The following is a 115,343-nucleotide window of genomic DNA, read 5'->3' on the forward strand; positions in this document are numbered from 1 at the left end:
CCTTTCGGCCAAAAAAGTTGACTCTGGCCTGAAAGACTGGCTCGCCAGTTATGGTGTGTCGATTGATGATAAAATGGTGCTGGATCCGCAAAATGCATCTTTGCCCGTGCCGGTTGAACGTAAAATTGGCGGCATGACGGTTCAGCAAATCAGCATGATGCCTTATCCGCATTTCCCCGATTTGCGCGGTGATCAGCTTAATGGGGATAACCCGGTAACAGCCGGCCTGGACCAGCTGACATTGAACTGGGCATCGCCGGTGACGGTTGATAATGTCAAAAACAAGGATCGCAGCGTTACGGCCCTTTTACATAGCTCCAAACAAAGCTGGCTGTCTGATAGCACCGATATTTTGCCCGATTACAAAGCCCATCCTGATACCGGGTTTGCTGTTTCGGGGAATCGCGGTTCGCACGATCTTGCCGTTGCGATTGAAGGGCAGTTCAAGTCCTTTTATGCGGGCAAAGACTCGCCGCTTTTGGCCGATGATGCCAAAAAAACTGACCAAAAGGATGCGAAAAAGAACGATGCCGCCACGGCCAAAAAAGACGACGACAAAAACGTCCAGATTGGTGGTGTGATTGATCGTTCTCCGTCTTCGGCTCGCCTGGTTCTGGTCGGTTCCAACAGTTTTGCCGATGACATGTCGCTTAGCCTTGCCTCCCGCGGGATGGGCACACGTTACACGGCCCCGTTGGAATTTATGCAAAACGTTGTGGACTGGTCACTTGAAGATCAATCCCTGCTGGCGTTGCGCGGACGGACCCAGTTTGCCCGGACCCTTGTTCCAACATCGGAAGGTTCCGAACAGATGTGGGAATATCTGAATTACGGTATTGCCCTGATTGGCCTTCTGGCTGTGTGGGGCTGGCGTCGCCGGGTGGCGGCAACCGAACGCAAACATTACCAGCGCATTCTTCAGGAGGTCTGAAATTATGAAACGGACCATTCAGATATTGGTGGTGTTGTTTATCGTCCAGGTGGGTTTTGCCATCGGTATTAATTTTTACCAGCCGCAAAGCTCGGAAACTGGTGGGGATGATAAACTTGTTGCAGCCAAAACCGATAAAGTGGACCGCGTAACCATCGAGGATTCAGATGGGGCAAAAGTCATGCTGGTGAAAAACGGCAAGGATTGGCAATTGCCCGATCAGGGGAACTTCCCGGCTGATAGCAACAAGGTTGATGGCTTGATCAGCAAGCTGGCAGATCTTCATGAAGGCTTGCCAATTGCCACATCAAGCGGTGCCATCAAACGGTTTAAACTGGCCAAGGACGATTTTGAACGCCGTATTACCCTTGCAAAGGGTGATCAATCAACGGCTGTCCTGTATTTTGGTACATCGCAAGGCACCCATCAAATTCATGCCCGCCGCGATGATCAAAACGAAGTTTATGCCGTAACCATGGGCAGCTATGACGCCCCGGCCAAGGCAGATGACTGGATCGACAGCACGGCCTTGCAAGTCCCGGCTGACGATATTGTTAAAATGGATGTCGATGGTTTGTCGCTGATGGCAAATGCGGCGCCGGTTGCAAAAACCGATGCCAAATCGGCGGACAAAACAGCCTCTGCTGAAAATGCCGACAAGGCAGATCAGGACCAGGCCAAAACGCAAATGATTTGGACCCTTGCCAATGCGACGGCCGACCAGAAACTGCAACCTGCTGCGGCCTCTACACTTGCTGCGATGATGGCAAAAGTGCGGATTTCGTCCGTACTCGGCAACGATGCCAAGCCGGAATACGGTATGGATCATCCGGTTTTGAAATTGTCCCTGACGATCAAGGGCAAGGATAAACCGGTTGATTACCTGATTGGCAAAGGCGATGGCAAGGAGGGGGATTACACCCTGAAATTGTCCTCGCGACCGGAATATTTCCGCATTGCGGGCTATACCGGTAAACAGCTTGTGCAACATGCCAGTGCATCGGCCCTGCTGGTAGGTAAAAAGGACGATGAAAAAACGGCACCGGGTAGCGATAGCCCGGCAAGTGCCAAGGCAATGAATTGATCTGAAACTGTAAAAGTTCGGTTTGATTTGAAAAACAAAGGCCCGGCACATCACATGCCGGGCCTTTGTTGATAAAACAGTTTTTCGCGGGCCGTCATTTTATGAGAAAGCGACGTTTGGCCCGCACCTACGAAGCGGTGCTGTTGCCGCCTGATCCGGATTCAGAATTGTCTTTTGGCGGGGACTGGTTGGCATTGCCATTGCCATGGGGGGTATCTTTGTCTGATGCCGTTTTGAGGGCACGTTCCCGCGCACTTTGGTCTGGCAGGCTTTTGTCTGCCGTGGTGTCAATAATGGCAACTCGGTCGGCCAGAAAGTCGCCATAACCCGCGTCCATCATGGCCGCAAGTTCGATATAGACACTAAACAGGCGCGATAATGTATCGGTTTCTTCCGGGTCCAGAATAGCGAGAAGTTCGGCACTGCGGGCTTGCCCGGTTTCAAAATGTTCCCATGCCTTTTCCAGCATGAAAGTGCCTAGAACGTTTAGCGCGTCATAGTTTTGCTGGCCGATTGCGTTGCGAATTTCGCCAATGCTGATATCGGCTGCCAGTAACATTTCACCGGGAATGGTCACCAGCCGGTCCGGGCCTTTAACATCAATCGGCAGGTCGCGCAGGATGTGAATGACATAGCAAAAAATTGCCATATCACGTGCATGATACAGCGGCGACGCCGTCAGGTTGGACACATAACCGATTTCGTCATCATAACGGGCCGAAAGCAAATAAACGAAAATCGATGCCGGGGCGGCAGTGGCCCCTTCGCAATAGGCAATAAAGTCGTCCCATTCATCCAGCGGATCTTCGGCGACATCCTTGCGAAGCGCTTCAGCCAGTTTTACCCAGGGGTCTACCGACAAATCGCTTTCACCCAATGTCAGGGTCAGTGCGTCATATACCGGTCCGGGCAGGGGGCCAACGTCGGGCCACGGGTTGTCAGCCATGACTTTGGCGGCTTCGATCTGGTCTTGCCAGCGGTCAATAATATCGAAGGTGTCGTCGCGCAGATTGTCGCGTTCGGCGTCGGATTTTTCCAAAAATCCGTCATCGACAATATCGTCAATCACCCGCATCGACGCGTAAGCCGCCAGAAAAAACCTTTGTCGTGCCGGGTTCAGGCGCATTGCTGCCCGATACAGATTGGCGTTTTTGGCCGCAGCCAGTTCCTTGCAAGCGAGAAACGGATCTTCAGAAGAACCGGAAAAGGGCGAAGGGGACACGGTCATTTATTTTCCAGGGCTTGCCATCATATCAAAATCAAAGACGGGTATTTTGCCCTGCCTTTGCGAGTCGCATTAAAAACGCTTACAGGGGCAACATGAAGCCTCGTTGCCGCACTGGCAAGAGATCAGCCATGCCAGACCCCGATTTTAATGAAAATTGATGACTTATGGCTTAAAATTGCAGCCGATAGCCCGCCGTCAGGCCCAACATGGCATCAAAGCGGTCGGTCGTGCTGCTGCCGGATGACGGTGTAAGGTCGCTGGTCAGACGGCCATGGATACCAACCCACAAATCCTCGAACGGCATATAGGACAGACTGGCAGCAAGCCCGGCACTGTCTGTTCCTGTTTCATTGTTGAAACCGGCACTGGCAATGCCGTTGTCATTTCGCATTGTCGGGGTGACCAGGTAATCTTCGTCGTCGCTTGCCGATGCCCCGATATGATTGCCCAGCGACCCGTTTAGTTCAACAACCGGGCCAAAGGCAAAACCGACATTACGGTTGGGGGAATACCCGATGCCAAACTGGGCCGATACACCTTTACCGGCGCTCTGGTTGCTGTTGGCTTCAAGCCACATTAAACCGGTTTGATCATTATCGGCATTGTTGGTTGAACGTCCCGGCAGGGTTAGAACAGCGCCATGATGGCGGCTGGGCGCCGTGCTGAAATAATTGTCAAAACCGGCACGGCCAGGGGCGGGCAAAATACCCTGCACCAGATAGCTTGAAATTTTTGGTTCGGGGGATGTCCGGGGGGCCAAAGCCGGCATTTCAGTTTCGCTAACAGCTTGCTGGGCGCTGGCAACAAGCGGGTATGTGGCGCAAAGCATTGCAATGCCGCCTATCATGCCTGCTGTTAAAAATTGCCGCGTCGTCATTTCCGTCATTCCCGTGTCAAATACAATGGTGTTTTCTGCATGGTCCAGCTTGCGACTCCGGTAAACCGGCAGTCACTTACCTGAACGTTTGCAGGCACCAAAAGGACGCCCCCGAAAGAAAAAATTTTGCATCTTTGGGTCGACCAGCGTTTGGCGACGGGATGCGGTTTTTTTGTTTGCGTGTCAGGCCGCGGCAATATGATCATTTCGGCGCAAAACGCCAGTGGACTTATTGCATAGCAACCATTCCCTGCCGGTTTTCCGGCTTTTTATATGGTTCCAGTTTGCAGGGCAAAATGGTTTTTTTGTGATTACGTCAGCTTTTTAAGAATATTTTAACCGATTCGATCTGGTCCATAGTGTTCAGATAAGGTGCATGACCACAGCTTTCCAGACTAAGCAGGTGCATTTCCGGTTTTGCATTCTGCATTTTTTTTACAATTGCTGCCGGCACCAGGTCCGATTGTGCGCCGCTAAATAATGTGATCGGGCACGCCAGACGATTAAACATGTCCCAACCATCATATTCGTCGATCTGGTCGCGAAAAACTTCCATCACACGCGGATCGTAATGCATGGCAAATTTGCCTTTGGGCAGGCGCCGGGCCGAATACATCGCCAGTTCCGCCCATTCGGCGTCATTTTCCAGGCCGAACGGGGCATAGATGGTGCGCATAATGGCATCTATTTCGGTAATGCTGGAAAATTCCGGTGTCCCCCCGACATAGGATTTAATCCGGTCTACCGCATCCTGTGCCAGTTCGGGGCCGATATCGTTTAGCAATAACCGTTCAATGCGCCGGGGCGCGATATCGGCAACCACCATGCCAATAATGCCGCCCATCGATGTGCCAATCCAGCTGCACTGGTTAATGTTGAAATGGTCCAGCATTTCAACCATCTGGGCGGCATAAAAGCCCGGTACATATTCACGTTCGGGGGTTTGTGCCCAGGCGGAATATCCCCGGCCCAGAATGTCGGGGCACAAAATGAAATAATCATCGGCCAGTTGCCGGGCAATAATGTCAAAGTCGGTTGATAGCCGTGCCAACCCGTGAACCATAATAATGGCGGGTTTACCGGGCGTACCCCACTGGCGAATGCGGGTTTCGTATCCACACAGGTTAACAAAAACATCCTGCACCACCCGGCCCGGCGTCGGTGTTTGTGCATCCTGTGCTGCAACGATATCTGACATTTGAATACCTGTGCTGATGGGGTGCCGACAGCCATTATTCCCTGTCGGCTTTATTACAATCCTGACCCGGGATCATGACAGGTGAAACAGCCTGTGCCAATGGTGTCACATGTAATAATTCCGTGACGGGCAAGGGTTGCTTTTGTGGCCTTAAAGCCGGGCTATCCCCAAAAGAACCATGCTTTAGGCATGGGCTGCGGCAAACGCATCCATCAGGCGTTGCAGGTCTTCCATTGGGGGAAATTCGTCATAGTGATATTGCGCCGGGGTTTGCACCCAGGGAAGTTTATTGTGTGTCATTGTTTCAATAAACGGCGTTGACCACTTGTTGCTTTCAAGCAAGGCGGGGCGGACATTGACGAATGCATCAAACCCGTCGATGCGGGTATACATCCATGTCATGCAGTTAGGGCAAAAATAATGATGTTGCTGTGGCCCATGCAGCCCGCCAATTACAGGATCGCCGCGGGTTACGGCAAATGCATCAGCCGGGATCATGGCGGTTAACGAAAACGCGCTGCTGCTCATGCTTTGGCATCCGGCACAATGGCAGGCGGCTGTCATTAAGGGGCGTGCGCTGATTTCAAATTGAACCTGCCCGCAACGGCAGCATCCCGTAAGGTGGTTTTGCGTCATCGTCATCTCCTCGCCCTTTCGGGTGGCATTATCGCCGGGCGCTGTTCAGTATCTATACCGGCTTGGTCACGCAAGGTGGCGACGATATTCAGGCTTTGCTGGCGACAATGAACAGGCGGTTAAACGGAAACAGGGTAATGCCATCGGGCCGGGGCGGGTAAACCTGGCTAAGCCGGGTTTTATAATGGTCGCAAAAGGCGGCACGGGCATCATCATCTGGCAGGTTTGCCAGAACCGGGCGCAGGGCTGTTGAGGATACCCAGTTAAATACCGGGTCTTCACCGCGAAGGACGTGGCAATATTGGGTTTGCCACAAATCAACATTGCTGCAAATCGGAGCCAGAACATCGAAATAATCGCCCGGACGCATGATTTTAATCTGGTCCTGTGCTGCGGCCACGTCCTTTTCCCATTTTTCACCGGCCTCGTTGATCAACTGGTGACTGGGGGCCAGAAAATTGTTGGGCACCTGAATGGCGACCAGCCCGCCGGGTTTTACAAAATTCAGCAGGCGGGGCAACAGGCTGGCATGACCCGGAACCCATTGCAGGGCCGCATTGGAAAACAAAAGGTCAATCGGGGCATCTGGTTCCCACGATGCAATGTCGCTTTGCTGCCAGATGATGCGATCATCATGGGCACGGGCCTTGTCCAGCATTTCAGCCGAATGGTCGACGCCGGTAATGACCGGTTTGTTGCCGCTGGTGGCATAGGCATCAACCAAAAGCGAGGTAACAGTACCAGGGCCGCAGCCAAGGTCGACAATATTGGCGGGATTAAACCCCTGTGCCGGTTTGGGCAGGCGGGCAATCAGGTCAGTCGCCGGGCGGCGGCGTTCGTCACCGAAAAGGCCATACTGGTTTGGATCCCAATGTGTATTGGTCAAAATCCGGTCCTTTTGTTATTCCCCCGCCAGGTGGTCGTCCGCCGGGTTTAATGTGTTTTTTCAACGTCGTCAAAATGACTGTTGATCAGCGCGAACGTAAACAGGATGGCGCCAAAAAACATAATCAGCCCGACAAAATAGGAATATCCATCATGTGCGGCTGAGGCATAAAACAGGCCGCCAAGGCCAACTGCAATGCTCAATATACCGAATATCAGGCGATCCATACCCATTTTAGAACCTTTCCAAACCCAAGGGTGTTAATGACAGCAAAATGTAACCAAAAGTGTGCCGCGTTCAAGCAGACTTTTGGTCTTATGCCTGATCATCACCTTGTTTGATTTGATCTGGAACAGTTTTGAAAATTTCTACCAACTGCTGATAAACAGGGCGTTTAAACGGTACGATCATGTCGGGGAGGGACAAAAAGTCGTTCCAGCGCCAGGCGTCAAATTCAGGGTGGTCACCGGCAATGACAAAATCCTCGTCCTTGCCGCGATAGCGCATGGCAAACCATTTTTGCTTTTGTCCGCGATACTTGCCACCAAATGCCTTGCCGATCAGATGTTCGGGCAAATCATATGTCAGCCATTCCGGGGTTTCTGCGATGATTTCGGCGTTATCGGTGCCAATTTCTTCCATCAATTCGCGCAAGGCGGCCTGCTTGGGTGTTTCATCGCCGTCAATGCCGCCCTGTGGCAATTGCCACGCACCTTCAAAACCAACACGGTTGCCAATCCAGACATCGCCGCGTTCATTAAACAGGGCAACGCCAACACAGGGCCGATAGGGAAGGTCGCTGCCCGGGGCGTCGCTGTCACTGGACTGACCGGCATCAAGGGGAAGCGGCAGGGAATCCGTCTTTATTTTTCTGGATTTTTTTTTCTTGTCTGCTTTGGTTTTTTTGGCGGGGTCTTTGGACATGGCAGATCAGTTACCCTCGATGGTTTCTTCGGTGGCGTCAGCATTTGGCGAAGAACTGCCCTTTTTCGCATTTTCAGTTGTTTCATTCATGCGTTGGGCAGCAGCGGCTTCCTGTGGCGATTGCGGTTTGACCTGTTTGCTGGCAAGGGCAGAAACCGGTGCAAGTTTAACTCCCTGGCGGTCCAGTCGTTGCGCCCAGTTGCGCAACCGCTGAATTGTTACCGGGTAGGACTGGGCAAGGCCAATGGCAAAACCATCCGTTTTTGCCTTGTTCGTCAGTGCGCTTAACTGGGCATCAATCGCACGGCGGCTGGGCACGGTATCAATGTTAAAATCAACAATGGCATTGGCTTCTTCAGCATTGGCAGCAAGCTGGGCTGCCAGGCTGACCATGCCTGTATTGCTTCCATCAATATACATCAGCCCGGTTTTATCAAGAAAATCAATAACCGGGCGAATGGAACTGTCAAGATTGGCAAATTTGGACCCAAGATGCCCAACCACCCCGACATATCCGGGAAACCGTGCCAGTAACCATTCCAGCCGCACCAGATTTTCCCCTTCGGGCAGGCTGGTCATCAAGGCACGCGGGCCGGGATCCGATAACGGGAAGTCATCGGGTTCCATCGGCAATTGTAAAAACACTTCGTGGCCCATTTGCCGGGCACGCGCCAATGTTTTGGGTAGGTTATCGGCATAGGGTGACAGGCCCAGAGAAATGTTTAACGGCAAATCCTCAATCGCTTTGGTGGTGCGGTCCGCATTCAGGCCCAGTCCGGTTACAATCACGGCGACATAGGGCTGTTCAGGTTCCAGCGTAAAGGGCCGGGCATAGGCCTGGGCCGGCGTTGTGCCATCGTCGGCAATGCGCGGCACCCGGCCAAAACTGCCTTCTTCATCCAGCCCGGGAATCGGCGCGGGGCGCAGCGGGTCGGCTTCGATTTTTTCATCAAAATCACCCTCTGCCGCCATGGCGGCCAATTCTTCGGGCGACGGGCCTCCCGGGGCGATGTCTTCGCCGTTTGCAGCCCCGTTATTGCCTTGTCCGGTTAAACTGGCAATGCCGGGTGGAAGGTCCCCCATGGCATCGGGGGCAGCGTTATTCGGGTTTGCTGTATTCTGGGTTTCTGCGGCCTTGCGGCGTGCTTCGTCTTCGGCGCGGTTGCGGGCCTCGATATCAAGCACGCCCTTGGCAATTTCATCTTGCAGTTCACGTTCTGTGCCGGGGATGGCATCGGTTACCTTTGGACCGCCAAGATGGAACAGCCGCCAGCCGGTTTCAGGGTCGATGATAGGCAGGGCCACCAGTGTGGCAACGCCAAAAGGCAACAGCCAAAGTACCAGTAACAAAAATTTGGACAGCCGCCAGCGCCGCGACGGCGGGCGTAACGGCAACAGGCGATACTGTTCATCGTAGGGCAGTTCTGTAAACGGAACATCCTCCGCCACCGTGTCGGACAACATATCGTCATCCGTATCGGTTGCAGAGGATTCCGTTTTGCGGCGGGGCCGCAGAAATTTGAACAGTTTACCGATCACTGCGGGTCAGTCTCTTCCTGTTCCCGTCACGATCTTTCAGCTTTTTGATCTGAAGCTGCCATAAAGCGAAATGCCCCGGATCATATCAAGTGCGCGGGCAAGCTGATAATCGTCTTCGGTTACTTTTTCGGCGTCCTGACGGAGCTTGTCTGCCTTGGTTTCGGCGTCAACCGTGGTTGAATCCTCGTTATGCAGGGCACCATTCAGGTCTGCTTCGGACCGGCGCTGGCCGGTTTCGATGGTTTCGACCTTCGACTGGGGAACAATAATGTCGGGCACAATGCCGACTTCCTGAATCGAACGGCCAGACGGGGTATAATAACGTGCGGTGGTCAGGCGCAGGGCCACATTGCCAGGCATCGGCAAAATGGTTTGTACCGACCCTTTGCCAAAGCTGCGCGTGCCCATAATGATCGCCCGGCCATGATCCTGCAAGGCACCAGCCACAATTTCCGATGCTGATGCCGACCCGTCATTGATCAGAACAACAATGGGCAGGTTGTCGGCAAGGTCGCCGTCTTTGGCGGTATAGCGTTCGGTGTTTTTGGTGTCACGCGGACGGGTCGAAACGATTTCGCCTTCGTTTAAAAAGGCATCGGAAACCGCAATCGCCTGGTCAAGCAAGCCACCGGGATTGTTGCGAAGGTCGATCACGAAACCTTTCAGTTTCGGGCCGATTTCCTTGCGCTGGTCTTCGATGGCGCGTTGCAGGCCGCTAAAGGTTTGTTCGCTGAATTTCGTGATGCGGATATAACCGACATCGTTTTTAACCTGCGGGCGCACCGACTGGATTTTGATGACTGCACGGGTCAGCGTGACATCAAACGGGGCCTGTTCGCCCTTGCGCACAATGGTCAGTTTGATGTCGGTATTGACCTTGCCGCGCATCATGTCGACGGCATCGTTAAGCGGCAGGCCGCGCACCGATTTGCCATCGATATGGGTGATAAAATCGCCCGGCTGGATCCCGGCTTTTTCGGCAGGGGTATCAAAAATCGGCGAAATAACTTTTACAAAGCCGTTTTCCTGGGTGACTTCGATGCCCAGCCCGCCAAATTCGCCGCGGGTATCAACCTGCATGTCCTTGAAATTATCCATATTCAAATAGGATGAATGCGGGTCAAGCGAGGTTAGCATGCCGTTAATGGCGGCTTCGATCAGTTTTTTATCATCGACCGGTTCAACATATTTGGCTTTGACCTGTTCAAACACGTCGCCAAAAAGGTTGAGAAGCCGATAGGTTTCGGCTGATGACGTCGGGGTATCACCGGGGGTCGAAGACTGCGCAAAAGCTGGCACTGCAAGGCTGAAATTCAGGCCCGCCGCCAGTGCAAATACTACCAATCGAGACTTTTTCATCCGCTTACCTTGCCGTTTTGTGATGCCAGCCAGGGAAGCGGATTGATCGCTTCGCCGTCATGGCGCATTTCGAGATACAGTTTCGGCCTGTTTTCGCCCATGGTTCCAACAGGTTCACCCGCCAGTACATATTGTCCTACCACACTGTCCAGGCGATCAAAACCCGCAACAAGACTATGGTATCCTTCGCCGTGTTCGATAATCAAGAGTCTGCCATAGCCCCGGAACGGCCCGGCGAACACCACTTTGCCATCAAAAGGCGAGACAACCTGCGCTTCGGGCCGGGTTTCAATCTCGATTCCTTTGGCATGGGCACCGCCAGGAAGGCCGCTTTGAACGCTACGTTCACCAAAAAGTGTTACAATTTTGCCAGCCGCAGGCATCCGCAAATGGCCGCGTGCCTCGGTGATCGAGCTGGCAACGGCCGCTTCTTTCACCGCGTCGCCGGTTTTGGCGGCCGTATTACGATTACCGGCCGGCGTGTTCAATGATGCGGTTTGGGTGGGTGATGATGGCAATACGTCATCAATTTCGCTATCGGGGGCATCTTTAACCAGTTCGTAGTCGGGTTTTTCGCGCGGTGATGGCAAACCATCGGCACGATTTTTAATACTGGCAAGAAGTTCGCCCAGCGTTTTGGCTTCCATGGCCATTTTTTGCACCGCACGGGCGGCTTCGCGGGCTTCGTCCTCGGTATCCTGGCGTAACTGGCGTTTATCGTCTAGCAACCGCGACAGGCTTTCGCGTTCATCGCGCAGCTTTGCTGTTACATCGCCCAATTCGCTGCGCCGGGTTTTAATGGTGCTACGCAAATCGGTAATTTCGCCCAGTTCCCGTTTTAAGTCCTTGGCGTGCTGTTCAACACCGGGCAGGGCAGCCTTTAACAATATGGCGGATCGTAACGTGTCTTGCGGGCTGCGCGGCAGGGCAATCAGGGCTTCGGGCGGGGTGGTCGATAACCGCTCCAGCGCCATTAAAATGCGGGCATATTGCCCGGCCTTGTCTTCGAGCGCGGTGGTGGCGTCTTTTTCACGGTTTTCAAGTTCGACCAGCTTGTCTTCTATGTCGGTCAGTTCGCTTTCATATTGCTGAACCCGGCGGGCAACCGACACTTCTTCCGATTGCAGGGCCTGTTCTTCGGTCAGCAATTCATGTGATTTGCGCGACAGGAATTCTTCCTGCTTTTTTTGTTCTGAAAGCTGGCTTTGCACCGCATCAAGGCGTGAGTCAACCTTGCGCAGGGATTCTGCACCTAACGGAAAAAATGCTCCGGCACCGGTCACCATAAAGGCGGCCAGAGCCGGAGCAATCAACCATTTGCCAATATCAGCTTGCCGGGGGCAGCGCAGCATCGGGTTTCAGACCTTCGATCAGCGTTTTGCCAGTCATGTCCGCCGGTTGCGGCAGGCCCAGCAATTGCAACAATGTTGGCGCAACGTCGGCCAGGCGGCCATCGCGCAGGGTAACGCCCTTGGGCCCGTTAACCAGAATGGTTGGCACCGGGTTAAGGGTATGGGCGGTGTGTGGTTCGCCGCTTTCCGGGTCAACCATGGTTTCACAGTTGCCATGGTCGGCGGTAATAAACATAACGCCCCCAACCTTGCGAACAGCCGCAACCACCTTGCCCACACATTCATCAACGGCTTCGGCGGCTTTCATCGCGGCCGACAAAATGCCGCTATGCCCGACCATGTCGGGGTTGGCGAAATTAACGATGATGGCGTCGTATGTTTCGGCCTCAATCGCGGCAACCAGTTTGGCGCACACTTCGGGGGCCGACATTTCGGGTTGCAAATCATAGGTCGCAACTTTGGGCGAGGGCACCAGAATGCGGTCTTCGCCGGGATAAACCTGTTCTTCGCCGCCGTTAAAGAAAAACGACACATGCGGGTATTTTTCAGTTTCGGCAATGCGCAGTTGTTTCATGCCTGCATTGGAAACCACTTCGCCAAAAATGTTGGGCAGGGTTTTGGGCGGATAGATCGCATCCATATAGGCGGCATGGCTGGACGAATATTCGACCATTCCGGCCTGAACAGCAAATTTGACCGGCGTTTTGCGATCAAATCCGTCAAAATCAGGGGCGCACAGGGCTGCCAGAATTTCGCGCGCACGGTCGGCACGGAAATTGGTCATCAAAAGGCCATCGCCGTCTTTCATGCCGTCATAATCGCCAATGACGGTGGGCAAAATAAACTCGTCGTTGGTATCGGCATCATTGGCGTTGGCAATGGCATCTTCAGCGGTGTTTGCTTTTTGGGCTTCGCTGTAATTTTTACCCTCGACCATCGCGAAATAGGCCTGGCTGACCCGTTCCCAGCGATTATCGCGATCCATCGAATAATAGCGACCGGTAACGGTGGCAATTTCAACATCGGCATCGCCCAGCAGGGAGCGGAATTTTTTCAAAAAACCGGCCGCACTGCGCGGCGGGGTATCACGCCCATCGGTATAGGCATGGATTTTAACGGCGATACCGGCATCGGCAATGATTTTGGCAAGGGCGGCCATATGCGCCTGATGCGAATGTACCCCGCCTTCGGACAAAAGCCCGGCAATGTGGCAAACGCCGCCGCTTTTTTTCAGGCTGGAAATAACTTTTTTAACGGCATCGGTATCGGCAATGCTGCCGGTTTTGACGGCGTCGTCAATTTTGGGCAGTTCCTGCATCACAACACGGCCTGCACCCAAATTCATGTGGCCGACTTCCGAATTGCCCATTTGCCCTTCGGGCAGGCCAACATCCAGGCCACAGGCCATCATGAAACCGGTTGGATTATGGGCATACAGGTCGTCCCACACCGGCGTATTGGCCAGTGCGACGGCATTGTTTTCGCTTTCTTCGCGATAGCCCCAACCATCCAGAATGCATAGCACCACCGGACGGGGACGCTTTGCGGCGTTCGATACAGTCACTGTCATAACCCCACTTCTAGGATAAAAGACTGAATTACCAGTAAACAAACCTGTAAATGATGATCCAGTCATAGGTCAAAACGGCGCCGGGCGCGGTGGGTTCCGCCATCTGACGCAAATTCTTGACGTAACTTATCATGAAAGATGGCCCTGAACAGCCACCCCGGATGAAATTTTCGCAAATGCGTCAGCGCTTCTTTGACAAGGTTCGGGTCAAACAGGTACGATCAATCCGTTAAACGGTGATACCTCGCGCACCGCAATGGGAGAGACCGGCCGGGCAACGTTCCGGCGGGCGCCGAAGGAGCAATTCGCCCCGAACACTCTCAGGCACATGGACCGTTGCGGATTGAGGCTCTGGAGAGCGAAAGCCGGCTATTTGGCCGTCTTTCCACCGAAGGATGAAGTTGTGCGCGCAGGCGTTCAACGCACAATCTCAGGTAGGGGCCATTTGGCCCCAAAGGACAGAGGGGGCTGGCACCGGTTCGTCGATATCGCAGTAAATATTGCAGAAAAATATAACGCGATCAGAGCCGAGGGAGGCCTATGCCCAATTCATCCACGCAACGTCCCCAGGACGTTAATCTTTCTGTTGTCGATTTATACACCATCGGCATTGGACCATCGAGTTCGCATACCGTTGGCCCCATGCGGGCCGGTTACCGGTTTTGTCTGGAAATGGATGCCCGTAAACTTTTGTCCCAAACCGGCAGCGTGATTGTTGACCTTTACGGGTCGCTGGCCCTGACGGGTAAAGGGCACGCCACGGACACGGCGGTTTTAATGGGGCTGTGCGGGCAACGCCCGCGCTCGGTCGATCCCGATCAAATTGGTCCGACGATTGATGCGATCAAACGCGATAGCTGCCTGATGCTGTTTGACCAGCAGAAAATTGATTTTCACTTTGAAAATAACCTGGTTTTTCATATGGATGAAAGCCTGCCCCAGCATCCTAACGGGATGCGAATTACGGCTTATGACCGTGACGGGGTAAAGCTGCATTGCCAGGAATATTTTTCGGTTGGTGGCGGTTTTATTGTTTCAGGGGATGACCGCGGGGCTGAATATTCCGGCGATAACATTATCCTGCCGCATCCCTTTTCATCGGCCGACGAATTGATGGCGATTTGCAAGGAACAGGGATTATCCATCGCTGAAATTATGATGGAAAATGAAAAATCCTGGCGCGCGGCCGATGAAACCTATGAATTCGTCGACCGGGTTTATAACGCGATGATGAACTGCATTGATCGCGGCTGCGCCACACCGGGCATTTTACCTGGCGGGTTAAATGTAAAGCGTCGGGCCAATAAACTGTATCGTGAACTGGTGGACCGGCCCGAAGCCGGGTTGAAAGACCCGCTAACCGTGATCGACTGGGTGAACCTGTATGCCCTGGCCGTGAACGAGGAAAATGCGGCTGGCAGCAAGGTTGTGACCGCGCCGACCAATGGGGCGGCGGGGGTGATTCCGGCTGTTTTGCGATATTATGAACGGTTTTGCGCCAATGTAACCCAGACAAAAATTCGTGAATTTTTGCTAACTGCGGCGGCTATTGGCTCGATCTATAAAAAACGGGCCTCGATTTCAGCCGCCGAAGTGGGGTGCCAGGGGGAAGTGGGCGTAGCCTGTTCGATGGCGGCAGGGGCATTGTGTGCCGTGATGGGCGGCACACCGGAGCAGGTTGAAAATGCCGCCGAAATTGGCATGGAACACAATTTGGGCCTGACATGCGACCCGATTGGCGGTTTGGTACAGGTACCGTGCATTGAACGTAACACCATGGGGGCGGTCAAGGCGATTAACGCATCACGGCTGGCCCTGCGGGGCGATGGGCAACATACCGTATCGCTGGACCGTGTGATCGAAACCATGCGCCAAACCGGGGCGGATATGCAAAGCAAATACAAGGAAACCAGCCAGGGGGGCCTGGCCGTGAATGTCAACGTTGTTGAATGTTGATCTGACGATGGCTTTTTAAACAGATTTGGGAACTGTCACCGTCATAAAAGGCGGTTCTGCACCCGAAAATGTCGCTGATATGGTCAAATATGGCCGCAATGGACGCCTCGAAGGCCGGATGATGTCGGCTTTTGGGGCGTTTTGCGTTTTTGAATGATGATATCACCCTATTCCAGCCGGATTATCGCCACCAATCGCCGGTAGCGTTGGGAAACTAATGTTAAACTAAAACTAAAATTAAACCGGAAAAATCCGGCAGATTGGTTGGGTTAATATAATGAGTGAAAAACTGTTCCGCATTTATGTGGCGGTCAGCCTTGATAGCTATGTCGCCCGTTCAAACGGGGCGGTCGACTGGCTTGACGACTATGACCCGCAAGAATTCAATTTTGAAAAATTCCTTGATGAGGTGGGAACGCTGATCATTGGTCGCCGGACGTTTGACCAGGTCATGTCGTATGGTGAATGGCCATACGGGGACCGGCGTACCGTTGTTTTAACGTCGCACCCACTTGGCGATGATGCCCCGGAAAATACGGTTGCCTTTGGCGGAAGCCTGATGGAACTGACCGATGCCTTGCGCAATGAACGGCTTGATAACGGCGATGTCTGGATTGTTGGCGGGGCAAGCGTGATCAATCAGTTCTTGTATGCCAATATGATCGACAAACTGGACATGTTTGTCATCCCGGTTGTTCTGGGTCAGGGGATTTCCCTGTTTGACAAGGAAACCAGCCATTTACAACCATCGCCGGTGGCGACCCATATTTATCCGTCCGGTGTTGTCCGGCTGGAATATAGCCTGAAATAACCCGGTTGCGGTGCGACAGGGCGGTGGTGATCTGTGCTTGTCAGGGCTGTTTTGGCAAACTGTCTGTCTTAAGGGAAAAACGCTTTAGTTCTTTGGCTTTTGGCAAGGATGCCAACTGGCAAGGACCAACGCGTTGTGGCAATAATGACGTGCCGATAGCCCTGAATATAGGGCTATCGGCATTTTGTTTGTGATGCTTAATTTTGATATTTTGTCAGGTCATCACGCAGTTTGTCGGCGAATTCGACCAATGACTGCGAGGCGGTCAGGGGCCAGTCATTATCCAGCACCATTTGCATGCCGTCCTGATAATGGTTTTCCACTGTCAGGCCATCTTTTAAGGCTGGCAAATCGCCTTCCAGCTTAACCTTGATGCGGTTATGCAGGGTAAGCTGCCAGAAGCCCGGTTGCATCCATGTCCAGAATTCGATGATATCTGCCGAAACCGGAATAGCGGTTTGGGCATCCATATCGGTGCTGTCCTGGTCAAAAACACGGTATCCGGCCCGGCGAAAACCGGTTGTGATGGCTTCTTTTACCTGATTGGCAACAGTTTCGCCTTCGGGCAGCAACACATCGCCAAGAGCCTTGCCAAATCCACCACGTTTGCGGGCATAGGCCCGTTCGGTGATGCTGCTATCGTCGATTTTCGCATCAGAAAGCGACGGGATATCGGCTGATCGTGGTTTGATCTGGAATTCGCGGTTATCAACAACATTTACCAACCGAATAGCCGTGCCGTTTTGCGGGTTGGGTGACGAGGATGGCGCATTGATATCGACGACGCTACGCCCAACGGCACAGGCGCCTAAAAATAGCATGGCGCCAACAACGGCAGCCATACGAAGCTGTTTGAACAACACAAATCCCCCTTGTGCGTTTAAGAAAGGCGATCTGTTTAGCCTTTGCTTATATGGCGCGCAAGTATTTGGGGAATAAGTATTTTTCATGCCCCACTAACGAGTGGGTTTTTACTATTCGCGATGATAGGGATGGTTGGTTTGAATGGCGTGGGCGCGAAAAAGCTGTTCGGCGATCAGGGCGCGGACCAGCATATGGGGCCAGGTTGCCTTGCCCAGTGACCACATGGCATTGGCGCGGGCTTTTAGTGCATCGCCGTGGCCGTCGGCGCCCCCAATGGCAAAGGCAATATTGCCGCCATTCTGATCGATCCAGCCTTCAAGCTTTTTGGCAAAATCAATGGATCCGTATTCGCGTCCGTGTTCGTCCAGCGCGATCAGAAAGGCATTTTCGGGGATGGCGGCCAGCAAAAGTTCTGCTTCGCGGGCCTTAAGCTGGGCGGCGGGCAGTTTTTTCTTTTCCTCGACCTCGCGCAGGGCAAAGGGCCAGCGCAGGCGGGCGACGTAATGGTCGAACAAATCCTTTTCCGGGCCTGCCTTGATGCGGCCTACAGCGGCAAGGGTGATTTGCATGTGGGGTCGCCCATTCGTTTTATGGCAAATTTCGGTGGAAAAGATTGTCGGCGTTTTGCGTAATGTTTCGTACAAATTTCGCCGAAGGTTCGCAGAAACCCGAACGCCAATTCCTATCGGGCTAAAATATGCAGCCCTGATAAAAATTTACAGATGCCTGTTGCCCCAAGCGGCAAAGGGCTGATGGCCCGGCGGAATGCGCCGGGCGACAGCAAGGCGCAGCCAATCAGTACAGACGGGCGGCTTGTTGTTTCAAGGCCGGGTTTTCAACGCCCCACATCTGTTCGATGTTGTAAAAGGCGCGAACTTCGGGGCGGAACAAATGAATGATCACATCACCCGCATCGACCAGAACCCAGTCACCCTGTTCGGTGCCCTCGGCCTGCGCACGGCCCTGGCCTGAACTTTTCAGGGTTTCAACAATATGTTCACCCATCGAGGCAACCCGGCGCGAGCTGGAGCCTGATGCGATGATCATATAATCAGCCATGGCTGTTTTGTCGGTAAGATTAATGGTGACAAGATCTTCGGCCTTGTCGTCCGTCAGTGTTTCCTGAATAAGAGCAAGCAACTCGCTCGGTGTCAGGCGTTGTTTCGCGGTAATTATTGTCGCCACCTTAATTTAGGGTGGATGTTCGCCGCCATCACGCGGAAATTAAAACATCCACAGGTCAAACCTGCCATCGGCCTTCGGCGCGAATCGCCGTAGAGGAAGCCGGATGGCGCCGTATCGGCAGGTAAACCCAAGCTGGTGTTTCCATATCGGCCAGCAAACCTGCCTTTTCTGCGGCAATGCGCCAGCGTTCCATACGCTGTGCTGCGGTGCCACGCAATGCTTTATTAGAATAACCCTCGCGATCAAGAACCGCAATGGGCGCGCAATACATCAATTTTTCCCAGAACTTCCAGCGATCAAATTGTGCCAGATTGTCAGCGCCCATCAGCCAGACAAAACGCGTTTGGGTAAAACGGCGTTGCAAGGCTGCAAGTGTGTCGGCGGTATAACGGGTGCCAAGCTGGGTTTCAATTGCAGAAACAACAATGCGGGGATGTTGTGCAATCATTTGTGCCGAATCAAAGCGTTCCGTCAGCCCGGCCATGCCCTGACGGGACTTTAGCGGGTTTTGCGGCGATACCAGCCACCATACTTCGTCAAGATGCAATCGCTTTAACGCTTCAAGTGAAATATGCAAATGGCCCTCGTGGGCGGGGTTGAAAGACCCGCCCAGTAATCCGACTCGGGGTGGGGCATTGTGACGGCGCGGAATGCGAACGCTCATCACGGGCGGGTTTGCCCGGTGCCACGCACCACATATTTATAGCTGGTCAATTGTTCGACTCCGACCGGGCCACGTGCATGCAACTTGCCGGTCGAAATGCCAATTTCCGCGCCCATGCCAAATTCGCCGCCATCGGCAAACTGGGTTGATGCATTGACAATGACAATGCCGCTATCCACCCCGTTTAAAAATGCCTCGGTCGCGGCGCTGTCTTCGGCCAGGATGGCATCGGTGTGGTGTGACCCGTAATGGTTAATGTGGTGAATGGCATCTTTTACGCCATCAACGGTTTTGATCGACACAATCGCATCAAGATATTCGGTTGACCAGTCTGCCTCGGTCGCCGGTTTGATTCGGGCATCAAGACCACAGGCAGTGTCATCGCCACGCATTTCACAGCCTGCTTTGGCAAGGGCATCGGCAAGGGCGGGTAACAGGGTGCCAATAACGGCACGATCAATTAAAACTGTTTCGGTCGAGCCACAAACCCCCACCCGGCGCATTTTGGCATTCAGCACAATGTCGTTAATTTTGGCAGGGTTGGCACTGGCGTGAATATAGGTGTGGCACAGCCCTTCCAGATGTTTGAACAACGGAATACGGCTTTCATCGGTGATGCGCTGGATCAGGGATTTGCCCCCGCGCGGTACAATCACGTCAATATAATCCGACAGTTTCAGCATTTCGCCAACCGCCGCGCGGTCGGTCACCGGGATCATTTGAATGCAGGCGTCGGGCAGGCCAGCCTCGATCACGCCCTGTTTCATGCAATCAAAAATGGCGCGCGACGAATTAAAGCTTTCCGACCCGCCGCGCAAAATGGCGGCATTGCCCGATTTAAGGCACATGGCGGCGGCATCGGCCGTGACGTTGGGGCGGCTTTCATAAATGATGCCAATCACACCAAGCGGCACACACACGCGCGCAATATCCAGCCCGTTATGTTCCGGGGTCCAGCGGGCCATTTCCCGACCAACGGGATCGTTTTGTCTGGCAACGTCTTCAACACCCTTTGCCATCGCTTCAACGCGGGCCGGGGTAAGTTCAAGCCGATCCAGCAGGGCGGCCGTCAGGCCTTTTTTGCGCCCGCCTTCCATATCAACCGCATTGGCAGCCAGAATTTTATCGGCATTTTCGCGGATCAGCCGTGCGGCATGATTCAGGGCATCAATTTTTGGCTGTGACGGGACCTGGGCCAGAATCAGGGCAGCATCGCGTGCGGCAATGCCGATGCGAAGCATAAGGTGTGAAATGTCCTGGTTTTCAGTGCTGGCAAGTGCCGTCATGGTCCCGTTTCCGTTTGTGGGCACCGCTGGTTTGGGGCGGTGCGGTCTTAAATTGTAAAATCGTCAACAAATTAGCAACATAGTCCGCCCCGCATACAACTGCAATCACCTTGGTGCTGTTTGCGGCTGCGGTTTATTACGGATCCAAACTATGTCGGATTTTCGCTTTTTGCGGGTGATATTTCATACCGGTACTGGGCCGCGTCTGTTACCGTGATGCTTCGGGTTTCTTCATTGGTGTGACTGATGGGGAATAATAGGGAATATGGTGCGGTAATTTGCCTGGCAAACTGCCAAATCCATAACTGCCCCCGCAACTGTAAGTGCCGGTTGCCTCCTTGATGTCACTGGGGTTCACCCCCGGGAAGACGGAATGGCAACAATCGGCACAAGTCAGGAGACCTGCCCGAATTTTTGTCACTGACAGGATCAGTAAAACTGGCCTGTTCATGCACGGTGGGTGCAAGAAAGGATTATATTATGCATATCGAACCTGGCGTCGTTGACGGCGCCAAAATCGCATTAAGCTATGCCACAGCAACCGGTGCGGTGGGGATGGCCATGAAAATGGCAGTCGATACCGCACGTTGCGATGGTGTTGGCTCGCTTCTGGTGCGCAGCCTGATAACCACAGCGCTGGTTTTTTTCTTTTTCGAGGTACTGCCCCATCACCCGGTCGGGGTGTCGGAAGTTCATCTGATTTTGGGATCAACCCTGTTTCTGATTTTCGGCGCGGCCCCGGCGGCCATCGGTCTGGCGTTGGGTTTGCTGGTGCAGGGGGTGTTCTTTGCGCCGTTCGATCTGCCGCAATACGGCATGAACCTGACGACGCTTCTGGTGCCATTGTTTGCAATGGGTGTGCTGGCGGAAAAGGTTATTCCGCGCAAACGTGCCTATAAGGATGTTTCATATTGGCAGGCGCTGGTGCTTTCAACGTCCTATCAGGGCGGGATTGTGTGCTGGGTTGGTTTCTGGGCCTTTTATGGTCAGGGCTTTGGCATGGAAAATGTCGGCCATGTTGCCAGTTTTGGGGCGGCCTATATGACGGTTGTGCTGGTCGAACCGCTTATTGATCTGGCTATTCTGGCGGCGGTTAAAACCCTGTATCGTTTTCGCGATAGCGGGCTGTTCGAGCGCCGGTTATATCGCGCGGCAAACTAGCAGGCCACTTTGGTTTTAATTTTGGCTTTGACGTTGGGGCATTTCCGGCTTGGGCTGGAAATGCCCTTTTTGTGTTAAGGCAGGGTCGTTGTTTCGATGTTCCACACAATATGTTGCCCTTCATGTGCTTGCCAAATTGCCTAATACGGGCCATTTGTGGAAGGTGGGTTTGGGGAAATGGTTCATTGTGCTGGCGTTTTGCGGCATTGCCCACATCGGGGACGGGTTCAACAAGGATTAAGACGTGAAAAAAACCGGTGCAAAAGAATCGTCGGCCCGCGCCGATCTGGGCGTGATCAAAACCTTTCTGCCCTATTTATGGCCCAAGGGCGAAAAGGAACTGAAAATTCGCGTTGTGGTCGCGCTTTTGTTTCTGGTCGGGGCGAAGGTCGCCAATGTGTATGTGCCGGTTCTATACAAATATGCTGTTGATGCATTGGGCGGGGGCAAGGCTGCTGCCAATGGTGACGTTGCGGCCCTGGTGACGGTGCCGGTCAGTCTGATTATCGGCTATGGCCTGGTTCGGGTGTTGTCCTCGGCCTTTGGTGAAATTCGTGATGCGGTTTTTGCCAAGGTTGCCCAGCGCGCCATTCGCAATTCGGCCCTAAGCGTGTTTGAACATTTACATGCGTTATCGTTGCGCTTTCATCTCGACCGTCAGATGGGCGGGCTGTCGCGCGCCATTGAACGCGGGGTAAAGGGCATTGAATTTTTGCTGTCCTTCATGCTGTTCAACATCCTGCCGACCCTGCTTGAGATCGTCATGGTGTCGGTCATTTTGTGGGTTCTTTATGATGTCTGGTTCGCGCTGATCACGTTTGTGACCATCATCATCTATATTGCCTTTACCCTGATCGTGACCGAATGGCGGATGAAATATCGCCGCGAAATGAACATGCGCGACGACGAAGCCAATACCAAGGCGATTGACAGTCTGATCAATTATGAAACGGTCAAATATTTCAATAACGAAGCGCATGAATCATCGCGCTATGACCATGCCTTGCGCGGATATGAAGTTGCCGCCGTCAAATCGCAGGAATCGTTATCGAAGCTGAATATTGGTCAGGGCGCAATTATTGCGGTTGGCCTGGTTTTAAACATGTTGCTGGCGGCAAATGGCGTTAAAAACGGCAATATGACCGTGGGCGATTTTGTGCTGGTAAACACCTATCTGTTACAGCTTTACATGCCGCTGAACTTTTTGGGATTTGTCTATCGTCAGATCAAACAGTCGCTGACCGATATGGAACGCATGTTTTCCCTGCTTGATGTTGGCAAGGAAGTGGAAGATAGCCCCGGTGCCCGTGATCTTGTCTGTCAGGAAGCCACGGTGCGGTTTGAAGATGTGCATTTTGCCTATAACGAAGACCGGCAAATTCTAAAAGGGGTCAGCTTTGAGGTGCCGGCAGGCAAGACGGTTGCTGTGGTTGGCCCCAGTGGTGCCGGTAAATCAACATTAACCCGGCTGATGTTTCGTTTTTACGATGCCTCAAGCGGGCGTATCACCATTGACGGGCAGGATGTGCGCGATGTGACTCAAGGGTCGTTGCGTCGCTCCATCGGCATTGTGCCGCAAGATACCGTGCTGTTTAACGATACCATTGCCTATAACGTTGCCTATGGTCGCCCCGGTGCCGGGCAGGACGAAATTGACAATGTTGCCAGCCTTGCCAGCATTCGTGATTTCATCAATAGCTTGCCCGACGGGTTTAAAACCATGGTTGGTGAACGTGGCCTGAAACTTTCGGGCGGCGAAAAACAGCGGGTTTCGATTGCGCGCATGTTGCTAAAACGCCCGAAAATCATGATTTTTGACGAAGCGACGTCAGCCCTTGATACCCGAACGGAAAAGGATATTCAGCAAGCCCTGCGCGACGTATCGCGCGGGCATACCACGCTGATTATTGCGCACCGTTTATCCACCGTGATCGATGCCGACGAAATTATTGTGCTGCGCGATGGCAAGGTGGCCGAACGCGGCCGCCACCATGATTTGCTGGAACAAAACGGCCTGTATGGCGAAATGTGGGCGCAACAACAGGAAATCCGCCAGGCCGAGGAAATTTTGGCCCATGCCGGTGCCACCGAGGCCGCAACAAAACCCAAATAGGCAAGGCCCTACATTTATGGCCTGAACAAAGGGCGGGGCTGCAAAATTGCGGGCCCGCTTTTTTATTGCTATCTGCATGTGTGGTAACATGGTGGTGGTGTTTTAGCTGGCGCAGGAAAAAGATGATTACGGGGTGGCAGACAGGGCTGCGCGCGCAGGATTTTACCCGATTACAGGGCTTGCAACGCGCGCAGGCAGGGGTGCGGGGGCAAAATTGCGCAGCAGGGCTTGTTGATGGCGGCGTTTGGCCGGTTTTATCGGGGTATGGGGCCTGCATTGCCGGGACAATCCCGTTGGGGCTGGGGTTGCCTGCGTCTGACATTGATATTTTGGTCAATACCGATGATTTGAACGGCTTTGCCACTGTTTGCACCGGCAGATTTTCACATTTTGACGGTTTTCACATTTATAACCGTGCGGCAACCCGCCATGTGGGCGCAGCGGTGATAGTGCAGTTTATGATCTCATGCCCGAACCAAAAGCCCGAACAGGTGGAAATTTTTGCCACCAACAAACCGGCACACCACCAGTACGGGTTTCGCCATATGGTGGTTGAAGCCCGTATTCTCGATATGCTGGATGCGGAGTTTCACAACCGGATTATTGCCCTTAAACAGGCCGGGGTTAAAACCGAACCTGCATTTGCCCGGATATTAAAAATTGCCGGTGATCCCTATACGGGCCTGGATGCGCTGTTTGATTTTTCGCCATCGCAATTAAAGCAACGGTTGCTTCGGGGTGCTGTGAATGGTGGTCGTTCACCGTCAAATTTTACGTAAGCATTTGTTGTGGCGCTTATTGTTCGTTTAGCAAACGTACAGGCGCACCAATGGCAATTTCCGCCCCGGTGATGACACGGCAGGTAACCCCGCCCCGCCATTCAGGTCGCAGGGCATTTTCAAGGCCGGTTGCGGCTTCTTCCATGCGTTTGCACGGGTCGGTTTCGCCTGACACCTCTAAAACGAGATCGCCAATGGCAAAACGGGCACCAACATGTCGCGGCAGGGGAAAATCGGAAACCAGCAGGTTTGCCCGCCTTGTTGTCCAGTCCAGGTCGGGCCGGTCAATATCGGCACAGGCGGCCTGCCAGTCTTCCCTGGCCATTACGGTGACCTTGCGCTTTTTTAATTTACCACGATGCTCGCCATCCAGCCCCAGTTCCACCGATACCGAAATCAGGTCCAGGGTTTCCATTTTGGCATAAGGGGCGGCTTTGCGGGCGATGCCGCAAAGCGTGCCCGTCATCGGCTGTTGGGCGTTCGCGTTATTGTTGGCGTTGGATGACGTCATGGTGGTGAAGGATCCGTTATATTGTGATCAGCTTTTCCATTGTCCCGAAACCACCCAGCGACCGGCAAAGTTTTCGGGTACCTGAATGGTTTGGCGCGGGGCGCCGGTATCATCGCGTTCGGGGTAATCGGTGGTGTAATGCAGGCCCCGGCTTTCGCGGCGCCACAGGGCAGACTGAATGATCAGCTTTGCCACCACCGACAGGTTGCGCAATTCCAGCAAATCGTTGCTAACGCGGAAATTGCCGTAATATTCGTCAATTTCAGACAGCAGCAAATCAATACGGTGCTGGGCGCGTTGCAGACGTTTTGTGGTGCGAACAATACCGACAAAATCCCACATCACGTTGCGCAACTGTTCCCAGTTATGGGCAACGATGACTTCTTCGTCAGAATCGGTAATGCCGGTTTCATCCCACGGCGGCAAATCTGTAAAGCGGTCATCAACGGGCAGGGCCTCGATAATGTCGCGCGATGCGGCTTCGCCAAATACCAGGCATTCCAGCAATGAATTGGATGCCAGCCGGTTGGCCCCATGCAGGCCGGTGCCGGCACATTCGCCAATGGCATAAAGGCCGGTCAAATCGGTTCGTCCGCGAAGGTCGGTCAAAATACCGCCGCAGGTATAATGGGCAGCAGGCACCACCGGGATCGGTTCGCGGGTCATATCAATGCCAAAACCCAGGCATGTTTCGTAAATCGTCGGGAAATGCTCGCGGATAAAATCCGCCCCCTTGTGTGAAATATCCAGATAAACACAATCGCTGCCCAGACGTTTCATTTCGTGGTCAATCGCGCGGGCCACAATGTCGCGCGGGGCCAGTTCGCCGCGTTCGTCAAATCGGTCCATGAAACGGGTGCCATCGGGCAACAGCAATTTGCCGCCTTCGCCGCGTACTGCTTCGGAAATCAGAAACGATTTGGCCTGCGGATGATACAGGCAGGTAGGGTGAAACTGGCTAAATTCCATATTCATTACCCGGCATCCGGCCCGCCATGCCATGGCAATGCCATCCCCGGTGGAGCCATCGGGGTTGGATGTGAACCGGTACACCTTGCTGGCCCCACCGGTTGCCAGTACCACGGTTCGGGCATTAAAACTTTTCACCCGGCCCGATTTTAAATCCAGTGCATAGGCCCCGACACAGCGGCGGCCTTCGCCCCCCAGCTTGCGGTCGGTAACCAGGTCAATCGCCAGGTAGTTTTCAAAAATATCAATGTTGGGGTGGTCAATCGCCTGTTTTTGCAAGGTCGTCTGTACCGCACGGCCTGTGGCATCGGCGGCATGGACAATGCGGCGGTGGCTGTGCCCGCCTTCGCGGGTTAAATGAAAGGGCTGATCATTGCCACCTTCGGGGTCGCGGGTTAAATCAATGCCCAGTTCATCCAGCCATCTAATCGCGGCGGGTGCATTTTGGGCAACAAATTCAACAGTTTCGCGTTTGCACAAACCGGCCCCGGCATTCAGGGTGTCTTCGACATGGTTTTCGATGCTGTCTGCGGCATCAAGCACGGCGGCAATGCCACCCTGCGCATAATTGGTTGAGCCTTCGTCAACTTTGCCCTTGGACAAAATGGCAACCTTGACATGCGGGGCAACTTTAAGCGCGGTGCTTAACCCGGCTGCACCACTGCCAATGACAAGTACATCATAGTGATAAGAAAGATCGGTCATAATTTCCCATCATGTGAAGGGTTGTTCGCATTGTTGCCCCCGCCAACGCGGCAGAATAGGACTGTGTGCGCGCAATCTCAAACATTATTGCAACATACTTGACGACGGGCTGTATTGTGGAATGATCCGGCATCGCCTTGCGACTGCCTGTTTTTTGCCCTGAATATGGGCTTAAGGTGCAGCATCATAACGTGGCAATAGCTGTTTTCATCTGACTGTGTTTCGCGCGACAAAGGATAGTAACCATGACTGATAATGACCAGCAGGAACGGACAAGCGTTGATACCGGTACGGCACAGCATCACGGTGGGTGCCATTGCGGCGCGGTACGTTATCAGGTGCATGGTGACATAGAGGATGCGACGCTGTGCCATTGCCATTTATGCGCCAAGCTGCACGGGCATGTCAGTGCCTATGCTTCGGTCAATAAGGACGAATTGCAGTTGACCGCCGATGAAGGATTGCGCTGGTATCGTTTGTCGGAAAAAACCGACCGCGGGTTTTGCAAGGAATGTGGATCGGCGCTGTTCTGGCGGGTGGTTCGGTCTAAAAACATTGCCCTGACGCCGGGAACGCTGGATGGCCCGTCGGGTATTAAAACCAAATCGCAAATTTTTTGCGCGTTCAAGGGCGATTATTACCCGCTTGATACATCCATTCCGGCATTTGATCACGATGATTAATGGCACCATTCCCGCGATATAAAAAAGCGGATCGTCACCATTAAACGATCCGCTTTTTAAATGTTGGCGGTATTGCCCGGCGGGCCGTATCGCCGGGCGATTATTGGTCAGTAATGCCGGGCACTTTCATCCAGGTCAGTTCGTGTTTGTTGTTATACAAATGCACTACCTTTGATCCGTGGATATCGGCAAACTGGGTAACAGCGGCGTGGTCGGTATCGCCCTGCATTTTGATGGTGCAGATAAAGTTGGTGGCCATGCCTGCATCCATCCACTGGTTAACCAGCCGAAATAGACGATCCGGGTAACAAATTACATCCGAACATAACCAGTCGATATGACCGATCTTTTCCGGCTCCAGCCCAAACGCACTTTCCTGACGGAAATCAACCCGGGGCAAGGTGCCAATGCGCGGGTCCAGTTTGGCTTTGTCCACCGAAATCACCGACGCCCCGGTTTCGTGCAAAACCCAGGTCCAGCCACCGGGGCTACCGCCCAGATCCATCGTCATGTCACCTGCTTGCGGCATGATGCCCAACCGGGTGAAGGCTTCCCACAGTTTCAGATAGGCGCGGTTGGGCGGCGTGGTTTTGTCTTCTTCAAATTCGATTTCGCCGTTTTTCCACGGGCTGGAACAATCCATGGCGGCAATGATTGTATCAGGGTCGACCAGCGCCCAGGACCCTAATGGCGCCGTTGGGGCATTGTCGCCAAAAACCTGCCGTTTGGCCGACACATGGGGCAGGTTTGCTTCGATCAGTTTGGCACGTGAAAAATGGTCAAACTTGAACATGGCCCAGTTGCGCTGGTTAAAGCGCAAAATTTTGGCCGCCCCCTTGATCGAGGGAATGGCAATACGAACCGGGTTGCGCCACACATTTTGTGCCCAGAACACCCGTCTTTCCGGGCCGGGTGCAAACATTAACCGGTCGTGGGTTTCGATCACGTCGCCCAGTTCCTGGCGCAATTGTTCCTCGAACCCCACGGCGGCCAGATAACCGGTGGCGTTCATGGGTTCGATTACGGCATCGATGCCGTCGGGTGCGGAAAAAATGTCTGTCATGGGCTGCTTTTACCGCGCTTTTCAGGTCGGTAAAAGCAGCAAATATTCATACCTGACCGAAACATTGGCTCTCGCTGACAACAGGTGCCGGTTTACCAGAAATCCTCGCGACGGACGGTAAAGGTTTCCGAAATGGTGGCGTATTCCTGATAGCCAAGGCGGGTAAGGGGCTCAAACAGGGTAATATCGACCATGCCATTTACGATTACCGCGTCGTCAATATGAATACCAACCACCGTGCCAATAACCATGGTGTTGGGTTTTTCCGGGTTGGGGCTGGGCAGGTCCACAATCTGGAAAACCTTGCATTCCATATGAACCGGTACCCCCTTGATCAGGTGCGGTTTAACAACAGAGGCGGGCAGTTTTTCCAGTCCGGCATGGTCAAATTCATCCTGATCGGCGGGAAGCGGGGCCGAACACAGGTTAATTTCACGCAACATGGATTTTGGCGTGATGGCTGCTACAAATTCGCCGGTTGCGCGGGCATTGGCGGCACTGTCGCGTGATGCGCCACTGGCACTAAACATCACCATTGGCGGATTGCCGCAAACCGCATTGAAAAATGAATAGGGTGCAAGGTTGGCGTGGCCTTCGGGGCTTAATGTCGATATCCAGCCGATGGGGCGGGGCACAACGCAGGCCTTGAACGGGTCATGCGGAAGATTGTGAGGGGTTTTTCCCGGTTCGTAAAACATCTGGTTTCCTTGTTTCAAATTCCGATTTTTGCCGCAATTCGCGGCTAGAGAAGAAAAATTGCCAAATAATTGGCCCAAATATTTTGCAACGCAACGGGACTCTGCACATTTGCTGGTTTTTCGCGTCGCAGCCTGATTTTTCTTAATTTGCGGATTCCGGTCTGGCGAATCGGCTTTGATCAGCAAAATTCCCCAGTCTTTTGACGGTTATCAGTTAAGATTGTCTAAACAACTGAAATTCCATTCAAAGTATCGCGACTCCGCAATAATTTTCGGAGTCTGTTAACTTTTTGCGCTCATGATTTCCCCAAGTTTCAAGGGGGAACCGTGAAGGCATTATGACAAAGAAGCAAACTTTACCGCTTGATCAGGTTTTGGTAGGCGACTGCATCGAACTGATGAACAGCCTGCCGGAAAAATCGGTTGATCTGATCTTTGCCGATCCGCCCTATAATTTACAGCTGGGTGGTGATCTGCTGCGTCCCAACAATACCAAGGTTGATGCAGTGGACGATCATTGGGACCAATTCGAGAGTTTCCGCCATTACGACGAGTTCAGTCGGGACTGGCTGAACGCAGCACGGCGTGTGCTTAAAGACACCGGTGCGATCTGGGTGATTGGTTCCTATCACAATATTTACCGTGTTGGCACGGTGATGCAGGATATCGGGTATTGGGTGCTGAACGATATTGTTTGGCGCAAAACCAACCCGATGCCCAATTTCCGGGGCAAACGTTTTTGTAATGCGCATGAAACATTGCTGTGGTGTTCCAAAAATGCCGAGCAAAAGGCAATTACGTTTAACTACGAAGCCATGAAGCAGTTAAATGAAGGGCTGCAAATGCGGTCCGACTGGTTGCTGCCGATTTGTTCGGGCGGGGAACGCCTGAAGGATGACAAGGGTAAAAAGGTTCACCCGACCCAGAAACCCGAGGCATTGTTGCAGCGCGTGTTAATGGCAACCACCCGCCAGGGTGACGTTGTGCTTGATCCGTTTTTTGGCACCGGCACGACGGGTGCGGCAGCCCGCCGTTTGGGACGCCATTTTATTGGTCTGGAACGCGAAGAAGACTATGCCAAGGCAGCACGTGAACGTATTGCCAAGGTCCAGATGCTGGATGGGGAAAGCCTGGAGTTGACCGAGTCAAAGCGGTCTTTGCCACGTATTCCGTTTGGCGCGGTGATCGAACGGGGCCTTTTGGCACCGGGCGAGAAAATTTATGATAACCGCGGCAATGTGGCGGCACTTGTCCGGGCTGACGGATCGATTGCGCATAAGGATGCGGCAGGATCGATCCATCAGGTTGGGGCCCAGGTGCAGGGCGCACAGGCTTGTAATGGATGGACTTACTGGCATTACAAATGTGACGGGCGTTTGGTTTCGATTGATAATTTGCGCAGTCAGTTGCGCAAGGAAATGGGCCAGATGTCAGCCTGATTTTTTGGTTTTCGGGCCGAAAAAGCAGTTATTCTGACAGAAATGTGAAGACCGAAACGCAGCATTGCGCGTTTCGGTCTTTCTGTTTTGCGGTGGTTTCTGCTATATATCAGGGGTTGATAGGTTTAGCAGATCGGAGAATATCATGCAGATTGGTGGTTATGGTGCAACTCCTGTACCCAATCCCGTGCAGATTCAGCAGGCCGCTGCCCCGATCGCCGAAACGGGTGGAAATGATTTGCAGGCCCCGCCTGCACAGCGCGTCGAGCAGGCCGCACAGGCCCAGGAAGCGCAGTCAAAACCGCTTGAAAGCACAGGGCGTGGCCAGATCGTTGATATCACCGCCTGATTTTTGCCTGTACTTGCTTTGATATTAAGGCCCGCATCCGTTTGCGGGCCTTTTTGTTGCGGGCGGTACCGCCTTGAAACGGATTGAAACCGGCCTTTGGTTTCAATCCGTTTTTTTACAGGTGCGTTAACGCATGGCGGACGATTTTTTTCATCACGGTGGGCAAGGCAAAATCAGCCAGTCCGTCAATGCTGGTCCAGACACCATCGGGTTCAATCGCTGTGCTGTTGTCAAACCGGGTTGCGAGAATGGTGATATCAAGATGAAAATGGGTAAAAGTATGCCCGACTGTGCCGCTTAATTCGCGCCAGGTGGCGGTTAGCGGGGCCTGGTCGCGCATCAGGCTGTCGGGTGTGTCAATGGCGCGCCATTCGCTGCCGGGCACTTCATACAGACCGCCCAGCAAGCCGGTTTCGGGGCGGCGGCGGATAAGGATTTTGCCATCGTCGCGTTGAACCCAAAAGGCATATCCAACCCGGGTGGGTTTGGCCGGTTTTTTGCGTTTTTTGGGAAGGTCCGGGGCAATGCCGGTTTTGCGCCCTTCACAAAATGCCTGCCACGGGCATATGCCGCAGGCCGAGTTGCGCGGTGTGCAAATCGTTGCGCCAAGGTCCATTAACGCCTGGGCGTAATCACCGGGGCGGTCCGGCGGTGTCAGGGTGGCAGTTTTTTCCTTAATTTCAGGCTTAACGTCGGGAAGTGGTGTTTCCAGGGCAAATAACCGTGAAATTACCCGTTCAATATTGCCATCTACCGGGCTGGATGGCCGGTTAAAGGCAATGGCCGACACGGCCGCAGCCGTATAGGGGCCAATACCGGGCAGTTTTAACAGGCCTTCTTCGGTATCGGGGAAATGCCCCTGATATTCACTGGCAACCACCTTGGCGCATTTGTGCAAATTACGCGCCCGGGCGTAATATCCCAATCCTTGCCAGGCGTGTAAAACGTCATCAAGTTCGGCATTGGCAAGGTCGGTCACCGTTGGCCAGCGGGCCAGAAAGGCAGCAAAATACGGCCCCACTGTAATCACGGTGGTTTGCTGAAGCATGATTTCGGAAAGCCACACGTGATAGGGATTGGGCAAATCCCCCGGTTCCGAGCGCCACGGCAAGGTGCGATGATGGCGATCATACCAGTCAAGCATGGTGCGACGCAGTGTGGTGATGTCTTGGTCAGTGAAATGCACGGCGTTTCCGTGATATGTTATGCAAATTGGTGAAAGCGGCGATAAAGTTGCTGCGAACCCTACGGAAGAAGCCGCGATGAGCAAGAGAAAAGATAGCAGTAATACGTTTGGCGCATCTGGCACGGATCAGGGGGGCACGCGTGTGGGGGCAAAAAACGCGGTTAAGAAACGCCAGAACATTACGCCGATGGGGTATAAGGACCGGCGCGCCGGATTGCGCAATGTGGCACCTATTTTATCAAACCTGACCCGCCCACTGGTGCGCAAACGCGGCTTTTTTCAGGCCGAAATTCTTTTGCACTGGGGCGAAATTGTTGGCCCGGCACTGGAAGATTGTACGATTCCGGTACGCTATAGCCCGCCGCGGGGTGAAAATGCTGGCGGTGGCACCCTGATGGTGCGGGTATCGGGGCCAATGGCGCTGGAATTGCAGCACCGGATGCCGCAAATCATTGACCGCGTGAATACCTATTTTGGCTATCGGGCGGTGGAACGCATTAAAATGATGCAGGGCGATATTTCCCGGCCCGAAGCCCGGGTACGTCGCCCGGTTAACGTGCCCGAAGGCCCCATTCGCCAGGATAGCGAAAAAGTGATCAATGAAATCGAAGACCCGGCCCTGCGGGAAGTGCTATTGCGTTTGGGTCGTCATGTTAGCGGGGCGGGAAAAAAATGACCAGAGACGCAATGTTGCGGCCTTTGGGTTGAATTTCCGCGCTGCTGATATGTGTGCGATGTGCATCGGGTGTCAGCTTTTGTCGAATCATTTTCCTGCAAAAGTTTAACACGGATTTGCCCCATTTGCGGGTGATGTTTGCGACTCGTTGGTTCAACAGCAACTTTGGGGGCTGTGTTGACTTAACGCCCGCAACCGGCTTGTAATCGCAAAAGTTTGTTTTAACGGAGGTTTCCTTGCTTAAGCCGTTTAAATACCTTGTTGCAGTGGTTGGTGTTTCTCTGGCGGCACTGACTGCCCAGGGGGCACATGCCACCGAATACAAAGAACATGTAATGGGTGCAGAAGACGCGCCGGTGACGATTGTTGAATATGCATCCTTCACCTGCCCGCACTGCGCACGATTTGCCAACGAGGTATTTCCCGAGGTCAAAAAAGAATTGATCGATACCGGCAAAGTAAAATGGATCTATCGTGATTACCCGTTGGACGGGGTTGCGGTACGGGCCTCTGCCGTGGCGCAATGCTCGGGCGATGACCGTTATTTTGGCGTGCTGGAATTGCTGTTTAAATCGCAGCTGACCTGGGCGCGTAGTAACGATCCGATAGAAGGCATCAAGCAGGTCGCACGGTTTGCCGGTATGGATGGTGAAACGGTTGACAAATGTCTGGCCGACGAAGAACTGATTAACGGTATTGTCGGGTCGCGCCTGGAAGCGGAACAGAAATACAACGTTAACGCAACGCCGACTTTCCTGATTGATGGTAAAACCTATTCCGGTGAAAAGGATTTGAAATTCTTTGCCGACAAGGTTGATGATCTGACCAACTAAAACCAGGTGGCATTGATTGAAGCCAATCAATGCGGTATCTGGCCGGTCATCGTTATATATGTTGCGCGGCGTTGTCGTGCCTGGTCAGTTCGCCATAAGGTCGCCTTATGGCGAACTGTGATAAAAGATTGAAACATGATTTACCGGCGCGTTATGGAATGCGCCGGTAAAACACACGGGCCTGTATCGGCCAGGGGAACTGATTGGTCCAATTCAAGTCGCTACGACTGACGGGGTTTAAATCCTTCGTCGATTCAACCGAATTGCTGGTTGAAGACGGGCTGACAGGTGTTGTCGGCCCGAATGGTTGTGGCAAATCCAATCTGGTTGAAGCCCTGCGCTGGGTGATGGGCGAAACATCGGCCAAGCAAATGCGCGGCTCGGATATGTCCGACGTTATTTTTGGCGGTACATCCACCCGCCCGGCGCGCAATGTGGCCGAAGTGGCGGTGGTGCTTGATAACGCTGAACGCCGTGCGCCTGCGATGTTTAATGATCATGAAGAACTTGAAGTCGTGCGCCGTATCGAACGGGGTGGAGGCTCTAACTACAAGGTTAATGGCAAGGATGTGCGTGCGCGCGATGTGCAGTTGCTGTTTGCCGATGCGGCAACCGGCGCGCGGTCCAATGCTATGGTGTCGCAGGGTAAAATTGGTGCGCTGATCGGGGCCAAACCATCGCAGCGCCGCCTGGTGCTGGAAGAAGCCGCCGGGATTACCGGCCTGCATTCGCGCCGTCACGAGGCCGAGTTACGCCTGAAAAGTGCCGATCAGAACCTTGAACGTCTTGAAGATGTTCTGGTTACCCTTGATAGCCAGATTTCATCGCTGCAAAAACAGGCACGGCAGGCCCAACGTTATCGCAAACTTAGCGAAAGTATTCGCCAGACCGAAGCCCTGTTGTTTCATATTCGCTGGCAGGAAGCGGCGAAACGCCAGCAGGATGCCCGCGAGTTGCTGGTGACCGGGGAATCTGCCGTTCGCGATTTAACCGCCGAAGTTACCCGTGCGACCACCGGGCAAGCCCATATTGCCGCCAGTCTGCCCGATTTGCGCAAGCAGGAAGCCGAAGCCAGTGCTGCCTTGCAGCGCCTGATGATCGAGCGCGAAGGACTGGATAAGGACAAACAGCAAATTGAAACGCAGATGGCGCAATTGCGCGCCCGCGTTCAGCAAATTGACGCCGATTTATCGCGCGAGGCGGAACTGGCCAATGATGCCCAGGGGGCATTGGACAAGCTGAAACGTGAACGCGAGGATTTAAGCGAAGCCCAGGGCGGCGAGGATGACGAACTTGACGATGCCCGTGAACGTGCTGCTGAAAAAGCTTTGCGGGTCGAAGAACTTGAAACTGCAGTTGATGATTTGACCACCCGGGCCGCCGCCGAGGATGCACGGTTAAAATCAGTTCAGCAGCGCCTGTCGGAACTGGGCGCGCGGCGTATTCGTTTGACGGATCGTTATGATGAAGCGGTCGCGAAACTTGATGATATTCGGGTCGAGGCCGACTTTAGTGATGCCCTTGAAGATGCCGAAATGGCATTGGAAGAATGCGAGGAAACGGTTGAGCAGCGCAAAATGGCGATTGAAGACGCCGAAATGCGCCTGGCAGAGTTACATGACCGTGAAGATGCCGCCAAAATTGCCGAAAATGACGCCCGCGATGCCCAGCGTGATGTTGAGGCGCGTAAAACCCGCCTGATCGCGGAAATTGATGGTTTGGAAAGTCTGGTTAAAACCAGCGCGGATGATGAATATACCCCGATGATCGAACAGATCACGGTGCAGGGCGGGTTGGAATTGGCGGTGGCAGCGGCCCTTGGTGAAGACCTTGATGCGCCTGATGCCATCGAATCCCCAACCCATTGGGCTGGGTTTGACCCCTTGCCCGATGACCCGGCTTTGCCTGATAATGTTCAGGCCCTGGCAAAATTTGTCCAGGCACCGGCATTGTTAAACCGGCGTTTATGGCAAATTGGCGTTGTTGAAGACGACTCCACGGGGAACTGGCTGTGCAAGGATTTGAAAACCGGGCAGCGGCTGGTATCGCGTGATGGTGCGTTGTGGCGGTGGGATGGCTATCGCATTTTGGCCGGGGCGGAACTGGCGGCGGCAGCCCGTCTGCGCCAGCGGAACCGGCTGGAAGAATTGCGCGCCGAACGCGATGAAATGAACGATGTGGTCGAGGAAAGCATGGAACGGGCCGAAACGGCACGTGAAAATGTGGAACGCCTGAACGACCAGATTACCGAAGCCCGCAGTGCCGAACAGGAAGCCCACCGTGCGGCGCGTGAAGCCGACAGCCAGCTTGCGCGGGCGCGTGAAGAAATTGCCAACATCAAACGCGATGCCAGTGCCATTGAAGGGCGGTTGCAAAGCGCGGAAGAGGTGGTTAACCGCACCCGTCAGGATCTTGATGAACTGATCGCCGAGCAGGAAGAGCTTGCCGCAACCCCGCAGGAAAGCAGTGAAGGGCTGATTGAAATTAAGGCCGCGCTAAATGAAAAGCGCGCTGATCTTTCCGATGCGCGCGCCGATCAGATGGAAGCCAGAAGCCAGCTTGAGCGGATGCAGCGCGATATGTCGGGGCGGCGCAAGCGGCTGGAATTTGTGGAAAATGAAATTGCCACCTGGAACGAGCGGGCATCGGGCGCAGGTGACCGTGTAGCCCAATTGCGCGAACGCCAGGAAGAAGCGCAAATGGAACTGGAAGAACTGGAGCTGCGGCCCGACGAGATCGAGGAACGCCGCGCTATTTTGACCGACCGTATTGCCTTTGCCGAGCAAACCCGAAAGGACAGTGCCGATGCCCTGGTAAATGCCGAAACCGCCCAGCGCGAGGCCGACCAGCATTTGAAAGATGCGGAACAAAAACTGGCCGATGCCCGCGAAGGCCGGGTGCGGTGCGAGGCGTTGCTGGAGCAGGCCGAACAACACCGCCGCGATTTGATCGAACGTATTCGCGAAAGGGTGAATGCAACGCCTGACCAGTTGGCCGAGCTTGCCATGCTGGACCAGAACGAAGACCTGCCTGCTGAAAACGATATTGAAGCCCGGCTTGGCCGCCAGTCGCGTGAACGCGAAAACCTTGGCGCAGTTAATTTGCGCGCCGAGGTCGAGCTGGCCGAAATGGAAGAACAGAAAAATACCCTGGTCACCGAGCGCGACGATTTGCTGGCCGCCATCGACAAGTTACGCAATGGCATTAACCAGCTTAACCGGGAAGCCCGTCAGCGCCTTAACAAGGCGTTTGAGGAGGTCGACAAGCACTTCCAGCAATTGTTCGTCCGCTTGTTCGGCGGTGGGCACGCGCATTTGATGCTGACCGATGCCGATGATCCGTTAAATGCAGGCCTCGAAATCATGGCATCGCCGCCGGGTAAAAAGTTGCAGCATCTTTCATTGCTGTCAGGCGGGGAACAGGCCCTGACCGCAATGGCGTTGCTGTTTGCCGTGTTTATGACCAACCCGGCCCCTATTTGCGTGCTGGACGAAGTTGATGCCCCGCTTGATGATGCCAACGTAGACCGTTTTTGCCGGTTGCTTGAGGCAATTGGCCGTCATGCAAATACGCGATTCATGGTGATTACCCATCATCGTATGACGATGGCCCGGATGAATCGTTTATTTGGTGTGACGATGGCAGAGCGGGGTGTATCGTCGCTGGTATCGGTTGATTTGCGTCAGGCCGAAGTTTATTCGCAAAAAGAACAGCATGAGCTTGATTTAACCAGTTAGGGTGAACGGGGCCTGAAATACGCCAATTCATGTCCGCTAACCTAGGGAAACCGCCGGTTGCAAGGTGGCGAGGGTTGTTTCCGGGCATGGGTGTAGCAACAGTGATCCCGAACACACCTGAGAGGGTATTAGGGCTGTTTTTTGTTAAAAATTGTTATTTTTCAATTTGTTAAGTGGGGTTTTCCATGCTGCGAGCATCCGGGTTTTACGGCTTGACAGCCTATGGGGGGCTAAGTATGTTGCCCGCGCCTTTCCTTGTGTTGCCAGCAAGGCTGTTACAGCGGAGTTCGTTACGATGAGCGAAGAAAAAGATCGCGCTTCGTTAGCCGAACTGGATCGCAAATTAACGGCAGTTGCCGGGCGGCGTGAAGAAAAGCGAGGCCCGGTTTCGGGAGGCCGGAAAAGTTCATCGGCGGGCATGGCGCTCGGCATGCGGATATCAGCGGAAATGATCGCTGCTGTTGTTGTCGGGTTGCTGATTGGTTGGGGACTGGACCGGTTTTTTAATACGATGCCTTTGTTGCTTGTCCTTTTTGTCATTCTTGGGGCAGGTGCCGGGGGACTTAACGCCTATCGCGCAGCCAAAGGCTATGATAGTGCCATTGGACTTGGGCGCGCGATGGGGAAGCCCAAGCAGGGGGACAAGGAATAATCCTTGGCCTGACAAGATTGAGCGAGGATTACGGTGGCTGGACCGCTAGAGCAGTTTGAAATCAAGCCGTTGGCCGATCTTTCGGTAGGTGGCTTTGATGTTTCCTTCACCAATTCCGCCCTTTGGATGGTGATCGCAGCCGTTCTCGTAACGGGATTTATGACGATGAGCATGCGTCGTGGCGCACTGGTGCCAGGTCGCTGGCAGGGCGCTGCCGAGGTGATGTATGAATTCGTCGCCAACATGCTCAAAGATAATGTGGGAACCGCCGGGCGCAAGTATTTCCCGTTTGTTTTCACGCTGTTTATGTTTGTGCTGTTCGGGAACCTTCTAGGTATGATCCCGCACGGCTTTGCTTTCACGAGCCACATTATCGTGACTTTCGCGATGGCTCTGGTGATTTTTGTCGGTGTGACGATTATCGGCTTTGCGCGCCACGGAACGCATTATTTGCGTATGTTCTTTCCGGAAGGTGCCCCGATAGCGACTGCGATCATTTTGATCCCGATCGAAATCATTTCCTATTTCTCTCGTCCGTTCAGCCTGGCTATCCGACTGTTCGCAAATATGACGGTCGGCCATATCATGTTGAAAGTGATTGGCGGATTCGTCGGACTTATCGGCATATTCGGCGTGCTTCCTTTTGCGATGCTGACGGGGATTACCGTTCTGGAGTTCGGCATTGCCGCGCTTCAGGCCTATGTTTACACAATTCTCACCTGCATCTATCTCCATGATGCAATCCACATGCACTGATGTGCTGTGGACTGGTGTGATCTTTTCTTATTGCCTTTAAGAAATTCGAAAGGGTGAAGTTATGGAACTCGATGCTGCAAAGATGATCGGTGCTGGCCTGGCTGCTATTGGTATGATTGGTGCCGGTATCGGGGTGGGTAACATTTGGTCGAGCCTGATCGCAACTGTTGGCCGTAACCCGGCTGCCAAAGCTGATGTTGAACTTTATGGCTGGATCGGCTTTGCCGTTACCGAAGCTATTGCATTGTTCGCACTCGTCGTTGCGCTGATCGTTCTGTTCGGCTAATCGGCGCCTTTTGCGCGAATACTCGGCCCGGCGAGGGTGAACTCTCGCCGGCGTCGTTGAATTCGGGAGTAGGCTATGCCGCAGTTTGATATTACGTCGTTCCCGTCCCAGATTTTCTGGCTGGTTGTCGTTTTCGCCATTCTCTATATTTTGATGTCGAAAATTGCCCTGCCAAAAGTTGGTGACGTTCTTGAACGCCGTCACAAGACTATTGAAGACAATCTTGGCAAGGCACGGGCGTTGAAAGACGAAACCGATGCCGCCATCGCACGGTATGAAGCAGCCCTGGCAGAAGCCCGGGATGCCGCCCATGCCGATATTCGCGAAGCATCGGAAAAGGCAACTGCACAGCAGGCTGCCGAGACCGAAGCAATGGCCAGGAAGCTGTCTGAAAAGACATCCGCCGCCGAAAAGCGGATTGCACAAGCCAAGACAACCGCGTTGAGCGGTGTGTCTGAAGCCGCGGCTGATATTGCCCGCGAAGCAACTGCAAAGCTGATCGGTGTCAAGGTTCAGACCAAAACCGCTGAAAATGCGGTTGCGGCAGTGATTGGGGAATAAACGCCATGGAAGCAGAACACGGTAGTTTCTTCACCAATCCGGAAACCTGGGTTACCTTTGCGTTCCTGTTTGTTGTCATTTTTGGCGGCTACAAGGTTGTAAAGGCGATCTCGGCAGCGCTTGATAAACGCGCTGGCAAGATTTCCAACGAACTTGACGAAGCGCAGCGCCTGCGTGAAGAAGCTCAGGAGCTTCTGGCCAAATATCAGGCCAAGCAGCGCGAAGCCCTTAAAGAGGCCGACGAAATCCGCGCCCATGCCAAGTCCGAAGCGGACCGCATGCTGGTTAATGCCAAGGCCGAACTTGAAGCGTCGCTCAAGCGCCGTGAACAGCAAGCCATGGACCGGATCAGCAACCTGGAAGCCCAGGCTGTGGCAGAAGTTCGTGCCCATGTGGCCGAAATCGCCACGCAGGCGACCCTCGCGATGGTGACAAAAAATGTTACCGGCGCAAAGGCTGATGAACTGGTTGATAGTGCGATTTCTGAAATCAAAGGCCGCCTGAATTAATTCAGGTCCGCATTTCAAAAGTTAAAACCCCCTTGGTTCGTGCCTTGGGGGTTTTTTCGTTCACGGGTTCGGCTTTACCATCGCGGTCACGGCTTTTGGGCGGCCAGTAATAAAAAGGGCGGACGCCGACGGTGGTTGTCCCATTTGGCATTGGTCGCTTCTTTTTGCGGTTCCGGTTCCAGCAGCCGGCTTATCTGTAAGCCTGCATCAAGCAGTCCGTTGACGTAAGACTCAGTGGTACGATGATATTTGATCACACCGTCAACAAACCATCGTGTATGTCTTGGGCCTTCGTCGCGGTAATTATCCACTGGCCAGAACAGGTCGTTTCCCGCTTCATCCTGGTGCCATTTCTGGGCAGCCAGTGCGGTGCATATTGGATGTTCAACCGAAAACAGCAATCTGCCGCCAGGCTTTAACCGGGCTGTAATATCTGACAGTGCAGCCCGATAATCAGCCACATAATGTAGTGCCAGTGACGACACGATCAAATCAAACTGGCTGTTGGCAAAGGGTGTTGCTGCAAGGTTTTCAATTGCGCTTTTGGCAAAGACGATTGCCGTGTCGTCTGTCATTTGCTGTGCTGCGGCCAGCATTTTGGCCGATATATCCATGCAGCTTACCGAAGCGGCCTGTTGTTGGCGGGCATAACGGGCAAAATCGCCAAAACCACATCCCAAATCGAGAATATCCAGCCCGGTCAGGCTTTTGGGTAACAGGGACCGCAGGGCCGGTTGTTCCAGAACATCGTTTAAGCCGGTACCGGACTCTCGCAGGGAACGATACCCTTCATGGAAGGCGGGATCATCATAGATATTCTGGATCGAAGGCATGGTCGGTCACCATCAAACAGGTCGGGAGGTAAACTTTGTGACCTGTTTGACGGCAAGGTGCAAGTTGGTCAGGTGGCTAGGGTATTTGGCGCGACACCTTAACTTTCAAATCGTTTTAGGCGGTCGTGCGGGGCGGTAAAATCCAGATCCGGGCCAAGCGGCACGATCCCGGTCGGGTTGATCATGGTGTGGCTTTCGTAATAATGGCCCTTGATATGATCAAAATGGACCGTCTCGGCGATACCGGGATGTTGATAAAGATCGCGGGTATAGGCCCACAGGTTGGGATAGTCTTTCAACATTCGGATATTGCATTTGAAATGGCCGTGATAAACCGGATCAAAGCGCACCAGGGTGGTGAACAGGCGCCAGTCTGCCTCGGTCAAGTGATTGCCAACCAGAAAGCGGTGTTGATCCAGACGGTTTTCAAGCCAGTCCAGCGCTGAAAATAGCGATGTGACGGCGGTTTCATACGCATCTTGTGTGGTGGCGAAGCCCGATTTGTAAACGCCGTTATTTACATCGTTGTAAACGCGTTCGTTTACGGTATCAATTTCGGCACGCAGATGTTGCGGGTAATAATCGCCCGGGGTTGCGCCCAACCCGTCAAAGGCGGTGTTGAGCATGCGGATAATCTCGGACGATTCGTTATTTACAATCTGCCCGGTTTTTTTGTCCCACAGCACTGGTACTGTGACCCGGCCTGTATATTTCGGGTCGGCATCGGTATAGACCTGATGCATGAAATCGCGATCGCCAAGGTCATCGCCAAGGCCGTCTTTGGCTGAAAATTCCCAGCCATTTTCCAGCATGCGCCAATGCACCACCGAAACCGATATCATGTCTTCCAGTCCTTTCAGACTGCGAAAGATCAGGGCGCGATGAGCCCAGGGGCAGGCATAGGATACATATAAATGATAGCGGCCCTTTTCAGCCGGGAAAGGGCCGGTGTTATCGGATGAAATCTGATGGCGAAAGGCACTGTCCTGGCGTTTGAATTTACCGCCGGTGGATTTGGTGTCGTACCATTGGTCTTTCCATACACCGTCAATTAACAATCCCATTTCAGCTTCCTTTGTCGTGGCCGGGGGCAAAGCAGCGCCGGCCATTAAGTTTGGTTTGTGTTGTTTACAATCTTGACGTTTTCCAAGTTGAAGGCAATGGGGTGATGTGACATTAATTTGTTTCCAAATGCGCAACAGTTGGCGTGATGCAGGCGGTAAAGCAAGGATGATGCGATGCTTATTGGTAATCTTGATGGCATGACGGTTTTCGCCCGGGTAGTGGAAGAACAAAGTTTTTCCGGGGCGGCACGCAAACTTGGCATGTCCAAATCCGCCGTTAGTAAACATGTGACCAAACTGGAAGACAGCCTTGGCATTCGTCTGTTAAATCGCACGACGCGCCGGTTAAGCCTGACCGATGCCGGATCGACATTTTATTTGCATTGCGCCCGCGTGGTCGAAGAAATCGAAACCGCTGAACATGCCCTGACCGATTTGCGTGGCACCCCGCGCGGTATTTTGCGTATCTCTGCCCCGCTGACATTTGGTCAGCGGTTTTTGCCGAATGTCGTGGCCGACTTTATGCTGCTTTACCCCGGCCTGAAGGTGGATATTCATCTTGCCGACCATATGGTTGATCTGGTGGCCGAGGGGTTTGATATGGCCGTGCGGGTCGCACGTCAGCTTGATGCCAATATGATAGCCCGCAAGCTGGCTGTTTTCCATGGTCAGCTGGTGGCATCACCCGATTATATTGAAAAACACGGTATGCCCAAACATCCTGGCGATTTAAGCGATCACGATGTTATTGCCTATACCAACGTGCCCAACCCCAATATTTGGGAATTTGAAGGACCCGATGGAAAGACAAGTGTGCGCGTGAACCCTGTTTTATGGTGCAATAACGGCGAATTTACTGCCGTTGCCGCCAAACGGGGGTTGGGGATTGCGTCCGAGCCGGAATTTATCATTGCCGATGCCCTGCATAGTGGCGAGCTCGTACCGGTTTTGACGGAATATTCAACGCGTCTTGGGGGCGGCATATATGCGGTTTACCCCGAGCGTCGCCACCTGCCGACCAAAGTGCGCCTGTTTATCGATTTTCTGGTTGAACGGTTTAATGCCGGGTTGGCCACCGAAATGCGCGGTCCCTGCGCGACCCTGAAGAAAGATGACAATCGCCAATAGAAGCCCCCGGATGAAGCATGGTGACGGATACAGAAACCCGGGCATTTAGCGTGTTTCGCGTCGCCAGCCAAACAGGCACAAAATCACCCCGATAATCGCCAGGGCGGGTAAGGGTAACAGATTGTTTGTTGTGCCAATAAGGGTTCGGTAGCTTTCAGTTTGGACCATTCCGGCCCATTTTGGCCCGTTCCAGCTGCTTTCGCGGGTGACCCGGCGAAACGCGGGCAGGCCGTTTTCAATGCGGCCGATATAGCCGTTATTGGCGGCAACAATTTTACCCAGAATTTCGGTTGTAGATGTGGTGTTGCGCCGTTCACTGGTTAAAACATCGCGATCCACATGCAGGGCGGTCTGGCTTTTTCCTTTGGCATCCCGGGCTGTAATACGGATAAGGCCGTGTTGCGCAATGGGTATGTTTGCCTGCCATGTCTGATCTGACTGGCGGGTAAACGGGGCATTGATTGCGCTTAACGTTACCGGGTCGATTGCGGTTGCCGTTTGTGGGGCCGCCCCGATTTTACGCCACGTCAAATCAAGCGATGCGCCATCGGCTGACCGGGTGGTGGTGATGGTGTTTTCTTCCAGGGCGGGTTCTTTCATTAACCAGTGCGACAACCGGCGTAATAATTCGGCAATCGGGCCGCCACCATCGTGGCCGCGTTGCCACAGCCACATCTGGTCGCTGGTTAAAATTGCTGCCCGTCCTTCGCCCACCCGTGACATGGTTAACAAGGGCAGGTCATTAATACCGGTCATCACTGTCATGGCCTGTGCATTGGTTTGCCGGGTTTCAATTTGCCGGTACCAGTGCCCCCAGCGATGGGTTGCCTGACGTGGCCCGGCAATGGCCGACGTCACTGGATGCAGCCTTCCGGTGTCGTTTACCCTGGGAATAAACCCCTGTTCCAGAATACGGCCGGTGGCATCAAGTGGCATCATTTGCCCCAGCACCGTATCGGCCAGGCCATCGGGCGCAATATATTCCGGCCCGGCCACCACCAATGCCGCACCGCCACCCTGAACATATTCAACAACCTTTTCCAGATACTGCACCGGCAGCACTCCGCGGCGCTGGTAACGGTCAAAAATAACCAGATCAAACTGTTTAAGTCGAACTTCAAACAGATCGCGGATAGGAAACGGGATCAAAGCCAGTTCGTTGATCGGGGTATCGTCGCCTTTTTCAGGTGGGCGTAAAATGGTGAAATGAACCAGATCAACGCCAGGGTCGGCGCGCAGCAAATTGCGCCAGGCGCGTTCGCCCGGGTGTGGTTCGCCTGACAACAGCAAAACCCGCAACCGGTCGCGAACGCCGGTGGTTTCCAGAATAAGACGGTTGTTGGTGGTATCGGCTTCATCGCGAAGGGCAGCCATACGCAGCTCGGCAATCACCGGCCCGGCATGGGTGATGGGAATGGTAATGGATGTTTTCTGATTGGCAGGAACGTTAAACCGGCGCACCGTGCCGTCTTCCTGCAGCAGGGTCACACTTATCGGGTTACCTGCGGTTATATCGGGGTCGATCGCCTCGACAATGAATTCGGCGTCTTTGCCGACAATGCCGTAATCCACATTCTGGTGCATTTGCAAGCGGCGGTCCCGTTCGTCCCGGGTGCCCGTGATCAGGGCATGAAGCGGGGCATCAAGATGCAGGCTAACGGGGACATCGTGAACCTGACCATCGGTGATCATAACAACCCCGGCCAGCCTTTCGCGCGGAATGCCCCCCAACAGCCGGTCAAGGGCGGCGAACATGTCGGTTCGGGTTTCGCCAGCTACATTTTCGACCCGAAGGTCAATATCGGGGTCGTTGTCGTATTTCTGGTGCAATGCCTCGATTGCCTGATCGGTTTGGACGGTTCTGTTCCCCAGTTGCTGGCTTGCGGAACGGTCAGCCAGAACCAGCACAATATCGCTGAGTTTTTCACGTGACTGATCGGTAAATTGGGGGGCCAGCAAACCGATTAATAACAGGGCCATCATGCCCGCACGCCAGATACCACCGCGCAACCGCAGCATCAGGCATAATATGACAAGGCCAATGGCAATCAGGGCCAAAATGCCCAGCCACCCGGGTGTGATCAAAGGATTGATCTGAAAATCCTGCAAGCTGATCATCGACCCAGCCTTTCAAGGATGGCAGGCAAATGCACCTGATCCCCCTTATAGCTTCCGGTCAGGGCATAAATGACCAGATTAACGCCAAATCGCAGGGCCAATTCGTGCTGGCGCGGCGAAATGTCGTCTATCGGGTTGCTGGTGGCCGTACCATATTGTTCAAGCTCCAGCCGGGTGCTGACCCAGGATGCCGCCCAGTCATTGCCGCCAAACAACACCGATGATACGCCGTCAAGGCGCGGGTCGGGGCGGGCATCAACCCATAATGCAGCATCAAACCGGCCATAGGCCTGATCAAGCAAATAGAAGCTGCGAAATACGATATGGTCGCGCGGTGCCCGCGCCAATGTGGGAATTTCAATACCCTCAAGCAGGCGGCGTAACCGTGCCGGTTCAACTTCCCGGTCGCGACTGTCGATCAGGACCATGCCGCCATTGGCAAGATAACGGTTTAACTGTTCACGGCCATAGGCGGAAAGTTCGGCCTGCCCCTCGGCCAGGGGCCAGTAAATAAGCGGGTAAAAACTTAGATCATCGCTTTGCGGGTTAACCATCACAGGTGATGCCAGGTCAGCCGCCGTGCGTTTACGCAAGATGTCGGTTAGCCCTGAAAGCCCGGCATGGCTTAGCCTGTCAATTGCGGCAACCCCGGTATGCATATAGGCCAGGCGCGGGTGCAGTGCGGCCTGAAAATCCTGCAGGGGTGTTGTTTCCTGCGCATGGGCCTGCCCTATATTGCCCAACCCGGTTGTTAGCGCCGCCCCTGCCAGAACAAGAGCCAGCAGGGTCAAGGTTTTTGTCGACGATGGCTTTGTTTGTGGCGATGGTGCCATGGCCCTGTTTTTATCCGCCTGTGCCTGTGCCTGTGCCTGTGCCTGTGCACGGGTTATTTTCCGCCCCCGTCTGTGCCCCTGAAACCGGCTGGTCGCACTGGTTAAAATGACGATCAGGGTGTCGATTAAAAACAGGCAGAATGCCGCAAATACACAAATTGTCGCCAGATCAACCTGTGTGTCGTCAGCCAGGGTTTTGATTTGAACCTGATCGGGCCAGCGAACCGGATTGTCGAGCCCGCCAATATGTGGGCCGAGATTATGCGCAACAGCCTGGCCGTTTTGCCCGTATATCCCCGGCGGGTGGCGCGGGGTCGGCATGTCGCGATCTGATTGCAGGGCCAGTACGGTCGGGTCGGGCTGATGGGCGCGGCCAAACGCATCAAGGATGGATTGCGGCGGAAGCAGGGTGCGGATTTGCGATGAAGATTGTTCATCCGGGCTGGCAAGCGGTAACAGGCGCTGCCAGATTTGCACAAATAACCCCGACATTGGCAAATTGGACCAGTCCGCCCACGGGGTGACGTGGAACAAAACAATGCGACCCGCATTTTGGGGAATACTTGTGATTAATGGCGTTCCATCGGTCAGGCGGGACCAGGTTTTTTCAACAATATCGCGGTCGGGTTCGGCCAGTAATTGCCGGGTTACGGTTATTTCCTCGGGAACGGACAGGCCAAAAAACGGGCTGTTTCCTTCAAAACGGGCAAGGTGTTTGGGGCGTTCCCACGACATGGACCCGCCAAAATCCCGGTTGCCCAGGCGTAATGTGACGGGCAAAAAACGGTCATCCGGACTGCTGGTGGCGTCACCGGCAAAACGAACCAGCATTCCGCCATTGTCAATCCAGCGTGTTAACGCCCCTTGCTGGCTGCCCAGGCCCGGTATATTGCCGGTGGCGACAAGAACATCAGGGGTGTCGGCCAGCAAACTTGCCAAGGTGCCATAAGTAACATTGGCATAAGGCGAAATTGCCCGGTCGAGGAAAAAATACCTGTCTGACAGCAATACGGGCCCTTCGCCCGAACTGACAACAATACCAACTTTGCGTTGCTGCCATTTTGCGCCGGTTTGAAACAGGGCCGCAGCACTTTCGACATTGATAAGGCCCACCGTCTGGATTGCGTTGGCAATATCGCCCGGTAAGGGCACCTCGATATCGGTATGTGCGGTTTGTGCGGCAATGGTTACGGGATGGCGCAAAATAATTTGGCCCCGGTCATTGCGGGCAACCAGTGTGGTTTGGCGACTGTCCGCTTGTTGGGTGTGTCCCAGGGTAACAGCCATGCCGTTGCGGTTGCGGGTCAGCGCCGTGATGGCAAGCGTGCCGTTATCGGGGGTGGCAGCAGGGTGGACAACAATCAATGGTGAGACCGTTGACAGGTCTTCGGCAAGGCTGGCTTTACCCGGTTTATCAATATCGTTGGTTAACAGAATGGCGCTGGCAATGGCGTTGGTAATATCCTGCCGCCCGGCAATTTGGGTCGCCAGCAACGGGTAGGCCGGTGCCCATGGGTGGGGTTGCAGCCGGTCAAATGCGTTTTGGGCATCGTGCGGGGAAAGCGGCCCTTGCAAGGGGGGCAGATCGGTGCTGTTTGCGCCTGCGGCTTCGGGGGCTGTAATTCCGATGAAAACGGACTGGTTGTTTAACCGGGCCTGATTAACAATCTGTTTCATGCCTTGCCGGTATTGGGGCCAGTTGGCGGCACTGGACCAGCTGTTATCAACCATCACCAGCATGGCCCCGTTTTCAGGGGCGTAGTCGGTTTTGTTTAACACCGGGTGGGCCGCTGCCAAAATCAGTGCCAGCAGGATCAGGCTGCGCAAAATTGTTTGCCATAACGGCGACCATTCGGCATTGCGACGGTTATTGGTGGCGCCGATTAACAAACGGGCAGCCGGAAAATGAATTCTGCGCGGACGGCGCGGGGCGCTACGAATGATCAGCCACAAAACCGGCAATAATAATAAGCCGGCAAGAAGGGCAGGGTATAAAAACGTGATCGCGCCAAATATCATGGGCGCTGACCTGTGCGTGGAGCCATGGCACCGCCATTGTCGGGGCGTTCGGTTATGTGCTGATACAGGGCCAGCAATGTCTGGCTTGGGTTTTGGTCGATGACGTGCAAATCATATAGCCACTGGCAGGCCATTGTTGCGTCACGAATTCTTGCGCGCCACTTTTGGCTTCTGCGAATAAATTCGTCGCGCTGGTCTTCAAATTTTTCGCTATGAAAAATGATGTTGTCGTCGTTATCGGTAAAATTAATGCGCCCGGCAAAATCGGGCAGGCATTCGGCCGGGTCGAGAACCTGAATAAGCGCCCCGTCATTCTGGTTATGCGCCAACCGGCGCAGGCTGGCCGCTGGCGAGCGGTCCGGAGCCGCAAATTCAAGAAAGTCGGCCAAAATCAGCACGCTGTGTTTACGGCCAGGGTGAATGTGGGTGCCATCATTGTCGATATTGGCCGGGGCAGATAGCATCGCATGGCCCAGTTTTACCAGTTGGTCGTGCGTGGTGATACGGGTGTGGGGCAGGTCAAACGCGCCAACTGTTTCGCCGTTTCGCAATAACAAATCAGCCAGAGCCAGGGCGATAACCATCATGCGGTCCGCCTTGGGCTGGTTTTTATTGTTAGATGACCAGAAAGACGAAACACTAAATACCGGCCAGATCCAGTAGGTGTGGCTGGCCTGCCATTCAGTTTGGCGAATAAAGGTATTGTCGCTGCGCGCAGATCGACGCCAGTCGATTTGCCCGGCAGGGTCGCCTGCAACATAGGGCCGAAATTGCCAGAAATCGCTGCCGGGGCCAACCTTGCGGTTGCCATGCAGGCCACTGCGCAGGGCTGTTGCCAGCCGCCTGGATTCGTCAACAAGTTGCGGCAGTCGCGCCGCCAGTGAACGGGCGGCGGCAATCTGATCGGGCAAATTGCGCGCAGGCACCATTATGCTTGTTGGTCCCTTATTCTAGATAAAACATCGGTAATTAGGGATGCGGCCGAAAAACCGTCGGCGCGGGCACCATATGTCAGTCCGAAACGGTGGCGTAGAACCGGTACCGCCAATGCTGAAACATCATCAAGCGACGGGGCAAACCGCCCCTGCAACATGGCGCGCGCCCGACAAGCCAGCGACAGCGATTGTGCGGCGCGCGTGCCCGGTCCCCAGGCAACATTATTGGCGATATCGTCAAAACTTGTGCTTTCGGGGCGGCAGGCCCGGCACAGGGTAATAATGGTATCAAGCACGCGGTCGGGCATTGGCAGGCGTCGCACAAAGCCCTGTGCTTCGATCAGTTCATCGGTATGCAAAATCTGGCGGGGACGATTCATTTGGCTGCCCGTGGTTTGGGCAACAATGCGCCGTTCGGCATCCTGATCGGGATAGGCCAGCCGAACTTCAAGCAAAAAGCGGTCAAGCTGGGCTTCGGGCAGGGGATAGGTGCCTTCCTGTTCCAGCGGGTTCTGGGTGGCCAGCACATGAAAGGGCATGGGCAGGGCATGGCTGTAACCGGCGACCGAAATTTCGCGTTCCTGCATCGCCTGTAGCAAGGCCGATTGCGTGCGCGGGCTGGCGCGGTTGATTTCATCAGCCAGCAAAAGCTGGCAAAAAACCGGCCCCTTGATAAAGCGAAAGGCCCGTTTGCCATCCGGGCCGTCTTCAAGGACTTCAGACCCTAAAATATCGGCAGGCATCAGGTCGGGGGTAAATTGCACACGTTTGTCAAGCAGGCCCAAAGCCTTGCCAAGGGTGTGCGCCATTAGCGATTTGCCAAGGCCGGGCGCACCGACCATTAAAACATGACCACCGGCCAGAATGCCGATCAATGTCTGGTCAACGGCGTCGTCCTGGCCAAAGATAATGGACGCGATCATATCACGGGCTTCGCCCAGACGGACAACACAGGCATCAAGGCGGGCGGCATCCTGTTCGAGGCTGCTGGCGCGCGACATGCCGAATTCTTCAGGAAAGTGCTGCGTGTTTGTCATGGCCGTAAATTCTGCATCCTCTGTTGCATTGGCGCTATCGGGCTGTCACACAGACTGGCAATTCCCGGATCGTAAACTAGCTTAAGGTTATGACCTATTAATATGATTGCAATGGACGGTCGGAATTGTGCCGATAGGCGAAGAAAAATCGTGAAAAGATGTAGATATTTCCCGATTTTGTGACACGGCAGCCTGCGCAAAACCGCTCGGTCCTGAAGGACAACCGTTATAAATGCGAACGCCGTCGCCAGGTCGTCTGACCGGAAATCCGTTACGCTCTGCGAGCTTTTCCTTGTATTTCGCTATCATAACGGTTGCCATTGTTATCATATTAATAGGCCAAGACCCTGATCAGGGTAAGTTGGAAACCTTGACTGTAAGTGTATAGCATGACCCAAAACGATAAAACTGTCGATCTTGCCGAAAACCTGTGGAAACGTCTGCGTAGTGGCAAGCCGCCGTCGGGCCGCCATCCACAAATATGCGGTGATATTCCCATGTCCATAAATCGTGATGGAACATGGTATTATCAAGGCGGGCCGATTGGCCGAATGGAGCTGGTTAAATTATTTTCCACCGTTTTACAGCGCGACGAAGATGGCGGGCACTGGCTGGTGACCCCGGCGGAAATGGCACGCATCGAGGTTGAAGATGCCGCCTTTGTTGTGGTGGAGGTCGTTCGCGATAGCGTGAATAGCGAAACCAGTATCGATACCGGGCCAACGGACCAGGTTGATTCTGTTACCAAAACCGACATTATCCGAATGCGGACGAATATTGACCAGTGGGTTGAGCTTGACGAAAACCACCCCTTGCGTGTTGAGGAAAACCCCGAAACAGGCGAGCCATCGCCCTATATTGCACTGGATCGCGGGCTTGAGGCCCGTTTGAACCGCGCCAGTTTTTATCAACTGGTGGATTGGGCCGAAGAAATTACCGCACCTGATAGCACCCAAACAGCGATTGGCGTTTACAGCCACGGACGGTTCTTTAAAATCGGTACCGTGGAGAATGATGACGTATGACACCTGAAAATATTATGGCGGCCTTAAAGGCCCCGCGTGATGCCCTTGAATTGCGTGTAGGCGACCACGCGGTTGATTTTCCCGGTTCCCGGTCACGGGCGCGCGCCTTCGCCGAGGGAGAGCTTAAATCCCGCCCGGCGGCGGTATTGATGCCGCTGGTGCAACGAACTGAAGGATTGTCGGTTATTTTCACCCGGCGTACGGCGCATTTAAAGGCACATGCCGGGCAAATCAGTTTTCCCGGTGGCCGCAAGGAAGATGAGGACGCCGATCTGGAAGAAACGGCTCTTCGTGAAACCGAAGAGGAAATTGGGTTGCATCGGCGCCATATCCGCCTGATTGGCCGGTTGAACGATTATTATACCGTGACCGGTTTTCAGGTGACGCCAATTGTTGGCATCATTACCCCGCCCTTTGATATTGTTGCAGACCCGTTTGAGGTGGACGAGGTTTTTGAAGTGCCATTGTCCTTTATTCTTGAACCCGGTAACCAGAAACTGCAAACGGTGGATTTTGAAGGAGCAAAACGGCGTTATTTTGCCATTCCCTATCGGCAATATTATATTTGGGGGGCAACGGCAGGAATGTTGGTGAATTTTAGCGATGTGTTACGCGCCCATTCGCAAGATGTGACCCGGCCAACAGTAAAATAGCATTATCGGGCCGAATGATTTGGCTTTGCGGCCATGGCGTGCCATTGATGCCGTTGTGATAATTTAGAAAGAAAGCTGCCATGCTGCGCGAAATTATCCAGATTGGTTTGCCGATTATTTTGCCGTTTGTGATTTATTCACTTTGGTTGAAATACGCCCGTGCCAAGGCGATCCGCGAGGGACATGAAGTTATTCCACCGTGGGATCAGGGCCCCTGGCTTTTACTGTTTTTTATTGGTGTTTTTCTCGCCGGAAGCATTTTGGTTTTTACCGCCCTGACAAGCGGGTCTTCACCCGATTCTGTTTATCATGCGCCGGAATTAAAAGACGGTGTTATTACGCCGGGCTATTTTGAACCCAAAAAACCGGAATAACCAAAACCGGTTTCCAGCCGTTATGTCCCTGTTTGATCCCACGCAAGAATACGCATGACAAAGTTCGAACCCACTGGCCATTTGGCCCCTTATGGCGTGATGGCCGCCGCCGAAACAGCGCAATTGTTTTCAGCCCTGCGACAACAGGGCGGAACGGCGCGTTATGTCGGCGGAATTGTGCGTGATGCCTTGCTGGCGCGCGATTTGGGGGATGTGGATATTGCCTGCGATTTAAAACCCGATATCTGTATGGCGGCTTTGGAAAAGGCGGGTATCCGGGTTATTCCGACCGGGTTGCAGCACGGCACAGTTACCGCCGTTATTAATGATTATTCCTATGAAATTACCACCTTGCGGGTGGATGTGACCACCGATGGCCGCCATGCCGAGGTCGCCTTTACCGATAACTGGCTGTTAGATGCCAAACGCCGCGATTTTACCTTTAATGCCCTGTATTGTGACCCGAATGGCACCATTTATGACCCGTTTGATGGCGAAGCCGATTTGCGAATTGGCAAGGTGCGTTTCATTGGTGTTGCTGAAGATCGTATTGCCGAGGATTACCTTCGCATTTTGCGGTTTTTTCGCTTTTTTGCCTATTTTGGCCGTCCGCCCCTGGATGCGATCGGGGCGGAAGCCTGCCGTAAAGGGGCAATCGGCCTGCGTGATATTTCCAGCGAACGTATTCGCGATGAAATGTTTAAATTGCTGCGCGCCAAAAACCCCGCCGCGACCATCGGCGATATGGTGGGGTTTTCGGTGTTGCCGGTTATTTTGCCCGAACTTTCGAACATTCCGCGGCTTCGTATTGTTGAATGGCTTGAAACCACGGCTTTGGCCGACCCGGCAATTGGCATAGACCCGTTACGCCGGATGGCCGCACTTTTTACATCGCCAGAAACCGGTGACAAAGCCATTGCCCACGCCGCCCGGTTTGCCCGATCCTTGCGATTATCCAACGACGAGGTTGAGCGGTTTTCATTGATGAGCGCCAGCTTTCGTCTGATTGACAACGTGATGGATGATAAACGCATTCGCCGCCATTTGTATCATTTGGGGGCTGATGCGTTTCGGGATGCGGTAATTATGGCGTGGGGGGAACGTGCGGCTTTATCGGCGCGGCCAATACCGGGTGAAAACGCCCGCTGGCAACACATGCTGGCGCAGGCACACGCCTGGCAAACCCCGCAATTGCCGGTAAAGGGCCGCGATATTTTGGCGGCCAAACTGGTGCCGCCTGGCCCGTTGATGGGGCAATTGTTACGTTTGGCCGAGGAATACTGGCTGGAAAATGATATGACGCCGGATCACGCGGCGTTAATGGCCTATATGGCCGACCATATTCCCGATCAGGATACGAAGAACAACCCGCCCAAGGAGAGAGAATGACAGATCGTATTATTGGCCATCGGGTTTGTTTTTTTGGCGATAGTCTGGTTAACGGGGTGCGCGATGCGCAAAAGGGCGGCTGGCCCATGCGCCTGGGCCAACGTTTGTTAAATGATATCGGGCTGGATGCGACGATTTATAATTTGGGCATTCGTGCCGAAACCAGCAGCGATTTAAAGAACCGCTGGTACGACGATGCCACGCGCCGCAAGGTGGATGAATTTCCGCTGGTACTGGTATTTTGTTTTGGTTTGAATGATGCCAACCACGCTCAGGAACGCGGCGAGGAAACCACAATGCGGGTTTCCCATGCCCAATCCCTTGCCAATGCAACCGATATCATGACCAGGGCACGTGAAATGGCCCCGACATTGTGGGTTGGTCCCCAGGCCGTGATTGATGGCGGCCGGTCCAGCAAGATCGTGAATGAACGACTGGAAGGTTTAAATCAGTTGTTTGCAGAAACCGCACGCGGATTGGAAATTCCGTATTTTGATGTGTTTGAGCGCACCCGGAATGATGAAACATGGCAACGCGCCCTGCGCCGCGGTGATGGATATCATCCTGATACAGCGGGCTATGATTTGCTGGCCGAAATGATTTGGCAGTGGCAGGGCTGGCGTGATGTTTTTGCAATGAATAGCTGATTTTGCCGCATCGCTATATGTGACAGCCATTTGTCAGGATTGGTGGCCGCTAAAGGGGGCCGATATAGCAACCTAAAAATATGCGGCCCGACCGCGATTAATTGATCACGCGATCAAATCGACAATGTTGCCCCGGGGTTGGGAAAGGGCGGTAAGATTGGATATTTTGCCGCCATTGCCATAACCGGTTGCCGTGTTTTGGGGCTCATCCGCATCGATGGTGACGGCGGAATAGGCATTTGACGCGGTGTTGGCAAGGGCATTTTGAGGTTGGCGTGGTTGCGGCTGCGCGCCATTATCGTCTGCAACAGTATCGCGTTGCGATGACGGGGTGACGGCTGCGCCCGTCTGGTCGATGGTTTTGTCAAAATCGCCACGCGCCGCACGTTCGGCAACCGGCGCAACAGGGCGCAGGGCCGCAGGAACAGCAATGTTATATCCAGAACCAATTTTGCCGATCATGGCGTACAGCGTATCCGCGAAAAACAGCGATTGAAATTCAATCTGACAAGCCAGACATCATAATCAAGCCGTCATTAGAGGGAAGCGTTTTTTTTCGTCAGGCAACACAGGGTGATCAATTGGCGAATGCCTGGATTCATGCTGGTTAATGATTTGATATTAAAAGATTATTTTTCGTGCCGTCGTTTGTGTTTTCGCCGCGGTATCAGGATGTTTCGTTTGTTTCTGACGCCGGGTTGATTTCGTTATCCGAATCGTCATTTTCATAGATCGAACTGGCAAAGCGATCCGGGCTGTTTTTGGCCAGATCTTTCAGTTTTGCCGCTTCGGTTGAAATATGGTCCAGGGTGATATCGGTGCGCTCCGGCGGCACCCGAATTAACGCCGCACTTACCGTCATAAGTGGAAAATGTTTATCAATGCCGTCGCGCCCTTTGCCCTGCAAAAAGCCGTTTTCCCGGGTTTTCGGATCGTAGAAACTTTTGATTTCCTCGTCGAACATGGCCTGCGCACGCCGCACGGCAGAAACGGCTTCTTCAAAGTCGATTGATTGTACATAGGCAAAAAAATCGTCACCGCCGATATGTCCAATGAACCATGCATTCTGGCTTAGGGCTTTGCCCAGAATATCCTTGAACAATAAAATTGCCCGATCACCCTGGCGGAAACCATAGCGATCGTTAAACGGTTTGAAATTGTCAAAATCGAAATAAACCGCAAAACGGCGCCGACGGGGATGTGACAGGGCATTGGCGGCATAGCGATAAATGGCACTGTTGCCGGGAAGTCGGGTTAACGGGTTTTCATCGCGGGCGTTCAGGGTGTTGCGTTCGTTGACCGCACGCAACAGGGCACGCTGGTCCAGCACACCCAGATACCGGCCATCTTCTGTCAGGATCAAACCATCAAGTGTGTCGGCGGTGACAAAGGTTTCAAGCAGTTCCGACAGGCTGGTGCGAATATCGGCCGACGGGCAACGGCGCAAAAACCGTGACATATAGGCGCGGTTGGACGGGTTTTGCAGCAGTTCACGGCCAAACGGGGTGTAGATGAATGCCTTGAAATCGGAATCGCGAATAATGCCAACTGGTTCATCGCGGCGGTTGATCACCGGGACAATGGTTGAATCGGCATTTTTCTGGAAAAAATCCAGAATGTCGTTGGGTTTTATGGTGTCAGGGACGGCCTGTGCCTCGATCATGAAGGATCGCAGCAGTTCGCCGTCATGATCGCCCTGTCGACGGTGGCGGTTTAGAACATCGGCAATTTCCGGGATGATGTCTGTGCGTTCGGGCAGGATTACAGACGGTTTTGCAACAAAAAATCCCTGAATGAAATCACAGCCAATTCGACGGCAACACATCAGTTCTTCCAGTGTTTCAACACCTTCGGCAACGACCTGGGCGCCTATCAAATGTGAAAAACCGGTAATCTGGGTCACAAACAGTTCCTTGCGCCGGTCCTTGTCCATGCCATCAATAAAAAAGCGGTCAATTTTGATGATGTCGGGTTCGCATTCGTAAAGGGCGCGCATCTGGGCAAAGCCGCTGCCGTAATCATCAATTGCAACCTTGAAACCCTGCGCCCGGTAACGCAGCAGGATATCCTGAAAATTATGGGCGTGGCTGATGTCGTGGCGTTCGGAAATCTCCAGACATATGGCATCTGGTTCCAGCCCGGCCGCTGTTAGAAGTTCGACAGTTTGCCCCGGGCGGTAATCGGTTGTGCGGACAACGCGGCTGTCAAAATTATAAAACAGTTTTAGTTTACCGGCACCAGGCAGACGGGCAAATTTGTTGATGGCAACAGCGCGAAACTGCATGTCCACGCTATGAAGAACGCCGGTTTCCCATGCGGTATCAAACACATCCTGTATCGATGTAAAGCCCGCCTCGGCCCAGTTACGCAATAGGGCTTCGTATCCGAAAACGCGCCCGGTATGGGTGCTGATAATCGGTTGAAAGGCGAAATCTATCGTTTCAATGATGTGGGGCCAGTCGCGCGGCACTAACCGATGCGCAGGAGTGGACATTGGAACGGTGGTATTATCGGATCTGAGCGTCACGCTCATTTACCCTCGCGCAGCGGATTATTGAGCAACCCTGTTATTTAGGTCAGGCTGCAATAACCATGCTGGTAGCGCACTATTGGTATCAGTCTGATGACAGTTGAATGACGAATATATGACAACATCAGCCAAGCGTAAAATTTGCCCGTATAAGGTCTGAATTTATTATACCTTGGTATTGTCTGATAGGCCATGTTCAAACGGGCATCACGCGGCTTGCGTGTGTTGATCAGGGCTTTCGATGCGCCAGCGGGTGATGTTCCTGTACCAGCCCGCGCAATCGGGACTCGATCAGATGCGTATAAATCTGCGTTGTGGAGATATCGGAATGACCCAGCATTTGCTGCAGGCTGCGTAAATCGGCCCCGTTGGCCAAAAGATGGCTGGCAAAGGAATGGCGCAACACATGGGGCGATACCCGGGATGGTTCAATCCCGGCGTTAAGGGCCAGATCCTTGATCATGTTTAAGAACATTTGTCGGGTGAGATGACCGGTTTTGCCCCGGGATGGAAACAGATAGGTCGATTTTCCCGGTTGTCCGCCACGATCAAGCGGGATAAATGCGTCGCGGATTTTAATATAATCAATCAGTGCCCGTTTGGCCGGGGCCGACAAGGGAACCAGCCGTTCCTTGTTACCCTTGCCCTGCACGATCAGCATTTGCGGATCACGGGCAACGGCACTAAAGGGCAGTTCAACCAGTTCGCTTACCCGCATTCCGGTGGCATAAAGCAATTCCACCATTGTCAAAAGGCGGATGCCCTTGATGCCTTCTTGCTGGTTGGCGGTTTTGATCAGGCGGTCGATTTCGCCGGTGGTTAAAAATTTGGGCAGAACCGTCCCCAGGCGCGGGCTGTCTATATGGGCGGCGGGGTCGTCGTTGCGAATGCCTTCGCCGTAAATGAATTTATGAAACTGCCGCACCGCAGACAGGTGCCGGGCCTGCGTACGTGCTGCCAGCCCGGCATCGGCCAGTTCATTAAGATAGCGGCGTACATCATCAGGTTGGGCCTGTGACATATCGGTTTTCGCGCCATGCAACGACGCCTGGTAATCTTCAAGATCGCGGCGATAGGCATCAAGCGTATGGCGGCTGGCTCCGCGTTCGGCCGCCATCATTTCCAGAAAGTCGGAAACAAGCCGGGAATCGCGCGGGTGTGTCACCATGTTATCCTTTGCCAAAGGCCGTTTACAGGCCACTTTCCATAATGATTTCAACGGCAATGCGCCGGGCGTCACCATCCAGCCCCACCATGTTAAGGGCATTCACCGATTGGCCAAGCGATACCGGGTTTTGCAAATCGGCACCGATGCCGCCATTGGCAATAACCACCAGTGACGCCACAGTGGCCCGCTGATTGGCGCGCGCCGCCTGTGCCAGTTTGTGAACCACCCCGGCATTGGGAACCGCATCCGAAACGACATAGGGTTGAACCAGAAGGCTATCCCAGAATTTTTCGGGAACCTCGATGCCAAAAGCGGCAAACAGGCTATAGACCTGTTCGGCGTCATGACGTGCCTCAACCTGGTCGTCGCGTGCCATTTGCTGTTCGGCCCACTCATCCATGCGGGCGCGATGGCGGGCCTGTGCTTGCGATGTCGGTGCATTTTCGGTCATGGGCGGGGTTGGTTTAACAGCACCCCCTAACCCGTAATTGGGTGCCGAATCGGGGCCGTTGCCCGCGGCACCATCGGCGGTACCGGTATCTTCCAACCCCGACAGAACCAGCGCGGGATAAAGCACGATCAGGCGGCTTTCAATGGAATTACCGGCATTGGCTGATGCTTTGGCCTGCGCCAGCCAGCCGCCCGCCCGTTCAAGGTCGTTGCTGTAAATTGATGCGGCAATGGCATCGGTAGCAAACCATGCAAAATCGTTATTGATGGGAATATCTTCAAGCAGGGGTGCGCATAGACGTGCAACCTGGCCGTAATCGCCATTGTTGCGCGCATTATCATACATATGGGCCAGAATTTCGGCCCGTGCCGCCGGGACATCGGATTTGGCCGCTGCCTGATAAAGTTTGGCATATTCGCGGGCGGGCGTCTGTTCGCTGGCATCATCAAGCACACCTTCAAGTTCAACTGAACTGAATGTAATGCTGTTGTATACTGCGCCAAGTTCGTCGGTTGTGATGTATCCCTGCTGTTCGGCAAGGCGGGCTGCTTCCAGCTTTAAATCGGTCGCGGTGTTGGCGCTTTTGACAAATGCGATCAGGGTCGGTGCGTCGGCGTTTTGCAAAAGGCTTGTGGGCAGGCCCTGTTTGGTCAGTTCCAGCATTGCAACGTCAAGCGGCCGCAAGTTAACCAACAGGTCGGGTGATACATTGCTGCCGGTGCGAATGGCCTTGTTCAGGGCAAAAAACAGTTTGTCGCTTTCACCTTCAACCTCGCGAACCAGATCGGTGCTAAAGCTGGCGGATGAGTTGTTCTTTGCGCGAAGCTGGCAATAAACGGCTGCCTTTAACCAGAAGGATGTGTCGAACTGTGTGCCATACCCGTCAATTGCGGCACAGGCATCGTCAAGCTGGCCGGTAACCAGCAGCGCGTTGATTTCGGCCTGGGCAAGTTCCGCCTCAGGCTGATTGCGCGATGTGACGCTGATTAAACGGGCAACATCCCCGTAAGCCCCCATTGATTGCAGCTTGGCAATGCGATGCGCCAGAAGGCTGGTATCCTTGTGGTCGGCAGGCGCGGCCGCGATACTTAGCAATATGCGCCGTTCCAGATTGCGCATGGCATGGTTGGCCGGATGGTCGGGCAGGGCATCAATCAGGCGGGCGGCGGTGAGACGGCTGGTGCCAGACCACATGTCAACACCCAGCCCGCCCGAATTGCGATCCAGTATCCCGACCGATTCGGCATCAACAGCGTTTAGTTCAAGCGTTTGTACCGCGTCCGGGTCCGTCGGGTAGTTTTGGCCAGAGGCATTATTGCCCCAGCCAAAAACACCGTTTGGCCCCTGCGGTATGCTTGTTCCTGTGGCACCACCCGAAGTTTCGCCGCCTTGTGCCGGTGCAGTTGTTGCTGTGCCGTTGGCCGGTGCCCCATCTTGCGGCGGGGTTTGGGTATCGGCGTTGCGATTTTGCAAAAACAACGGAACGGGGCCTTGCTGGGCCTGGGCGGGGATCACCTGCATCAACGCGCCCAACCCGGTCAGGCAGGCAAAGACGCAGGCTCTGGTGGTGCCTGAACGCATTTTAGTTGAACCTCGAATCAGGGATGGGTTGTTCGATTTGCGATGTCGGTGCCGGTATATCCCAGGTCACAAGGAAAATGGCGCCGCCCGCGATAACCGCGATAATCAGAAACAGAATGATCCGGGATAGAATTTTCATGGGCTCTCAAGCTTTGTTTTGGGTGTTCTGACCGAGATATCAGCCATATTGCGAAAAACTGGTTACATCCTAATTCGGCAGGACCAAGGCAGTCTAGGGCCGAGAACGTTAATAATTGCATGTCAATTTTACGATCAGGGTGAAGTTGGGCATACTGATCGCAAATTCGACATGCGGTTTGCTTGCGTTCCGCGCAACCGTGCCCTAAAGAATTACACAACAGTGTCAACACGTATCAAGCGGTCAAGGGACCGTATGAACATGGTAAAACAGGATTGCAAACCGGTCATGGAGAGCAAAAGTGCCGATTCGGGTTTGCACACGGATATAACAGCGCAGATTGGTGCCGGGCTAGGGAATCGGTCACTGGTTTTTGTCGGCCTGATGGGGGCTGGTAAAAGCTGCATCGGGCGTATGGTTGCCAAAACGCTTAACTTGCCTTTTGTCGATGCCGACCGCGAAATCGAGGAAGCTGCCGGCTGTTCGATTGCCGATATTTTTCGCCTGTATGGCGAAGACGCCTTTCGCGATGGCGAGGAACGTGTGATTGCACGTTTGCTGGAAGGTGAACCGGTTGTTCTGGCGACCGGCGGCGGGGCTTTTATCCGTGAACAAACCCGTAAACTGATTTTGGAAAAAGGTGTTTCGGTCTGGCTGCGTGCCGATCTGGATGTTTTGGTGCAGCGCACGGCGGGGCGCCCGCATCGACCGTTGTTAAACAGTGGAAATCCACGCCAGATTCTGGCGGATCTGATTGAAACGCGTTACCCGGTTTATGCCGGTGCCGATGTAACATTTGATTGTGGCGATGCCTCGAAAGAGGATACCCGCGACGGGGTTCTTGCTGCTTTGGCAGGGGCCTTTGGCGACAATGGAAAGTTGAAACCTTGAATAGTGCAGAAACCCTTCGCGTCGATCTGGGCGCGCGCAGCTATGATATCGTAATTGGTAGCGGATTGTTGCCTGATACCGGCACATATGTTGCCCCGTTTGCCAGATCGGCCGGGGTGGTCATTGTTACGGATGCTGCTGTTGCAAAGCTGCATTTGCCAACTGTTCAGGCATCCCTTGATCAGGCTGGAATTGCGCATCATTGTGTTGTGGTTCCGGCGGGCGAAGCATCGAAAAGCTTCGCCACCTTTGAAAGTGTGGTCGAACAGGTGCTGGCCCTTGGCATTGAACGGTCAACGCTGATTATTGCGCTGGGCGGCGGGGTAATTGGCGATCTGGCCGGTTACGTCGCGGCATCGCTGTTGCGCGGACTGGATTTTGTGCAAATTCCAACAACATTGCTGTCGCAGGTCGACAGCTCGGTTGGTGGTAAAACCGGCATTAATTCCAGATCGGGTAAAAACCTGGTCGGGGCGTTTCACCAACCGCGGCTGGTGCTGGCTGATACAGCCGTGCTTGATACCCTGCCCAAACGCGAAATTCTGGCAGGGTATGCCGAGGTTGCCAAATATGGCCTGATTGATGACCCGGAATTTTTTAGCTGGCTGGAAGAAAATGCATCGGCGGTTATCGCAAAGGATGGCGAGGAACGCAAACAGGCGGTGATGCGCAGTTGCGCTGCCAAGGCCCGGATCGTGTCGCAGGATGAACGGGAACACGGCAAACGTGCGTTGCTGAATCTCGGGCACACTTTTGGCCATTCGTTTGAAGCCGAACTGGGCTATGACGGGCGTTTGCTGCATGGCGAGGCCGTTGCGATGGGTATGGTGATTGCGCATGATGTGTGTGCCGCAATGGGCATGGCACCGGCACAGGACACAAGCCGGATCGTTGCGCATTTGCAAAATGTTGGTCTGCCGGTGCGGGCCGCCGAAATTTCGGGCGTGCATTGGGATGTGGACCGGTTGATCAGCCATATGTCGCGCGATAAAAAAGTTCGCGACGGCCAGATCACATTTGTCATGACCCGGGGCATTGGCAAGGCATTTACATCGCGCGAAATGGATGTCGGCAAAATGCGTTCTGCGATATCGCGGTCATGCCAGAACCGATAATCAGGTTGCGAGGGTGTTTCTCCTGATACGATACGCCCGGTTGCTTCTGATGGCTTTATCGATTGTTCCTGTCAGCGTTAGTGATCGCAGCTGGCAGGGGTGATAAATTGTTGGGCTGAAGTTGAAGGGCCATTGTTGCTCTTTTGATAACGAGGGGACCAAATGACAATCACGGTTATCGTGATTTTTATCCTGTTGATGCTGTCGGCGTTTTTTTCGGGGTCGGAAACGGCCCTGACGGCAGCATCGCGTTCGATCATGCATCACAAGGAACAGGATGGTGATGTCCGCGCCGGGATCGTTAACCGGTTGCGTGAACGTCAGGAACGGCTGATCGGGGCTATTTTGCTGGGTAATAACCTGGTTAATATTCTGGCATCGGCCATGGCAACATCGGTGATGATTGCCACCTTTGGCCCCAATGGCGTGGTGTATGCCACGGCGGCGATGACGGCCCTGGTGCTGATTTTTGCAGAAATTCTGCCGAAAACCTATGCGCTGAAACATGCCGACAGCATGGCGTTGCGCGTGGCCCGGCCGATGAAATTTCTGGTCACCCTTTTTGCCCCGGTCACGGAAAGCATTCAGGTGATCGTGCGGGCAACCATGCATTTGTTTGGCGGTGGTGACGGCCCGGGCATGGATAGCGAGCGCGAATTGCGGGGTGCCATTGAACTGCATGCCGATGACGAGGTGATTGGCGATCATCAGGCCGAACGCGCGATGTTACACGGTATTCTGGACCTTGATGATGTCGGCGTTTGGGAAATTATGGTGCATCGACGCAAGGTGCAGATGATTGATGTCTCGCGCTCGATGGATGAAATTCTGGAAACGGTGCTGGCCAGTCCGCATACGCGCATTCCGATTTATGAAAATGACCCTGACAACATTGTTGGCGTGTTACATGCGCGTGAAGTGTTAAAGGCAATTGTGCGGGGCAATAAACCGGAAGACGCCCAGGCCGTTCGCGAACTGGCCGCCAAGCCATGGTTTATTCCCGATTCCACCACCCTTGCCGACCAGTTAAAGGCATTTAAGGAACGGCACGAACATTTTGCCATCGTTGTCGATGAATACGGTGCCTTTGAAGGCGTCGTATCGCTTGAAGATATTCTGGAAGAAATTGTGGGCGATATTGCCGATGAAACCGATGTTGAGGTGGTGGGGGTACAACCCCAGGCCGACGGGTCGGTTATTGTGCGCGGCGATGTCACCATTCGCGACCTGAACCGTCGGTTTGGCTGGCGTCTGCCCGACGAGGAAGCCGCGACCATTGCCGGGCTTTTGCTTTATGAAACCCGCCGTATTCCCGATGTCGGACAGCTGTTTCGGTTTCACGGGCTGGAATTTGAAGTGTTGCGCCGGGTGCGAAACCAGGTGACACGGGTTAAATTGCGGCTGGGCGACAGTGTGCCCGCAACGGATGAAAGCTGACGCTACAGGCATCATTCATCCCCGCCAAGGCAATCAAACCTTGTTTACAATGCACCACAGCCCGCAGCAATGCTGCGGGCTGTGGCATTTGCGGTTTTGATAAAGACATGATGGCGCGTTAAATGGTCGTAAATGTTCTACTTATAGGTTAAAATTGGCATGATGGCATCGGCACCGGTTATATGCCGGGCACCACTGATGTCATGAAATGGCAACTGCAAACCGCATAGAGAGACAAAATGGACACAAAAATCGTACCGGGTCTCGTGAAGGAACAATCCCTTGCCACCCTGAACCCTGCCGATTCCGTGATGGATGCGGTTTTATTGATGACGGAACGCAAAATTGGCGCCGTGCTTATCGTCGATAATTCCGCCCGGCTTTCCGGCATTTTTACCGAGCGCGATTTGGTGAACCGGGTGGTTGCAAAGCAGCTTGACCCTGCAAAAACCGCCCTTGCTGATGTGATGACAACCAACCCCGATACCTTGCGCCCTGATGATAACGCCCAGGATGCCCTGGCTTTGATGAGCGCGCATCGCTATCGCCACCTGCCTGTGCTCGATGGGGAAACGGTTGTTGGCATGGTGTCGATCCGCGATTTGTTTAACGTGGTCAAGGCTGGCCTGGAAGACGAAGTGCGCGACCGGGAAAAGTTCATTTTCGGTTCTGATTACGGCGTTGCCTAGGGGCTGGTCACGGGCATTTTACCGTTCATGTTGCGGGTTTGTGGCCGGTTTTTCGGCCCAGGAAGCAAACTTGACCGGGTGGGGTGCGTTTCCATGTTGACACAGAGGCTGGTTCTGTCTTTACGTTTACGTAAAGGAGAGAGAAATGCCCCTGTCAGAGCCCGCCCCGCGAGAGCATATCCATACCCGAAAAATAACCTGCACCGGTTACCGGCGTGCCGATGGCCTGTGGGATATTGAAGGGCATATTACCGATGTGAAAACCTATGGTTTTGCCAACCATGATCGGGGTGAAATCCCGCCCGGCGAGCCAATCCACCAGATGTGGCTGCGCATTACAGTTGGCAATGACATGGTGATCAAGGCGGCAGAAGCGGTTACGGATCATGCTCCTTTTGCTGCCTGTGGTGAAATCGCCCCCAATTATGAAAAACTGGTGGGTCTTAAAATTGGCCCCGGCCTTAAGCGCCAAATTCGTGAACGTGTTGGCGGTATATATGGCTGCACGCACCTGACCGAATTAATGGGGCCGGTGGCAACGACGGCTTTTCAAACCATTTTTCCCATTCGTGCCCGCGAAGCCGAAGAAAAACAGCAACGCCAGGCACAGGACGGGCAGGCCCCGGCGCGCAAACGGCAAAGTCCGCTGGTAAATAGTTGTCATGGCTGGCGCAGTGACGGGGCGGCTGTGAAACGGATTGCACCTGATAATTATACCGGCGCGGATGAAAATTGAGGCAACAATACGGGTATGGATGTGGGTAACGGTTGAGAACTTCAAGTTATACACATTGTCACCGCGGCCTTCTTGTCTATCGGCTGGCTGATGACAAAGCGGTTTATCCCTTAATTCCCTCATAAACGCGCCCGCCTTAATTGTTTAACGAGGGCGCTGCCGAGACTCGGCCCGATCCGTCCCCGACAGGGGCGGTAAAGAACAATTTTCAGGGATTAAAGAAACGTGCAGGCGGCTTTTTACGCGGCGACGATGCATATTTTATGAGGTTTTGTTGAGTTTACTATCCTATAGATTAGTCATACTACCCTAAAGGGGTTGTTTTTCTGCCTCTTCTTGTCAATATCGTATAGGTATTGCGGGGTGAATTGCTATTGGGGGCGGTTTTGGCACGGGTGGGTATCTTTCGACGAACACGTAAAATGTGCGGGAAATCGCTCTGTTCGGGCTTAAAGCACTGTGTTCTGTTCGTTTTGGGAATTGTCGTTGTGGGCTTGGCAGGATGCCATCGCGCCAAAGCGGACCATAACGGCAAACATTTTCTGGTACTTCAGACTAATTTGCAGCCGCCTTATCAGGAACTCGATAATGGCGCATTGACCGGCACGACGGTGCGTTTGCTGGATTGTGCTTTTCAAAAAATCGACATCGAATACGGCATTACCCTGGCCCCTCGCCAGCGCAATCGCGATATGGTCCGAAAGGGCCAGGCAGATGGATTTTTCCTGTCGCGCCTGTCGTCCGATATGGCAAGCTACGCCGAGCCGACCTCGCCTTTGGCATTGGAAAAGTGGGTTTGGGTTTCGCGCCATCGTGTTACAGATGGCCAGTTGCGTGTTCCCCATCCCGATCAAAAGGTAACGGTTGGGGCTGTTCTTGGGTCAAACGAGGCCGAATGGACGCTTGATCAGGGGTATCGGGATGTCGTCCATGTGCCGTCCCTGCGCTCGCTGATTGCGTTATTGCAAAAGGGCCGCGTTGATTTTGCGTTGATTGATCAGCAATCCTTTGCCCGCGCACGTGACGAATTAAAGCTCGATGCCGATGATTTCACCGAACGTTTTGCCAGTTATATGCCGCTGGTAATGTATTTTGCCCGCACCTATACCAAAACGCACCCGGAGACCCTGCGTAATTTAAACCGGGCGCTGGATATTTGCGAGCCTGCCGTGGTCAAACTTGAAAATCACGAGCGCGACCAGATCATGAATGATGAAGTTGAGAAAATTCGCCAGATTATGCGGGCACCTGCATTGATTAATGCCCTGCGCGACCGGGGCGAATTTCAGGACCCTTTGCATGTGAACGTTGTCAACCGCGACAAGGTGGCGGACCTGGACCGGGAATGGCGTGAAGCAAGTGCCAATGGAACCGCGTCCCGGCTGGCTGCGGATATCTTGCGAAACGATGTTTCCACCTATTTGCAACGGGCCTATCGCAATCGGGACGTCCGCTTTGCCGAGGCCTTTATTTTTGATCAGAACGGGCTGATTGTTGGCATGTCGAGCCCGACCAGCAACTATGACCAGTCGGGCGAAGCCAAATTCGCTATTTTCAGCAATAATGCCGCCAGCCCGGTGCAAATCGCCGATATTTATTATGATCCGTCGACATCAAAGTTTTTGTCGCAAATAACCATGCCGGTGACAGACCCGAAAAATGGCGAGGTGTTAGGGGCCCTGACAGTTGGGCTGGATGTAACCGCGGCCCTGTCCACCAGAGACTGATACCTGTCACTGCCTGCGCCACCAAAGGGGCGCGGTAATTTGCAAAACGGGCCGGGGTTACGCATCAACCTTATTTGAACACGATGAAGCCGGTGTTATTTGGCTGTGTCGGCCCATTCGGCAGGGGACATTGTTTTTAAGGCCAGGGCATGGACCCGGTTTTTAAGCAGGTCATCCAGGGCATTATAAACCATGCGTTGTCGGTTCACGCGATTTTGGCCATCAAAACAATCGGCAACGATCAATACCGAAAAATGGGACTCGCCACGCGGGTCGGCACCGGAATGACCGGCATGTTTGGCAGAATCGTCAATAATTTCCAGTTTGGCCGGGTTAAACCGGGCCGTGATGATATCGCGAATTTGCTGGGCAACTTGCATGTAACATTCTCTAATTGTTGGAAGGATGGCCTGTTTGCTTTACCGTTGGCGAAACTCTGGCGTTCTTTTGGGTGGCGAAGCAACCACCGGAAATTTTTTCAATCCTTTTATCATTCGTAATCGGCACATATGATATTGCGTCCCATGAATGTTCCGAACATATAAACCTCCATGAACAGAGCGCAACGAAACAAACGCAAGACGTTGTATTTTAGCGAGCCCGATTTGCCAGAGTGCGATTGGCCTGGCTGTGCGGAGCATGGGGAGTTTCGTGCCCCCAAGGACCGCAAGCTCAGCACGTATTATCAGTTTTGTCTGGAGCATGTGCGGCAATACAACAAATCCTGGGACTATTTCAGCGGCATGAAGGCCGATGACATCGAGGAACATGTGCGCCGCGATGCCCATTGGCAACGCCCGACCTGGCGGTTTGGCCACATTCGCGGGGCAAAAAAACCGTTCGATTTCAAATTTGCCGATGGTTTTGGCTTTTTTAACGAGGAAGGCGAACAAACCCATCATGGGCCGGGGGGCGACCCCAATGCCAATCGCCGCGAACGCAATGCGGAAGAAGCCGCCCGCAAGGCCGGGGCGCTGGGCATGCCGCGCGAACAGCAAATGGCGATGGCAACGCTGGATCTGGGCTGGCCGTTTTCCAAGGACGAACTTAAATCCAAATACAAACAGCTATCGAAAAAATATCATCCCGATGCCAATGGCGGGGATAAACGCGCCGAAGAGCGGTTTAAAACCATCAGTGCCGCGTATTCAAGCCTGATGACTTATATCCGTGATCTTGAGGCACGCGTTTCGATCTAGGTTTGCCAGCTTGCCTGTCGATATGGCGTTATTATGTATCCGGGATCAGCGTTGCGGATGGCATATGGCATGGCTTTTTATGATGAAGGGAAATTTTTCGGTATCTTTCCTTTGTCCGCGGCGGCTTAATCGTTATTAATGACAAAGATGACACATTCGGCCGGACCAACCGGCCCCAAAATGCGCGAGTACTTATGAGCCAAGGTTACGAAGCGAGCGGTGGTGCAGCAGAACATCCGCTGGATGCACCCGATACCAAAATTTCCGTGCGTGAGGCGTTCGGGATTGATTCCGACATGATGGTCCCGGCATTCAGCCAGACCAGCGAACATGTCCCGGCCAGTGATTCGACCTATCGTTTTGATCGCGATACCACATTGGCGATTTTGGCGGGCTTTGCCCACAATCGCCGGGTGATGATCCAGGGGTATCACGGCACAGGTAAATCAACCCATATCGAACAGGTGGCATCGCGGCTAAATTGGCCGTGCGTACGTGTGAACCTTGATAGTCATATCAGCCGTATTGACCTGATCGGCAAGGACGCCATTGTTCTGCGCGACGGCAAGCAAATTACCGAATTTCGCGAAGGCATTTTGCCCTGGGCCCTGAAGCGCCCGGTCGCGATGGTATTTGATGAATATGATGCCGGGCGCCCCGATGTGATGTTCGTGATCCAGCGTGTTTTGGAAGTTGACGGCAAGTTGACCTTGCTGGACCAGAACAAGGTGATCCATCCGCACCCGTTTTTCCGCCTGTTTGCCACATCAAATACGGTTGGCCTGGGCGATACCACCGGTCTTTATCATGGCACCCAGCAGATCAACCAGGCCCAGATGGACCGCTGGTCGATCATTGCGACGCTGAATTATCTGTCGGTTGCTGATGAAACCAACATTGTTGCCGCCAAGGTTGCCAGCTTTGACAATCCCGAAGGTCGAAGCAAGATCGAGGCGATGGTGGCCCTTGCCAACCTGACCCGTCAGGGGTTTGTATCGGGTGATATTTCAACCGTGATGAGCCCGCGTACCGTGATTACGCTGGCTGAAAACGCTGAAATTTTCAACGATGTGGCCTATGCGTTTCGCGTGACCTTCCTTAATCGCTGTGACGAGGTAGAGCGGCCTATTCTGGCCGAATATTACCAGCGTTGCTTTGGCGAGGAACTGCCGCAAAGTGCAATCAATGTGATGGTGCGTTAAACGCACCATCCCTGACTTCAGGTTCGTTGCCAGCTGTGATGCAACGCCCGAAACCCCAGTAATACGAGACTGCAAGCGATGAAAAACGACGAGGCGCTTTCCGGATTTCTGCGCGGCACGGCGGCGACATTTCGCGCGCTGGCCGGTCGCAATGATCTGGAGGTCGGCTTTGTCAAAGGCGGGCGCCCGGGTGGTTATGGCGAACATGTTCGCCTGCCCATGCCCAAACAGGCCCTGCCCAAGGATGAAGTGGCCGATTTGCGCGGTGTTGCCGATGGCTGGGCGTTAAAGTTGCGTCATCATGATGCGGCCCTGCATCAAAAACGCATGCCCGAAAGTGCCGAGGCCCAGGCCGTTTACGAAGCCCTGGAAACCGCCCGTTATGAAGCCGTTGGGTCGCGTTATTTTCCCGGTGTGCGTAAAAACCTGCGTGCCCATGAAGATGCCGATTGCAAGGCGAAAAACTTTCATCGCCTGACCGCGCGTGAAGATGCCCCCTTTGCCGATGCGATTGGTATGTTGGCGCGTGAAATGTTCACCGGTGAAAAAGCCCCGGATTCCGCCCGGAACCTGATCGATTTGTGGCGCGCCGAGATCGAGGAAAAAGCCGGCAGCGACCTTTCTGATTTGCGCAATATGCTAGACGATCAGGAAGCGTTTTCGCGTGGGATGCGCCGTTTGCTGGATCATTTGTCGTTAGAAGACGACTTGCTTGAAGAGCCGCCCGAAGAAGAAGGCGATGATCAGGACCAGCAAGATGGCGATGACGCCCCGGATGACGAACAGGAAAGCCAGGGCGGCGAGCAGGGCGACAGCGACGAAACCGACCCGAACGGTGATGATCAGCAGCAGGAAAGCGGCGCTGACGATGCTGAAGCGGGCGAGGGCGATGTTGACGACCAGCAGCTTGAGGCACAATCGCAGGAAGAACAGCCTGCCGGGCCGGGCGAACAGCCGGAATTTGATGGCCGCAACGAACCGGTAGAGCGCGGATACGAGCCGTTCTCGCGCGAATATGACGAAATCGTTTTTGCCGATGAGCTGTGCGAAAGCATGGAACTGGCCCGGTTGCGCGCGATGCTGGACAAGCAGTTGGCGGCCTTGCAAAGCGTTGTTTCGCGCATTGCCAACCGCTTGCAACGCCGCCTGATGGCACAGCAAAACCGGGGATGGGACTTTGACCTTGAAGAAGGCATTCTTGATGCGGCCAAACTGGCGCGTATCGTTGCCATGCCTTCCACACCCCTGTCGTTCAAGCTCGAACATGATACCGATTTTCGCGATACCGTCGTCACTCTGCTGATCGACAATTCCGGCTCCATGCGTGGACGGCCAATTACCATTGCCGCCCTGTCGGCCGATATTCTGGCACGTACACTGGAGCGCTGCGGGGTGAAGGTCGAAATTTTGGGCTTTACTACCCGGCAATGGAAAGGCGGGCAATCGCGCGAGGCGTGGGTTGAGGCGGGTAAACCACCCAAACCGGGCCGCTTGAACGATTTGCGCCATATTATTTACAAAGCCGCCGATACGCCGTGGCGCCGGGCACGCAAAAACCTTGGTTTGATGCTGCGTGAAGGGTTGCTTAAGGAAAATATCGACGGTGAAGCCCTGTTATGGGCGCATGAACGCTTGCTGGCGCGCAATGAACAACGCCGCATCCTGATGGTGATTTCCGATGGTGCGCCGGTTGATGATTCAACACTGTCGGTGAATTCGGGCAACTATCTGGAACGGCATTTGCGTGAAGTGATCAACTGGATTCAAACCCGGTCGCCGGTGGAATTGCTGGCGATTGGTATTGGCCATGACGTAACGCGCTATTATCAGCACGCCGTGACGATTAACGACCCGGAAGAACTGGGCGGCACCATGCTGCGCGAACTTTCCGATCTGTTTGATGAAAAACCCAAACGTGGCCCCAAACGCCCGCTGCGCCATGTGGCGGCCGATACGGCCAAGGACAAGGGACATGGCGACAAGGATCGCTGGTAATACAAATATACGGGGCTGGCAAAATGGGTGAGATCACCCGTTTTGCCCCCAGCCCGACCGGATATTTGCATTTGGGCCATGCGGCATCGGCCCTGTTTGCCGCCCGCAATGCCGGAGATAAGGGCCGGTTTTTATTGCGGATCGAGGATATCGACCAAACCCGCGCCCGCCCGGAATATATTGAGGCTATATATCAAGACCTTGCCTGGCTGGGCCTGAGCTGGGAAACGCCGGTACGCATCCAATCCGCCCATTTCAACGATTATCAGGCGGTGCTGGACCGTTTGACGGATCGGGATTTACTTTATCCGTGTTTTTGTACGCGTAAGGAAATTCAGGCTGAAATCGCCCGGATTGGCAATGCCCCGCATGGGCCGGATGGGGCACTTTACCCTGGCGCCTGTCGCCATTTAAGTGTGTCGGAACGTGCGGATCGAATAGCCGCCGGGGATTCCTATGCCCTGCGCCTTGATATGGGGCGGGCCATAAAACAGGTGGGTAAGCGGTTATACTGGCATGACCGCGCCGCAGGCCGCCAGGTGGCAACACCGGAAATTTTTGGCGATGTGGTCCTGGCCCGCAAGGATACACCGACCAGTTATCATGTGTCGGTGACACTGGACGATCATTTGCAGGGCATTTCGCTGGTGACACGGGGCGAGGATCTGTTTTTTGCCAGCCACCTGCACCGCCTGTTACAGGAATTGCTGGGCTATGACGTGCCCGAATACCACCACCATAAATTGCTGGCCGGGCCGGATGGCAAACGGTTTGCCAAGCGCGATAAATCCGAAACCCTGCGATCCATGCGCGAGCGGGGTATTTCTGTTGCCGATATATTGACCAGGATTGAGTCATTTTAAGCTGGCACGTTTGCCGGTTTCCAGCAAATCAGGCCGAGCATAAAACCAGTCGCGGATAAAATCAATCAGCAGGCGGTTTTTAAGCGGCAATGCCCCCTGATAGGGATAAACAAGGCTGATCGGGCTTTGCGGCGATGTATAGGCGTTTAAGCGTGTTTCCAGCCTGCCTATGCTAATTTCCTGCATGGCGATATAGCGTGGCAGGCGGGCCACCCCCAGGCCCTGACAGGCCGCATTACGGATAAGGGGATAGTGGTTAAGCCGCAAAGTGCCGCGAACAAGAATGGATTGTGGGCCGTCTTCGCCAAAAAACAGCCATCGATTGTCTGTGCAGTAATGAAAATTGTTGATGCAATTATGGTTTCGCAGGTCGTTTGGCGTTGTGACGGGCGGTGTCATTTGCCAATAAGCCGGGCTGGCACAGACCAGTTCGGATAATTGCCCCAAAGGAATGGCAACCTGGTCGGGGTCGCTGGCTAAACCTGCCCGGATCGCCATATCGACCGGGTCCGATTTTAAATCGCGATAGCGGTTTTCCAGCTCCAGTTCGATGGTGATATCGGGATGGCGGGTTTGAAATGTGGTGATGATGTCGTTTAGGAAAATCTCGCCAAATGATACTGGCACGGTGATACGAACGGTGCCGGTCGGGTTTTTGCGCAGGCTTTCAACCGCTTCAAAACCGGCCTCGGCATTTTCGCCCAGGCGCTGACAGTAAACTAAAAAGGCTGTGCCGGTTTCCGTCAGTTCCAGCTTGCGGGTGGTGCGAAACAGTAATTGTGTTCCCAATGCTTCTTCAAGCCGGGTGACATGCTGGCTGATCAGGCCTTTCGATACCTTTAAAACCTTTGCTGCTGCTGTAAACCCGCCATATTCGATAACGGCGGCAAAGCTGTGCATTTCGGTTAGATACTGTTTCATTGTTTAATTATATAAACAATGTGTTTGAAAATTGCCAGATTGTCGATCCAATAAACATGTGCGAAGGTTTCGTCATCGTCTTTCAACAGATAAAAGGATTAGCACGATGAAGGTTCTTCTTGTCGGTGCCTCGGGCACGATTGGCAAAGCCGTTGCGACCGAACTGGGCGCGCGCCACGATATTATTACGGCCGGGCGCACCAGCGGCGATATCCAGATCGATATTTGTGACACGGCCAGCATCCGGGATGCCTTTAAAAAGGTAGGTACCGTGGATGCCGTTGTGTCGACGGCGGGCAAAGTGCATTTCGGTGATTTTGCCGAAATGGATGATGAAAAATACCGCATTGGCATTAATGACAAACTGATGGGGCAGGTAAACCTGGTGTTGATCGGGCGTGATTATGTGGCCGATACCGCGTCATTTACCCTGACAACCGGTGTTTTGACCAAAGATCCGATTCGGTATGGAAGTTCGGCTTCGATGGTGAATGGTGCGGTGGAAAGTTTTGTTCGCGCAGCGGCGATTGAAATGACACCGGGCTTGCGGATAAATGCGGTTAGCCCCGGTGTGATTAGCGAGGCGATGGAAGGGTACGGGCCGTTTTTCCGGGGGCACAACCCGGTTCCCGCAGCACGTGCTGCCCTTGGTTATGCAAAGTCGGTTGAGGGGCTTCAGACCGGCCAGGTTTTCGAGATTTTTTAGCAATAGCGGTTGGTAAAGCCGGTTAAATCGGAAGAAAACGCGCCCCAAATGGCTTTTGGCGCGTTTTTTTTCGTAAAATTGCCGTGGTTTCGGATCTAACCCTTGCGTTTATCATCTGGTATTCCATTTATAGCGCGATAGTTGGCGGCTGTTGGGGGACAGGTTGTCGCGTATAAAGCCAAGAGACGTGCCAAGATGATATTGTATTACATGCCGGGGGCTTGCTCACTCTCGACTCATATATCACTGCGAGAAACGGGGGAGCATTTTAACCTCGTCAGAATTAATCCTAAAAACAACAAGACCGAGACCGGCGAGAACTTCCTTTCCATCAATCCTGATGGCAATGTACCGACCCTTAAACTTCCCGATCAGCGCCTGATTACCGATTGCGCAGCTGCATTGTCGTATGTGGCGGATACTTTTTGGCAAACCGGCATTTCACCGGAGCCAGGGTCACCCCGTCGTGCGGAAATGGATGTGTTGCTGGCCGAAATTGAACGCGAGTTGCATGTTCAGTTTGCGCCGTTGCATCAAAAAACAACTGATATTGTCGCGCGCGATGCCGCCCTTGCCAGGTTGGCAGTTGAATTTGAAAAATACGAAACGCTTTTTTCCGATGGCCGTAAATATTTACTGGGCCGCGCGTTTAGCGTTGCTGATGCCTATTTGTTTGTTGCCATCAATTGGGCAGGAATATCGGGGCTAAATATATTCCGCTGGTCCCATGTCGGTGATTTTAGCGACCGAATGCGCAGCCGCCCTTCTGTTTTGGCTGCTTTGCGGGCTGAAGGCTTGCTTGCAGAATAAACGGTTCTGCAATGTTGCCTTTACGGGGTTTTTCCCCGCTTTGTCGATTTTTTGCATAAAAAAGCAGCCTGCCGGGAAGTCGGCAGGCTGCTTTATAATGGGTTGATTGCGTGGGTGCTGGTTTAACGGCTGAAATCCAGCAACACCAGAAACGCAACCGGAACCAGCGCCAGGGCTACGTAAATCCATGCCGAGGCAATGGAAATGCCAAGGGCGGCCAGAACAAAACCGCTCAGATACAGTACCAGGCCGATAACGGCGACCAGCAAAATGCCGATTAACGGCAAGGCAACTTTGGAATCGGTTTTCATGTAAGCATTGCTCCCCAAGCGCGGGCCTGTCGCGGACAGGCTCCTTAAAATCTGCATTACCTTAGCACTGGTGATGAAAAACTGTTTTGACAAGGATCAATACGCTGTGCAGCGGGCTGGTTGCCTGGTCTTTGTCCTGATGAAGGGATTGGCAGCTTAATATAAGTAAAGGTGCCAATCGGGTTTCAGACCCTCCGTCGTGAAGATGTGTCAGGAATTTTAAGAAGGCATCTGACGGGCTGGCGGGCGTTATATATATGAGGTATCTTTGCTTGCGTGTATAAGCCACCCTTTGGAAACATAAACCGCGCCGTATTTTGCCAGGACGGGTGAATCATAATGTTGTGGTTTTGCGAATCCCGGTTCAGGACCAAATAAAATTGCGGTTCTGGGGGCTGGCTAAAAAAAATAATGCCCCGATTTTGCGAAGAATGACGGGAATAATCCGTGTCGGGCAGGGCAAAATGCGGCCAAAAGGGCCAAAAAATGCAATCTGGCACGCAAACAAATATTTCCGGTGCGAATGTCGACGAAATACGTGGAAGAGGCTTGACGGCACTGGTTTGAGGCAGTATTAACCCGGCTCCAAGCGCGGGCCTGCATGTTCAGGCCAAGCGTCCTTTTGCGAAATTTTAGACCAGGAGATCAGGTCATGGCACGTCGCTGCCCGGTATCCGGCAAAGGCGTTTTGGTCGGCATGAATGTGAGCCACGCCCACAATCGTACCAAACGTCGTTTTCTTCCGAACTTGCAGCAGACCTCGCTGCTGAGCGAAGCGCTCGGCCGTTCGGTTCGCATGCGTCTGACCACCAATGCAATCCGCACCATCGAAAAACGTGGTGGCCTGGATGCATATCTGATCGGCACCGCGAATACAAAGCTGGATGTTGATTTGCTTAAAGTTAAGCGTCAGATCGTTAAAGCTGCTGAAGCAAAAGCTGCCTAAGGCAACCTTGCTTTGATAAAGTATGAAGGCCCGTTTCTGACGGGCCTTTTGCTTTTTTGAAATTTGCCGAAAGGCCGCCAACAGCCGGAACCCTGTGTTCCGGCTGTTTTGCGTTTCAGGATATCGGCATCGTGTGTGCATACGCGGCCTGGTTTGTGGGTGCTGTTTGGCGATGGGCAGGGCATGGGTAAGGGGCAGATTTGGGTACTGTAATTTGGTTTTCGTGCCCCCTTTTGCGGTCTGTCAGCGGTGCGATTAAGGCAATTATCGAAAATCAGTGATGGGGCATGATGCTCGTCAGCAGGGGGGGAAAATGCGGGTTTCGCTGCGGTGCCGCGACTCGGTCCATTTGTCGATTTGCGCTTTTGGGAAAAACGTTTATACTTTTCTCAATCAGTGATTTATGCGTGCGTTACCACCCGGATGTAAAACGTCACACGATGTTCATCAGCCCCGCGTGACGAAGATGCTAGACAGGCGGTACGACTCTGTAAACACGGCGGAGCGGATGAAATGTTTCTATCGCCCAATACGTGTCCGGCCCTTGTTCTTAACGCGGATTTTCGCCCGTTAAGCTACTTTCCGCTATCTTTGTGGCCATGGCAGGATACGCTAAAGGCTGTGTTCCTTGATCGGGTTAATGTTCTGTCTGAATATGACCGCGAGGTGCGCTCGCCTTCTTTTAAAATGAAATTGCCCAGTGTAATTTCATTAAAGGAATATGTGCCGATTAAAAGCACACCTGCCTTCACGCGTTTTAATGTTTTCTTACGCGACCGTTTCAGTTGTCAGTATTGCGGCGATCGTTTGCCGGTTAATGATTTAACCTTCGATCATGTTGTGCCCCGTTCAAAAGGGGGGCGCACCAACTGGACCAATATTGTTGCGGCCTGTGGCAATTGCAATTTGCATAAGGGCAGCCGATCGGTAAAGGAAGCCGGATTGCATTTGCGCAGGCGGCCCGATCAACCCTCGATGCAGCAATTGCAGGTTATCGGACGATCTTTCCCGCCAAACTATCTTCATGAAAGTTGGCGGGATTTTTTATACTGGGATACCGAACTGGATTACGACTTTTAAACCCGCGTTCTTTAATGCCGTCCTGGTCAGTTTGTAGCATGTTCTGGCATCTCAGGGCCGGGTTTTGCGCACATAAACAACAAAGCCGACGCATTTTAAAAGCGTCGGCTTTGTTTGTTGGTTGCGCCCCTGATACAAGGCTATGCGCGGTGCACAGGGTGTTCGTCGCAGGCGGTTTTTGGGTGTTTGGTGCGTAAAGACAGCTGTTTGTCAGTTATGGGTCCGCATCATCTTGCTGCTCGGTGCCATCAGGCAGAAAACAGCCATGGCGATAGAGAAGAACAGATTGACCGTGGGCATGGTGATGCCAAACAGCTTCCATTCAATTTTGTCGCACCGCACGATGGGCTGCGCCAGCAATTGTGCCTTCAGGTCGGCAACGTTGTTGGCACCGCTTTGCAGGCCACCACACATTTCCGGGCCATCCCACCACAATTCCTGAACCCCGACATGATAAAATGCAATGCCTGCACCAATGGCAAAGGCCAGGCCGCATAGATAAATCAGGGTGCGCGAAATACCGGGCTGACGCAAAAACAATAACGAAACCAGGGCAAGGCCCAGGACGCTATAATAGGGAACGCGCTGATACAGGCATAACAAACAGGGCAGAAATTTTTGAATATACTGCGCGTAGAACGCAAAGCCGAGGCTGCCAGCGGAAACCAGAAAGATGAACAGGGCAGGCAGTGCCGATGGTTTGCGACGGCGAGAATATGAAGATCCCATGAGGCTCCATCCATGACGCGGGGTGGGAATGCTGGTTTCAGATCAGATATTTGATGGCGACAAAACCCCCGATCAAACCAGCAATGAAAATGGTAAAGACAAGGCCCAGGCGTTTTTCAATAAAATCGCGAATGGGCGGGCCGAATTTCCAGATCAGTCCTGCGATCAGGAAAAAACGGATGCCGCGTGCCAATATCGACGCCACCGTGAAAATAACAGGGTCCAGACCGGTCACACCGGACAGAATGGTAATGACTTTATAGGGGAAGGGAGTAACGCCGGCGATGAAAACGGCCCAGGCACCCCATTCGTTATAATAGTCGCGGAATTGGTCGAACCTGGCGCCATATCCATAAAAATTCAGAACCGGTTGCCCGATGCTGTCAAACAGGAAGTGGCCAATGGCATAACCCGCCATACCGCCGAGTACCGACCCGGCCATACAAATTGCCGCAAATCGCCATGCCTTGCTGCGCGCCGCCAAAATCATGGGGATCAGCAGGATGTCGGGCGGGATCGGAAAAAACGAGCTTTCGACAAAGGCAATGACAAATAACGCTATTGCGGCATGGCGATGCGATGCCAGGCTAAGGGTCCAGTCATAAAGTTTGCGAAGCACCTGTTGCGACCTTTGATTTCAAGGCCGCAAACCGGCCAGTAAATTATGAAAACGTGATGCGATGTAACTCCATTTGCGTCCATGCCGCAATGCTTTCTAACACAAACGTGATTTACATGATTTTTTAAAAAAAGCCCCATTGACCCGCGCAAATTTCTCGCTATTATCCGCCACCACGATGGACGGCGCATATAGCGCCTTGCTGCCCCTGTGGCGGAATTGGTAGACGCGGCAGACTCAAAATCTGTTTCACTTTGTGAGTGGGAGTTCGATTCTCCCCGGGGGCACCATCACTTTAAAACCCAGCCTTATCAGGTTGGGTTTTGTCGTATCTGGCATATGTAAACTTTCCCGGTTTACCAACGGATCGCGGGCAGCATTCCAGCGGCAGTTTCGTTATTCCGGTACTCGCGGTTTTTTATGCCATGGGGCACAAACAAAAAGGGGTGCTTTGACACACCCCTTTAAAACGTTGTTTCTGATTTACCGGTGATCAGTGGCTGATCATCCAGGGGCGGGCCGATGGAAATGTTTTGCTGCCATCGGGGCGATAGATCGCCTTTGATTTCTTTTTGCCCCCGCCACAACACGAACAACCCGGGCCGTGCCCGCTTGTGTGCTGTTTGCTGCTTTTGGGTTCGTGTGATGCCCGTTCGTTGGTGAACGAAGCATGGCGTTTGCCTGCATCCATCATGGCATAGTTTGGCACAGTCAGAATGGCGCGCGGCGCCATTTGCCCGCAATCGGGGCAGGTGCAGGGGGCTGCGGACTGGGCCATGGGCCGTACTTCTGTAAATGGCCCGCAGGATGTGCATTCGTAATCGTAATATGGCATGGCATTTTTCCCTCAACGGGGTTCAATAATGGATGTTACCTGTGGGCCTAAAGGTCCGGTGCCAGGGGAACATCGATTTTGCCATCCAGGTATTTGGTCGGGCCATCGGCACCTGGCATGATATCAAATTCAAAAATGTCGGTCGGCAACCACAGGGTTGCACAGGCATTTGGAATATCGACCACACCGGAAATATGCCCCTGTACCGGGGCTGTCCCCAGAATGGCGTAGGCCTGCGCACCGGTATAACCGAACTTTTTAAGGTATTCGATGGCATTCAGGCAGGCCTGACGATAGGCAATATGCACATCAAGATAGTGCTGTTTGCCCTGTTCATCGACGGAAATGCCTTCAAAAATCAGGTAGTCGTCATATTTCGGAACGATGGGGGATGGTTTGAAGATCGGGTTTTTAACACCGTATTTTTTCATCCCGTCTTTGAGCAGCGATACCTTGATATGCAGCCACCCCGCCATTTCAATGGCTCCGCAGAAGGTGATTTCACCGTCGCCCTGGCTGAAGTGAAGGTCGCCCATCGAAAGACCGGCACCATCAATGTAAACCGGGAAATAAACCTTGGCCCCGCGTGACAGGTCTTTGATGTCGCAGTTGCCGCCATGTTCGCGCGGCGGTACGGTACGTGCGCCCTCGGCGGCGGCTTTGTCGCGTTCGTCACCTTTCAGGCTGCCCATATGGGCGGTTGGGCCGCCATTGGGCAAGGTTGCAAGTTCTGGAATACGGTGCGGGTCGGTATCGACCAGGGCTTTTTCACGGGTGTTCCAGGTATCCAGCATTTTGCGATCCGGCAAACAGCCGATCAGACCCGGGTGGATCAACCCGGCATATTTAACACCGGGAACGTGGCGCGAACTGGTGAACATGCCGTGAAAATCCCAGATCGACTTTTGCGCTTCGGGGAAATGTTCGGTCAGAAAGCCGCCGCCGTTTTGCTTGGAGAAAAAACCGTTAAAGCCCCACAGGCTGTTATCGAACGTGCCGATATCAAGAATTTCGACTTCCAGCAGGTCGCCCGGTTGCGCGCCTTTAACCCCGATCGGGCCAGATAGGAAATGAACCTGTGACAGATCGACGTCGCGCACATCGGCGGCATCATCGTTGTTTTTGATCTGTCCGCCGGTCCAGTCATAGGTTTCAACACGGAAATCGTCGCCCGGTTCGACCCAGCACGCCATCGGAATGTCGGGGTGCCAGCGGTTATGGATTTTTTCGTTGGTATAAGGGGATTCGGAAAGGTCTACCTTGATAAGCGTATCAACCATAATAAAACTCCCTGATATGGAATGTGGTTTTGCATGTGCCCCGGTCAGACTGACAGGAATGCCGAGACTTTCTTTTCATCGATGCCCGCACGCGGACTTTCGTGAACAAATTCGCCCTTTTCGATCACCAGCACCCTGTCTGCCATGTCGAGCGCGAAGCTGAGGACCTGTTCGGATACGACAATCGACAGGCCCATTTCGTCGCGGATGCGGCAAAGGGTGCGGGCAATTTCCTTGATGATGGAGGGCTGAATGCCCTCGGTGGGTTCATCAAGCAGCAGGACTTTGGGGTTGGAGGCGAGCGCGCGGGCAATGGCAAGCTGTTGTTGCTGCCCGCCTGAGAGGTTGCCGCCGCGTCGGTCTTTCATTTCCAAAAGAACCGGAAACAGTTCGTAGATCAGCGGCGGCACCGTTTTCTGGCCGGTCACCGTCAGTCCCGTTTCGATGTTTTCGCGAACTGTTAAGGTTGGAAAAATCATGCGGCCCTGTGGCACATAGGCAAGGCCGCTTGCGACCCGCTGATAGCTTTCAAGCCCTTCAATTGCGGTTGCGCCAATTTTAATGGCGCCGCCGCGTGACGGGATGATGCCGATCAGCGATTTCATCAAGGTGGTTTTACCCATGCCGTTGCGGCCCATGATGGCAACAATTTCACCCGATGTGACATCAAGTGACAGGTTGCTGATCACTTCGCTCTGGCCATAGGCAACGTGAAGTTTATCGATCGATAACATGACAGTCTCCCTAGTGACCAAGATAGACTTCAACGACTTTGGGATCGTTTTTGACCCGCTCCATCGACCCTTCGGAAAGAACCTGGCCCTGATGCAGCACCGTCACGCGATGGGCGATGTCCTCGACGAATTTCATGTCGTGTTCGATGACGATGACGGAATGTTTCTGGATGATGGTGTTTAGAAGCTCGGCTGTTTTAATCCGCTCAGACACGCTCATGCCAGCAACAGGTTCATCAAGCATCAAAAGTTCAGGGCTTTGGATGAGGAGCATGCCAATCTCAAGCCATTGTTTCTGGCCGTGGCTGAGAATGGCGGCATCGGTTTCAAGATGATCTTTAAGGAAAATCATCTCGGCAATTTCCTCGACCCGGTTGATAACTTCGGCGTCGCGGCGAAAGGCCAGGGCACCGAGTACACTGCGCCCGCGCGGAAAGGACAGTTCCAGGTTTTCAAATACCGTCAGGTCTTCGTAAATGGACGGATTTTGAAATTTGCGGCCCACACCGGCATGGACAATTTCATGCTCGCGCAGTTTGGTTAATTCCGTGCCACGGAACCGGATCGACCCTTCGCTCGCCCGTGTTCGACCGCAAATCAGATCAAGTACGGTGGTTTTACCGGCGCCGTTCGGGCCGATAATGACGCGGATTTCATTTTCCTCGACATAAAGCGACAGGTCATTGACGGCTTTAAAACCATCAAAGGAAACCGATAATCCCTCGATGCTGAGCAGAAAATCCTTGGGTTGTGCAACATCCATGATGATCTTCCTTTATTCCGCAGTCGGACGGGGTTTGCGAACCTTGCCAATCCGCACAAGTGAAATGCCACGCGTGATCAGGGGTTCGACATGCTGGCGAAAGAGCCCGGCGACCCCCTCGGGGAACACCATGACAACGGCGATAAACAGGCCACCCATGGCAAACAGCCACAGTTCGGGAAAGGTTTCTGACAGCGATGTTTTCGCGGCATTAACCAGTAACGCCCCATAGACTGCGCCGAAAATTGATAGACGCCCGCCGACCGCACAGAAAATCACCATTTCAATCGAGGGCACGATGCCGACAAAGGACGGCGACATGAAGCCGACCTGAAGGGTAAACATCGCCCCGCCAATGGCCGAAAGGGCGGCAGAGAGGCAGAAAATGAAAATCTTGAAATTGGCAACGTCATAGCCCGAAAACCGAACCCGGTCTTCCTTGTCGCGCATGGCGATTAACAGGCGGCCGAACTTTGAAACCCGCACAAACTGGGCCAGAAGCAAGGATGCCAGCAACAGGGCAACACAGATAAAATAGAAAACGTACCTGGCGTTGTCGCTGCGGATATCCCAGCCCAGCAAGGTTCGTAAATCGGTGATGCCGTTAACCCCGCCGGTATAACCTTGCTGCCCAATGATCAAAATGGTCAAAATGGCGGCAATGGCCTGGGTGATGATGGCAAAATAAACCCCGCCAACCCGGCGTTTGAACATGGCAACACTGATGATAAACGCCAGCGCGACAGGGACGGCAATGGTGGCAAACAGGGTAAAGGTAAAGGAATGGAAGGGCTGCCACCAGAAAGGCAGCGATGTTAACTGGTTCCAGTCCATAAAATCGGGAATGCCCGGTGTGGACTGAATGGCGGTTGCTTCGGGCGTTGAGGCTTCCAGCTTCAGGAACATCGCCATGCAATATCCGCCCAGACCAAAGAAAATGCCCTGACCCAGGCTAAGAATACCGCCATATCCCCAGCACAACACCAGGCCCAGCGCAACAAAGCTGTAGGTCAGGTATTTGCCAATCAGATTAAGGCGGAAATTGTCGAATAATGTGGGGAAAACAACGACAAGGATGAAGGCCAGAATGGCAAAGGATATCCATTCACGCTTGCGAAACAGGAACAATGCAGGAGACATTTTTATATCCTCCTCAACGACGGATCTTAAGGGTGAACAGGCCCTGCGGGCGCAGCATCAGAATGCCGACAACGGTCAGAAGGGTCAGAACCTTGGCCATTGATCCGCTGAGGAAAAATTCGATGGTGGATTGCGCCTGCGAGATCGAAAATGCCGATGCAATGGTGCCAATCAGGCTGCTTGCCCCGCCGAAAACAACGATCAGGAAGGTATCGACGATATAAAGCTGTCCGGCGGTGGGGCCGGTGGAGCCGATCATGGTAAAGGCCGACCCGGCAATACCGGCAATACCGCAACCAAGGCCAAAGGTCATGCGGTCCACCATTTTGGTGTTAATGCCAACGGCTCCGGCCATCGTGCGGTTTTGTACAACGGCACGCATGCTTTTGCCCCAGGTCGATCGGAACATGGCAAAATACACACCAAGGGTGATCAGGATGGTCAGGCCCATAACAAACAGGCCATTGATCGGAATTTCGATGATGTCGGTCAGGGCGATGGAACCCATTAACCAGTCGGGCAGGGTGACGCCCACTTCACGCGCCCCAAAGATTGATCGATACGCCTGTTGCAGGATCAGCGACAAGCCCCAGGTTGCCAAAAGCGTGTCGAGGGGGCGGCGATATAAAAAGCGGATCAATCCCCATTCCACCAGCATTCCCAACAGGAACGACGCGGCAAAGGCCAGGATCATCGCGAAGAAAAAATAGATCGAAAACAGCGATGGCAGATATTCGCTGAAAAATTGTGAGCAAAGATAGGTCACATAGGCGCCAAGGATCATAAATTCGCCGTGGGCCATATTGATAACGCCCATCTGGCCGAAAATGATTGCCAGACCCAGCGCCATCAAAACGAAAACGGAAAACAGCGTCAGCCCGGCAAAGCCCTGCATGGCCAGAATGGATGTAAATTCGGTGTAAGTGTAATCGCCGATCATTGTCGCCTCACCATGATTACCTGTTGGGATGAACAATCATCCGAAAGGGGATGCCACCCCGGCAAAGAAACCGGGATGGCGTGGTGCAAACCAGGAACTTACTGGTAGCCTTCCGGGAACGGATTGGGCTCGATCAGGTCTTTGGTTTCAAAAACGACGTCAAACTGGCCATCATCACGGGCATGACCAATGCGGGTGCGCGACCACAGGTGATGGTTTTCATGGATACGAACGTAGCCTTCTGGGGCAGTGGTAAGTTCGATGCCCGGCGATGCGGCGCGGACCTTGTCGATGTCAAAGCTGCCTGCTTTTTCAACAGCAGCTTTCCACAGCCACGGGCCAAGATAGGCGGCCTGGGTTACGTCGCCAATCACGCTGTCAGCGCCCCATTTTTCCTTGAATGCGGCAACGAAAGCCTTGTTGTTATCATTGGGCAGGCTTTCGAAATATTTCATCGAGGCATAAGCACCCGCGATGTTTTCGCCGCCAATGCCAAGGACTTCATCCTCGGTAACGGAAATGGTCAGCAGCAGCGGTTTTTCTTTCGCCATGTCGATACCGGCTGCTTTTAGCTGTTTGTAAAAGGCAACGTTGGAGCCACCAACGACGATGGCGTAAATAACATCAGGCTTTTTAAGCTTGATCTTGTTGATCACGGAATTGAACTGGGTATGACCCAGCGGGTAATATTCCTCGCCGGAAACTTTCAGGCCCAGTTTTTCGATGTGCTTGCGGGCGATTTTATTGGCCGTACGCGGCCAGATGTAATCCGACCCCAGCAGATAAAACGATTTTGCACCCTTTTCGCGCACCACCCAGTCGATCCCGGCGATAATTTGCTGGGTGGCTTCCTGGCCGGTGTAAATCACGTTTGGCGATTCTTCCAGGCCTTCATAGAAGGTCGGGTAATACAGCATGCCGTTATATTGTTCGAACACAGGCAAAACAGCCTTGCGCGATGCCGATGTCCAGCAGCCGAAAACGGCGGCGGTTTTATCTTCTACCAGCAGTTTTTTGGCTTTTTCGGCAAAGGTCGGCCAGTCTGACGCACCGTCTTCCTGGATATATTCGATCTTGCGGCCCAGAACGCCGCCTGCCGCGTTGATCTGGTCGATGGCAAGTTTTTCTGCTTCGACCGATCCGGTTTCGCTAATCGCCATGGTGCCGGTAATCGAATGCAGGATACCCACTTTCACCGTATCATCGGTAACGGCCAGGCCGGTGGTGTTGGCATCAGCGGTTGCAACTTCCTGTGCCCGAAGCGGTGCCGATGCAAAGCTAAGGGCGGGAAGAACCGCGATACCGGCCAGTAACGCCCTGCGTGTAATGGAAAATGGAGAGATCGTTTTCTGTCTCATTGCGAAGCCTCATTCTGACATATGATTTTTTAAGCAGTGCTGGCTTATCTGCGTGCCAACTGCGGCTTAGTTCGTCAGAATTTTTGCAACGCAACAATCGGGCATTTGACGTATATGCCATGGGGCATTTTACCCCTACCATGGCCTTGTATTGAAAAATGAGAGATCAGCTATGGCGGTAAAGCTGTTGATTTTCCTGTTTTTTGGTCATGATTGTTTGAATGAAAATAATGATAAAAAATCATTCACAAGTCGATTGATCAGGGATGTGTGCGGGGATTTTTGCGGATGTGTCACAACGCGAACGCTTAAATTTCGCATTTGCAAAAAGCAGGGCGGGTAAAAGGCATTGGGAACAACAATCAGGATTCCACGTATCAGGCGGACCTATAACCGCTGGGTGGCGAACCAGACCCTTGAAGATTATGCGTTACGTTTTACCGCCTACAAGGTAAGGCGGTTTTCAAGCTGGCGTATTGCCAATACGGCGATCGGCGCTGTGTCTTTTTTAGCCCTTGAGGCGATTGGCGGTTCGATTACGTTAAATTACGGGTTTCAAAATGCGATCAGCGCGATTGTTGTTGCCGCAATTATTATTTTCCTGATGGGCGTTCCGATTTCCTATAACGCGGCGAAATTCGGGGTGGATATTGACCTGCTTAGTCGCGGGGCCGGGTTTGGCTATATCGGATCAACCATCACATCACTGATTTATGCCAGTTTCACCTTTATCTTTTTCGCCATTGAAGCCGCGATTGTCGCAACGGCCCTGCAACTGTGTGCCGGTATTCCGGTGTCGCTGGGCTATATTCTTAGTGCGCTGGTGATTATCCCGCTGGTGACGCATGGCGTAACATTTATCAGCAAATTTCAGGCCTGGACGCAGCCTTTCTGGGTGGTTCTACAAATTGCCCCCTTTGTTTTTGTCGCCCTTAACAGCCACGAAAGTGTGCGTCAATGGACGGGCTATACCGGCTTGTTCGGGCCGATTGACGGGTCGTTTGCGATTGCGCCGTTCGGGGCGGCATCGGCGGTTTTGTTTTCGCTGGTCGCACAGATTGGCGAACAGGTAGATTTTTTGCGGTTCCTGCCGCGCAAGGACCATCAAAACCGCCTGGCATGGTGGACCGCAATGCTTAGCGCCGGGCCGGGCTGGATCGTAATCGGCGCGCTTAAAATACTGGCAGGGTCGTTTCTGGCATTTTTTGCCTTTCAGGGCGGCGTCACCTTTGCGGATGCCGCCGACCCTACGCGCATGTATCTGAATGTTTTTCAAAAGATGCTGGCATCGCCGGAACTTGCCCTTGGCCTGACCGGCATTTTTGTGGTGATTTGCCAGCTTAAAATCAATGTCACCAACAGTTATGCCGGGTCTATTGCCTGGTCAAATTTCTTTTCCCGTTTGACGCATAGTCATCCGGGACGTGTTGTCTGGCTGGTTTTTAATGTGCTGATCGGCCTGTTGTTAATGGAGTTTGGCGTCTATCGTGCATTCGAACATATTTTGGGCCTGTATTCGATTGCGGCGGTTGCCTGGATGGCGTGCATCGTTTCCAACCTTGTGATCAACAAGCCACTTGGCCTTGCCCCCCGCCATATCGAATTTAAACGCGCCCATCTTTACGATGTAAACCCGGTGGGGTGTGGTGCCATGAGCATCGCCATTTTACTGGCCCTGCTGGCCTATTCGGGGCTGTTTGGTGAAACGGTATCAAAGCTGTATTCCTATGTGGCACTGATATCGGCGTTTGCGCTGGTGCCGGTAATCGCGGTGCTGACCAAAAGCCGGTATTATCTGGCGCGCAGCACAGCAAGCGACTGGGCCATTGGTGAAACCGCAGCCTGCTGTATTTGTGAACATCAGTTTGATCGCGAAGACATGGCCTATTGCCCGGCCTATTCGGGCGCAATCTGTTCGTTATGTTGTTCGCTTGATTCGCGCTGCCATGACATGTGCAAACCCCATGGCCGGTTTTCCGGGCAATTGCGAACCTTTGCCACGACGCATTTTTCGGCCGGTGTTGGCAAATGGGTGAATACACGGATTGCCCATTATTCGGGAATGTTGCTGACGGTGACCGGGGTTCTGGGCCTTATTTTTTGGCTGATTTATTTTGAAACGCGACTGGATGCGCGAAATTCGACAGATTTGATCGAACTGACCCTGACCAAACTGTTTGTCATTATTTTTGTTATTTCCGGCATTGTGGTCTGGCTGTTTGTTCTGGCGCAGGAAAACCGTCGCTTTGCCGAAGAAGAAGCCCGCCGCCATACCGGCCTTTTAATGGATGAAATTGCCGCCCATAACGAAACCGACCGCCAGTTAAAGCAGGCCAAGGAAGCTGCCGAGTCTGCAAATCTGGCAAAAAGCCGTTACATGGTGGGCCTTAGCCATGAATTGCGCACACCATTAAGTGCCATTTTGGGATATGCCCAGTTACTGGAACGTAAATCGGGCGGGCAGCCCCCCTATATCCATAATGCGGCGCAAACAATTAAACGCAGCGGTGAACATCTGGCCGACATGATTGAGGGTTTGCTCGATATTTCCAAAATCGAGGCCGGGCGCCTGGATATTTATCGTTATAAAACGGCGTTACGCCCGTTTTTAGACCAGATCGTCGATATGTTTACCCTGATGGCGCAAAGCAAAGGCATCGCTTTTGATTTTCAGCCGATATCGGCGATACCGTCTTATGTTTATACCGATGAAAAACGTTTGCGCCAGGTTTTGATTAATTTGCTGTCGAATGCGATTAAATTTACCCATCGGGGCACAGTTGGTTTTTCTGTCAGTTATAGTAATCAAATTGCGACATTTGAAATTCGCGATACCGGCATTGGCATTGCCCAAGAAGATATCGAACGCATTTTCCTACCGTTTGAACGCGCGGAACAGCCTGTTGGTATGCAACAAACCCCGGGAACCGGGCTTGGGCTGACGATTACCAAGTTACTGGTTGAAATTATGGGCGGTGACCTTGCCGTAAAAAGCGAGGCGGGCAAGGGAACGCGTTTTACCATTCGGTTGATGTTGTCCTCGACGGGGGAGCCCGATAAAAAAGTGCGTCCGTATCAGGCCATTGCCGGATACGCCGGACCGCCCCGAACCATACTGGTTGCCGACGATGACGCCGATCAGCGGGCGCTGCTGGAAGATACCCTTCTTCCGTTGGGATTTAACGTTGTGCTGACAACTGACGGGCATGCCTGCTTGTCGGCAATCGCATTGAACCGGCCCGATTTGATTATTCTTGATATCGCCATGCCGGGCCTTTCGGGGTGGGAGGTTGCCAGACGGGTTCGGCAGGGCATGGATTTCAAGGTGCCGATTTTGATGTTATCGGCCGATGCCGGCGGCGAGCGAACCAAACAGGAATACAAGCAGCTTTATGACAGCTATCTGGTTAAGCCGTTCGTGCTGGATGATTTGTTTGATCACCTTGCCAGTCTGATGTCACTTTCCTGGATGTACGAAGATAATGAGGACGGCGGGGCCGATATCCCGGCTGTTTGTTTTGAAAGCCATGAAATACCCCCTCCCGAAAAGTTGCGCCAGTTGATGACGTTGGGGCAAATCGGTTTTATTCGGTCGATTGAAGTAACCTTGAAAGACATCGAATTTTCACAGCCCGATACGGCAAGGTTTTGCCAACATATGCTGAAACTCACCAAATCCTTCCGCCTGAAGGATTTCATTGCCGCGATTGAGGAGGTCGGACGGGAAAATGCCTGACCTGAATGTAGCTACCCGTATTTTGGTGGTCGATGATTCACCGGAAACTTTAACAATGCTGACGGATGCGTTGTGCATGGAAGGAATGGAGGTGGAGGTTGCCACCAGTGGCCGGCAGGCTTTCGGGTTGGTTGAAGCCTGTATTCCGGACCTTGTTTTGATGGATGCGATGATGCCGGGCATAGATGGTTTTGAAACCTGCCGGATATTAAAATCGGAGAAGGGGTGTGAGGATGTTCCTGTCATCTTCATGACCGGCTTTCGCGAAAGTGAACATGTTGTAAAGGCATTGGCATCTGGCGGGGTGGATTTTGTTGCCAAACCCGTGATCCTTGACCAGTTATTTGCCCGTATTCGGGTGCATCTGGCCAATGCCCGCCGGGCGCGTTCCGCGCGCAAGGCGCTTGATTCCACAGGGCGGCGCATTGTCGCATGCGACCTGTCAGGGGCAATTTTATGGGCAACGCCGCAGGCTGGTGAACTGATGCGCTATGCCGGGTTAAGGTGCGATGAAACTGCCCGGTTGCCGTGGGAAATTGTCGACCATCTTTTTGGCGGAGGGGGTGTCGATAGCCCGGATCCTGCGCACGGCATCTTTCGGTTTGCACGCAATGGTGCCGAGATCGAATTTCGGCTTCTTGATGAAGGCGAGGGTACTGAAAAGCTGATCCGATTGATCGACGGGCAAAAAGGATCGGACGAGGAGCAACTGGCAACCGCCTTTAACCTGACTTTCCGGGAGGCCGAGGTTTTGTTGTGGGTGACACATGGCAAGTCGAACAAGGAAATTGCCGAAATTCTGGATATGTCGCCCAGAACGGTGAACAAACATCTTGAGCAGATATTTGTTAAACTGGCGGTCGAAAACCGAACGGCAGCAGCAACAATGTCGGTGCGGGTGCTTTGGCGGGACTGATCATTTAACTTTGGTTCTTGATATATGCGTTTCGGGCTGGCCCGCAAAAGGCGATACGGCGTTCCAACCGATCCTGCGGATGGTTGTATGGGGGCCAGAGCTAGGGCCAGCGGGGCGATTTAAATCGTTTTTGTTGTTTTATTGATTTTCCCCGCGCCCTGTTTGGGCCTTGTTATTGCCGTCGCATCAGGCCAGCCGTGTATTTCCAACCAGGACAAGATAAGAAAAAAGGCCCCGGTGTGGGGCCTTGATCTTATTTTTCGAGGTCGGCAGCGTGAATTTTATAATTGGGATGATCCGGATTAAGGTAGGCCGGATCATTTTTGATGGCGTCAACCGTTGTCCCTTTTGCCTCGGCAAGTTTCAGAACCCAGCCAATGACACGGCCACGACCGGTCCAGGTTTCTTCCGGGTTTTCAGGGTTACGGTATTTCGGCGGGGTTGACTGTTTGTTTTTAGTCGGTGTCGCTGCGCTGGCAGCAGACATTTTAAAAACTTCAGGATACAGTTCGCGAATAGAGAACCCTGCATCATTAAGTTTCTGATTGAACTCGGCCTTTAGATCGCTGATCGCCTGTTCCTTGCGGCTTTCAACTTCTTCTTCGGTCTGCTCCATCAGATCGCGCAGCTCTTTATAACTTAATTTCGAAATATCAATTTTGGTCATTATTTTCTCCTGAAACAAATAATTTCTTGGATGTACATAGTGCCTATTCTTTCGAAGGGCAAGAATTTTTAACAGCGTGCCGGTTCATAATACGCAAAACAGGGTAATGGATAAATTGTTATTTTATCTTTAATTGCAGGGATTGTGGGCAAAGCAATTTTAAATTCCACAGGCTTTGTCACCTTGAAAGAGGGGCCCGACAGAGCCGCGGAAAAAACGATGTTACCGGAAAAATCAGGGTTTCCTAGGAAGAACGGTGTGGGAAAACAGATCCGTTGCGACTGACGTATTTAAATTAGTGAATATATTGCGGGGAAAATTGTTCGAATTTCCAAGGAAGTAGCTTGATTACAGAAGGGTAATTATACTCTTGTTGTGGTTTAGGGAAGAATGTTCTAGTCGCCAGGTAGTTATCATATACCATTGTATATGTTTATTTTGTTGGTTTAATTTGAAACAGCCCCGGGAGAGTTATTTTCGCTTTCTTCAAGTTGGACGATGCCCCTGACCGGAGCGTGCAAACCTTTTCACTGTTAGCATAAGTTTCCTTGAACCAGGTTTTGATGTAGCCAATAAGGAGTAGTCCGAGCGGCGTTTTTCAACTGGTGACAAAAAATGGTTTGAAGCACGACCATGGATTGTGTTTTTAAAATGGTTTTTCTTTTGGTTGCGAATCCTGTTTGCACATATTTTCTTCAAGTCTTGGCTAAATTTACTTTTTTGCGCAAATCAGTAATCCGGATTACGACTTTCTGCGTACCCACTCCATGTCGTTTTTAGGCAAGTCACTGAAACAAAAACTTTAATTTTGCAATGTGACGAACCTATTCAAAGTGGGGTGTTTGGCGTTGATTTTTCGACCAAAACAGATACTTTAGTCGTAGATGTTTGGCCGCAATTTTGCTTTGAAGCCCGGTGCTTGGGCCCAAAGCAAAATTGACCGGCTTTTTTTAGCCGTTTCTGAAAATTGTTGAGCGTCGGGCCAGTTATAACCGGGTCGGATACAACATCTCTTTTGTCAGTGTCCCTGAATGGGGATGTCTGACTTTATTTTTCCCGGATATGAATTGCGTTCGGAACCGTTGCGGCAGTCCGCAAGATATAGGGATTTTGTGATGGCACCGGATACTCGACCTTTTCGTCAGGAACGTCTTACGGAGCTTTATGAATGTTCGGGTTTGGGAAAATTACTGCACGCAAAGCGCGCGAATATCAGCAGATTATTCATGCGCTTGATAAATCGGCTGCCGTTATCGAATTTTCTGTTGATGGGCGTATCTTGCAGGCGAACGAAAACTTTTTGAAGGTGATGGGATATCAGGCCGATGAAATTATTGGCCGCCATCACAGTATGTTTGTCTCTGAAAGCTATCGTGAAAGCGCTGAATACAAAACGTTCTGGCGAAATCTGGCCCAGGGGGAATTTCAGACGGCTGAATTTCAGCGTGTTGCCAAAGGTGGCAAAAATGTCTGGATCGAAGCGTCCTATAACCCGGTTTTCGATAACAAGGGCAACCCGGTCAAGGTGATCAAATTTGCTTATGATGTTACGGCAAAGCGCGAACAGCGTGCCGAGCAGCAAAGTATTTTGAATGCCATTCAGAAATCACAGGCGGTGATAGAATTTAACCTTGATGGAACAGTTATTTCTGCAAACGATAATTTTTTGGCAGTGATGGGGTATCGTGCCGATGAAATTATTGGTCGCCATCACAGCATGTTTGTAACGGCGGACGAAAAAAACAGCGAAGCCTATCGGGCATTCTGGCGGTCGCTGAATGAAGGGGAATTTGCTGCTGCACAGTTCCATCGGGTGGCAAAGGGGGGCAGATCGGTTTGGATCGAGGCCTCTTATAACCCGGTTTTTAATGCTTCGGGCAATGTTTACAAGGTTGTTAAATTTGCCACCGATATTACCCAGCAGGTTAATCTGCTGGTTGAACTTAAATCCATGATCGATAATAATTTTTCCAGTATTGAAGCCGCGATTTTAGAGCTGCAAAAAACGGCCCAGCAAGCCGTTGAAACATCGGGGAATACTGTTTCCAACGTCCAGACAGTAACCGCCGGGACAGAAGAAATGAGTGTTTCCATTTCTGAAATCTCGCGCAACATGCTGGAATCGCAAAGCACGACAGAACGTATGGTTCGTGAAACGGTATCTGCCGATGAATCAACCCAGCGTATGGCACAAGTTGTCGAGGCCATGACCGGTATTGTCGAGGTTATTCAAAACATTGCCGGGCAAATTAATTTGTTGGCGTTGAATGCAACCATTGAATCTGCCCGGGCTGGCGAAGCAGGTAAAGGGTTTGCCGTTGTGGCCAACGAGGTCAAAAACCTGGCCAATCAGGCTGCACGCGCCACCGGGCAGATTTCGGATGAAATTCAGGGTATTCAGGAAATTACAGCCGAGGTTGTCGGGGCATTGCGAACCATTCGGACATCGGTTGAAACAGTTCGCGATGCGGTTGGCGTAACGTCAGATGCGCTTGGTCATCAGACCAGTATTACGTCGGGCGTTTCGGAACATATGCGTAACATGAATTTTGCTGTCGAAAGTTTTTCACGTAATATTGACGATATTCGCCAGACGGTAGAAAACGTGTCGCAATCCGTAATGAAAACACGTTCGGCGGCAGAAGTTCTGGCACGTTAAAATTTCTGATCCATCGCTATTCCTATTCCGGTTTTGATCCGCTCCAGCGATCAGGAGTGGGGTGTTAACAAAAGGAAGGTCCGTTTTGGCGAACCTTCCTTTGTTATTTTCGTGCGTTTCACTGTGGGTCTATTCGGCCAGATCGCGCATGACTGAAATCAGGTCGGATTTTCCTTCAAACCCGATGCCGGGTAGCTCAGGCATCGTGATGTGCCCGTTTTCGACTTTTACGCTATCGGGAAAACCGCCATAGGGCTGAAACAGGTCGGGGTAGCTTTCATTACCACCAAGGCCAAGGCCGGCAGCGATGTTAAGCGACATTTGATGCCCGCCATGTGGAATGCAGCGTTTGGGCGACCAGCCGGCCTGTTTGATCACGTCCAGGGTGCGCAGATATTCCACCAGCCCATAGGAAAGGGCGCAGTCAAACTGCAACCAGTCGCGGTCCGGGCGCATACCCCCGTGACGGAGCAAATTGCGCGCATCCTGATGGGAAAACAGGTTTTCACCGGTTGCCATGGCACCGGGGTAAAATTCGGCCATTGCCGCCTGAAGCTGATAATCGAGCGGATCGCCAATTTCCTCGTACCAGAATAGTGGATATTGCCGCAGCATTTTGGCATAGGCGATACCGGTTTCGAGGTTAAATCGACCATTGGCATCGACCGCCAATTGGGCTTCAGGCCCGATTTCTTCCAAAACGGCTTCGATCCGGCGTTTGTCCTCATCAATATCGGCGCCACCGATTTTCATTTTAACAACATTGTAGCCGCGATTAAGATAGCCGCGCATTTCAGTGCGAAGGGCCCCCAGATCCTTGCCAGGATAATAATAACCACCCGCGGCATAAACAAACACGCGCGGATCGGCTTTTACGCCGTTTTGTTCTGCCAGCAGGCGAAACAGGGGTTTGTCGGCAATTTTGGCCACCGCATCCCACACCGCCATGTCGATGGTGCCCACCGCAACGGAACGTTCGCCATGCCCGCCCGGCTTTTCGTTTTGCATCATCACCGCCCAGATTTTGTGCGGATCAAGGTTGTCACCGGCATCAGTGATCAGGCTATTGGTATCTGCCTGCAAAATGCGATCACGAAACCGTTCGCGGATCAATCCGCCCTGCCCATAACGGCCATTGGAATTAAAACCATAGCCGACAACGCGGCGACCATTGCGTTCCACATCGGTCACAACAGCAACCAGACTGGCCGTCATTTTGGAAAAATCGATATAGGCATTACGGATGGGCGACGCAATCGGTTTGGTGATTTCAACGACATCAAGAATACGCATAACAAATAGACCTGTTTTGGCGGTTAATCCTGTTTGATGGGGCAATCTTAGGCCTTGCACCTGTGGCCCGGCTAATGCCAATCTGGTGTTTGGTTATACAAAAATGGCATTACCAAATGGAACTGCGCTGGTTTGAAGATTATATCGCGCTGGCCGAAAGCCTGAACTTTTCCCGGGCTGCACAGGCGCGCAATATTACCCAGCCCGCCTTTAGCCGCCGGATACGTGCGCTTGAAAACTGGGTTGGTACGCCGTTGTTTGTGCGCACCACCCACGATGTTGCGTTAACCCCGGCCGGGCAGCATTTTCGCCAGCAGGCAGAATCCTTAACCCGGTCAATTTTGCAATTGCGCCGGGAAACCTGCGAGGTGGCCGAGCAAAAACAGGCCATTATCGGTTTCGCCGCCACCCACGCCCTGTCCTTTACTTTTTTTCCAGGCTGGATGCAGGAAATGGGGCGGCTAATGCCATTGGGGACGCTTAACCTGATATCGGACAGTATGCAGGCCTGTGAACAGGTGATGCAGCGCGGCGACGCGCAATTTTTGCTGGCCCATTTTCACAGTCAGATGCAAAGCAACCTGCCCGCCGGGCAGTTTAAAAGTGTAGTGATAGGTACGGATCGCTTAATACCCTTTTGCGCGCGGGAATTTGACCAGAAATCGGCAATTTCAAAGGGGGATGTCCCGTGGCTGGCCTATCGTCGGGAATCGGGCCTGGGGCGCATTATGCGGGCCAGCTGGGCCGAAACGGCACCGTCCTTTACCTTGCGGGAAAGTTTTACATCCCATTTGGCGGCCACTTTGCAATCCATGGCGCGGTCCGGGGCCGGGGTGGCGTGGCTGCCCGAAACGGTCGCACAAAGCGATGTTAGCACGGGGCAACTGGTGCCCTTTGGCGCGGAGGATTTGATTATTCCCATTGAAATCCGGCTGTTTCGCCCGGCCAGCCGCCAAAGCCCGATGATCGAGGCTTTTTGGCAGTTGGTGACAAAAGAGGGCAGTTCCTGAAATGCTGCAGGTATTGGCGTTTGCAGTTTGACCATGCCCGGCCCGGCGCACAGCAGAATACCATCTGCGATGTGACCGGGCCGGGATGTTCTATGCCTTGCCGGTTTGGCCGGGATTATGCCGAAACTGCATCGGCAATGGCTTTGCCACATGTGACGGTGTCGGCCTTGCCGCCAAGATCGCGGGTGCGCAGATTTTCATCGACCAGCACACTTTCAATCGCCCGCAAAATGGCGTCGTGGGCGTCGGAATACCCCAGATGATCCAGCATCATCGCCCCGGCCCAAATCTGACCAATCGGGTTGGCAATGCCTTGCCCGGCAATATCAGGCGCCGATCCATGGACCGGCTCGAACAGGGAGGGGAATTTACCTTCGGGGTTGATATTGCCCGAGGGCGCAATGCCGATGGTGCCGGTACAGGCCGGGCCAAGGTCGGACAGGATATCGCCAAACAGGTTAGAGGCAACAACCACGTCGAACCGGTCCGGGTTCAGCACAAAATGGGCGGTTAGAATGTCGATATGGTATTTATCCCAGGTGATATCGGGATAATTTTTCGCCATTTCGACAACGCGTTCATCCCAGTAGGGCATGGTAATGGCAATGCCGTTGGATTTGGTTGCCGATGTCAGGCGTTTGCGCGGGCGTTTTTGCGCCAGATCGAACGCGTATTTCAAAATACGGTCAACACCGGTACGGGTCATGACCGTTTCCTGCATTACCACTTCGCGCTCGGTGTCGGGGAACATTTTGCCGCCAACGGATGAATATTCGCCCTCGGTATTTTCGCGCACCACATAAAAATCAATATCGCCGGGTTTACGGCCTGCCAGCGGAGAAGGCACACCGGGCATCAACCGCGCCGGGCGCAGGCTGACATATTGGTCAAAATCGCGGCGAAACTTAATGAGTGATCCCCACAATGAAATGTGGTCCGGCACGGTGGCTGGCCAGCCAACGGCACCGTAAAAAATGGCATCATGGTTGCCAACCTGGTCTTTCCAGTCGTCGGGCATCATCTGGCCGTGTTTGGCGTAATAGTCGCAGCTGGAAAAATCGAAATCATCAAAATGAAGGCCGATATTAAAGGCCTTTGCCGTGGCCTTTAATACGCGCACGCCTTCCGGGGCGACTTCCTTGCCAATCCCGTCGCCGGGGATGACTGCGATTTTATGGGTTTTGCTCGGCATGGTGGTTTTTCCTGCATCGTTTTATCGGGTTGACGGGGTATAGGGTGATTATAGCGTTGTTGGGTCTGTAACCAGAATGGCGCGAAAGTCATTCACATTGGTAAGTGTCGGGCCGGTAATAATTTGGTCGCCCAGTGTTTCAAAAAAGCCGTGGCCGTTATTGTCGGCCAGCTGGTCCTTGATATTGATGTTTTTCTGTCGGGCACGGGCGATGGTGTCGGGTGTGATCATGGCACCGGCAATTTCTTCGATGCCGTCAATGCCGTCGGTGTCGCCCGCAATGGCATAAATGCCGGGTTGCCCGTTAAGGGTGTTTGCCAGTGCCATTAAAAATTCCACATTGCGCCCGCCGCGCCCTTTCCCCCGGATGGTGACGGTTGTTTCACCCCCGGATAACAGGATGCACGGGGCTTGAAAAGGCTGGCCGTATTTTTGTATTTGCCGCGCCATCCCTGCCATCACACGGGCCACATCGCGGGCTTCACCTTCGATGCTGTCACCCAGAATATGGGCCGTAATGCCCTGATCGGCACATATTTTTGCCGCTGCTTCCAGCGCCATTTGCGGGGTGGCGACCATATGGCAGGTGACATTGTGCAAACGGGCATCACCGGGTTTGATGGTTTCACCACCGCCACTGCGCAATACGCTTAAAACCGACGGGGCAGCATTAATATTATAGTGCTGCAAAATTGCCAGTGCGTCATTGCAGGTGGTGGGGTCGGCGGTGGCCGGGCCGGATGCGATATCGAGAAAATTATCGCCGGGCACATCGGATATGGCATACATCATGACTGTTGCCGGATGGCAAAGGGCGGCCAGTTTGCCACCTTTGACCTGCGATATATGCCGCCTTACACAATTCATTTCGGAAATACTGGCACCCGATTTTAATAAATCGCGGTTCAAGGCCTGCTTGTCATCCAGGGTAATCGGTGCAATCGGGTTTACCAGCAAGGCTGATCCGCCGCCCGATATCAGGCAAATAACAAGGTCATCGGCAGACAGGTTTTGCACAGCATTGCAAATTTCGCGGGTGGCGGTAAGTCCGGCATCATCGGGCACCGGATGCGATGCCGACATAACGCGAATTTTACGGGTCGGAACTTCGTGGCCATAGCGCGTTACAACCACGCCGGACAAATCGGTTTGGTCGCCCCAATGTTGTTCAAGCGCGCTTGCCATTGCTGCAGCGGCCTTGCCTGCCCCAATGACAATGATTTTGCCATTTACGGGGGGTATTGGCAGGTGCGGGGGCAGGCAAAATACCGGGTCGGCTGCCTTGATGGCTGTTCGAAACAAAACGTCCAGAAAGTGACGAATCTCATCGGGGGATGATAGGTCATAACCTGTTGTTTTTTCAGAAAAGTCAAAAGGCGGTGTCATCGATATTCTGCCTGCGGTTTTGGCGGATTTCAGGTGCGGAGCCAGCTTGGATGCGGTTAACTGTTATCGCCCATGATGGCGGCAATAACCGCGTCGGTCACCTCGCGCGTGGTGGCCTTGCCGCCCAGGTCGGGGCTGTGCAAATCGGGGTTGGCGGTAACGCGTTCAACTGCACGCATCAGCCGGTCAGCAGCCGCCTGTTCGCCCAGATGTTCCAGCATCATCACCGCGCTCCAGAATGTGGCGACGGGGTTTGCAATGCCCTTGCCGGTAATATCAAATGCCGATCCATGAATGGGTTCAAACATCGACGGAAACTTGCGTTCCGGGTTCAGGTTGGCGGTGGGGGCAATGCCAAGCGACCCGGCCAATGCCGCGGCCAGATCAGATAAAATATCGGCATGCAGGTTGGTGGCAACGATGGTGTCAAGCGTGTCGGGTTTTAAGGTCATGCGCATGGTCATGGCATCGACCAGCATTTTATCGCATTCGACATCGGGGTAATCGCGGGCCACTTCGGCGGCGATTTCGTCCCACATCACCATGCCGTTGCGCTGTGCATTGGATTTGGTCACCACGGTCAGTTTCTTGCGCGGGCGCGATTGCGCCAGATCGAAGGCAAATTTCATAATGCGGGTGACACCGGCGCGGGTAAAAATCGACACTTCGGTCGCGACTTCCTCGGGCAGGCCAACGTGTGAGCGCCCACCCTGACCGGCATATTCGCCTTCGGAATTTTCACGCACGATCACCCAGTCCAGGTCGCCCTGTTTGACATTGCGAAGCGGGCTTTGAATGCCTGGCAAGATCCGGGTCGGGCGGACATTGGCATACTGGTCAAACGGCTGACAAATCGCCAGGCGCAGGCCCCATAATGTGACATGGTCGGGCACATCGGGCGCGCCGACAGCCCCAAAATAAATCGCATCGTGACCGGCAATCTGGTCGCGGCCATTGGCGGGCATCATGATGCCGTGTTGTTTGTAGTAATCCGACCCCCAATCGAAATGGTCGAACGATACGCCAAACTTGCCATCGCGCTTGGCCAGAGTGGTTAAAACCTCGATCCCGGCCGCAATAACCTCTTTGCCGATCCCGTCGCCGGGGATGGCAGCGATACGATAATTCTTCATATTCAGTCTCTTGTGTTTGCTGTGTTTCGGTTTTTACGGTCTGCTGGTGCCTAGAACAAAATTCCCTGTGGCATACGGATCAGCAGGATTTCAGCCATCAGGAAATACATTGCACTGACAATGATGCCTCCTGATAGCAGGTGAAGGATGATGGATCTGGCCGGCAGGCCGTCATAGTTGGAGATCGCGATAAGCGCGAAAAACGCAAGGATGCCGGCAGCGAGAAACCCGATTAACGGAATGGCCGCAATCCAGATACCCATGGCAACGACAAGGCCAATGCGACGTGGTGTGGATTCGGTATTGCTGGCAGGATCAGACGTTTTAGGGCCACTTTTGCGCAAAATATTGATGCCGACAAAAAGGATGGCAAAAACAAGCAATACCGAGGCAATGGTGGTGGGAAAAACCGACCCCATTGGTGTCATGGCCGGTGTTTGGCCGAGCGCCCAGGCACAGATTACGATCAGTATCAGGGCAATAACGGTACCGGGCATATCGCGCGGCTGGCTGAGCAAGCCGGTTTTCGGAATGGTGGCCGATGCTTTTGCATCACCCATGATATCCATCTCGGGGTTTTCTGCGGCCTGTTTTGCAAGGTCTCGGTTTTTCTTGTGATGTGCGTAAAATGGAAACAGCAGGGTAAAGGCGGCAAGGGCGATGATACCAACGCTGATCGGGCGGGCAAAGAACATGCCCGGAATGTCGCCGCGTGCATTGCCGATCAGATAGGATTGTACAAAGCCCTGTTCGGCGATCTGGCCCAGAACAAGCCCCAAAACGATGGGGGACGGGGCAAAACCGCAGCGGTTCAAAATCCATCCGGCAATGCCCAGCCCAAACATCATTTGCACATCATGGATGTTGCTGTGAATGGCAAAGCTGCCAATGATGGTCAGGAAGGCAATGGTCGGCACCAGCATGGTTTTGGGAATGGATGCGATGGACTTATAAGCATAGCGTCCAATCAGCAAACCGGCCGGCAACATCAAAATCGTTGCAATCAGAAGCCCGAAAATGAAGGTGTAAACAATTTCGCCCTGCTGGGTGAAAAGCGTTGGCCCGATTTTGATGCCCTGAACCAGAAGGGCGCCAAGGATAATGGCATCGGGTGGCGTACCGGGAATACCCAAAACCAAAGTCGGAATAAAGCCGCCGCCAACGGTGGCGTTATTGGCTGTTTCAGTGGCGATAACGCCGTCGGGTGCGCCTTTGCCAAACCGTTCGGGATGTTTGGAAGAACGGCGCGCCTCGGAATAGGAAACCAGCCCGGCCACCGACCCGCCCGCACCGGGCAGAACGCCAATGACGGTACCTAAAACTGCGCTGCGGATAACATTAAATTTGCTGTGCCAGGCAATGCCAAAGGCTTCGGCCAGGCGGATGCCACGATTACCGGCTTCAACCTTTAAATGCGGGTCACGGGTGGCAACCAGATCAATCAGAACCGGGATGCAGTAAAGGCCGATCAAGGCGGAAACAATATCAAAGCCGCCCAGCAGGATCTGACTGTTCATGGTAAAGCGCAGATCGCCGCCAACAACGGCAACCCCGACCATGGCCAGCATCAGGCCCAGGCAGCCGCCCATAAGGCCCTTTAGGGTATTGCCAACCGACAGGGCGGAAATAAGCGTAAGGCCGAACATGGCCAGCCAGAAATATTCGGGCGGGCCAAAGGCCAGCGCGATTTTGGCCAGCGGTGGCGATAACAGCAGCAGAAACACACCCCCGACAAGACCGCCAAAGACAGAAGATAGCGTTGCCAGTGTTACTGCGAGGCTGCCATCGCCACGTTTGGCCATCGGGAACCCGTCAAAGGTTGTGGCAATTGCCGACGGGGTGCCTGGTGTATTGACCAGAATGGCGGCAAAGGCACCGCCATAAATGGCACCGGTATAGATTGCCCCCAGGGCAATCAGGCCGGTGGCAGGATCCATGGTAAATGTAAACGGGACCAGAACGGCCACCGCCATGGTGGCAGATAAACCCGGCAATGCGCCAATGACAGTGCCCAGAATAACGCCCCCTAGCGCCATAAGAATATTGAGCGGCGTTAGCGCGCTTAACAAATAGCCAAGCAATTCCATGGTGGTAATCCTCCCTGATCCCGTTTCTTGTTTTTAGCGGTTAGCGATGCCGAGCTTTTCGCCAATTGCGCGGTATTCTTTTTTCTTTTGCGCAACAAAATCAGCCATTTTGCTATAGGGAACGTCGGTCAGAACAAAACCGGCATCTTCCATCTTTTTGATGAATTCCGGGTTTTTGTTAATTTCGCTGATAATATCGGAAAGTTTTTTACGGATATCTTCCGGGGTGGATTTGGGCACCGCAACACCACGATACGCCCCGCCAACCAAGTCGAACCCCAGTTCCTTGAAGGTCGGAACATCGGGGAATGCCTTCACCCGTTCTTCGGACGCAACAGCCAGCATCCGCATGCCATCGCCGTTATTCACACCGGATGTGACATAGTTAAAACCAGCGGTAACCTGGCTGCCCAAAATGGCGGTAACTGCCGGGCCGGTGCCGCTAAACGGAATGTAGGTGGTGGTAATGCCGGCAAGTTCGTCAAACTGGGTTTGGCCGATCTGGTTGGCAGAATTGGAACCCGAACCACTGAAGGTGACAACACCGGGGTTGGCCTTGGCATAGTCGATCAGCTGTTGCAGGTTTTGAAATTCGCTGTCTTTGGGCACGAACAGGGCGTTCGGTGTGTAGTGAAAATAGTTCACAGCCACCAGATCGTCGGTTTCATAGCCGACATCTTTTTCCATCGGCTGCAAAACCGTATGCGGCAGGTTGATCCCCATCAGGGTGTAGCCATCATCCTCCATGGAATTAAGTTGTGACCAGGCCTGGGCGCCGCCGGCACCGGCCATATACTGGATCACCATTTGCTGGCCGGTAATTTTTTCAAAATAGGGTTGTTGAAAACGTGCCGACACATCGGATTCACCGCCAGCATTGAACGGTAAAATCAGGTTAACCGTTTTTTCCGGGTATTCGGCAAAGGCCGGGCCTGAAATCAGGGTCGCGGCAAAGGCTGCTGCTAACGCAAGCTTACGCATTGGTATTCCTCCCGTATGTTAACATCCACACGACCTGTCATTATTGACAGCATCGGTGCCGAAACCGGGCAAGGCATTGTTATTATTGGCGATACCCGGTTGTCGGATTTGTCGTCAGCCCGTTTCACATACCGCACAATCCGGTCGGTAGGACGCCGGCGGGGGCTTTTAAACTGCAAAGCGGACAATCGAAGTGTAGATTTATTATTCGTTTAGTATAATTTCTGAATTTGCATTTCATTATGTCGTCAGGGTTAATAATGTCGTCGGACAGTGATTTGGGTTTTTTCGTGTTGCTGGCGCGCAAGGGCAATTTGTCGGCCGCAGCACTTGAGCTGAACCTGTCGCCACCCGCCGTGAGCAAACGGCTGGCAAAACTGGAAGACCGGCTGGGGGTGCGGTTAATGAACCGCACGACGCGCCGTATCAGCCTGACCAGCGAAGGCGAGGCTTATTTTCAAAGCGCGATTAAAATCATGCGCGACATCGAGGAGTTGGAGCAGCGCGTGGCAACCGCACGCGAAAACCCCAAGGGCCTGTTGCGCGTGAATGCGACCTTTGGTTTCGGGCGTGAGTATCTTGCCCCGGTCGTTTCGGAATTTTCGCATCTTTATCCCGAAGTCGAGGTGCAACTGGTGTTAAGTGACGCACCGATCAATCTGGTCGAGGAGGGGTTTGATATTGGCATCTGGTTTGGCGGCTTGCCCAATTCACGGCTGCGCGCCCGCAAATTGCAGGATAACCGGCGTTTTTTATGTGCTGCACCATCCTATCTGGCACGGCATGGAACGCCGCGCACCCTGGCCGATTTGAACGAACATAACTGCATTATCCTGCGCCAGGATAATGCCAGTTATGACCTGTGGCGCCTGCAGCGCGGCCAATATTCCGAAACCGTGCGTGTGCATGGCACGCTTAGCAGTAACGATGGTGAAATTGCCCTGAAATGGGTGCTTGATGGGCATGGCATTATGTTGCGATCCGAATGGGATATTGCCCGCCATGTGGATGCCAGCCGTTTGCGGCTGGTCTTGCCGCAATATGCGCAGGTTGATGCCGATATTTATGCCGTTTACCCGGAAAAGCACAATGTATCCGCCAAGGTTCGTATTTTTATCGATTATTTGCACAGGGAATTACAGGCCGCCCAAACGGGGAAAAAGGATTTATCCTAGAAGCTGCAAGTCGTTGTTTTATGTCGGATTACATGTTTTGGGCGAACAGGCTGTTACTGCGCTGCATTGGCACCGGGCTGTGCTACGGGGATAAAGATGTGGAAGGTAGCACCTTGTCCCGGTTTGCTTTCCACCCAAATTCGGCCATGGCAATGCTCGATCACGTGTTTTGAAATGGCAAGGCCTAAACCGGAGCCCGACGGGCGTGGTTTGTCGCCGGGATATTTGCCGCCCCGGGCAAATTTGTTAAAAATCAGTTGGGCTTCGTCACTGGCAATACCGGCACCGTTATCGGAAATGGAAACAAGGTATCCGTCTTTATGTGTGGCCCCGCGCACAAAGACTTCGGGTTTTTCCGGGTTGGCAAACTTTGCCGCGTTGGACAACAGGTTGATAAAAACCTGTGTTAACCGGTCACGATCAACAAACAGATGGACAGTATCCCCGCCAATATCGACCCGTAATTTGGCGTTGCGGCTGTTAAACAAACCTTCAAGGGCATCTATCGTTTCACGCAAAACGGCTTTTGGGTCGACATCGCGGGGTTGCCAGTCTGAATGGCCGGCTTCAAGGCGGGCCAGGTCCAGGTGGTCGTCAATCAGGCGGGTTAAACGTTCACTTTCGCGGACAATAACGTTTAAAAACCGTTCGGTACGTTCGGCTTCCAGTTCGGGGGTATCGACCAGAATTTCAGAAAAAGACCGGATCGAGGTAAGCGGGGTGCGAAATTCGTGGCTGACCATGGTTAAAAATTCGTCCTTCAGGCGATCAAGTTCCTGAAGGCGGTCATTGGCGGCCCGCAATTCGGCAGCGGCGCGTTCCAGTTCGCGCGATTTTTGTTCAAGTCGCTGGGAATGCTCGATCACGTGCGAGGTTTCTTCGAGAATTTCCAGCACTTCATCCAGGCTGACCATTTCGCCCTTGGCAACAGATGATACCATCACCCGTGCCGATGCCGCCCCGATGGAGCCTGCCAGCAACCGTTCGCTAAAGGCGATCATATCGGCGTTGGCTTCGCCTTTGCCCCGCCAGGCGGTATGGCGCGATGTGCCATAATCGCGAAAGGCATGAAAGGCGCGTTCGCGGCCCAAAAACCGTTCGACCAGTTCGTAAAGGTCATCAATGGTTGCCGAAGACCGCCAGATCACGGTTTCGCCGCCCTTGCGCGAAAAGGCATCGACAAACAGGGTCGCCTGTATGCGTTCCAGCCCGCCTTGACTGGTAAACAGGCTAACCACAATAAAACACCCGGCATTGAGCGCGATTGACCAGATCAAAGCGTGGGTCAGCGGGGCAAAATGATCCAGGCCAAACAGGGCTTCGGGCCTTAGCCACGGGTGACCAAAGGCCCCTTCGGTAATCAGTTTAGGGTCGATCCAGCCGGAATCGGCAAAGGATGGCAGTAAAAGCGTATAGGCCCAAATGGCAAACCCGGCGACCAGCCCGGTAAGCGCGCCGGTTTTGGTGCCGCCTTTCCAAAACAGCCCGCCCACCATAATGGGAACGAATTGGGCGGTGGCGGCAAAGGATATCAGGCCGATTTCGGCCAAGGCATCACCCGCCCCGGCAGATCGGTAATAGATATAACCCATAAAGACCACCAGCACGATCGATGCCCGGCGGATGAACAATAATAGTCCGGTTAAATCGCCCCGTTCGGTAAGGCGCAGCCAGCGCAAACGCAGCAAGGCAGGAATGACCAGATCGTTACACACCATGGTTGAAAGGGCGATGGCGGCCACAATAACCATGCTGGTACTGGCCGATAACCCGCCGACATAGGCAATCAGGGCCAAAAATGATTGCCCCTGTGACAGGGGGACGGATAACACAAAAAAGTCCGGGTCGGCCCAGTCGGGAAGCACACCCATACCGGCCAGCGCAATAGGCAAAACAAACAGGTTCATCAGCAGCAAATAGGCCGGAAAAGCCCAGGATGCGGTGGCAAGGTGGCGTTCATCAACGTTTTCGACCACGATCACCTGAAATTGCCGTGGCAGGGTTAACACTGCCGCCATTGACAGGGCTATTAAGGTAAACCAGCGTGTGCCGCTTTCGGGTTGCAGTTTTAAAAGGCCTGCCGTCCGTGGGGTCAGGGCTGCCTGATGAAACAAATCGCCCAGCCCGGAAAACATGAAAAAACACACAAATATGCCCACGGACAGCAAGGCAAACAGTTTGACCAGGCTTTCAAAGGCAATGGCAGCAACCATGCCTTCGTGGTGTTCGTCGGCATCAATAAAGCGGGTGCCAAACAAAATGCCAAACAGGGCCAGGCCGGTAGCGGCCCAAAACCCGCTATCGGCAAAAATATGCGATGTGGAAACAAATGGCTGCGATACCGAACTTCCCCACACGGTCAGCACGGTGTAGCTGGTCGCAACGGCTTTTAATTGCAGGGCAATATAGGGGGTGGTGCCAATAACGGCGATCAATGTCACCAGAACCGAAAGCTGCGTACTTTTGCCATAACGCGATGAAATGAAATCGGCGATAGAGGTGATGCGGTGTGCCTTGGAAATGCGCAGCATTTTACGCAGTAAAAACCACCAGCCCAGAAATATTACGGTCGGCCCCAGATAAATGGTCAGATATTCCAGCCCGTTACGGGCGGCGGACCCGACCGCGCCATAAAAGGTCCAGCTGGTGCAATAAACGGCAATCGACAGGGTATAGACCGTGGGGTTGCGCACCCACGACCGCCCGGCGCGCGCCCGTTTGTCGCCCCACCATGCAATCGTATAAAGCAGGCCGACATAAATCAGCGAAACGGCAATCACGACTTCGGAAGACAGCATTGGTTATATGTCCTCCGCCGGTTGCGCGCTTTGGCGCAATTTGCGTGTAATCCAGGCGCACAGGGCAATGAAAAAAGCCCAGCCGGCAAAGAAATAAACAAACAGCACCGGCAGGCCAAAAAGGGTGCCATCCAGCGAAAAAATGCCCACCAGCGGCGGCACCCATGCCAAAAAGGCAGTCAGGGCCAGCACAAGGGCACGTTCGGTCAGTTTTGCCGGTGGGGTCATGGCGGGTGCTGCCTTTGTTTACCGCTTAGCTGTGCGGGTTGGGGGCACGGCCCAGCAATGCCTTGACGCGGGCAACCACGTCGCGGGTGGAAAACGGTTTGGTCACAAAATCATCCACACCCAGTTCCAGCCCCTTGCGCCGGTCTATTTCGCGGGTGCGTGCGGTTAGCATCATGATGGGAATATGTTTTGTGGTGGTATTTTCGCGAACGGATCTGGCAACGTCGAACCCGTCCCGTCCTGGCATCATCACATCTAGCAAAATCATGTCGGGGATATCCCGGCTGATGATGTCGATGGCACTTTGGCCGTTGGTGGCGATGCTAACGGTGAAGCCTTCCTTTTCCATCAGAAAGGCCAGGGATTCGACAATTGTTTCCTCGTCCTCCGCGATCAGGACCGTTGGTTTGTCGGTCACGACGTTCTCCCCGATTTTGGTTTTTTATAAAATGGACCTTAACGTGTTCCGGTCTTTTATTTTATTCGACTTTAGGGTGTGACACTGTTGCCACGAAATCCAGTTTAATTTTGTGTGCGGCTTATGCCACCGGGGCGGCCGGGGCATGGGCGCGTTGCAAACAATCCACCCGCGGGCATTGCCGACAACTGATGCCAACGGGCACGGCGGCGTGGGCATCGTCCATTGGTACCCCGTCAGCATAGACAATATCGCGGGCAAAGGCCGTATCGCAGCCGATCATGACCGAATGCACCGATTGCGGTACCCGGTAACCGCCATTGCCCGTGCGCACGGCCCGGGCGACAAACAAATACTGGCTGGCATCGGGCAATTGCACCAGTTGCGGCACCACCCGTTCCGGCGTTAAATAGGCCTCGTGAACGGCCCATCTGGGGCAGGCACCGCCATACCGTGGTAATTGTAACCCCGAGGCGGAAAACCGTTTCGATATATTACCAGCGATATCGGTACGCAGGAAGTGAAACGGTATGCCTTCCTCGCCGGGGCGGCGCAAGGTTGTAAGGCGATGGCAGATTTGCTCCCAACTGCCGGCAAAGCGTTGTTGCAGCATTTCGATATCATGGCGCAGTTCACGGGCTTCGGTACGGAAATTGTCATAGGGAAACAAAATTGCCGCTGCCAGATAGGAAATCAGGGCCTGTTTGGCCCGGTTTCGCGCCGCATCGCTCGTCAGGCGCGATGTGCTTAAAATGCTTTCCACGGCGTCGCTGCCTTCAAGGTGGCAAACCGCCCGTGCCGCCAAAAACCGGGCCGACGTGATGGGCAACGCACGCGAAAACTGTAATCGTTTGTGCGCTTCATCCCATACATGGCCGTTTGCGGGTAATTCTTCGGGGCGTAAACGTTCGACCGTGACCTTGTGGCGCGATTGCAAATGATTGATCAGGTCGGTCAGGAACAAGCCGCCAGACCGGTCAATTCCCGCACGCAATGTTTCGGCGCAATCTTCAAGTGCCGGGAAATGGTTGGCGTTGTCATATAAAAGATCGTCCACTTCCTCGGACGGGTTGGCGGCGGGCCTGCCTGCGGCACCGCGTTCAAGAAAACTGAAAATTTCGGTGGCAGATTCGGCCAGCCGTTCGGATTCACGCACCAGTGTCGCATTGAACCGGGTGCGCTGGGCCGGTGGCAGGTCGTCGTAATGGTCGAAAATTTCGGCAACGGTACGGATTGAGGTAATGCGTGTCAGGATCGAATGGCTGGCTTCTGTCAAATACGGATCATGGCTTAACCGTTCCGACATCATGTCAACATCGTCCAGTGCGCTGCGATAGGCGCGGTACAGGGCCAAAAGTGCATTGACCATGCCTGGCCCTGCGGAAACCACATTTGAAAATTCGCTGCGATCAAGTGGTGTATCGCCAAAAACCGGGTCTGCGGCAAGCTCGCTCAGGTCGGCCAGAACGCGATTTTCTTCCGACCCTGAAAGGGTAGACGGATGAATTTGCAGGGCTTCTGCCAAACGTAGCAGCAAGGCGCCACCAATCGCGCGCCGGTTATGTTCGATCAGATTTAAATAGGACGCCGAAATACCTGCGGCGCTGGCAAGGGCGGTTTGCGTCATGGATATGTCTTTGCGGCGTCCGCGAATACGGTGACCAATCGGGGCTTGCCGCGCCATGTGCATTCCTTATTTTTGACAAAATTTACAAATTTTCACAACCGTTATCCATATTTTTACAAAAAAAATGTTCTTTATCAACCTGTTGTTGATTTATTTTCTAGTCGTCCCCATTGTCTTGTCAGGTCGCATAACAAAACACCCAACACAATCCCGGCCTTTTGCATTTCACTGAAACGCATCCCAGCAATTGGGGAGGAACCCTATGTCCGAGAATAAGATCATCCGTAATGTATCGCGCCGTACCGTCTTAAAAGGGTCGGCTTTAACAACGGGTGCTGCAATTATTGGTGCAACCGCACCGATGCACTTCATTCGTAATGCCTATGCCGCTGATTCATTTCGTGGCGATCCCGGCAGCAACAAAAGCATCGTTCTTGGTTTTAACGTGCCCCAGACCGGCCCCTATGCCGATGAAGGCGCTGATGAATTGCGTGCCTATAAACTGGCGGTCAAACACCTCAATGGTGAAGGCGACGGCGGTATGCTTAATACCATGAAGCCCAACAACCTGAAGGGTAACGGTATTTTGGGCAAAAAGGTCGAGTTTGTAACGGGCGACACCCAGACCAAGTCCGACGCTGCCCGTGCATCGGCCAAGCGCATGATTGAAAAAGACAATGTCGCGATGGTAACCGGTGGGTCGTCTTCAGGGGTTGCCGTTGCCGTACAGGGCCTGTGTCAGGAAATGGGCGTTATTTTCATGGCCGGCCTGACCCATTCCAACGACACCACCGGTAAGGACAAAAAGCGTTACGGCTTCCGCCATTTCTTTAACGCTTATATGTCCGGTCAGGCGCTGGCGCCGGTTTTGAAGGATGAATATGGCAGCGATCGCAAGGCCTATCATCTGACGGCCGATTACACCTGGGGCTGGACGCAGGAAGAATCGATCAAGGCGGCCACTGAAAATATTGGCTGGGAAACCGTCAATACTGTGCGTACGCCTGTGGGTGCGGGTGACTTCTCGCAATATATTACCCCGGTTCTTAATTCCGGTGCCGATGTCCTGATTCTGAACCATTACGGTAAGGACATGGTGAACTCGCTGACCCAGGCGGTTCAGTTTGGCCTGAAGGACAAAATGGTTAACGGCAAGAAGTTTGAAATTGTCGTGCCGCTTTATTCGCGTTTGATGGCGCAGGGTGCCGGTGATGCCGCTAAAGGCATTTTGGGAACCACCAACTGGCATTGGTCACTGACCGATGACGGGTCGCAGGCCTTTGTCAAATCCTTCGGTCAGGAATACGGCTTCCCGCCGTCACAGGCGGCCCACACCTGCTATGTCCAGACATTGCTGTATGCAAATGCCTGTGAAATGGCCGGTACTTTTGCGCCGTGGGAAGTGATCAAGCAGCTTGAAGGCTACGAATTTGACGGCATGGGCAATGGCCCGACGCTGTATCGTGCCGAAGATCATCAGTGCTTCAAGGATGTGCTGGTTGTGCGTGGTAAAGAAAAACCGCAAAGCAACTTTGACCTTCTTGAAGTGGTCAAGCATGTGCCGCGTGCCCAGGTGGAATATCCGGCCGATATGTTCGGCGGGGAACTTGGCCCGTACAAGGTCTGATTTTCGCTGCATTCCTTTGGTGCCGGGGCGTTCCCGGCACCATTGCCTTCCCTGAGGGGCCGGTTTCCCTGCGGCCCCGAAAATATCCTGTATAGTTTCGGCGGCGGATAGCTCATGGACGCGATTTTTCTGCAAATCCTGAACGGATTGGACAAGGGCGGGGCCTATGCCCTGATTGCCCTGGGTCTGACGCTGGTTTTCGGCACATTGGGTGTTGTCAACTTTGCCCACGGCGCGATCTTTATGGTCGGCGCATTTTGTGCTGTGACGATGGAAAAAATCCTGACCCTTTCGGTCAAGGTCAAGGACCCGTCAGTTACGTTTTTCGATGCCTATAAGGAAACCCCTTATCTGGAACTTTGGTTTGGCAATACCGGGTCGGCGATTATCGACTGGGTGGTGCCGATTTCCATTGTCGTTTCCATCCCGGTAATGCTGGGACTGGGTATTCTTATGGAACGCAGCCTAATCCGTTATTTTTACAAGCGCTCCCACGCAGAACAGATTCTGGTGACATTTGGCCTGGCGATTGTGTTGCAGGAACTGGTGAAAACCTTTTTCGGGGCAAACCCCATTCCGGTCAGTGCGCCCGATATCGTGGCCGGGTCCGCCGCGATTGGCAGCTGGATCGGCCTTGGCGATGCGGTGGTTTATCCGTGGTGGCGGCTGATCTATTTGCTGTTTTCTGTGGTTATTATTTCGGCGGTGTTCTCGTTTCTTAACTTTACCACCTACGGCATGGTGGTGCGTGCCGGCATGGCAGACCGCGAAACGGTTGAATTGCTGGGCATCGATATTGAACGCCGCTTTACCATTGTGTTTGGTCTGGCCGCGGTTGTCGCGGGCCTGGCCGGGGTGATGTATACGCCGGTTCTACCGCCCGATTACCATCAGGGCATGGATTTCCTTGTGCTGTCGTTTGTGGTTGTGGTCGTTGGCGGTATGGGGTCGTTGCGCGGGGCGGTTGCCGCCGGGTTCCTGCTGGGGATTTTGCAGTCCTTTTCCTCGATGACCGAGGTTAAATCGATCATTCCGGGCATTGACCAGATTATTATTTACCTTGTCGCCGTGATTATCCTGCTGACCCGTCCGCGTGGACTGATGGGCCGCCGGGGCGTGATGGAGAACTGATATGTCAAACACGCAAATCGCTACCCCGCGGCAGGAACTGCTTTATATGGTTGTGCTGTCGGCGGTGGTGCTGACCATGCCGTTGTGGTTGCAGCCCTTCGGGGCGGCTTACCCCGACCTGATGCAAAAATTCATGATCTTTGGCATCTTTGCCATTGGCTATAACATTCTGTTTGGTCTGACCGGCTATTTGTCCTTTGGTCACGCGGCTTTTCTGGGCGTCGGGTCTTATACGGCGGTCTGGTCGTTCAAGCTTTTATCGATGAATGTGGTTCCGGCGATTATCTTTGCGACATTGCTGGCAGGGCTGTTTGCCTGGCTGATCGGCTTTGTCTCGCTGCGCCGTTCGGGCATTTATTTTTCGATCCTGACGCTGGCCTTTGCCCAGATGTCCTATAACCTGGCCTATTCGGTACTGACACCCATTACCAATGGCGAAACCGGCCTGCAATTAAACCAGGCCGACCCCCGCGTGATTGACCGCATGGCCGGAATCGAAGCCACATCGGGCCTGCCAAACACCAATTTGTTTGGCTTGCAGGGCACGGGGTATAGCGGGTTTTACATTTGCGCGGTTATTCTGATCCTGGCGTTTTTTGTTTCTCTGCGAATCTTTCATTCGCCGTTTGGCATGAAGTTACGCGCAATTAAATCCAACCAGACCCGCATGTCCTATACCGGTTACAACACCCGGCCCTATTTGCTGACGGCCTTTATCATTTCGGGCATGTATGCCGGGCTGGCAGGCTCGCTTCTGGCGATGACCGACCCGTTGGCCGGGGCTGAACGGATGCAATGGACGGCATCGGGTGAGGTGGTGTTAATGACCATTTTCGGCGGGGCCGGTACGTTGATTGGTCCGCTTCTGGGCACCGGGATCATCAAGTATCTTGAAAACATCTTTTCGGCTTTCAACGATACCGTTTTGCACAACATGTTTTCGTTCTTGCCCGACTGGCTTAACAACATTCTTACCGCCATTATCAGCCCGTTTGTCGGGGAAGGCTGGCAGTTATTGCTGGGTATTGTCTTTATGCTGATTGTGATTTTCCTGCCCGGTGGCCTGATGGAAGGATATGGCAAAGTCAGCCGTATGATCCGCGAACGGGGTCAAAAAAACGTCGATGATGGATCGTCTGACAAACAACATTCCACCGGGGAGGTCTGATCAATGGGTAATGTCATTCTTGATGTCACCGACGTCAGCAAGTCTTTTGGTGGTTTGCAAGCGCTTAGCAACATTAATTTACGGATCGAGGAAGGCACGGTTCATGCCATTATCGGCCCGAACGGGGCCGGGAAATCGACCTTTTTAAACGTGATCGTCGGCCGGCTTGCGCCCAGTCGCGGGCGGGTGTTGCTAGGCGATCAGGTTTTGACCGGCAAGCAACCTCACGAAATTAATCAGCTGGGGGTGGCGCGGGTGTTTCAAACACCCGAAATTTTCCCGGATCTGACGCTTTTGCAAAACATCATGATCCCGGCCTTTGCCAAGCGCGACGGCCAGTTCAGTTTTGGCATTTTCAAAAGCCTGTTTGCCGAACGCGGCATTCGCGAGGAGGCCGAACATATCCTTGAAGATGTTGGCCTGATTGCGGATCGAAATAAAATTGCCGGGTCGATGTCGCGCGGGGATAAACGCCGCCTGGAACTTGCCATGTGCCTGATTCAGGATCCGAAGCTGTTTTTGCTTGATGAACCAACAGCGGGCATGTCGCGCCATGATACCAACAGCACAATCGAATTGCTGCAACGGATCAAGGAACGCGGCATGACCAAGATCATTATTGAACACGACATGCATGTGGTGTTCAGCCTGGCCGACCGCATCAGCGTTCTGGCCCAAGGGGCGATTATTGCCGAAGGCACGCCCGAAGAAGTGCGTAATGATCCCAAGGTTAAAGAAGCCTATCTCGGAGGAGAAACCCTATGAATGCACAGGTGCCAAAAACCAAGCCGGTTCCTGCACGCGGGTCGTCTCCGGCATTTTTCTCGGTATGGGATATTCACGCCTATTACGGCGAAAGCTATATCGTGCAGGGTGTCAGTTTTGATATCCGCGAAGGCGAAATTGTTGCCCTTTTAGGGCGCAACGGGGCGGGTAAAACATCCACCCTGCGTACCCTTGCGCGGATGTCCAACCCCGAACTGAAACATGGGGAAATCTGGCTGGACCATCAACCGCTTCATGAAATGAAATCGTGGCAGGCGGCGCGCATCGGCCTGCAACTGGTGCCCGAAGACCGCAGCATCATTCCTGGCCTGACGGTGGAGCAAAATCTGGAACTTGCCCAGATCGCCCCGCCACATGGCTGGAGCATCCAGCGTATTTACGAACTGTTTCCCCGCCTGGGTGAGCGGCGCTTGCAGGAAGCAATTACGCTTTCAGGGGGCGAGCAGCAGATGCTGGCGATTGGTCGCGCACTTGCGCGGGACATCAAGATTTTACTGCTTGATGAACCATACGAAGGCCTGGCCCCGGTGATTGTGCAGGAAATTGAAAAAACCCTGCAAAGTGTCAAGGAGCTGGGGATTACCACCATCATTGTTGAACAAAATGCCATTGCCGCCCTGAAACTGGCGGACCGGGCCATTATTATGGATGCCGGGCAGGTGGTGTTTGATGGCACTTCGCAAGAGGTGCTGGATGACCCTGATTTGCGTGATCAGTATTTGGCGATCTAGGCATCACCCGAAAAAAAATACCCGGTTTGGGGAGCCCGCAAACGCGGTAAGGGAGCAAGTGTCGGGGGACGCTTGCTCCTTTTTTTGTGTTGAGGTGTTCGTTAGTGATGCCGTGGCCGTGACGGGGTTTCTTACACCGGTGGCGCGGATGTTGTGTCATTGTGGCACCATAACGCGCTGGTTCTAGTATGGCATATGGTTGTGCCCGGTTTTGCAAACACGTTCGATTTCATCACGTGACAGGCCAATATCGTGCAGGATATGGGCCGGGGCGCGCTGTAACCATGCGATGTCGCGTGCGACCTTGCGCCGTTTCACCCATTGGCCAAGCAAAAAAAGAAGCCAGCCCTGAAGGGATACGGTGCCGCGCGCATCGACACCGGATGGCATGGTACGGTGAGTATCAAAGTGATGGGGTGTGGTTGGCATGTATCCAGACATGATGCTGGCTCCCAGTTTGCTAATGAAGGATCGGAACCATGTCCGAACCAGCATCATATTAGGATTTCGCAGGTGCGAAGAGGGCGCAAACCTGTGCTTTTTGCGCGGAAAATTCGCAAATTTCAGGAAAAAACGATTTCTTTTCGCGCCTGTCTTCGGCCATTGTTTGCCCGAGCAGGAAACACTGGTGCCGGGGGTATGCCATCGTGGCGGAGCTGGATAAATTTGATCGCCGATTGCTGGAATTGTTGCAGGAAAATGCCCGGTTAACAGGGAGTGAACTGGGCCGGCAGGTCGGGTTATCGTCGGCGGCATGTTTGCGCCGGGTGCAACGTTTGCGTGAAAGCGGCGTTATTGAGCGCGACATCGCCGTTGTCAATCCGCGTGTGTTTGGCAAACGCATGACCGTGGTGGTTTTAATTACCCTGAATAATGACCGGCCCGACCGGTATAATTTGTTGCGTGCCGAGTTGGAAAAAGCGCCGGAAATTGTGCAATGCGACCATGTGACGGGCGCGCATGATATTGTTTTGCGTGTGAAAGTCGCCGATATGGAAGACTATAGTGCCTTTGTCGATCGGGTTTTGGTCAAACCCTATATCAAGCGCTATGAAAGTCTCGCCGTGTTGGGGGCTATCAAGTAACACGCTGTTTGCCAAAGCGAACTTCGAGACGGATCAGCAGGGGCATAGAGTCAGACAAACCCGGCAGGCTGAACGATTACCTGCCGGGTTTGTCTGAGGGAATTTGGTTATCGGTGATTAGCGAATGTCGTTTTGGTGACCGATGCGTTTGCGGCCTGTAACCATTGCGCGCACCAGATTTTCGCGGTGGTGATAACTGGCAATGATAACCCCGGCCAAATGGCCAATGACCAGTGTTAGCAGGCAATTTGCCAGAAATTCATGGACATTCTGGACCCAGCGAACACCCCAATAGGCATCAGTGGTTTGCATCCAGCCGGTGGTGGCGACCAGCGCCATACAGGCCAGCAGGGCAATAATCATGGCTGCACCGGCCGGGTTATGCCCCAGATAGCGTTCAGCCTTGCCCCCGGGGATGGCGCGTAAATAATCCAGCGTTGTTTTGGGGCCGCGCACAAACTGGCTGAAACGGGCGTAATGCGGCCCGAACAGCCCCCAGAAAAGGCGAAAGCCAATCAGGGCGGCAGCTGTGTAACCGGCCCA

The 115,343-nt window shown here is 53.4% G+C and carries 105 protein-coding genes, 1 tRNA gene and 2 riboswitches (2 of these 108 only partly in view); of the genes, 50 read left to right on the top strand and 56 right to left on the bottom strand.

The window, feature by feature from the left end:
• Both THS27_RS05220 and THS27_RS05225 read left to right on the top strand, forming a co-directional pair.
• Positions 1-931 carry the 3' end of a Gldg family protein gene (locus THS27_RS05220; RefSeq protein WP_085588559.1) on the top strand. Its footprint begins 1,973 nt before the window's first position, so the window shows 931 of its 2,904 coding nt (coding positions 1,974-2,904); its start codon lies beyond the left edge, outside the window; its stop codon occupies positions 929-931.
• 4 nt (positions 932-935) lie between these two features.
• Positions 936-2,015: a DUF4340 domain-containing protein gene (locus THS27_RS05225; protein WP_085588560.1), complete on the top strand. Its 1,080-nt coding sequence runs from the start codon at positions 936-938 to the stop codon at positions 2,013-2,015.
• Between the two features lie 127 nt (positions 2,016-2,142).
• Here the strand turns inward: THS27_RS05225 and THS27_RS05230 are convergent, their stop codons facing one another.
• From THS27_RS05230 to gpmI, 11 genes are all read right to left on the bottom strand, one after another.
• Positions 2,143-3,243 carry a squalene/phytoene synthase family protein gene (locus THS27_RS05230; protein WP_085588562.1) on the bottom strand — a complete coding sequence of 367 codons (1,101 nt, stop codon included), beginning with the start codon at positions 3,241-3,243 and terminating at the stop codon, positions 2,143-2,145.
• A gap of 169 nt (positions 3,244-3,412) precedes the next feature.
• Complete coding sequence (locus THS27_RS05235; protein ID WP_085588564.1) at positions 3,413-4,120, bottom strand: hypothetical protein; 708 nt, start codon at positions 4,118-4,120, stop codon at positions 3,413-3,415.
• A 316-nt stretch (positions 4,121-4,436) separates the two neighbouring features.
• Complete coding sequence (locus THS27_RS05240) at positions 4,437-5,318, bottom strand: alpha/beta fold hydrolase (RefSeq protein ID WP_085588566.1); 882 nt, start codon at positions 5,316-5,318, stop codon at positions 4,437-4,439.
• Between the two features lie 183 nt (positions 5,319-5,501).
• Positions 5,502-5,960 carry a GFA family protein gene (locus THS27_RS05245; protein ID WP_210402824.1) on the bottom strand — a complete coding sequence of 153 codons (459 nt, stop codon included), beginning with the start codon at positions 5,958-5,960 and terminating at the stop codon, positions 5,502-5,504.
• Between the two features lie 82 nt (positions 5,961-6,042).
• The gene (locus THS27_RS05250; RefSeq protein WP_085588568.1) at positions 6,043-6,840 is read right to left on the bottom strand and encodes a methyltransferase domain-containing protein; all 798 of its coding nucleotides are present in this window, start codon (positions 6,838-6,840) and stop codon (positions 6,043-6,045) included.
• Positions 6,841-6,887: 47 nt separating this feature from the next.
• Positions 6,888-7,073 carry a hypothetical protein gene (locus tag THS27_RS05255; RefSeq protein ID WP_085588570.1) on the bottom strand — a complete coding sequence of 62 codons (186 nt, stop codon included), beginning with the start codon at positions 7,071-7,073 and terminating at the stop codon, positions 6,888-6,890.
• A gap of 82 nt (positions 7,074-7,155) precedes the next feature.
• A complete protein-coding gene (locus tag THS27_RS05260; protein ID WP_085588573.1) occupies positions 7,156-7,764 on the bottom strand; it encodes an RNA pyrophosphohydrolase in 609 nt (202 codons plus the stop codon).
• A gap of 6 nt (positions 7,765-7,770) precedes the next feature.
• A complete protein-coding gene (locus THS27_RS05265; RefSeq protein ID WP_085588774.1) occupies positions 7,771-9,228 on the bottom strand; it encodes a divergent polysaccharide deacetylase family protein in 1,458 nt (485 codons plus the stop codon).
• Between the two features lie 111 nt (positions 9,229-9,339).
• The gene (locus tag THS27_RS05270) at positions 9,340-10,662 is read right to left on the bottom strand and encodes a S41 family peptidase (RefSeq protein ID WP_085588575.1); all 1,323 of its coding nucleotides are present in this window, start codon (positions 10,660-10,662) and stop codon (positions 9,340-9,342) included.
• Positions 10,659-12,014, bottom strand: coding sequence for a murein hydrolase activator EnvC (locus THS27_RS05275; RefSeq protein ID WP_085588577.1), 1,356 nt, complete (start codon positions 12,012-12,014; stop codon positions 10,659-10,661). Before THS27_RS05275 ends, THS27_RS05270 begins: the two co-directional genes overlap by 4 nt.
• Entirely contained in the window at positions 11,989-13,584 is a 1,596-nt protein-coding gene (gene gpmI, locus THS27_RS05280; protein WP_085588579.1) for a 2,3-bisphosphoglycerate-independent phosphoglycerate mutase, read from the bottom strand. Before gpmI ends, THS27_RS05275 begins: the two co-directional genes overlap by 26 nt.
• A gap of 247 nt (positions 13,585-13,831) precedes the next feature.
• Positions 13,832-13,930: riboswitch (glycine riboswitch) on the top strand.
• A gap of 194 nt (positions 13,931-14,124) precedes the next feature.
• On the opposite strand from gpmI, the gene THS27_RS05285 reads away from it, so the two are divergent.
• Positions 14,125-15,540, top strand: coding sequence for an L-serine ammonia-lyase (locus tag THS27_RS05285; RefSeq protein WP_085588581.1), 1,416 nt, complete (start codon positions 14,125-14,127; stop codon positions 15,538-15,540).
• 277 nt (positions 15,541-15,817) lie between these two features.
• Positions 15,818-16,351 carry a dihydrofolate reductase family protein gene (locus tag THS27_RS05295; RefSeq protein ID WP_085588585.1) on the top strand — a complete coding sequence of 178 codons (534 nt, stop codon included), beginning with the start codon at positions 15,818-15,820 and terminating at the stop codon, positions 16,349-16,351.
• Positions 16,352-16,548: 197 nt separating this feature from the next.
• Here the strand turns inward: THS27_RS05295 and THS27_RS05300 are convergent, their stop codons facing one another.
• From THS27_RS05300 to THS27_RS05325, 5 genes are all read right to left on the bottom strand, one after another.
• Positions 16,549-17,211 (bottom strand): flagellar biosynthesis protein, encoded by a 663-nt coding sequence (locus THS27_RS05300; protein ID WP_139835480.1) that lies wholly within the window; start codon positions 17,209-17,211, stop codon positions 16,549-16,551.
• A 114-nt stretch (positions 17,212-17,325) separates the two neighbouring features.
• On the bottom strand, positions 17,326-17,784 hold the full coding sequence (gene rlmH, locus THS27_RS05305; RefSeq protein WP_085588589.1) for a 23S rRNA (pseudouridine(1915)-N(3))-methyltransferase RlmH: 459 nt from the start codon (positions 17,782-17,784) through the stop codon (positions 17,326-17,328).
• A gap of 226 nt (positions 17,785-18,010) precedes the next feature.
• Complete coding sequence (gene rsfS / locus THS27_RS05315; protein WP_085588592.1) at positions 18,011-18,400, bottom strand: ribosome silencing factor; 390 nt, start codon at positions 18,398-18,400, stop codon at positions 18,011-18,013.
• Between the two features lie 55 nt (positions 18,401-18,455).
• Positions 18,456-19,064: a nicotinate-nucleotide adenylyltransferase gene (locus THS27_RS05320; RefSeq protein ID WP_085588594.1), complete on the bottom strand. Its 609-nt coding sequence runs from the start codon at positions 19,062-19,064 to the stop codon at positions 18,456-18,458.
• Positions 19,064-20,350, bottom strand: a complete 1,287-nt coding sequence (locus THS27_RS05325) for a glutamate-5-semialdehyde dehydrogenase (protein ID WP_085588596.1) — start codon at positions 20,348-20,350, stop codon at positions 19,064-19,066. Before THS27_RS05325 ends, THS27_RS05320 begins: the two co-directional genes overlap by 1 nt.
• Before the next feature lie 206 nt (positions 20,351-20,556).
• Positions 20,557-20,775: riboswitch (cobalamin riboswitch) on the top strand.
• Positions 20,776-20,830: 55 nt separating this feature from the next.
• On the opposite strand from THS27_RS05325, the gene THS27_RS05330 reads away from it, so the two are divergent.
• From THS27_RS05330 to THS27_RS05340, 3 genes are all read left to right on the top strand, one after another.
• On the top strand, positions 20,831-21,511 hold the full coding sequence (locus tag THS27_RS05330; protein ID WP_085588597.1) for an energy-coupling factor ABC transporter permease: 681 nt from the start codon (positions 20,831-20,833) through the stop codon (positions 21,509-21,511).
• A 244-nt stretch (positions 21,512-21,755) separates the two neighbouring features.
• Positions 21,756-23,624 (top strand): ABC transporter ATP-binding protein/permease, encoded by a 1,869-nt coding sequence (locus tag THS27_RS05335; RefSeq protein WP_085588599.1) that lies wholly within the window; start codon positions 21,756-21,758, stop codon positions 23,622-23,624.
• Between the two features lie 122 nt (positions 23,625-23,746).
• Positions 23,747-24,403, top strand: coding sequence for a DUF4269 domain-containing protein (locus THS27_RS05340; protein ID WP_085588601.1), 657 nt, complete (start codon positions 23,747-23,749; stop codon positions 24,401-24,403).
• A 16-nt stretch (positions 24,404-24,419) separates the two neighbouring features.
• Here the strand turns inward: THS27_RS05340 and THS27_RS05345 are convergent, their stop codons facing one another.
• Complete coding sequence (locus THS27_RS05345) at positions 24,420-24,914, bottom strand: MOSC domain-containing protein (protein WP_246832846.1); 495 nt, start codon at positions 24,912-24,914, stop codon at positions 24,420-24,422.
• Between the two features lie 27 nt (positions 24,915-24,941).
• A complete protein-coding gene (gene nadB / locus THS27_RS05350; protein ID WP_210402826.1) occupies positions 24,942-26,588 on the bottom strand; it encodes an L-aspartate oxidase in 1,647 nt (548 codons plus the stop codon).
• A gap of 245 nt (positions 26,589-26,833) precedes the next feature.
• Between nadB and THS27_RS05355 the strand changes: the two genes are divergently transcribed.
• Positions 26,834-27,271, top strand: a complete 438-nt coding sequence (locus THS27_RS05355; RefSeq protein ID WP_085588605.1) for a GFA family protein — start codon at positions 26,834-26,836, stop codon at positions 27,269-27,271.
• Between the two features lie 100 nt (positions 27,272-27,371).
• Here THS27_RS05355 and THS27_RS05360 read toward each other — a convergent pair whose 3' ends face one another.
• Together THS27_RS05360 and THS27_RS05365 are read right to left on the bottom strand one after the other, a co-directional pair.
• Positions 27,372-28,334 carry an SAM-dependent methyltransferase gene (locus tag THS27_RS05360; RefSeq protein WP_085588607.1) on the bottom strand — a complete coding sequence of 321 codons (963 nt, stop codon included), beginning with the start codon at positions 28,332-28,334 and terminating at the stop codon, positions 27,372-27,374.
• A 92-nt stretch (positions 28,335-28,426) separates the two neighbouring features.
• Positions 28,427-29,032: a flavin reductase family protein gene (locus THS27_RS05365; protein WP_085588778.1), complete on the bottom strand. Its 606-nt coding sequence runs from the start codon at positions 29,030-29,032 to the stop codon at positions 28,427-28,429.
• A 338-nt stretch (positions 29,033-29,370) separates the two neighbouring features.
• Between THS27_RS05365 and THS27_RS05370 the strand changes: the two genes are divergently transcribed.
• Both THS27_RS05370 and THS27_RS05375 read left to right on the top strand, forming a co-directional pair.
• On the top strand, positions 29,371-30,471 hold the full coding sequence (locus THS27_RS05370; protein WP_139835481.1) for a site-specific DNA-methyltransferase: 1,101 nt from the start codon (positions 29,371-29,373) through the stop codon (positions 30,469-30,471).
• 145 nt (positions 30,472-30,616) lie between these two features.
• On the top strand, positions 30,617-30,820 hold the full coding sequence (locus tag THS27_RS05375; protein WP_085588610.1) for a hypothetical protein: 204 nt from the start codon (positions 30,617-30,619) through the stop codon (positions 30,818-30,820).
• Positions 30,821-30,935: 115 nt separating this feature from the next.
• Here the strand turns inward: THS27_RS05375 and mutY are convergent, their stop codons facing one another.
• Positions 30,936-32,006: an A/G-specific adenine glycosylase gene (mutY, locus tag THS27_RS05380; protein WP_246832847.1), complete on the bottom strand. Its 1,071-nt coding sequence runs from the start codon at positions 32,004-32,006 to the stop codon at positions 30,936-30,938.
• A 76-nt stretch (positions 32,007-32,082) separates the two neighbouring features.
• Here mutY and THS27_RS05385 point away from each other — a divergent pair, with 76 nt between their 5' ends.
• The 8 genes from THS27_RS05385 (at position 32,083) to THS27_RS05420 (ending at position 40,016) form a co-directional block, all read left to right on the top strand.
• Entirely contained in the window at positions 32,083-32,682 is a 600-nt protein-coding gene (locus THS27_RS05385; RefSeq protein ID WP_085588782.1) for a DUF721 domain-containing protein, read from the top strand.
• 236 nt (positions 32,683-32,918) lie between these two features.
• Positions 32,919-33,515, top strand: a complete 597-nt coding sequence (locus THS27_RS05390; RefSeq protein WP_246832848.1) for a DsbA family protein — start codon at positions 32,919-32,921, stop codon at positions 33,513-33,515.
• 203 nt (positions 33,516-33,718) lie between these two features.
• Positions 33,719-37,252, top strand: coding sequence for a chromosome segregation protein SMC (gene smc / locus THS27_RS05395; protein WP_085588612.1), 3,534 nt, complete (start codon positions 33,719-33,721; stop codon positions 37,250-37,252).
• A 295-nt stretch (positions 37,253-37,547) separates the two neighbouring features.
• On the top strand, positions 37,548-37,904 hold the full coding sequence (locus THS27_RS27320) for an AtpZ/AtpI family protein (RefSeq protein ID WP_245835220.1): 357 nt from the start codon (positions 37,548-37,550) through the stop codon (positions 37,902-37,904).
• Between the two features lie 33 nt (positions 37,905-37,937).
• Complete coding sequence (locus THS27_RS05405; protein WP_085588614.1) at positions 37,938-38,660, top strand: F0F1 ATP synthase subunit A; 723 nt, start codon at positions 37,938-37,940, stop codon at positions 38,658-38,660.
• A 61-nt stretch (positions 38,661-38,721) separates the two neighbouring features.
• On the top strand, positions 38,722-38,946 hold the full coding sequence (locus tag THS27_RS05410) for an ATP synthase subunit C family protein (RefSeq protein ID WP_073953291.1): 225 nt from the start codon (positions 38,722-38,724) through the stop codon (positions 38,944-38,946).
• A 75-nt stretch (positions 38,947-39,021) separates the two neighbouring features.
• Positions 39,022-39,507 (top strand): hypothetical protein, encoded by a 486-nt coding sequence (locus tag THS27_RS05415; protein WP_085588616.1) that lies wholly within the window; start codon positions 39,022-39,024, stop codon positions 39,505-39,507.
• Between the two features lie 5 nt (positions 39,508-39,512).
• Positions 39,513-40,016 (top strand): F0F1 ATP synthase subunit B, encoded by a 504-nt coding sequence (locus tag THS27_RS05420; protein WP_085588618.1) that lies wholly within the window; start codon positions 39,513-39,515, stop codon positions 40,014-40,016.
• 86 nt (positions 40,017-40,102) lie between these two features.
• On the opposite strand, the gene THS27_RS05425 is transcribed toward THS27_RS05420, so the two are convergent.
• Both THS27_RS05425 and THS27_RS05430 read right to left on the bottom strand, forming a co-directional pair.
• On the bottom strand, positions 40,103-40,849 hold the full coding sequence (locus THS27_RS05425; protein ID WP_085588620.1) for a bifunctional 2-polyprenyl-6-hydroxyphenol methylase/3-demethylubiquinol 3-O-methyltransferase UbiG: 747 nt from the start codon (positions 40,847-40,849) through the stop codon (positions 40,103-40,105).
• Between the two features lie 98 nt (positions 40,850-40,947).
• On the bottom strand, positions 40,948-41,913 hold the full coding sequence (locus THS27_RS05430; protein ID WP_085588622.1) for a glutathione S-transferase family protein: 966 nt from the start codon (positions 41,911-41,913) through the stop codon (positions 40,948-40,950).
• 174 nt (positions 41,914-42,087) lie between these two features.
• On the opposite strand from THS27_RS05430, the gene THS27_RS05435 reads away from it, so the two are divergent.
• Positions 42,088-43,041 (top strand): LysR family transcriptional regulator, encoded by a 954-nt coding sequence (locus THS27_RS05435; protein WP_085588624.1) that lies wholly within the window; start codon positions 42,088-42,090, stop codon positions 43,039-43,041.
• 45 nt (positions 43,042-43,086) lie between these two features.
• On the opposite strand, the gene THS27_RS05440 is transcribed toward THS27_RS05435, so the two are convergent.
• From THS27_RS05440 to THS27_RS05455, 4 genes are read right to left on the bottom strand one after another with little or no spacing between them, the layout of a single operon-like run.
• The gene (locus tag THS27_RS05440) at positions 43,087-45,159 is read right to left on the bottom strand and encodes a hypothetical protein (protein WP_085588626.1); all 2,073 of its coding nucleotides are present in this window, start codon (positions 45,157-45,159) and stop codon (positions 43,087-43,089) included.
• Complete coding sequence (locus THS27_RS05445; protein WP_085588628.1) at positions 45,156-48,011, bottom strand: DUF4159 domain-containing protein; 2,856 nt, start codon at positions 48,009-48,011, stop codon at positions 45,156-45,158. The genes THS27_RS05440 and THS27_RS05445 overlap by 4 nt, the downstream gene beginning before the upstream one ends.
• Entirely contained in the window at positions 48,008-48,940 is a 933-nt protein-coding gene (locus THS27_RS05450; RefSeq protein ID WP_085588630.1) for a DUF58 domain-containing protein, read from the bottom strand. Before THS27_RS05450 ends, THS27_RS05445 begins: the two co-directional genes overlap by 4 nt.
• Complete coding sequence (locus THS27_RS05455) at positions 48,940-49,983, bottom strand: MoxR family ATPase (RefSeq protein WP_085588632.1); 1,044 nt, start codon at positions 49,981-49,983, stop codon at positions 48,940-48,942. The genes THS27_RS05450 and THS27_RS05455 overlap by 1 nt, the downstream gene beginning before the upstream one ends.
• Positions 49,984-50,372: 389 nt before the next feature.
• Here THS27_RS05455 and THS27_RS05460 point away from each other — a divergent pair, with 389 nt between their 5' ends.
• The 5 genes from THS27_RS05460 to THS27_RS05480 all read left to right on the top strand — a co-directional run bounded on the left by THS27_RS05460 (position 50,373) and on the right by THS27_RS05480 (position 54,071).
• Positions 50,373-51,008: a DUF1285 domain-containing protein gene (locus tag THS27_RS05460; protein WP_085588634.1), complete on the top strand. Its 636-nt coding sequence runs from the start codon at positions 50,373-50,375 to the stop codon at positions 51,006-51,008.
• Positions 51,005-51,661 carry a CoA pyrophosphatase gene (locus THS27_RS05465; RefSeq protein WP_085588636.1) on the top strand — a complete coding sequence of 219 codons (657 nt, stop codon included), beginning with the start codon at positions 51,005-51,007 and terminating at the stop codon, positions 51,659-51,661. Before THS27_RS05460 ends, THS27_RS05465 begins: the two co-directional genes overlap by 4 nt.
• Before the next feature lie 80 nt (positions 51,662-51,741).
• Complete coding sequence (locus tag THS27_RS05470) at positions 51,742-52,035, top strand: hypothetical protein (RefSeq protein ID WP_085588638.1); 294 nt, start codon at positions 51,742-51,744, stop codon at positions 52,033-52,035.
• A 54-nt stretch (positions 52,036-52,089) separates the two neighbouring features.
• Positions 52,090-53,424, top strand: a complete 1,335-nt coding sequence (locus tag THS27_RS05475; RefSeq protein WP_085588640.1) for a CCA tRNA nucleotidyltransferase — start codon at positions 52,090-52,092, stop codon at positions 53,422-53,424.
• Positions 53,421-54,071 carry a GDSL-type esterase/lipase family protein gene (locus THS27_RS05480; RefSeq protein WP_085588642.1) on the top strand — a complete coding sequence of 217 codons (651 nt, stop codon included), beginning with the start codon at positions 53,421-53,423 and terminating at the stop codon, positions 54,069-54,071. The genes THS27_RS05475 and THS27_RS05480 overlap by 4 nt, the downstream gene beginning before the upstream one ends.
• Positions 54,072-54,176: 105 nt before the next feature.
• On the opposite strand, the gene THS27_RS05485 is transcribed toward THS27_RS05480, so the two are convergent.
• The 4 genes from THS27_RS05485 to THS27_RS05500 all read right to left on the bottom strand — a co-directional run bounded on the left by THS27_RS05485 (position 54,177) and on the right by THS27_RS05500 (position 59,801).
• On the bottom strand, positions 54,177-54,533 hold the full coding sequence (locus THS27_RS05485) for a hypothetical protein (RefSeq protein ID WP_085588644.1): 357 nt from the start codon (positions 54,531-54,533) through the stop codon (positions 54,177-54,179).
• Positions 54,534-54,738: 205 nt separating this feature from the next.
• Positions 54,739-56,598: a GGDEF domain-containing protein gene (locus THS27_RS05490; protein WP_246832849.1), complete on the bottom strand. Its 1,860-nt coding sequence runs from the start codon at positions 56,596-56,598 to the stop codon at positions 54,739-54,741.
• A 232-nt stretch (positions 56,599-56,830) separates the two neighbouring features.
• Positions 56,831-57,769, bottom strand: a complete 939-nt coding sequence (gene xerD / locus THS27_RS05495) for a site-specific tyrosine recombinase XerD (RefSeq protein ID WP_085588648.1) — start codon at positions 57,767-57,769, stop codon at positions 56,831-56,833.
• A 22-nt stretch (positions 57,770-57,791) separates the two neighbouring features.
• Positions 57,792-59,801 carry an antifreeze glycopeptide gene (locus THS27_RS05500; RefSeq protein WP_246832850.1) on the bottom strand — a complete coding sequence of 670 codons (2,010 nt, stop codon included), beginning with the start codon at positions 59,799-59,801 and terminating at the stop codon, positions 57,792-57,794.
• A 394-nt stretch (positions 59,802-60,195) separates the two neighbouring features.
• On the opposite strand from THS27_RS05500, the gene THS27_RS05505 reads away from it, so the two are divergent.
• The 6 genes from THS27_RS05505 (at position 60,196) to THS27_RS05530 (ending at position 66,535) form a co-directional block, all read left to right on the top strand.
• Positions 60,196-60,831 (top strand): shikimate kinase, encoded by a 636-nt coding sequence (locus tag THS27_RS05505; RefSeq protein ID WP_246832851.1) that lies wholly within the window; start codon positions 60,196-60,198, stop codon positions 60,829-60,831.
• A complete protein-coding gene (gene aroB / locus THS27_RS05510; protein ID WP_085588650.1) occupies positions 60,828-61,946 on the top strand; it encodes a 3-dehydroquinate synthase in 1,119 nt (372 codons plus the stop codon). The genes THS27_RS05505 and aroB overlap by 4 nt, the downstream gene beginning before the upstream one ends.
• 162 nt (positions 61,947-62,108) lie before the next feature.
• On the top strand, positions 62,109-63,383 hold the full coding sequence (locus THS27_RS05515) for an HlyC/CorC family transporter (RefSeq protein WP_085588651.1): 1,275 nt from the start codon (positions 62,109-62,111) through the stop codon (positions 63,381-63,383).
• 239 nt (positions 63,384-63,622) lie between these two features.
• A complete protein-coding gene (locus THS27_RS05520) occupies positions 63,623-64,072 on the top strand; it encodes a CBS domain-containing protein (protein WP_085588653.1) in 450 nt (149 codons plus the stop codon).
• A gap of 145 nt (positions 64,073-64,217) precedes the next feature.
• Positions 64,218-64,808, top strand: coding sequence for a DUF2889 domain-containing protein (locus tag THS27_RS05525; protein ID WP_085588655.1), 591 nt, complete (start codon positions 64,218-64,220; stop codon positions 64,806-64,808).
• A gap of 488 nt (positions 64,809-65,296) precedes the next feature.
• Positions 65,297-66,535, top strand: a complete 1,239-nt coding sequence (locus tag THS27_RS05530; protein WP_139835482.1) for a hypothetical protein — start codon at positions 65,297-65,299, stop codon at positions 66,533-66,535.
• A 95-nt stretch (positions 66,536-66,630) separates the two neighbouring features.
• Here the strand turns inward: THS27_RS05530 and THS27_RS05535 are convergent, their stop codons facing one another.
• Positions 66,631-66,915: a BolA family transcriptional regulator gene (locus THS27_RS05535; protein ID WP_085588659.1), complete on the bottom strand. Its 285-nt coding sequence runs from the start codon at positions 66,913-66,915 to the stop codon at positions 66,631-66,633.
• A gap of 171 nt (positions 66,916-67,086) precedes the next feature.
• Here THS27_RS05535 and THS27_RS05540 point away from each other — a divergent pair, with 171 nt between their 5' ends.
• The 4 genes from THS27_RS05540 to gluQRS all read left to right on the top strand — a co-directional run bounded on the left by THS27_RS05540 (position 67,087) and on the right by gluQRS (position 71,794).
• Entirely contained in the window at positions 67,087-67,734 is a 648-nt protein-coding gene (locus THS27_RS05540) for a DnaJ domain-containing protein (protein ID WP_085588661.1), read from the top strand.
• 194 nt (positions 67,735-67,928) lie between these two features.
• Positions 67,929-68,936 (top strand): cobaltochelatase subunit CobS, encoded by a 1,008-nt coding sequence (gene cobS / locus THS27_RS05545; protein WP_085588663.1) that lies wholly within the window; start codon positions 67,929-67,931, stop codon positions 68,934-68,936.
• Positions 68,937-69,014: 78 nt separating this feature from the next.
• Positions 69,015-70,931 (top strand): cobaltochelatase subunit CobT, encoded by a 1,917-nt coding sequence (gene cobT, locus THS27_RS05550; RefSeq protein WP_085588665.1) that lies wholly within the window; start codon positions 69,015-69,017, stop codon positions 70,929-70,931.
• 23 nt (positions 70,932-70,954) lie between these two features.
• Positions 70,955-71,794 (top strand): tRNA glutamyl-Q(34) synthetase GluQRS, encoded by an 840-nt coding sequence (gene gluQRS, locus THS27_RS05555; protein WP_085588667.1) that lies wholly within the window; start codon positions 70,955-70,957, stop codon positions 71,792-71,794.
• Here gluQRS and THS27_RS05560 read toward each other — a convergent pair.
• Positions 71,786-72,715 (bottom strand): LysR family transcriptional regulator, encoded by a 930-nt coding sequence (locus tag THS27_RS05560; RefSeq protein WP_085588669.1) that lies wholly within the window; start codon positions 72,713-72,715, stop codon positions 71,786-71,788. The genes gluQRS and THS27_RS05560 overlap by 9 nt on opposite strands.
• A 106-nt stretch (positions 72,716-72,821) precedes the next feature.
• Here THS27_RS05560 and THS27_RS05565 point away from each other — a divergent pair, with 106 nt between their 5' ends.
• Complete coding sequence (locus THS27_RS05565; RefSeq protein WP_085588671.1) at positions 72,822-73,421, top strand: short chain dehydrogenase; 600 nt, start codon at positions 72,822-72,824, stop codon at positions 73,419-73,421.
• 195 nt (positions 73,422-73,616) lie between these two features.
• The gene (locus THS27_RS05570; RefSeq protein ID WP_085588673.1) at positions 73,617-74,231 is read left to right on the top strand and encodes a glutathione binding-like protein; all 615 of its coding nucleotides are present in this window, start codon (positions 73,617-73,619) and stop codon (positions 74,229-74,231) included.
• Between the two features lie 122 nt (positions 74,232-74,353).
• Here the strand turns inward: THS27_RS05570 and THS27_RS05575 are convergent, their stop codons facing one another.
• Complete coding sequence (locus THS27_RS05575) at positions 74,354-74,542, bottom strand: hypothetical protein (protein WP_085588675.1); 189 nt, start codon at positions 74,540-74,542, stop codon at positions 74,354-74,356.
• Between the two features lie 652 nt (positions 74,543-75,194).
• Here THS27_RS05575 and rpmB point away from each other — a divergent pair.
• On the top strand, positions 75,195-75,488 hold the full coding sequence (rpmB, locus tag THS27_RS05580) for a 50S ribosomal protein L28 (protein ID WP_085588677.1): 294 nt from the start codon (positions 75,195-75,197) through the stop codon (positions 75,486-75,488).
• A gap of 513 nt (positions 75,489-76,001) precedes the next feature.
• Complete coding sequence (locus THS27_RS05585) at positions 76,002-76,568, top strand: HNH endonuclease (RefSeq protein WP_085588678.1); 567 nt, start codon at positions 76,002-76,004, stop codon at positions 76,566-76,568.
• A 210-nt stretch (positions 76,569-76,778) separates the two neighbouring features.
• Here the strand turns inward: THS27_RS05585 and THS27_RS05590 are convergent, their stop codons facing one another.
• Both THS27_RS05590 and THS27_RS05595 read right to left on the bottom strand, forming a co-directional pair.
• The gene (locus tag THS27_RS05590; RefSeq protein WP_085588680.1) at positions 76,779-77,297 is read right to left on the bottom strand and encodes a disulfide bond formation protein B; all 519 of its coding nucleotides are present in this window, start codon (positions 77,295-77,297) and stop codon (positions 76,779-76,781) included.
• Positions 77,298-77,334: 37 nt separating this feature from the next.
• Positions 77,335-77,916 (bottom strand): YqaA family protein, encoded by a 582-nt coding sequence (locus THS27_RS05595; protein WP_085588682.1) that lies wholly within the window; start codon positions 77,914-77,916, stop codon positions 77,335-77,337.
• Between the two features lie 204 nt (positions 77,917-78,120).
• On the opposite strand from THS27_RS05595, the gene THS27_RS05600 reads away from it, so the two are divergent.
• Positions 78,121-78,206 (top strand) — tRNA-Leu (locus tag THS27_RS05600).
• A gap of 203 nt (positions 78,207-78,409) precedes the next feature.
• Here the strand turns inward: THS27_RS05600 and THS27_RS05605 are convergent.
• From THS27_RS05605 to urtA, 7 genes are all read right to left on the bottom strand, one after another.
• On the bottom strand, positions 78,410-78,751 hold the full coding sequence (locus tag THS27_RS05605; protein ID WP_085588684.1) for a zinc ribbon domain-containing protein: 342 nt from the start codon (positions 78,749-78,751) through the stop codon (positions 78,410-78,412).
• Between the two features lie 47 nt (positions 78,752-78,798).
• The gene (fmdA, locus tag THS27_RS05610) at positions 78,799-80,031 is read right to left on the bottom strand and encodes a formamidase (RefSeq protein WP_085588685.1); all 1,233 of its coding nucleotides are present in this window, start codon (positions 80,029-80,031) and stop codon (positions 78,799-78,801) included.
• 44 nt (positions 80,032-80,075) lie between these two features.
• The gene (gene urtE, locus THS27_RS05615) at positions 80,076-80,765 is read right to left on the bottom strand and encodes an urea ABC transporter ATP-binding subunit UrtE (protein WP_085588687.1); all 690 of its coding nucleotides are present in this window, start codon (positions 80,763-80,765) and stop codon (positions 80,076-80,078) included.
• Between the two features lie 10 nt (positions 80,766-80,775).
• Positions 80,776-81,528: an urea ABC transporter ATP-binding protein UrtD gene (gene urtD, locus THS27_RS05620; RefSeq protein WP_210402833.1), complete on the bottom strand. Its 753-nt coding sequence runs from the start codon at positions 81,526-81,528 to the stop codon at positions 80,776-80,778.
• A 12-nt stretch (positions 81,529-81,540) separates the two neighbouring features.
• Positions 81,541-82,668 (bottom strand): urea ABC transporter permease subunit UrtC, encoded by a 1,128-nt coding sequence (gene urtC / locus THS27_RS05625; RefSeq protein WP_085588691.1) that lies wholly within the window; start codon positions 82,666-82,668, stop codon positions 81,541-81,543.
• Between the two features lie 13 nt (positions 82,669-82,681).
• Complete coding sequence (urtB, locus tag THS27_RS05630; protein WP_085588693.1) at positions 82,682-83,608, bottom strand: urea ABC transporter permease subunit UrtB; 927 nt, start codon at positions 83,606-83,608, stop codon at positions 82,682-82,684.
• Positions 83,609-83,706: 98 nt separating this feature from the next.
• Positions 83,707-84,966, bottom strand: coding sequence for an urea ABC transporter substrate-binding protein (gene urtA / locus THS27_RS05635; RefSeq protein ID WP_085588695.1), 1,260 nt, complete (start codon positions 84,964-84,966; stop codon positions 83,707-83,709).
• 400 nt (positions 84,967-85,366) lie between these two features.
• Here urtA and THS27_RS05640 point away from each other — a divergent pair, with 400 nt between their 5' ends.
• Together THS27_RS05640 and THS27_RS05645 are read left to right on the top strand one after the other, a co-directional pair.
• The gene (locus tag THS27_RS05640) at positions 85,367-88,702 is read left to right on the top strand and encodes an ATP-binding protein (protein WP_210402835.1); all 3,336 of its coding nucleotides are present in this window, start codon (positions 85,367-85,369) and stop codon (positions 88,700-88,702) included.
• Positions 88,695-89,618 carry a response regulator gene (locus THS27_RS05645; protein WP_085588699.1) on the top strand — a complete coding sequence of 308 codons (924 nt, stop codon included), beginning with the start codon at positions 88,695-88,697 and terminating at the stop codon, positions 89,616-89,618. The genes THS27_RS05640 and THS27_RS05645 overlap by 8 nt, the downstream gene beginning before the upstream one ends.
• 253 nt (positions 89,619-89,871) lie before the next feature.
• Here THS27_RS05645 and THS27_RS05650 read toward each other — a convergent pair whose 3' ends face one another.
• Positions 89,872-90,285 (bottom strand): H-NS family nucleoid-associated regulatory protein, encoded by a 414-nt coding sequence (locus tag THS27_RS05650; protein ID WP_085588701.1) that lies wholly within the window; start codon positions 90,283-90,285, stop codon positions 89,872-89,874.
• A gap of 1,168 nt (positions 90,286-91,453) precedes the next feature.
• Here THS27_RS05650 and THS27_RS05655 point away from each other — a divergent pair.
• Positions 91,454-92,944 (top strand): PAS domain-containing methyl-accepting chemotaxis protein, encoded by a 1,491-nt coding sequence (locus tag THS27_RS05655; protein ID WP_085588703.1) that lies wholly within the window; start codon positions 91,454-91,456, stop codon positions 92,942-92,944.
• A 129-nt stretch (positions 92,945-93,073) separates the two neighbouring features.
• On the opposite strand, the gene THS27_RS05660 is transcribed toward THS27_RS05655, so the two are convergent.
• Positions 93,074-94,237: a mandelate racemase/muconate lactonizing enzyme family protein gene (locus THS27_RS05660; RefSeq protein WP_085588705.1), complete on the bottom strand. Its 1,164-nt coding sequence runs from the start codon at positions 94,235-94,237 to the stop codon at positions 93,074-93,076.
• A gap of 116 nt (positions 94,238-94,353) precedes the next feature.
• Between THS27_RS05660 and THS27_RS05665 the strand changes: the two genes are divergently transcribed.
• Complete coding sequence (locus THS27_RS05665; RefSeq protein WP_085588707.1) at positions 94,354-95,247, top strand: LysR substrate-binding domain-containing protein; 894 nt, start codon at positions 94,354-94,356, stop codon at positions 95,245-95,247.
• A gap of 115 nt (positions 95,248-95,362) precedes the next feature.
• Here THS27_RS05665 and THS27_RS05670 read toward each other — a convergent pair whose 3' ends face one another.
• The 5 genes from THS27_RS05670 to THS27_RS05690 are packed head-to-tail and all read right to left on the bottom strand — an operon-like array spanning position 95,363 to position 102,026.
• A complete protein-coding gene (locus THS27_RS05670) occupies positions 95,363-96,439 on the bottom strand; it encodes a tartrate dehydrogenase (RefSeq protein ID WP_085588709.1) in 1,077 nt (358 codons plus the stop codon).
• Between the two features lie 48 nt (positions 96,440-96,487).
• Positions 96,488-97,825, bottom strand: coding sequence for a glycerate kinase (locus tag THS27_RS05675; protein WP_085588711.1), 1,338 nt, complete (start codon positions 97,823-97,825; stop codon positions 96,488-96,490).
• A 56-nt stretch (positions 97,826-97,881) separates the two neighbouring features.
• Positions 97,882-98,958 carry a tartrate dehydrogenase gene (locus THS27_RS05680; protein ID WP_085588713.1) on the bottom strand — a complete coding sequence of 359 codons (1,077 nt, stop codon included), beginning with the start codon at positions 98,956-98,958 and terminating at the stop codon, positions 97,882-97,884.
• 50 nt (positions 98,959-99,008) lie between these two features.
• Positions 99,009-101,045 (bottom strand): tripartite tricarboxylate transporter permease, encoded by a 2,037-nt coding sequence (locus THS27_RS05685; protein WP_085588715.1) that lies wholly within the window; start codon positions 101,043-101,045, stop codon positions 99,009-99,011.
• 33 nt (positions 101,046-101,078) lie between these two features.
• Positions 101,079-102,026 carry a tripartite tricarboxylate transporter substrate binding protein gene (locus tag THS27_RS05690; protein WP_085588717.1) on the bottom strand — a complete coding sequence of 316 codons (948 nt, stop codon included), beginning with the start codon at positions 102,024-102,026 and terminating at the stop codon, positions 101,079-101,081.
• Positions 102,027-102,286: 260 nt separating this feature from the next.
• Here THS27_RS05690 and THS27_RS05700 point away from each other — a divergent pair, with 260 nt between their 5' ends.
• The gene (locus THS27_RS05700; protein ID WP_085588721.1) at positions 102,287-103,201 is read left to right on the top strand and encodes a LysR family transcriptional regulator; all 915 of its coding nucleotides are present in this window, start codon (positions 102,287-102,289) and stop codon (positions 103,199-103,201) included.
• 53 nt (positions 103,202-103,254) lie between these two features.
• On the opposite strand, the gene THS27_RS05705 is transcribed toward THS27_RS05700, so the two are convergent.
• The 4 genes from THS27_RS05705 to THS27_RS05720 form a co-directional block, all read right to left on the bottom strand.
• Positions 103,255-105,999 carry a sensor histidine kinase gene (locus THS27_RS05705; protein WP_085588723.1) on the bottom strand — a complete coding sequence of 915 codons (2,745 nt, stop codon included), beginning with the start codon at positions 105,997-105,999 and terminating at the stop codon, positions 103,255-103,257.
• Between the two features lie 3 nt (positions 106,000-106,002).
• Positions 106,003-106,227: a hypothetical protein gene (locus tag THS27_RS05710; RefSeq protein WP_085588725.1), complete on the bottom strand. Its 225-nt coding sequence runs from the start codon at positions 106,225-106,227 to the stop codon at positions 106,003-106,005.
• 25 nt (positions 106,228-106,252) lie between these two features.
• Entirely contained in the window at positions 106,253-106,645 is a 393-nt protein-coding gene (locus THS27_RS05715; RefSeq protein ID WP_246832853.1) for a response regulator transcription factor, read from the bottom strand.
• 121 nt (positions 106,646-106,766) lie between these two features.
• Entirely contained in the window at positions 106,767-108,329 is a 1,563-nt protein-coding gene (locus THS27_RS05720; RefSeq protein ID WP_085588727.1) for an XRE family transcriptional regulator, read from the bottom strand.
• A 205-nt stretch (positions 108,330-108,534) separates the two neighbouring features.
• Between THS27_RS05720 and THS27_RS05725 the strand changes: the two genes are divergently transcribed.
• The 5 genes from THS27_RS05725 to THS27_RS05745 all read left to right on the top strand — a co-directional run bounded on the left by THS27_RS05725 (position 108,535) and on the right by THS27_RS05745 (position 113,715).
• Positions 108,535-109,899 (top strand): ABC transporter substrate-binding protein, encoded by a 1,365-nt coding sequence (locus THS27_RS05725; RefSeq protein ID WP_139835483.1) that lies wholly within the window; start codon positions 108,535-108,537, stop codon positions 109,897-109,899.
• A gap of 114 nt (positions 109,900-110,013) precedes the next feature.
• Positions 110,014-111,030, top strand: a complete 1,017-nt coding sequence (locus THS27_RS05730; protein ID WP_085588729.1) for a branched-chain amino acid ABC transporter permease — start codon at positions 110,014-110,016, stop codon at positions 111,028-111,030.
• A gap of 1 nt (position 111,031) precedes the next feature.
• On the top strand, positions 111,032-112,198 hold the full coding sequence (locus THS27_RS05735) for a branched-chain amino acid ABC transporter permease (RefSeq protein WP_085588731.1): 1,167 nt from the start codon (positions 111,032-111,034) through the stop codon (positions 112,196-112,198).
• Between the two features lie 3 nt (positions 112,199-112,201).
• Positions 112,202-112,963 (top strand): ABC transporter ATP-binding protein, encoded by a 762-nt coding sequence (locus THS27_RS05740; protein ID WP_085588733.1) that lies wholly within the window; start codon positions 112,202-112,204, stop codon positions 112,961-112,963.
• Positions 112,960-113,715 carry an ABC transporter ATP-binding protein gene (locus THS27_RS05745; RefSeq protein WP_085588735.1) on the top strand — a complete coding sequence of 252 codons (756 nt, stop codon included), beginning with the start codon at positions 112,960-112,962 and terminating at the stop codon, positions 113,713-113,715. Before THS27_RS05740 ends, THS27_RS05745 begins: the two co-directional genes overlap by 4 nt.
• A gap of 183 nt (positions 113,716-113,898) precedes the next feature.
• On the opposite strand, the gene THS27_RS26865 is transcribed toward THS27_RS05745, so the two are convergent.
• Entirely contained in the window at positions 113,899-114,156 is a 258-nt protein-coding gene (locus tag THS27_RS26865) for a DUF1127 domain-containing protein (protein WP_168184830.1), read from the bottom strand.
• A 206-nt stretch (positions 114,157-114,362) separates the two neighbouring features.
• Here THS27_RS26865 and THS27_RS05755 point away from each other — a divergent pair, with 206 nt between their 5' ends.
• A complete protein-coding gene (locus tag THS27_RS05755; RefSeq protein WP_085588738.1) occupies positions 114,363-114,800 on the top strand; it encodes an Lrp/AsnC family transcriptional regulator in 438 nt (145 codons plus the stop codon).
• Between the two features lie 117 nt (positions 114,801-114,917).
• On the opposite strand, the gene THS27_RS05760 is transcribed toward THS27_RS05755, so the two are convergent.
• On the bottom strand, positions 114,918-115,343 hold the 3' portion of the coding sequence (locus THS27_RS05760) for a cytochrome b/b6 domain-containing protein (protein ID WP_085588740.1). The gene runs 114 nt beyond the window's last position; the window shows 426 of its 540 coding nt (coding positions 115-540); the start codon falls outside the window, past its right edge — the gene reads right to left on this strand; the stop codon is at positions 114,918-114,920.

This window comes from Thalassospira sp. MCCC 1A01428 (assembly GCF_002115825.1).
In the GTDB taxonomy this organism is placed as follows: domain Bacteria; phylum Pseudomonadota; class Alphaproteobacteria; order Rhodospirillales; family Thalassospiraceae; genus Thalassospira.

Excerpts from the sequence above, each read along its gene's own strand:
- THS27_RS05455 (WP_085588632.1), bottom strand. The coding sequence starts at position 49,983 with ATGACAAACACGCAGCACTTTCCTGAAGAATTCGGCATGTCGCGCGCC.
- THS27_RS05425 (WP_085588620.1), bottom strand. The coding sequence starts at position 40,849 with ATGCCTTCGATCCAGAATATCTATGATGATCCCGCCTTCCATGAAGGG.
- THS27_RS05590 (WP_085588680.1), bottom strand. The coding sequence starts at position 77,297 with ATGGGATCTTCATATTCTCGCCGTCGCAAACCATCGGCACTGCCTGCC.
- THS27_RS05295 (WP_085588585.1), top strand. The coding sequence starts at position 15,818 with ATGAGTGAAAAACTGTTCCGCATTTATGTGGCGGTCAGCCTTGATAGC.
- urtA (WP_085588695.1), bottom strand. The coding sequence starts at position 84,966 with ATGAGACAGAAAACGATCTCTCCATTTTCCATTACACGCAGGGCGTTA.
- THS27_RS05540 (WP_085588661.1), top strand. The coding sequence starts at position 67,087 with ATGAACAGAGCGCAACGAAACAAACGCAAGACGTTGTATTTTAGCGAG.
- THS27_RS05420 (WP_085588618.1), top strand. The coding sequence starts at position 39,513 with ATGGAAGCAGAACACGGTAGTTTCTTCACCAATCCGGAAACCTGGGTT.
- THS27_RS05705 (WP_085588723.1), bottom strand. The coding sequence starts at position 105,999 with ATGCTGTCTTCCGAAGTCGTGATTGCCGTTTCGCTGATTTATGTCGGC.
- THS27_RS05570 (WP_085588673.1), top strand. The coding sequence starts at position 73,617 with ATGATATTGTATTACATGCCGGGGGCTTGCTCACTCTCGACTCATATA.
- THS27_RS05355 (WP_085588605.1), top strand. The coding sequence starts at position 26,834 with ATGACTGATAATGACCAGCAGGAACGGACAAGCGTTGATACCGGTACG.
- THS27_RS05265 (WP_085588774.1), bottom strand. The coding sequence starts at position 9,228 with ATGTTGTCCGACACGGTGGCGGAGGATGTTCCGTTTACAGAACTGCCC.
- THS27_RS05450 (WP_085588630.1), bottom strand. The coding sequence starts at position 48,940 with ATGGTGCCTGCGCGCAATTTGCCCGATCAGATTGCCGCCGCCCGTTCA.
- nadB (WP_210402826.1), bottom strand. The coding sequence starts at position 26,588 with ATGACCGATCTTTCTTATCACTATGATGTACTTGTCATTGGCAGTGGT.
- THS27_RS05515 (WP_085588651.1), top strand. The coding sequence starts at position 62,109 with ATGACAATCACGGTTATCGTGATTTTTATCCTGTTGATGCTGTCGGCG.
- THS27_RS05285 (WP_085588581.1), top strand. The coding sequence starts at position 14,125 with ATGCCCAATTCATCCACGCAACGTCCCCAGGACGTTAATCTTTCTGTT.
- rlmH (WP_085588589.1), bottom strand. The coding sequence starts at position 17,784 with ATGCAAATCACCCTTGCCGCTGTAGGCCGCATCAAGGCAGGCCCGGAA.
- THS27_RS05565 (WP_085588671.1), top strand. The coding sequence starts at position 72,822 with ATGAAGGTTCTTCTTGTCGGTGCCTCGGGCACGATTGGCAAAGCCGTT.
- THS27_RS05665 (WP_085588707.1), top strand. The coding sequence starts at position 94,354 with ATGGAACTGCGCTGGTTTGAAGATTATATCGCGCTGGCCGAAAGCCTG.
- urtD (WP_210402833.1), bottom strand. The coding sequence starts at position 81,528 with ATGGATGTTGCACAACCCAAGGATTTTCTGCTCAGCATCGAGGGATTA.
- THS27_RS05370 (WP_139835481.1), top strand. The coding sequence starts at position 29,371 with ATGACAAAGAAGCAAACTTTACCGCTTGATCAGGTTTTGGTAGGCGAC.
- THS27_RS05415 (WP_085588616.1), top strand. The coding sequence starts at position 39,022 with ATGCCGCAGTTTGATATTACGTCGTTCCCGTCCCAGATTTTCTGGCTG.
- THS27_RS05385 (WP_085588782.1), top strand. The coding sequence starts at position 32,083 with ATGAGCAAGAGAAAAGATAGCAGTAATACGTTTGGCGCATCTGGCACG.
- THS27_RS05230 (WP_085588562.1), bottom strand. The coding sequence starts at position 3,243 with ATGACCGTGTCCCCTTCGCCCTTTTCCGGTTCTTCTGAAGATCCGTTT.
- THS27_RS05690 (WP_085588717.1), bottom strand. The coding sequence starts at position 102,026 with ATGCGTAAGCTTGCGTTAGCAGCAGCCTTTGCCGCGACCCTGATTTCA.
- THS27_RS05520 (WP_085588653.1), top strand. The coding sequence starts at position 63,623 with ATGGACACAAAAATCGTACCGGGTCTCGTGAAGGAACAATCCCTTGCC.
- THS27_RS05485 (WP_085588644.1), bottom strand. The coding sequence starts at position 54,533 with ATGATCGGCAAAATTGGTTCTGGATATAACATTGCTGTTCCTGCGGCC.
- THS27_RS26865 (WP_168184830.1), bottom strand. The coding sequence starts at position 114,156 with ATGTCTGGATACATGCCAACCACACCCCATCACTTTGATACTCACCGT.
- gpmI (WP_085588579.1), bottom strand. The coding sequence starts at position 13,584 with ATGACAGTGACTGTATCGAACGCCGCAAAGCGTCCCCGTCCGGTGGTG.
- THS27_RS05660 (WP_085588705.1), bottom strand. The coding sequence starts at position 94,237 with ATGCGTATTCTTGATGTCGTTGAAATCACCAAACCGATTGCGTCGCCC.
- THS27_RS05700 (WP_085588721.1), top strand. The coding sequence starts at position 102,287 with ATGTCGTCGGACAGTGATTTGGGTTTTTTCGTGTTGCTGGCGCGCAAG.
- THS27_RS05685 (WP_085588715.1), bottom strand. The coding sequence starts at position 101,045 with ATGGAATTGCTTGGCTATTTGTTAAGCGCGCTAACGCCGCTCAATATT.
- THS27_RS05745 (WP_085588735.1), top strand. The coding sequence starts at position 112,960 with ATGAATGCACAGGTGCCAAAAACCAAGCCGGTTCCTGCACGCGGGTCG.
- THS27_RS05605 (WP_085588684.1), bottom strand. The coding sequence starts at position 78,751 with ATGCCATATTACGATTACGAATGCACATCCTGCGGGCCATTTACAGAA.
- THS27_RS05325 (WP_085588596.1), bottom strand. The coding sequence starts at position 20,350 with ATGACGGCACTTGCCAGCACTGAAAACCAGGACATTTCACACCTTATG.
- THS27_RS05680 (WP_085588713.1), bottom strand. The coding sequence starts at position 98,958 with ATGAAGAATTATCGTATCGCTGCCATCCCCGGCGACGGGATCGGCAAA.
- THS27_RS05585 (WP_085588678.1), top strand. The coding sequence starts at position 76,002 with ATGTTTCTATCGCCCAATACGTGTCCGGCCCTTGTTCTTAACGCGGAT.
- THS27_RS05535 (WP_085588659.1), bottom strand. The coding sequence starts at position 66,915 with ATGCAAGTTGCCCAGCAAATTCGCGATATCATCACGGCCCGGTTTAAC.
- THS27_RS05500 (WP_246832850.1), bottom strand. The coding sequence starts at position 59,801 with ATGCGTTCAGGCACCACCAGAGCCTGCGTCTTTGCCTGCCTGACCGGG.
- THS27_RS05480 (WP_085588642.1), top strand. The coding sequence starts at position 53,421 with ATGACAGATCGTATTATTGGCCATCGGGTTTGTTTTTTTGGCGATAGT.
- THS27_RS05410 (WP_073953291.1), top strand. The coding sequence starts at position 38,722 with ATGGAACTCGATGCTGCAAAGATGATCGGTGCTGGCCTGGCTGCTATT.
- THS27_RS05735 (WP_085588731.1), top strand. The coding sequence starts at position 111,032 with ATGTCAAACACGCAAATCGCTACCCCGCGGCAGGAACTGCTTTATATG.
- THS27_RS05235 (WP_085588564.1), bottom strand. The coding sequence starts at position 4,120 with ATGACGACGCGGCAATTTTTAACAGCAGGCATGATAGGCGGCATTGCA.
- THS27_RS05575 (WP_085588675.1), bottom strand. The coding sequence starts at position 74,542 with ATGAAAACCGATTCCAAAGTTGCCTTGCCGTTAATCGGCATTTTGCTG.
- THS27_RS05260 (WP_085588573.1), bottom strand. The coding sequence starts at position 7,764 with ATGTCCAAAGACCCCGCCAAAAAAACCAAAGCAGACAAGAAAAAAAAA.
- THS27_RS05460 (WP_085588634.1), top strand. The coding sequence starts at position 50,373 with ATGACCCAAAACGATAAAACTGTCGATCTTGCCGAAAACCTGTGGAAA.
- fmdA (WP_085588685.1), bottom strand. The coding sequence starts at position 80,031 with ATGGTTGATACGCTTATCAAGGTAGACCTTTCCGAATCCCCTTATACC.
- THS27_RS05655 (WP_085588703.1), top strand. The coding sequence starts at position 91,454 with ATGTTCGGGTTTGGGAAAATTACTGCACGCAAAGCGCGCGAATATCAG.
- THS27_RS05255 (WP_085588570.1), bottom strand. The coding sequence starts at position 7,073 with ATGGGTATGGATCGCCTGATATTCGGTATATTGAGCATTGCAGTTGGC.
- THS27_RS05240 (WP_085588566.1), bottom strand. The coding sequence starts at position 5,318 with ATGTCAGATATCGTTGCAGCACAGGATGCACAAACACCGACGCCGGGC.
- THS27_RS05470 (WP_085588638.1), top strand. The coding sequence starts at position 51,742 with ATGCTGCGCGAAATTATCCAGATTGGTTTGCCGATTATTTTGCCGTTT.
- THS27_RS05740 (WP_085588733.1), top strand. The coding sequence starts at position 112,202 with ATGGGTAATGTCATTCTTGATGTCACCGACGTCAGCAAGTCTTTTGGT.
- cobS (WP_085588663.1), top strand. The coding sequence starts at position 67,929 with ATGAGCCAAGGTTACGAAGCGAGCGGTGGTGCAGCAGAACATCCGCTG.
- urtE (WP_085588687.1), bottom strand. The coding sequence starts at position 80,765 with ATGTTATCGATCGATAAACTTCACGTTGCCTATGGCCAGAGCGAAGTG.
- THS27_RS05340 (WP_085588601.1), top strand. The coding sequence starts at position 23,747 with ATGATTACGGGGTGGCAGACAGGGCTGCGCGCGCAGGATTTTACCCGA.
- THS27_RS05730 (WP_085588729.1), top strand. The coding sequence starts at position 110,014 with ATGGACGCGATTTTTCTGCAAATCCTGAACGGATTGGACAAGGGCGGG.
- THS27_RS05365 (WP_085588778.1), bottom strand. The coding sequence starts at position 29,032 with ATGTTTTACGAACCGGGAAAAACCCCTCACAATCTTCCGCATGACCCG.
- urtB (WP_085588693.1), bottom strand. The coding sequence starts at position 83,608 with ATGATCGGCGATTACACTTACACCGAATTTACATCCATTCTGGCCATG.
- THS27_RS05445 (WP_085588628.1), bottom strand. The coding sequence starts at position 48,011 with ATGATATTTGGCGCGATCACGTTTTTATACCCTGCCCTTCTTGCCGGC.
- THS27_RS05505 (WP_246832851.1), top strand. The coding sequence starts at position 60,196 with ATGAACATGGTAAAACAGGATTGCAAACCGGTCATGGAGAGCAAAAGT.
- THS27_RS05345 (WP_246832846.1), bottom strand. The coding sequence starts at position 24,914 with ATGACGTCATCCAACGCCAACAATAACGCGAACGCCCAACAGCCGATG.
- THS27_RS05430 (WP_085588622.1), bottom strand. The coding sequence starts at position 41,913 with ATGGGATTGTTAATTGACGGTGTATGGAAAGACCAATGGTACGACACC.
- rpmB (WP_085588677.1), top strand. The coding sequence starts at position 75,195 with ATGGCACGTCGCTGCCCGGTATCCGGCAAAGGCGTTTTGGTCGGCATG.
- THS27_RS05475 (WP_085588640.1), top strand. The coding sequence starts at position 52,090 with ATGACAAAGTTCGAACCCACTGGCCATTTGGCCCCTTATGGCGTGATG.
- THS27_RS05330 (WP_085588597.1), top strand. The coding sequence starts at position 20,831 with ATGCATATCGAACCTGGCGTCGTTGACGGCGCCAAAATCGCATTAAGC.
- THS27_RS05375 (WP_085588610.1), top strand. The coding sequence starts at position 30,617 with ATGCAGATTGGTGGTTATGGTGCAACTCCTGTACCCAATCCCGTGCAG.
- THS27_RS05650 (WP_085588701.1), bottom strand. The coding sequence starts at position 90,285 with ATGACCAAAATTGATATTTCGAAATTAAGTTATAAAGAGCTGCGCGAT.
- THS27_RS05645 (WP_085588699.1), top strand. The coding sequence starts at position 88,695 with ATGCCTGACCTGAATGTAGCTACCCGTATTTTGGTGGTCGATGATTCA.
- THS27_RS05560 (WP_085588669.1), bottom strand. The coding sequence starts at position 72,715 with ATGAAACAGTATCTAACCGAAATGCACAGCTTTGCCGCCGTTATCGAA.
- THS27_RS05435 (WP_085588624.1), top strand. The coding sequence starts at position 42,088 with ATGCTTATTGGTAATCTTGATGGCATGACGGTTTTCGCCCGGGTAGTG.
- urtC (WP_085588691.1), bottom strand. The coding sequence starts at position 82,668 with ATGTCTCCTGCATTGTTCCTGTTTCGCAAGCGTGAATGGATATCCTTT.
- cobT (WP_085588665.1), top strand. The coding sequence starts at position 69,015 with ATGAAAAACGACGAGGCGCTTTCCGGATTTCTGCGCGGCACGGCGGCG.
- gluQRS (WP_085588667.1), top strand. The coding sequence starts at position 70,955 with ATGGGTGAGATCACCCGTTTTGCCCCCAGCCCGACCGGATATTTGCAT.
- THS27_RS05710 (WP_085588725.1), bottom strand. The coding sequence starts at position 106,227 with ATGACCCCACCGGCAAAACTGACCGAACGTGCCCTTGTGCTGGCCCTG.
- THS27_RS27320 (WP_245835220.1), top strand. The coding sequence starts at position 37,548 with ATGAGCGAAGAAAAAGATCGCGCTTCGTTAGCCGAACTGGATCGCAAA.
- THS27_RS05270 (WP_085588575.1), bottom strand. The coding sequence starts at position 10,662 with ATGAAAAAGTCTCGATTGGTAGTATTTGCACTGGCGGCGGGCCTGAAT.
- xerD (WP_085588648.1), bottom strand. The coding sequence starts at position 57,769 with ATGGTGACACACCCGCGCGATTCCCGGCTTGTTTCCGACTTTCTGGAA.
- THS27_RS05225 (WP_085588560.1), top strand. The coding sequence starts at position 936 with ATGAAACGGACCATTCAGATATTGGTGGTGTTGTTTATCGTCCAGGTG.
- THS27_RS05275 (WP_085588577.1), bottom strand. The coding sequence starts at position 12,014 with ATGCTGCGCTGCCCCCGGCAAGCTGATATTGGCAAATGGTTGATTGCT.
- THS27_RS05720 (WP_085588727.1), bottom strand. The coding sequence starts at position 108,329 with ATGGCGCGGCAAGCCCCGATTGGTCACCGTATTCGCGGACGCCGCAAA.
- THS27_RS05440 (WP_085588626.1), bottom strand. The coding sequence starts at position 45,159 with ATGATCAGCTTGCAGGATTTTCAGATCAATCCTTTGATCACACCCGGG.
- THS27_RS05675 (WP_085588711.1), bottom strand. The coding sequence starts at position 97,825 with ATGACACCGCCTTTTGACTTTTCTGAAAAAACAACAGGTTATGACCTA.
- THS27_RS05725 (WP_139835483.1), top strand. The coding sequence starts at position 108,535 with ATGTCCGAGAATAAGATCATCCGTAATGTATCGCGCCGTACCGTCTTA.
- THS27_RS05670 (WP_085588709.1), bottom strand. The coding sequence starts at position 96,439 with ATGCCGAGCAAAACCCATAAAATCGCAGTCATCCCCGGCGACGGGATT.
- THS27_RS05525 (WP_085588655.1), top strand. The coding sequence starts at position 64,218 with ATGCCCCTGTCAGAGCCCGCCCCGCGAGAGCATATCCATACCCGAAAA.
- THS27_RS05360 (WP_085588607.1), bottom strand. The coding sequence starts at position 28,334 with ATGACAGACATTTTTTCCGCACCCGACGGCATCGATGCCGTAATCGAA.
- THS27_RS05245 (WP_210402824.1), bottom strand. The coding sequence starts at position 5,960 with ATGACGATGACGCAAAACCACCTTACGGGATGCTGCCGTTGCGGGCAG.
- THS27_RS05465 (WP_085588636.1), top strand. The coding sequence starts at position 51,005 with ATGACACCTGAAAATATTATGGCGGCCTTAAAGGCCCCGCGTGATGCC.
- THS27_RS05320 (WP_085588594.1), bottom strand. The coding sequence starts at position 19,064 with ATGAGCGTTCGCATTCCGCGCCGTCACAATGCCCCACCCCGAGTCGGA.